The 111,566-nt window shown below is 64.6% G+C and carries 111 protein-coding genes and 4 tRNA genes (1 of these 115 cut by a window edge); 52 read left to right on the forward strand and 63 right to left on the reverse strand.

Going from position 1 to position 111,566, the window contains the following annotated elements:
• A protein-coding gene (locus AC2FNA_RS04155) for an OpgD/OpgG family glucan biosynthesis protein (RefSeq protein ID WP_496824697.1) crosses the window boundary here: on the forward strand, positions 1–196 show its final stretch. 1,304 nt of this gene lie to the left of the window's left edge; only the last 196 of its 1,500 coding nucleotides appear in the window; its start codon lies beyond the left edge, outside the window; it ends in the stop codon at positions 194–196.
• On the forward strand, positions 196–2,067 hold the full coding sequence (mdoH, locus tag AC2FNA_RS04160; RefSeq protein WP_496824698.1) for a glucans biosynthesis glucosyltransferase MdoH: 1,872 nt from the start codon (positions 196–198) through the stop codon (positions 2,065–2,067). Before AC2FNA_RS04155 ends, mdoH begins: the two co-directional genes overlap by 1 nt.
• Positions 2,068–2,071: 4 nt before the next feature.
• On the opposite strand, the gene AC2FNA_RS04165 is transcribed toward mdoH, so the two are convergent.
• Positions 2,072–2,890 (reverse strand): CE1 family esterase, encoded by an 819-nt coding sequence (locus AC2FNA_RS04165; protein ID WP_496824700.1) that lies wholly within the window; start codon positions 2,888–2,890, stop codon positions 2,072–2,074.
• Positions 2,887–3,354 (reverse strand): rhodanese-like domain-containing protein, encoded by a 468-nt coding sequence (locus AC2FNA_RS04170; protein WP_496824702.1) that lies wholly within the window; start codon positions 3,352–3,354, stop codon positions 2,887–2,889. Before AC2FNA_RS04170 ends, AC2FNA_RS04165 begins: the two co-directional genes overlap by 4 nt.
• A gap of 236 nt (positions 3,355–3,590) precedes the next feature.
• On the opposite strand from AC2FNA_RS04170, the gene AC2FNA_RS04175 reads away from it, so the two are divergent.
• The 7 genes from AC2FNA_RS04175 to selD are packed head-to-tail and all read left to right on the forward strand — an operon-like array spanning position 3,591 to position 11,726.
• Entirely contained in the window at positions 3,591–6,500 is a 2,910-nt protein-coding gene (locus AC2FNA_RS04175) for a monovalent cation/H+ antiporter subunit A (RefSeq protein WP_496824704.1), read from the forward strand.
• 1 nt (position 6,501) lies between these two features.
• Entirely contained in the window at positions 6,502–6,861 is a 360-nt protein-coding gene (locus AC2FNA_RS04180; RefSeq protein WP_234138862.1) for a Na+/H+ antiporter subunit C, read from the forward strand.
• Positions 6,858–8,405, forward strand: a complete 1,548-nt coding sequence (locus AC2FNA_RS04185) for a monovalent cation/H+ antiporter subunit D (RefSeq protein WP_496824706.1) — start codon at positions 6,858–6,860, stop codon at positions 8,403–8,405. Before AC2FNA_RS04180 ends, AC2FNA_RS04185 begins: the two co-directional genes overlap by 4 nt.
• Positions 8,402–8,899 carry a Na+/H+ antiporter subunit E gene (locus tag AC2FNA_RS04190; RefSeq protein ID WP_496824707.1) on the forward strand — a complete coding sequence of 166 codons (498 nt, stop codon included), beginning with the start codon at positions 8,402–8,404 and terminating at the stop codon, positions 8,897–8,899. Before AC2FNA_RS04185 ends, AC2FNA_RS04190 begins: the two co-directional genes overlap by 4 nt.
• Positions 8,896–9,168, forward strand: coding sequence for a K+/H+ antiporter subunit F (locus tag AC2FNA_RS04195; protein ID WP_235776030.1), 273 nt, complete (start codon positions 8,896–8,898; stop codon positions 9,166–9,168). Before AC2FNA_RS04190 ends, AC2FNA_RS04195 begins: the two co-directional genes overlap by 4 nt.
• A gap of 7 nt (positions 9,169–9,175) precedes the next feature.
• Entirely contained in the window at positions 9,176–9,562 is a 387-nt protein-coding gene (locus AC2FNA_RS04200; RefSeq protein ID WP_496824709.1) for a Na+/H+ antiporter subunit G, read from the forward strand.
• A 4-nt stretch (positions 9,563–9,566) separates the two neighbouring features.
• Entirely contained in the window at positions 9,567–11,726 is a 2,160-nt protein-coding gene (gene selD / locus AC2FNA_RS04205) for a selenide, water dikinase SelD (protein WP_496824710.1), read from the forward strand.
• A 156-nt stretch (positions 11,727–11,882) separates the two neighbouring features.
• Here the strand turns inward: selD and mnmH are convergent, their stop codons facing one another.
• Genes mnmH through AC2FNA_RS04220 form a run of 3 tightly spaced genes read right to left on the reverse strand, consistent with a single transcriptional unit; the run spans position 11,883 to position 14,277 of the window.
• Positions 11,883–12,935: a tRNA 2-selenouridine(34) synthase MnmH gene (gene mnmH, locus AC2FNA_RS04210; protein WP_496824711.1), complete on the reverse strand. Its 1,053-nt coding sequence runs from the start codon at positions 12,933–12,935 to the stop codon at positions 11,883–11,885.
• A gap of 37 nt (positions 12,936–12,972) precedes the next feature.
• Positions 12,973–13,638 (reverse strand): SOS response-associated peptidase, encoded by a 666-nt coding sequence (locus AC2FNA_RS04215; RefSeq protein ID WP_496824712.1) that lies wholly within the window; start codon positions 13,636–13,638, stop codon positions 12,973–12,975.
• Between the two features lie 9 nt (positions 13,639–13,647).
• Positions 13,648–14,277, reverse strand: coding sequence for a glutathione S-transferase family protein (locus tag AC2FNA_RS04220; RefSeq protein WP_496824714.1), 630 nt, complete (start codon positions 14,275–14,277; stop codon positions 13,648–13,650).
• Between the two features lie 141 nt (positions 14,278–14,418).
• Between AC2FNA_RS04220 and AC2FNA_RS04225 the strand changes: the two genes are divergently transcribed.
• Positions 14,419–16,155, forward strand: coding sequence for a sulfotransferase family protein (locus AC2FNA_RS04225; RefSeq protein WP_496824716.1), 1,737 nt, complete (start codon positions 14,419–14,421; stop codon positions 16,153–16,155).
• Between the two features lie 15 nt (positions 16,156–16,170).
• On the opposite strand, the gene AC2FNA_RS04230 is transcribed toward AC2FNA_RS04225, so the two are convergent.
• A complete protein-coding gene (locus AC2FNA_RS04230) occupies positions 16,171–17,745 on the reverse strand; it encodes a bifunctional metallophosphatase/5'-nucleotidase (protein WP_496824718.1) in 1,575 nt (524 codons plus the stop codon).
• Positions 17,746–17,861: 116 nt separating this feature from the next.
• Between AC2FNA_RS04230 and AC2FNA_RS04235 the strand changes: the two genes are divergently transcribed.
• The 4 genes from AC2FNA_RS04235 to arsC are packed head-to-tail and all read left to right on the forward strand — an operon-like array spanning position 17,862 to position 20,024.
• Entirely contained in the window at positions 17,862–18,200 is a 339-nt protein-coding gene (locus AC2FNA_RS04235; protein ID WP_496824719.1) for a DUF952 domain-containing protein, read from the forward strand.
• The gene (locus AC2FNA_RS04240) at positions 18,197–18,628 is read left to right on the forward strand and encodes a DUF1330 domain-containing protein (protein WP_496824720.1); all 432 of its coding nucleotides are present in this window, start codon (positions 18,197–18,199) and stop codon (positions 18,626–18,628) included. Before AC2FNA_RS04235 ends, AC2FNA_RS04240 begins: the two co-directional genes overlap by 4 nt.
• Positions 18,625–19,683: a quinone-dependent dihydroorotate dehydrogenase gene (locus AC2FNA_RS04245; protein ID WP_496824722.1), complete on the forward strand. Its 1,059-nt coding sequence runs from the start codon at positions 18,625–18,627 to the stop codon at positions 19,681–19,683. The genes AC2FNA_RS04240 and AC2FNA_RS04245 overlap by 4 nt, the downstream gene beginning before the upstream one ends.
• Complete coding sequence (gene arsC, locus AC2FNA_RS04250; RefSeq protein ID WP_496824724.1) at positions 19,680–20,024, forward strand: arsenate reductase (glutaredoxin); 345 nt, start codon at positions 19,680–19,682, stop codon at positions 20,022–20,024. The genes AC2FNA_RS04245 and arsC overlap by 4 nt, the downstream gene beginning before the upstream one ends.
• On the opposite strand, the gene AC2FNA_RS04255 is transcribed toward arsC, so the two are convergent.
• From AC2FNA_RS04255 to AC2FNA_RS04265, 3 genes are read right to left on the reverse strand one after another with little or no spacing between them, the layout of a single operon-like run.
• A complete protein-coding gene (locus tag AC2FNA_RS04255; RefSeq protein ID WP_496824726.1) occupies positions 20,008–21,333 on the reverse strand; it encodes an MATE family efflux transporter in 1,326 nt (441 codons plus the stop codon). The genes arsC and AC2FNA_RS04255 overlap by 17 nt on opposite strands.
• Before the next feature lie 6 nt (positions 21,334–21,339).
• Entirely contained in the window at positions 21,340–21,858 is a 519-nt protein-coding gene (locus AC2FNA_RS04260) for a PaaI family thioesterase (RefSeq protein WP_496824728.1), read from the reverse strand.
• Position 21,859: 1 nt separating this feature from the next.
• Complete coding sequence (locus tag AC2FNA_RS04265) at positions 21,860–22,279, reverse strand: PaaI family thioesterase (protein ID WP_234138846.1); 420 nt, start codon at positions 22,277–22,279, stop codon at positions 21,860–21,862.
• A gap of 117 nt (positions 22,280–22,396) precedes the next feature.
• On the opposite strand from AC2FNA_RS04265, the gene AC2FNA_RS04270 reads away from it, so the two are divergent.
• From AC2FNA_RS04270 to AC2FNA_RS04310, 9 genes are all read left to right on the forward strand, one after another.
• Positions 22,397–22,765 (forward strand): MerR family transcriptional regulator, encoded by a 369-nt coding sequence (locus AC2FNA_RS04270; RefSeq protein WP_234138845.1) that lies wholly within the window; start codon positions 22,397–22,399, stop codon positions 22,763–22,765.
• 120 nt (positions 22,766–22,885) lie between these two features.
• Positions 22,886–23,080 (forward strand): hypothetical protein, encoded by a 195-nt coding sequence (locus AC2FNA_RS04275; protein ID WP_234138844.1) that lies wholly within the window; start codon positions 22,886–22,888, stop codon positions 23,078–23,080.
• A gap of 218 nt (positions 23,081–23,298) precedes the next feature.
• Complete coding sequence (locus AC2FNA_RS04280; RefSeq protein WP_234170547.1) at positions 23,299–23,700, forward strand: MerR family transcriptional regulator; 402 nt, start codon at positions 23,299–23,301, stop codon at positions 23,698–23,700.
• A 44-nt stretch (positions 23,701–23,744) separates the two neighbouring features.
• Entirely contained in the window at positions 23,745–25,526 is a 1,782-nt protein-coding gene (locus AC2FNA_RS04285) for an acyl-CoA dehydrogenase C-terminal domain-containing protein (protein ID WP_496824730.1), read from the forward strand.
• A 52-nt stretch (positions 25,527–25,578) separates the two neighbouring features.
• A complete protein-coding gene (locus tag AC2FNA_RS04290) occupies positions 25,579–25,791 on the forward strand; it encodes a hypothetical protein (protein WP_234143398.1) in 213 nt (70 codons plus the stop codon).
• Positions 25,792–26,060: 269 nt separating this feature from the next.
• Positions 26,061–26,699: a glutathione S-transferase family protein gene (locus AC2FNA_RS04295; protein WP_234138841.1), complete on the forward strand. Its 639-nt coding sequence runs from the start codon at positions 26,061–26,063 to the stop codon at positions 26,697–26,699.
• Between the two features lie 10 nt (positions 26,700–26,709).
• Entirely contained in the window at positions 26,710–27,921 is a 1,212-nt protein-coding gene (locus AC2FNA_RS04300; protein WP_496824732.1) for an acetyl-CoA C-acetyltransferase, read from the forward strand.
• Entirely contained in the window at positions 27,921–28,409 is a 489-nt protein-coding gene (locus tag AC2FNA_RS04305; protein WP_496824734.1) for a cupin domain-containing protein, read from the forward strand. Before AC2FNA_RS04300 ends, AC2FNA_RS04305 begins: the two co-directional genes overlap by 1 nt.
• Positions 28,402–30,603 carry a 3-hydroxyacyl-CoA dehydrogenase NAD-binding domain-containing protein gene (locus AC2FNA_RS04310; RefSeq protein WP_496824736.1) on the forward strand — a complete coding sequence of 734 codons (2,202 nt, stop codon included), beginning with the start codon at positions 28,402–28,404 and terminating at the stop codon, positions 30,601–30,603. The genes AC2FNA_RS04305 and AC2FNA_RS04310 overlap by 8 nt, the downstream gene beginning before the upstream one ends.
• 81 nt (positions 30,604–30,684) lie before the next feature.
• On the opposite strand, the gene AC2FNA_RS04315 is transcribed toward AC2FNA_RS04310, so the two are convergent.
• The 4 genes from AC2FNA_RS04315 to AC2FNA_RS04330 all read right to left on the reverse strand — a co-directional run bounded on the left by AC2FNA_RS04315 (position 30,685) and on the right by AC2FNA_RS04330 (position 34,747).
• Positions 30,685–30,810: a hypothetical protein gene (locus AC2FNA_RS04315; protein WP_255700019.1), complete on the reverse strand. Its 126-nt coding sequence runs from the start codon at positions 30,808–30,810 to the stop codon at positions 30,685–30,687.
• Between the two features lie 725 nt (positions 30,811–31,535).
• Positions 31,536–32,090, reverse strand: a complete 555-nt coding sequence (locus tag AC2FNA_RS04320) for an MrcB family domain-containing protein (protein WP_496824738.1) — start codon at positions 32,088–32,090, stop codon at positions 31,536–31,538.
• Positions 32,091–32,098: 8 nt separating this feature from the next.
• Positions 32,099–34,057, reverse strand: a complete 1,959-nt coding sequence (gene parE / locus AC2FNA_RS04325; protein WP_496825041.1) for a DNA topoisomerase IV subunit B — start codon at positions 34,055–34,057, stop codon at positions 32,099–32,101.
• A 132-nt stretch (positions 34,058–34,189) separates the two neighbouring features.
• Positions 34,190–34,747, reverse strand: a complete 558-nt coding sequence (locus AC2FNA_RS04330; RefSeq protein WP_496824740.1) for a hypothetical protein — start codon at positions 34,745–34,747, stop codon at positions 34,190–34,192.
• A 147-nt stretch (positions 34,748–34,894) separates the two neighbouring features.
• Between AC2FNA_RS04330 and AC2FNA_RS04335 the strand changes: the two genes are divergently transcribed.
• Together AC2FNA_RS04335 and ppk2 are read left to right on the forward strand one after the other, a co-directional pair.
• Positions 34,895–35,503, forward strand: a complete 609-nt coding sequence (locus AC2FNA_RS04335; RefSeq protein ID WP_496824742.1) for a carboxymuconolactone decarboxylase family protein — start codon at positions 34,895–34,897, stop codon at positions 35,501–35,503.
• A 309-nt stretch (positions 35,504–35,812) separates the two neighbouring features.
• On the forward strand, positions 35,813–36,853 hold the full coding sequence (gene ppk2, locus AC2FNA_RS04340; RefSeq protein ID WP_496824743.1) for a polyphosphate kinase 2: 1,041 nt from the start codon (positions 35,813–35,815) through the stop codon (positions 36,851–36,853).
• Between the two features lie 27 nt (positions 36,854–36,880).
• On the opposite strand, the gene AC2FNA_RS04345 is transcribed toward ppk2, so the two are convergent.
• From AC2FNA_RS04345 to AC2FNA_RS04360, 4 genes are all read right to left on the reverse strand, one after another.
• Positions 36,881–37,492, reverse strand: a complete 612-nt coding sequence (locus tag AC2FNA_RS04345) for a glutathione S-transferase family protein (protein WP_496824745.1) — start codon at positions 37,490–37,492, stop codon at positions 36,881–36,883.
• Complete coding sequence (locus AC2FNA_RS04350; protein WP_496824747.1) at positions 37,489–38,382, reverse strand: alpha/beta fold hydrolase; 894 nt, start codon at positions 38,380–38,382, stop codon at positions 37,489–37,491. Before AC2FNA_RS04350 ends, AC2FNA_RS04345 begins: the two co-directional genes overlap by 4 nt.
• Positions 38,383–38,447: 65 nt before the next feature.
• Positions 38,448–39,605 carry an alpha/beta hydrolase family protein gene (locus AC2FNA_RS04355; RefSeq protein ID WP_496824748.1) on the reverse strand — a complete coding sequence of 386 codons (1,158 nt, stop codon included), beginning with the start codon at positions 39,603–39,605 and terminating at the stop codon, positions 38,448–38,450.
• Between the two features lie 3 nt (positions 39,606–39,608).
• Entirely contained in the window at positions 39,609–40,238 is a 630-nt protein-coding gene (locus tag AC2FNA_RS04360) for a TIGR02453 family protein (protein ID WP_496824750.1), read from the reverse strand.
• Positions 40,239–40,347: 109 nt separating this feature from the next.
• Between AC2FNA_RS04360 and AC2FNA_RS04365 the strand changes: the two genes are divergently transcribed.
• Positions 40,348–41,700 (forward strand): MATE family efflux transporter, encoded by a 1,353-nt coding sequence (locus AC2FNA_RS04365; protein ID WP_496824752.1) that lies wholly within the window; start codon positions 40,348–40,350, stop codon positions 41,698–41,700.
• A gap of 213 nt (positions 41,701–41,913) precedes the next feature.
• On the forward strand, positions 41,914–42,657 hold the full coding sequence (locus tag AC2FNA_RS04370; protein WP_496824754.1) for a hypothetical protein: 744 nt from the start codon (positions 41,914–41,916) through the stop codon (positions 42,655–42,657).
• On the opposite strand, the gene AC2FNA_RS04375 is transcribed toward AC2FNA_RS04370, so the two are convergent.
• Genes AC2FNA_RS04375 through AC2FNA_RS04395 form a run of 5 tightly spaced genes read right to left on the reverse strand, consistent with a single transcriptional unit; the run spans position 42,654 to position 47,628 of the window.
• A complete protein-coding gene (locus AC2FNA_RS04375; protein ID WP_234137745.1) occupies positions 42,654–43,211 on the reverse strand; it encodes a PqiC family protein in 558 nt (185 codons plus the stop codon). The genes AC2FNA_RS04370 and AC2FNA_RS04375 overlap by 4 nt on opposite strands.
• A 3-nt stretch (positions 43,212–43,214) precedes the next feature.
• On the reverse strand, positions 43,215–45,629 hold the full coding sequence (locus AC2FNA_RS04380; protein ID WP_496824756.1) for a PqiB family protein: 2,415 nt from the start codon (positions 45,627–45,629) through the stop codon (positions 43,215–43,217).
• Positions 45,622–46,224, reverse strand: coding sequence for a paraquat-inducible protein A (locus tag AC2FNA_RS04385; RefSeq protein ID WP_234143384.1), 603 nt, complete (start codon positions 46,222–46,224; stop codon positions 45,622–45,624). Before AC2FNA_RS04385 ends, AC2FNA_RS04380 begins: the two co-directional genes overlap by 8 nt.
• Entirely contained in the window at positions 46,221–46,889 is a 669-nt protein-coding gene (locus tag AC2FNA_RS04390) for a paraquat-inducible protein A (protein ID WP_496824758.1), read from the reverse strand. The genes AC2FNA_RS04385 and AC2FNA_RS04390 overlap by 4 nt, the downstream gene beginning before the upstream one ends.
• A gap of 58 nt (positions 46,890–46,947) precedes the next feature.
• Positions 46,948–47,628, reverse strand: a complete 681-nt coding sequence (locus tag AC2FNA_RS04395) for a TIGR04283 family arsenosugar biosynthesis glycosyltransferase (RefSeq protein WP_496824760.1) — start codon at positions 47,626–47,628, stop codon at positions 46,948–46,950.
• 80 nt (positions 47,629–47,708) lie between these two features.
• Here AC2FNA_RS04395 and ygfZ point away from each other — a divergent pair, with 80 nt between their 5' ends.
• Together ygfZ and AC2FNA_RS04405 are read left to right on the forward strand one after the other, a co-directional pair.
• Positions 47,709–48,443 (forward strand): CAF17-like 4Fe-4S cluster assembly/insertion protein YgfZ, encoded by a 735-nt coding sequence (gene ygfZ / locus AC2FNA_RS04400; protein ID WP_496824761.1) that lies wholly within the window; start codon positions 47,709–47,711, stop codon positions 48,441–48,443.
• A gap of 55 nt (positions 48,444–48,498) precedes the next feature.
• Positions 48,499–49,404: an ABC transporter transmembrane domain-containing protein gene (locus AC2FNA_RS04405; RefSeq protein ID WP_234137739.1), complete on the forward strand. Its 906-nt coding sequence runs from the start codon at positions 48,499–48,501 to the stop codon at positions 49,402–49,404.
• Between the two features lie 60 nt (positions 49,405–49,464).
• On the opposite strand, the gene efp is transcribed toward AC2FNA_RS04405, so the two are convergent.
• Positions 49,465–50,028, reverse strand: coding sequence for an elongation factor P (efp, locus tag AC2FNA_RS04410; RefSeq protein ID WP_234137738.1), 564 nt, complete (start codon positions 50,026–50,028; stop codon positions 49,465–49,467).
• Between the two features lie 220 nt (positions 50,029–50,248).
• On the opposite strand from efp, the gene AC2FNA_RS04415 reads away from it, so the two are divergent.
• Together AC2FNA_RS04415 and AC2FNA_RS04420 are read left to right on the forward strand one after the other, a co-directional pair.
• Positions 50,249–50,566 carry a DUF6280 family protein gene (locus AC2FNA_RS04415; protein WP_044028028.1) on the forward strand — a complete coding sequence of 106 codons (318 nt, stop codon included), beginning with the start codon at positions 50,249–50,251 and terminating at the stop codon, positions 50,564–50,566.
• A gap of 178 nt (positions 50,567–50,744) precedes the next feature.
• Positions 50,745–52,202: a cobyric acid synthase gene (locus tag AC2FNA_RS04420; protein WP_496824764.1), complete on the forward strand. Its 1,458-nt coding sequence runs from the start codon at positions 50,745–50,747 to the stop codon at positions 52,200–52,202.
• On the opposite strand, the gene AC2FNA_RS04425 is transcribed toward AC2FNA_RS04420, so the two are convergent.
• The 3 genes from AC2FNA_RS04425 to AC2FNA_RS04435 all read right to left on the reverse strand — a co-directional run bounded on the left by AC2FNA_RS04425 (position 52,203) and on the right by AC2FNA_RS04435 (position 55,352).
• Positions 52,203–53,108 (reverse strand): hypothetical protein, encoded by a 906-nt coding sequence (locus tag AC2FNA_RS04425; RefSeq protein WP_496824766.1) that lies wholly within the window; start codon positions 53,106–53,108, stop codon positions 52,203–52,205.
• A gap of 75 nt (positions 53,109–53,183) precedes the next feature.
• Positions 53,184–54,602 (reverse strand): TolC family outer membrane protein, encoded by a 1,419-nt coding sequence (locus tag AC2FNA_RS04430; RefSeq protein ID WP_496824767.1) that lies wholly within the window; start codon positions 54,600–54,602, stop codon positions 53,184–53,186.
• Positions 54,603–54,698: 96 nt separating this feature from the next.
• Positions 54,699–55,352 carry a protein-L-isoaspartate O-methyltransferase family protein gene (locus AC2FNA_RS04435; RefSeq protein ID WP_496825042.1) on the reverse strand — a complete coding sequence of 218 codons (654 nt, stop codon included), beginning with the start codon at positions 55,350–55,352 and terminating at the stop codon, positions 54,699–54,701.
• A gap of 311 nt (positions 55,353–55,663) precedes the next feature.
• On the opposite strand from AC2FNA_RS04435, the gene AC2FNA_RS04440 reads away from it, so the two are divergent.
• A tRNA-Cys gene (locus AC2FNA_RS04440) sits at positions 55,664–55,737 on the forward strand.
• A gap of 72 nt (positions 55,738–55,809) precedes the next feature.
• Here AC2FNA_RS04440 and AC2FNA_RS04445 read toward each other — a convergent pair.
• The 20 genes from AC2FNA_RS04445 to gstA form a co-directional block, all read right to left on the reverse strand.
• A complete protein-coding gene (locus AC2FNA_RS04445; RefSeq protein ID WP_496824769.1) occupies positions 55,810–57,495 on the reverse strand; it encodes a chloride channel protein in 1,686 nt (561 codons plus the stop codon).
• Between the two features lie 100 nt (positions 57,496–57,595).
• Complete coding sequence (gene recN / locus AC2FNA_RS04450; RefSeq protein ID WP_496824770.1) at positions 57,596–59,245, reverse strand: DNA repair protein RecN; 1,650 nt, start codon at positions 59,243–59,245, stop codon at positions 57,596–57,598.
• Between the two features lie 39 nt (positions 59,246–59,284).
• Positions 59,285–60,139 carry an outer membrane protein assembly factor BamD gene (locus AC2FNA_RS04455; protein ID WP_496824772.1) on the reverse strand — a complete coding sequence of 285 codons (855 nt, stop codon included), beginning with the start codon at positions 60,137–60,139 and terminating at the stop codon, positions 59,285–59,287.
• Between the two features lie 149 nt (positions 60,140–60,288).
• Positions 60,289–61,209, reverse strand: coding sequence for a UDP-3-O-acyl-N-acetylglucosamine deacetylase (gene lpxC, locus AC2FNA_RS04460; protein ID WP_496824774.1), 921 nt, complete (start codon positions 61,207–61,209; stop codon positions 60,289–60,291).
• A gap of 212 nt (positions 61,210–61,421) precedes the next feature.
• Complete coding sequence (gene ftsZ / locus AC2FNA_RS04465) at positions 61,422–63,050, reverse strand: cell division protein FtsZ (protein ID WP_496824776.1); 1,629 nt, start codon at positions 63,048–63,050, stop codon at positions 61,422–61,424.
• A 393-nt stretch (positions 63,051–63,443) separates the two neighbouring features.
• The gene (ftsA, locus tag AC2FNA_RS04470; RefSeq protein ID WP_234143372.1) at positions 63,444–64,778 is read right to left on the reverse strand and encodes a cell division protein FtsA; all 1,335 of its coding nucleotides are present in this window, start codon (positions 64,776–64,778) and stop codon (positions 63,444–63,446) included.
• An 8-nt stretch (positions 64,779–64,786) separates the two neighbouring features.
• Complete coding sequence (locus tag AC2FNA_RS04475) at positions 64,787–65,794, reverse strand: cell division protein FtsQ/DivIB (protein WP_496824778.1); 1,008 nt, start codon at positions 65,792–65,794, stop codon at positions 64,787–64,789.
• Positions 65,782–66,702 carry a D-alanine--D-alanine ligase gene (locus AC2FNA_RS04480; RefSeq protein ID WP_496824780.1) on the reverse strand — a complete coding sequence of 307 codons (921 nt, stop codon included), beginning with the start codon at positions 66,700–66,702 and terminating at the stop codon, positions 65,782–65,784. The genes AC2FNA_RS04475 and AC2FNA_RS04480 overlap by 13 nt, the downstream gene beginning before the upstream one ends.
• Before the next feature lie 108 nt (positions 66,703–66,810).
• The gene (murB, locus tag AC2FNA_RS04485) at positions 66,811–67,728 is read right to left on the reverse strand and encodes a UDP-N-acetylmuramate dehydrogenase (protein WP_496824781.1); all 918 of its coding nucleotides are present in this window, start codon (positions 67,726–67,728) and stop codon (positions 66,811–66,813) included.
• A 68-nt stretch (positions 67,729–67,796) separates the two neighbouring features.
• Positions 67,797–68,078, reverse strand: coding sequence for a hypothetical protein (locus AC2FNA_RS04490; protein ID WP_496824783.1), 282 nt, complete (start codon positions 68,076–68,078; stop codon positions 67,797–67,799).
• Positions 68,071–68,340 (reverse strand): hypothetical protein, encoded by a 270-nt coding sequence (locus AC2FNA_RS04495; RefSeq protein WP_496824784.1) that lies wholly within the window; start codon positions 68,338–68,340, stop codon positions 68,071–68,073. The genes AC2FNA_RS04490 and AC2FNA_RS04495 overlap by 8 nt, the downstream gene beginning before the upstream one ends.
• 6 nt (positions 68,341–68,346) lie before the next feature.
• Positions 68,347–68,592: a DUF2484 family protein gene (locus tag AC2FNA_RS04500; RefSeq protein WP_234137723.1), complete on the reverse strand. Its 246-nt coding sequence runs from the start codon at positions 68,590–68,592 to the stop codon at positions 68,347–68,349.
• A complete protein-coding gene (locus AC2FNA_RS04505) occupies positions 68,589–68,840 on the reverse strand; it encodes a DUF2484 family protein (RefSeq protein ID WP_496824786.1) in 252 nt (83 codons plus the stop codon). The genes AC2FNA_RS04500 and AC2FNA_RS04505 overlap by 4 nt, the downstream gene beginning before the upstream one ends.
• Entirely contained in the window at positions 68,837–70,024 is a 1,188-nt protein-coding gene (locus AC2FNA_RS04510) for an APC family permease (RefSeq protein WP_496824788.1), read from the reverse strand. Before AC2FNA_RS04510 ends, AC2FNA_RS04505 begins: the two co-directional genes overlap by 4 nt.
• A 114-nt stretch (positions 70,025–70,138) precedes the next feature.
• Positions 70,139–71,536, reverse strand: coding sequence for a UDP-N-acetylmuramate--L-alanine ligase (murC, locus tag AC2FNA_RS04515; protein WP_496824790.1), 1,398 nt, complete (start codon positions 71,534–71,536; stop codon positions 70,139–70,141).
• The gene (locus AC2FNA_RS04520; protein ID WP_496824792.1) at positions 71,533–72,630 is read right to left on the reverse strand and encodes a UDP-N-acetylglucosamine--N-acetylmuramyl-(pentapeptide) pyrophosphoryl-undecaprenol N-acetylglucosamine transferase; all 1,098 of its coding nucleotides are present in this window, start codon (positions 72,628–72,630) and stop codon (positions 71,533–71,535) included. Before AC2FNA_RS04520 ends, murC begins: the two co-directional genes overlap by 4 nt.
• Before the next feature lie 13 nt (positions 72,631–72,643).
• On the reverse strand, positions 72,644–73,807 hold the full coding sequence (ftsW, locus tag AC2FNA_RS04525; RefSeq protein WP_496824794.1) for a putative lipid II flippase FtsW: 1,164 nt from the start codon (positions 73,805–73,807) through the stop codon (positions 72,644–72,646).
• A 166-nt stretch (positions 73,808–73,973) separates the two neighbouring features.
• Positions 73,974–74,180 (reverse strand): tautomerase family protein, encoded by a 207-nt coding sequence (locus AC2FNA_RS04530; RefSeq protein WP_496824796.1) that lies wholly within the window; start codon positions 74,178–74,180, stop codon positions 73,974–73,976.
• A gap of 63 nt (positions 74,181–74,243) precedes the next feature.
• Entirely contained in the window at positions 74,244–74,630 is a 387-nt protein-coding gene (locus tag AC2FNA_RS04535; RefSeq protein ID WP_496824797.1) for a nuclear transport factor 2 family protein, read from the reverse strand.
• Positions 74,627–75,241, reverse strand: a complete 615-nt coding sequence (gstA, locus tag AC2FNA_RS04540; protein ID WP_496824798.1) for a glutathione transferase GstA — start codon at positions 75,239–75,241, stop codon at positions 74,627–74,629. The genes AC2FNA_RS04535 and gstA overlap by 4 nt, the downstream gene beginning before the upstream one ends.
• Before the next feature lie 127 nt (positions 75,242–75,368).
• On the opposite strand from gstA, the gene AC2FNA_RS04545 reads away from it, so the two are divergent.
• From AC2FNA_RS04545 to AC2FNA_RS04555, 3 genes are all read left to right on the forward strand, one after another.
• Positions 75,369–75,731 carry a winged helix-turn-helix transcriptional regulator gene (locus AC2FNA_RS04545; protein ID WP_496824800.1) on the forward strand — a complete coding sequence of 121 codons (363 nt, stop codon included), beginning with the start codon at positions 75,369–75,371 and terminating at the stop codon, positions 75,729–75,731.
• A 99-nt stretch (positions 75,732–75,830) separates the two neighbouring features.
• Positions 75,831–76,715 (forward strand): DMT family transporter, encoded by an 885-nt coding sequence (locus tag AC2FNA_RS04550; protein ID WP_496824801.1) that lies wholly within the window; start codon positions 75,831–75,833, stop codon positions 76,713–76,715.
• A gap of 55 nt (positions 76,716–76,770) precedes the next feature.
• Positions 76,771–77,955, forward strand: coding sequence for a BaiN/RdsA family NAD(P)/FAD-dependent oxidoreductase (locus AC2FNA_RS04555; RefSeq protein ID WP_496824803.1), 1,185 nt, complete (start codon positions 76,771–76,773; stop codon positions 77,953–77,955).
• Positions 77,956–78,088: 133 nt separating this feature from the next.
• On the opposite strand, the gene murD is transcribed toward AC2FNA_RS04555, so the two are convergent.
• From murD to mraZ, 9 genes are all read right to left on the reverse strand, one after another.
• On the reverse strand, positions 78,089–79,489 hold the full coding sequence (gene murD, locus AC2FNA_RS04560; protein WP_496824805.1) for a UDP-N-acetylmuramoyl-L-alanine--D-glutamate ligase: 1,401 nt from the start codon (positions 79,487–79,489) through the stop codon (positions 78,089–78,091).
• 158 nt (positions 79,490–79,647) lie between these two features.
• Entirely contained in the window at positions 79,648–80,463 is an 816-nt protein-coding gene (locus AC2FNA_RS04565) for a DUF2189 domain-containing protein (RefSeq protein WP_496824807.1), read from the reverse strand.
• 290 nt (positions 80,464–80,753) lie between these two features.
• On the reverse strand, positions 80,754–81,836 hold the full coding sequence (gene mraY / locus AC2FNA_RS04570; RefSeq protein WP_496824809.1) for a phospho-N-acetylmuramoyl-pentapeptide-transferase: 1,083 nt from the start codon (positions 81,834–81,836) through the stop codon (positions 80,754–80,756).
• Positions 81,837–81,851: 15 nt separating this feature from the next.
• On the reverse strand, positions 81,852–83,246 hold the full coding sequence (locus AC2FNA_RS04575) for a UDP-N-acetylmuramoyl-tripeptide--D-alanyl-D-alanine ligase (RefSeq protein ID WP_496824811.1): 1,395 nt from the start codon (positions 83,244–83,246) through the stop codon (positions 81,852–81,854).
• Positions 83,243–84,724, reverse strand: a complete 1,482-nt coding sequence (locus AC2FNA_RS04580; protein ID WP_496824813.1) for a UDP-N-acetylmuramoyl-L-alanyl-D-glutamate--2,6-diaminopimelate ligase — start codon at positions 84,722–84,724, stop codon at positions 83,243–83,245. Before AC2FNA_RS04580 ends, AC2FNA_RS04575 begins: the two co-directional genes overlap by 4 nt.
• A gap of 18 nt (positions 84,725–84,742) precedes the next feature.
• On the reverse strand, positions 84,743–86,530 hold the full coding sequence (locus tag AC2FNA_RS04585) for a peptidoglycan D,D-transpeptidase FtsI family protein (protein ID WP_496824814.1): 1,788 nt from the start codon (positions 86,528–86,530) through the stop codon (positions 84,743–84,745).
• Entirely contained in the window at positions 86,527–86,895 is a 369-nt protein-coding gene (gene ftsL, locus AC2FNA_RS04590; RefSeq protein ID WP_496824816.1) for a cell division protein FtsL, read from the reverse strand. Before ftsL ends, AC2FNA_RS04585 begins: the two co-directional genes overlap by 4 nt.
• On the reverse strand, positions 86,892–87,887 hold the full coding sequence (rsmH, locus tag AC2FNA_RS04595; protein ID WP_496824818.1) for a 16S rRNA (cytosine(1402)-N(4))-methyltransferase RsmH: 996 nt from the start codon (positions 87,885–87,887) through the stop codon (positions 86,892–86,894). The genes ftsL and rsmH overlap by 4 nt, the downstream gene beginning before the upstream one ends.
• Before the next feature lie 4 nt (positions 87,888–87,891).
• Entirely contained in the window at positions 87,892–88,395 is a 504-nt protein-coding gene (gene mraZ, locus AC2FNA_RS04600; protein WP_234137703.1) for a division/cell wall cluster transcriptional repressor MraZ, read from the reverse strand.
• 933 nt (positions 88,396–89,328) lie between these two features.
• Here mraZ and AC2FNA_RS04605 point away from each other — a divergent pair.
• The gene (locus tag AC2FNA_RS04605; RefSeq protein WP_496824819.1) at positions 89,329–89,553 is read left to right on the forward strand and encodes a DUF1127 domain-containing protein; all 225 of its coding nucleotides are present in this window, start codon (positions 89,329–89,331) and stop codon (positions 89,551–89,553) included.
• A 406-nt stretch (positions 89,554–89,959) separates the two neighbouring features.
• Here AC2FNA_RS04605 and AC2FNA_RS04610 read toward each other — a convergent pair whose 3' ends face one another.
• Positions 89,960–92,569 (reverse strand): ATP-dependent helicase, encoded by a 2,610-nt coding sequence (locus tag AC2FNA_RS04610; protein WP_496824821.1) that lies wholly within the window; start codon positions 92,567–92,569, stop codon positions 89,960–89,962.
• A 258-nt stretch (positions 92,570–92,827) separates the two neighbouring features.
• Between AC2FNA_RS04610 and AC2FNA_RS04615 the strand changes: the two genes are divergently transcribed.
• The 7 genes from AC2FNA_RS04615 to AC2FNA_RS04645 all read left to right on the forward strand — a co-directional run bounded on the left by AC2FNA_RS04615 (position 92,828) and on the right by AC2FNA_RS04645 (position 102,093).
• Entirely contained in the window at positions 92,828–94,570 is a 1,743-nt protein-coding gene (locus AC2FNA_RS04615) for a sensor domain-containing diguanylate cyclase (RefSeq protein WP_496825043.1), read from the forward strand.
• 95 nt (positions 94,571–94,665) lie between these two features.
• Positions 94,666–95,820 carry an alpha-hydroxy acid oxidase gene (locus AC2FNA_RS04620; RefSeq protein ID WP_496824823.1) on the forward strand — a complete coding sequence of 385 codons (1,155 nt, stop codon included), beginning with the start codon at positions 94,666–94,668 and terminating at the stop codon, positions 95,818–95,820.
• A 137-nt stretch (positions 95,821–95,957) separates the two neighbouring features.
• Positions 95,958–99,395: a pyruvate carboxylase gene (locus tag AC2FNA_RS04625; protein ID WP_496824824.1), complete on the forward strand. Its 3,438-nt coding sequence runs from the start codon at positions 95,958–95,960 to the stop codon at positions 99,393–99,395.
• 173 nt (positions 99,396–99,568) lie between these two features.
• Positions 99,569–99,643 (forward strand) — tRNA-Gly (locus AC2FNA_RS04630).
• Positions 99,644–99,676: 33 nt separating this feature from the next.
• Positions 99,677–99,751: transfer RNA gene (locus tag AC2FNA_RS04635), tRNA-Gly, on the forward strand.
• A 161-nt stretch (positions 99,752–99,912) separates the two neighbouring features.
• Positions 99,913–101,265 (forward strand): aminotransferase, encoded by a 1,353-nt coding sequence (locus AC2FNA_RS04640; RefSeq protein ID WP_496824826.1) that lies wholly within the window; start codon positions 99,913–99,915, stop codon positions 101,263–101,265.
• A 54-nt stretch (positions 101,266–101,319) separates the two neighbouring features.
• The gene (locus AC2FNA_RS04645) at positions 101,320–102,093 is read left to right on the forward strand and encodes a vWA domain-containing protein (protein ID WP_496824828.1); all 774 of its coding nucleotides are present in this window, start codon (positions 101,320–101,322) and stop codon (positions 102,091–102,093) included.
• On the opposite strand, the gene AC2FNA_RS04650 is transcribed toward AC2FNA_RS04645, so the two are convergent.
• On the reverse strand, positions 102,080–102,319 hold the full coding sequence (locus AC2FNA_RS04650; protein WP_044029069.1) for an Lrp/AsnC ligand binding domain-containing protein: 240 nt from the start codon (positions 102,317–102,319) through the stop codon (positions 102,080–102,082). The two genes, AC2FNA_RS04645 and AC2FNA_RS04650, sit on opposite strands and share 14 nt — an antisense overlap.
• A gap of 160 nt (positions 102,320–102,479) precedes the next feature.
• On the opposite strand from AC2FNA_RS04650, the gene hisB reads away from it, so the two are divergent.
• Complete coding sequence (gene hisB / locus AC2FNA_RS04655) at positions 102,480–103,067, forward strand: imidazoleglycerol-phosphate dehydratase HisB (protein ID WP_496824830.1); 588 nt, start codon at positions 102,480–102,482, stop codon at positions 103,065–103,067.
• Entirely contained in the window at positions 103,067–103,705 is a 639-nt protein-coding gene (gene hisH, locus AC2FNA_RS04660; RefSeq protein ID WP_496824832.1) for an imidazole glycerol phosphate synthase subunit HisH, read from the forward strand. Before hisB ends, hisH begins: the two co-directional genes overlap by 1 nt.
• A gap of 88 nt (positions 103,706–103,793) precedes the next feature.
• Here the strand turns inward: hisH and AC2FNA_RS04665 are convergent, their stop codons facing one another.
• Positions 103,794–104,510 carry a helix-turn-helix transcriptional regulator gene (locus AC2FNA_RS04665; RefSeq protein WP_496824833.1) on the reverse strand — a complete coding sequence of 239 codons (717 nt, stop codon included), beginning with the start codon at positions 104,508–104,510 and terminating at the stop codon, positions 103,794–103,796.
• Between the two features lie 93 nt (positions 104,511–104,603).
• Between AC2FNA_RS04665 and AC2FNA_RS04670 the strand changes: the two genes are divergently transcribed.
• The gene (locus AC2FNA_RS04670; protein WP_496824835.1) at positions 104,604–105,143 is read left to right on the forward strand and encodes a peroxiredoxin-like family protein; all 540 of its coding nucleotides are present in this window, start codon (positions 104,604–104,606) and stop codon (positions 105,141–105,143) included.
• A gap of 45 nt (positions 105,144–105,188) precedes the next feature.
• Here the strand turns inward: AC2FNA_RS04670 and AC2FNA_RS04675 are convergent, their stop codons facing one another.
• Complete coding sequence (locus tag AC2FNA_RS04675) at positions 105,189–105,587, reverse strand: DUF2147 domain-containing protein (protein WP_234172749.1); 399 nt, start codon at positions 105,585–105,587, stop codon at positions 105,189–105,191.
• 132 nt (positions 105,588–105,719) lie between these two features.
• Here AC2FNA_RS04675 and hisA point away from each other — a divergent pair, with 132 nt between their 5' ends.
• From hisA to AC2FNA_RS04700, 5 genes are all read left to right on the forward strand, one after another.
• On the forward strand, positions 105,720–106,442 hold the full coding sequence (hisA, locus tag AC2FNA_RS04680; protein ID WP_496824837.1) for a 1-(5-phosphoribosyl)-5-[(5-phosphoribosylamino)methylideneamino]imidazole-4-carboxamide isomerase: 723 nt from the start codon (positions 105,720–105,722) through the stop codon (positions 106,440–106,442).
• A 76-nt stretch (positions 106,443–106,518) separates the two neighbouring features.
• A complete protein-coding gene (locus tag AC2FNA_RS04685) occupies positions 106,519–107,013 on the forward strand; it encodes a DUF2867 domain-containing protein (RefSeq protein WP_496824839.1) in 495 nt (164 codons plus the stop codon).
• 33 nt (positions 107,014–107,046) lie between these two features.
• Complete coding sequence (hisF, locus tag AC2FNA_RS04690; protein WP_011046902.1) at positions 107,047–107,808, forward strand: imidazole glycerol phosphate synthase subunit HisF; 762 nt, start codon at positions 107,047–107,049, stop codon at positions 107,806–107,808.
• Positions 107,805–108,122, forward strand: coding sequence for a phosphoribosyl-ATP diphosphatase (locus AC2FNA_RS04695; RefSeq protein ID WP_496824841.1), 318 nt, complete (start codon positions 107,805–107,807; stop codon positions 108,120–108,122). Before hisF ends, AC2FNA_RS04695 begins: the two co-directional genes overlap by 4 nt.
• Positions 108,123–108,184: 62 nt before the next feature.
• On the forward strand, positions 108,185–108,745 hold the full coding sequence (locus tag AC2FNA_RS04700) for a hypothetical protein (RefSeq protein WP_496824843.1): 561 nt from the start codon (positions 108,185–108,187) through the stop codon (positions 108,743–108,745).
• Here the strand turns inward: AC2FNA_RS04700 and AC2FNA_RS04705 are convergent.
• From AC2FNA_RS04705 to rlmB, 4 genes are all read right to left on the reverse strand, one after another.
• Positions 108,742–109,212 (reverse strand): CoA-binding protein, encoded by a 471-nt coding sequence (locus AC2FNA_RS04705; RefSeq protein ID WP_496824844.1) that lies wholly within the window; start codon positions 109,210–109,212, stop codon positions 108,742–108,744. The two genes, AC2FNA_RS04700 and AC2FNA_RS04705, sit on opposite strands and share 4 nt — an antisense overlap.
• 197 nt (positions 109,213–109,409) lie before the next feature.
• Entirely contained in the window at positions 109,410–109,862 is a 453-nt protein-coding gene (locus AC2FNA_RS04710) for a YHS domain-containing (seleno)protein (protein ID WP_496824846.1), read from the reverse strand.
• 96 nt (positions 109,863–109,958) lie between these two features.
• On the reverse strand, positions 109,959–110,192 hold the full coding sequence (locus AC2FNA_RS04715; RefSeq protein ID WP_496824848.1) for a hypothetical protein: 234 nt from the start codon (positions 110,190–110,192) through the stop codon (positions 109,959–109,961).
• A gap of 81 nt (positions 110,193–110,273) precedes the next feature.
• Positions 110,274–111,047 carry a 23S rRNA (guanosine(2251)-2'-O)-methyltransferase RlmB gene (gene rlmB / locus AC2FNA_RS04720; protein WP_496824849.1) on the reverse strand — a complete coding sequence of 258 codons (774 nt, stop codon included), beginning with the start codon at positions 111,045–111,047 and terminating at the stop codon, positions 110,274–110,276.
• Between the two features lie 116 nt (positions 111,048–111,163).
• On the opposite strand from rlmB, the gene AC2FNA_RS04725 reads away from it, so the two are divergent.
• Positions 111,164–111,247, forward strand: a tRNA-Tyr gene (locus tag AC2FNA_RS04725).
• Positions 111,248–111,566: the final 319 nt, after the last annotated feature.

The raw sequence follows: 111,566 nt of genomic DNA on the forward strand, positions 1-111,566 counted from the left end.
CGCGCTGGAACCGATCGTGCAGTCGCCCCATACCGAAATCGCCCCGCCGGTTCTGCAACGCAACCCCGATACCGGTGGGATGCGACTGGCGTTTTCTTTTGTTCCGGGCGAGGCACCTCTGGTCGAATTGCGCGCGCAATTGCGCCACGACAAGGAACCGGCGTCGGAAGTCTGGCTTTACAGGTGGACCGCGTGATGCGCGACGATCTTCATATCATGCCGCCCCGCGCGCCGCTCGACATGCGCGCGCAGGATTTCAGCGCCGGGTTCCGCGACGCGCAGGCCCCATCCGACACCGCGCCGCAGGACGTGGCGCTGTGGCGGGTGCTTGCCTTCTCGCCCGCCATGGCAGCGACGCTGGCGCTGGTCTGGCTGATGGGCGACTGGTTCTCGGACAGCGGTATCTCGGTAATCGAGCTGGTGCTGCTGGCGCTGATCTCGTTCAACTTCTTCTGGATCGCCTTTGCGGTCAGCACAGTTCTGTTGGGCATGCTGTCGCTGTCGCGGCAGCCCGCACGAACTCGCGCAGGCCGGGCCGAGCCGCTGAAGGTGGCCTTGCTGATGCCGGTCTATAACGAGGTGCCCTGGTATGTTCTGGGCAATGCCCGCACCATGCTGGAGGAACTCAAGGCGCGCGGCGGCCAGCATGAATACGCCATGTTCATCCTGTCCGACACCCGCGACGACGCCATTGCCGCGCAGGAACAGGCCAGTGTCGAGGCGCTGCGCACCACGCTGGCACCGGATCTGGCGCTCTACTACCGCCGCCGGGTGGAAAACACCGACCGCAAGGTGGGCAATATTGCCGATTGGGTCGCCGGCTGGGGCGCCGACTGGGACGCGATGCTGGTGCTGGATGCCGACAGCCTGATGACCGGTCGCGCCATCGTCCGGCTGACCGACGCGCTGGCCCGCGACCCCGGCGCCGGGCTGATCCAAAGCTTTCCGCAACTGATTGGCGCACAATCGGTTTTTGCCCGGATGCAGCAATTCGCCAATGGCGTCTATGGCGCCGCCTTTGCCGAGGGCATGGCCCGCTGGTGCGGGCAGGAAGGCAACTATTGGGGCCATAACGCGATCATCCGCACCGCCGCCTTCGCCAATTGCGCGGGCCTGCCCAAGCTGCGCTCGCTGTCGGGGCGCGAAAAGCTGATCATGAGCCACGATTTCGTCGAGGCCGGACTGTTGCGCCGGGCTGGCTGGTCGGTGCGCTTCCTGCCGCGCATCCGGGGCTCTTACGAGGAAACCCCGCCCACCCTGATCGACCACGTACTGCGCGACCGCCGCTGGTGCCAGGGCAATCTGCAGCACCTGAACCTGCTGACCGCGCGCGGCTTTCGCTCGGTCTCGCGGTTTCACATGTTCCACGGCGCGATCGGCTATCTGATGTCGCCGATCTGGTTTGCCCTTTTGGTGATGTGGGCGCTGATCGGGCATGGGCAGGATGGATCGGTGCTGCAGTATTTCAGCCCCGACAACCCGCTGTTCCCGCAATGGCCCGAGATGAGCGAGGGCCGGCATGTGCTGATCATTGTGGTGATGTATGCAATGCTGCTGTTGCCCAAACTGCTGGGCATCGTGGCGCTGCCGCTGAGCGGCGCGCATTACTCGGATTTCGGCGGTGCGGGCCGCTTCATGCTGTCCTTCCTGTCTGAGGTCGTGTTGTCGATCCTCTATGCGCCGATCCTGATGGTGCAACAGATGATCGCGGTGTTTCGCACGCTCTTGGGCATCCAGAAGGGCTGGTCACCACAGGCCCGCGACGGCGGCACCTATGGACTGGCCACGCTGGTCAAATGCCACGCGCTGGAAACGGTGAGTGGGCTGGCGCTGAGTACCGGCATCGCGCTGGGGCTGGTATCGGTCTGGCTGGCACCTATCGCGCTCAGCCTGGCGCTGGCGGTGCCGCTTTCGGCGCTGTCGGGCGTGTCGGCGGGCACCGCGCGGCGGCTGATCGGCATGCGCGAAGAGTTCCGCGAGCCCGCGATCACCCGCAGCGCCCGCGCCTATCGCAACGAGCTGAAGACCTTGCTGGAACGCGGCAGCCGGATTCACCCGGCCGAGTGAGGGATCAGGGCGCGGGCAGCGCCTCGACCCAGTCGGCCATCATGTCGGCCCAGCCTTCGGGCACCGTATGGCCGCCGGGAAACAGCGCGAATTCCAGCGAACCGCCGCTGCATCCCTGCCAGCGGCGGCGCAGAAAAGGGCCAGTCTGATCAAAGCCGTCCGGCTTGTGCTCGACGCAACCATTGGTCAGGCGCCACAGTTCCAGCCCGGCAAAGATATCGCCTTGTTGGAACCGGCCACTTCCCAGGAAACGCCCTTCGAGCGGCACCACCGGATCGGCCCAGCCATGGGTCTGGAACAGGTGCACCGGACCTGCACAGCTGTCGGGCTGCGGGCGCCAGAACCCGCCCGAGACCGGCACATAGGCCCGATAGGCTCCGGGCGTGGCGCAGGCCAGATAGGTCACCATGAAGGCGCCAGCCGAAAACCCGCCCAGCACCGCCCGCTCGGCATCGAGCCCGAAGCGCGCGCTGGCATCGGTCAGAACCTGGGTCAGAAAAGCGGTCTCGTCCCGTCCCTTCCATCCGGGAAAGAAGGTCCAGCTGCGCGGGCGACCCGGGGCGCGGGACTGGCCATCAGGCGCGATCACAGCCCAGCCTCGCGCCAGCAAGGGCGCTACCAGCCGCGCATTGCGCAGGGTCGCCGCGCCCTCGCCGCCATGACCGTGCAAGAAAATCAGGACCGGCGGGTTCTCGGCCTCGGGCACGGCGATGTGATATGTGCCGTCTGCGGTCTCGCAGGGGGCTGCCTCAGCCGCGCACCCCGCCTGCGCGCCTTGCCCCCAGAGACCGGCCAGAAGAGCCAGAACCGCCGCGCTCCTCATTCCAGAGCCTCGGCATGGGCCACGACCGGCAGTCCAGCGCGCAGCCAACCCGACCCCGCGCGCGAGCCGAGCATGCCCTCGGGCACGTCGATGATGCCGGTGAACCCGGCCTGTGCCAGTTGGTTGGCCAATCGGGCCGAGCGTACCCCGCGGGCGCAGATCAGCGCGATGGGTCGGGTCCGGTCGCCTTCGGCCAATTCGTCGAGCGCCGTCACGAAATCCTCTCGCCGCATGTCGAGCGGGTGCGCCCCCGCACCGAGCCCCGTCGAGGCCCATTCATCGGGACGACGGATATCGACCAGCAGCACCTTGCCCGCGATGGCCTGCGCATGTGCCTCTTCCACGCTCAGGGCGCCACCGGTGAAATCCTCGGGCGTCAGCAGGTATTCCCGCACGGCAAATCCGGTCAGCGCAACGGCGCCCAGCACCAGCACGGCCCGGCGGCCAACCCGGTGGGCAAGCATCGTGGATGCGGTCAAAGCAGCGTCCTTTCTGTCGAATTCGTCTGTTTCTAACACGGGCAGGTCCCTGCCGCGCGCCTGGAGTGGCACCTGAATGATCAAGAAAACGTCAGTCCGGAATATATGAAACATTCTGTCGCGCCGAAACTTCGGGCTTTGCATCCTTGCAATACCGGCCAAGGACATAAATTATCGCTGCAAAGCGGAAACAAGAATAACCAGCAGCGGAGTAATCGACGGTGTCCCTTTTCCTCATCGCCGCCCTACCCTTTCTCGGGGCAATCTTCCCTGCCCTGCTGATCCGGGCGGGACGCAACGCTTCGGCTTCGGCGGCGGGATTGACCAGCTTTCTGGCCTTCACCGGTCTGATGATCCATGCCCCGACCGTGTTGTCGGGCGGAGTGGTTACGGCAAGGTTCGACTGGCTGCCCGGTCTGGGTCTGAACGCCAATTTCATGCTGGACGGTCTGGGATTCCTGTTTGCAACGCTGATCCTGGGGATTGGCATGCTGATCATCCTATATGCCCGGTTCTATCTGTCGCGGCATGATCCGATGGGGCAGTTCTATACCTATCTGCTGCTGTTTCAGGGCGCGATGGTGGGCATCGTCCTGTCCGACAACATCCTGCTTTTGCTGGTATTCTGGGAGCTGACCTCGCTCAGTTCCTTCCTGCTGATCGGCTATTGGAAGCACCTGCCCGAAGGCCGCCAGGGGGCGCGCATGGCGCTCGCGGTGACCGGGTCGGGCGGGTTGGCGATGATCGCGGGCATGCTGATCCTGGGCCATATCGCCGGGTCCTATGACCTGAGCGTGATCCTGCAACACAAGGAGGCGATCCAAGCCTCGCCGCTGTACCTGCCGGCACTGATCCTGATCCTTTTGGGCTGTTTCACCAAATCGGCGCAGTTCCCGTTCCATTTCTGGCTGCCGCACGCGATGGCGGCGCCGACGCCGGTATCGGCCTATCTGCACTCGGCCACCATGGTGAAGGCGGGGCTGTTCCTGATGGCGCGCATGTGGCCGGTGCTGGCGGGCACGCCCGAGTGGTTCTATATCGTGGCCACCACCGGGTTGGTTACCATGGTGGTGGGCGCGGTCATCGCGCTGTTCAAGGATGATCTGAAGGCGCTGCTGGCGTTTTCCACGGTCAGCCATCTGGGGCTGATCACCATGCTGCTGGGCTTTGGCACCAAGGTTGCGGCAGTTGCGGCGGTGTTCCACATCATCAACCACGCCACGTTCAAGGCCGCCCTGTTCATGAGCGCCGGGATCATCGACCACGAAACCGGCACCCGCGACATCAAGCTGTTGGGCGGTTTGCGCCGGTTGATGCCAATTACCTTTGGCATCGCGCTGATCGCCGCCCTGTCGATGGCGGGGATACCACCGCTGAACGGGTTCCTCAGCAAGGAGATGATGCTGGAAGAGACGTTCCACACCGTTTGGCTGGACAGTCATGTGGTGGTGCCGGCGCTGGCGGTTTTCGCGGCACTTTTCTCGGCGGCCTATTCCTTTCGCTATATCGCGCATGTGTTCCTGGGGCCCGAGCGCGAAAGCTATCCGCAGAACCCGCATGATCCCGGTCCGGGCCTGTGGCTGTCGCCCGCCCTGCTGGTGGTGCTGGTGGTGATCATCGGCCTGAACTCCGCCACCGTGGCGGGGCCGCTGATCAAGGCCGCCGCCGGGGCGGTGATCGGCGGCGAGTTGCCCTATTTCAAGCTCAAGCTCTGGCATGGGTTCACGCCCGCGCTCTACATGTCCATCGTGGCGGTGCTGGGCGGCCTGCTGTTGCTGGCACTGCACCGGCATCTTGAACGGTTCTGGAACGCCCTGCCCCGGCCCGAGGCAAAGGTCATCTTTGACGCGGTGATCGAGGCGCTGACCGCGCTGTCGAACCGGGTGACCGACGGGCTGCACAACGGTGTGATCAGCCGCTATGCGGCCATCATGGTCACCTTTACCGTGGGCATCGGCTATTACGCCTATGCCAGCGGCAACATCGGCGCACCGACCCGAGTGCCGCTACCCGCACCGATCCTGCCGATCATCGGCTGGGTCTGTCTGGTGGGAGCAACGCTTGCGATCATGTGGTTCCACCGAAACCGGCTGCTGTCGCTGGTGCTGATCGGGGTCGTCGGCCTGATCGTGTCGATGGCGTTCAACTATCTCTCGGCCCCCGACCTGGCACTGACCCAGATCTCGGTCGAGGTGGTGACGATGATCCTGCTGCTGCTCTCGCTGAACTTCATGCCGACGGAAACGCCGGTGGACAGCACCAATGGGCGCAAGTTGCGCGATGCGGCGATCTCGATCGTGGCGGGTATCGGCGCGGGCGGGCTGATCTATGCGCTGATGCTGCGCGATTTCGCCTTTCCGACGATCTCCGAGTTCCACCTGGCCAATTCCTACAAGGGCGGCGGCGGCACCAATGTGGTTAACGTGATCCTGGTGGATTTCCGGGGCTTTGATACCTTTGGCGAGATCATCGTGCTGGGCATCGCCGCACTGGTGATCTTTGCCCTGACCGAAAGCGTGCTGGCCACCAAGGTGCGGGCCTATCTGCTCAATCGCAAGCCGCATTGGCCGCAATCGGGCGACGCGCATCCGCTGATGATGGTGGTGGTGACGCGTGTGATGATGCCGATCGCGCTGATGGTGGGGGCCTATATCTTCTTCCGGGGCCACAACCAGCCGGGCGGCGGTTTCATCGCCGGTCTGGTGGTCGCCATCGCATTCTTGATGCAATACATGGCCAGCGGCTTTACCTGGGCGGCCGAGCGGCAGCGGTTCTATTACCACGCCACCATCGGCTGGGGCGTGCTGATCGCGGCGGCCACCGGTCTGGGCGCCTGGTTCAACGACATGCCCTTCCTGACCAGCGATTTCGGCTATCTGCACTGGCCCCCTCTGGAGGAGTTCGAATGGGCCACCGCGATGCTGTTTGACACCGGCGTGTTCCTGGCGGTTCTGGGCGCGGTGATGCTGACGCTGGAAAGCCTGTCGCGCTTTGCCTGGCAGCCGGGAATGACACAGGAGTTCCCGATGGATATCAACCCCGCGCGCGAGGCGCTGCGCCAGTTCGTCGAGGAGACCAAGCAGAAGATGGCCGAACAGGGAAAGACCATAGACACGGAAAAGGGGGCCTGAGATGGAAGCGCTTCTTGCATCCGCCGTGGGCGTTCTGACCGCCGCCGGCATTTTCCTGATCCTGCGCCGGCGCACCTTTCCGGTGATCCTGGGCCTGTCGCTGCTGACCTATGCGGTCAACGCCTTCCTCTTCGCCACCGGGCGGCTGGCGCTGAACGCGCCGCCGGTGCTGAACAAGTACAAGGAGGTCGCCTATACCGATCCGCTGCCGCAGGCGCTGGTGTTGACGGCCATCGTGATCTCGTTCGGGATGACGGCGGTGATCGTGATGATCGCGCTCAGCGCCTATCTGTCGTCGCGCGATGACCGGATCGACATGAGCGCGCAGGACAGTGTCGACGCGGCGGGAGAGGACGCATGAACCACTGGATCATTGCCCCGATCGTGCTGCCCGCGCTGCTGGCGCCCTTCATCATCATGGTGCTGCGCTATCACCTTGATTTGCAGCGCATCTTTTCGGTTGCAGGCACCGTCGGCCTCGTCGGCATCGCGCTGACGCTGACCGCGCAGGCCTCGGGCGGCGCGGTGCAGGTCTATGAGCTGGGCAACTGGCCCGCGCCCTTTGGCATCGTGCTGGTGCTCGACCGGATGTCGGCGCTGTTCGTGCTGCTGACATCTCTGCTGGCACTGGTCGTGGTGCTTTATGCGATGGGATCGGGCTGGGACAAGCGCGGGCGGCATTTCCACCCTCTGTTCCAGTTCCAGCTGATGGGGGTCTGCGGCGCCTTTCTGACCGGCGACGCCTTCAACCTGTTTGTGTTCTTCGAGGTGCTGCTGATCGCCTCTTACGGACTGATGACCCATGGCGGCGGCGCGGTGCGGCTCAAGGCCGGGGTGCAATATGTCACCTATAACCTGCTCGGCTCGACCCTGTTCCTGTTCGCGCTCGGCACGCTTTATGCGGTGACCGGCACGCTGAACATGGCCGATCTGGCGGTGCGGGTGGCCGAGCTGCCACCCGAGGATACCGCCCTGCTGCGCGTGGGGGCTGTCCTGCTGCTCCTGGTGTTCTGCATCAAGGCCGCGGTGCTGCCGCTGCATTTCTGGCTGCCGGCAAGCTATGCCAATGCGCCGCTGCCGGTGGCGGCGTTGTTTGCGATCATGACCAAGGTCGGCGCCTATGCCATCCTGCGCATGTATACGCTGGTCTTTGGCCCCGACCTGGCGATTGCCGAGGGGCTGGCGGGTGCTTGGCTGCTGCCCGCCGCTCTGGTCACGCTTGCGGTGGGCGCCATTGGTATCCTGGGCACCCAGCATATCGCTCGACTGGCGGCCTTTGGCGCCATCGCCTCGATGGGCACGTTGTTGATCGCGGTCTCGCTGTTCACCCCGCAGGCCACGGCGGCGGCGCTGTATTACGCGGTGCATTCGACCCTGGCGGCCGCGCTGCTGTTCCTGGTCGCCGATCTGGTGATGGAGCGTCAGGGCGGGCGCATTGACGGCATGCCGCCGATGGCGCAATCCGGCCTGATCGCGGTGCTGTTCTTTATCGGTTCGATCGCGCTGGCCGGGATGCCACCACTGTCGGGCTTCGTCGGCAAGCTGCTGGTGATGGACGCCGCGCGCGATGCGGGAGATTTCGCCGCGATCTGGGCGGTGATCCTGATCAGCTCGTTCATCACCATCGTCGGGCTGGCACGAGCGGGGTCGCTGATCTTCTGGCAAAGCCATGACGAGCGCCACAACACCGAGCCGGACCCGGAAAACGAGGATGAGGTGATCAACCTGCCCGCACCCGAGCCGATGCCCGGTCTGACCTATTCCGCCGTGTTCGGCCTGGTTGCCGGACTGGCGGCGGTCACCCTCTTTGCCGGACCGATGATGGACTATACCCGCGCCACCGCGGAACAGCTTTACGCGCCGCAGGGTTACATCGACGCCGTGCTGACGGGAGATGAAGAATGAAACTCTTGCGCCGCATCTTTCCACACCCGCATCTGACCCTGCTGTTGACGCTGGTCTGGGTGCTGCTGGCCAACGCGCCCTCGCTCAACTCGGTGCTGTTCGGGCTGATTCTGGGGATCGTGATCCCCTTCATCACCCAGCCCTACTGGCCGGACCGACCCAAGCTGCGCAACTGGCCGATGGTGGTGGAATATATTCTGGTCGTGCTGTGGGATATCGTGGTGGCCAATGTCACCGTGGCCAGCATCATCCTGTTCAAGCGCGACGCAGACCGCAAACCGGCCTGGATCTCGATCCCGCTGGAACTGCGCAGCCCCGAGGCGATCACCGTGCTCGCAGGCACCATCACCATGACCCCCGGCACCGTCAGCTGCGACCTGTCCGAGCGCGGCCTGAACCTGCTGGTGCATTGCCTGGACGCGCCCGACCCGGAGGCAGTGCGCGACGAGATCAAGCAGCGCTATGAACGCCGCCTGAAGGAGATTTTCGAATGATCCTGACCTATGCGATCTATTTCACCTTTGCCTGTTTCGGCGCGGCGATCATGATGTGCCTGTGGCGGATCATCACCGCCGACGGGGTCGGTACACGGGTGCTGGCGCTGGATACGATGGTTATCAACACCATCGCGCTGATGATCCTCTATGGCCTGGCCATCGGCAGCGAGATCTTCTTCGAGGCGGCCATGATCATCGCCATGCTGGGTTTTGTTTCAACCGTGGCCTATGCGCGCTTCATGCTGCGCGGCAATATCATCGAGTGAGGGCAGCATGGAACAATTCTGGGAAATCGCCATCGCCTTCTTCCTGATCGTGTCAGGGGTGTTCGGCTTTGTCGGCTCGTTCGGGATGATCAAACTCAAGGACCCGATGTCGCGCCTGCACGCGCCGACCAAGGCGACCACGTTGGGGGTGGGCGGGGTCCTGATCGCCTCGATCCTGCATTCTCTGACGCTCGAGGATCACATCTCGCTGCATGAATTGCTGATCACGCTGTTTCTGTTCCTGACGGCGCCGGTCACGGCGCTGTTCATTGCAAAATGGCACATTCACCGGCATGAAACGCCCGAGACCCTGCCGCCCACCGGCGGGGACGGCAAATGGGCCACCCATGCGGTCGCGCCCGACGACGACACACCAGAGCATACGGCCAACTGACATCATGCACATACCACCCCTGCCCCGCACCCGTGACCTGGTACTGATCGGCGGGGGGCACACCCATGCGCTGGTGCTGCGCAAATGGGGGATGCTACCACTGGCCGGCACACGGGTGACAGTGATCAACCCCGGCCCCACCGCGCCTTATTCGGGCATGCTGCCCGGTTTCGTCGCCGGCCACTATGACCGCGCGGCGCTGGATATCGACCTGGTGCAACTGGCGCGCTTCGCTGGCGCGCGGGTGGTGCTGGGCGCGGTCGAGGGGATCGACCTCGACCGGCGCGAGATCCATGTGCCGGACCGCCCGCCGGTCGGCTTTGACGTCGCCTCGGTCAATGTCGGCATCACCTCGGCCATGCCCGAGATGGAGGGCTTTGCCGATCACGCGATCCCGGCCAAGCCGCTGGGGCCCTTCGCTGCCCGCTGGGCCGCCTATCTTGCGGGCGAGGGCCCGGCGCGGGTGGCGGTGATCGGTGGCGGCGTCGCCGGGGCCGAACTGGTGATGGCCATGGCCCACGCCCTGCGCAGCCGGGGCCGCGCGGGTCAGGTGACATTGATCGACCGCGCGCGCGTACTGGCGGGCCTCGGCCCCCGCGCCGCCGCGCGGGTCCGCCAGGCGATGGTCGGTCTGGGCGTGACTCTGGTCGAGGGGGTCGAGATCGCCCGGATCACCGCCGAAGCGATCGAACTGGGCGATGGCCGCCAGATTGAGGCCGATTTCATCACCGGCGCTGCGGGCGCGCACGCCTATCCCTGGCTGGCCGAAACCGGGCTCGACACCCACGAAGGTTTCATCTCCGTCGATGCTTGCCTGCGCTCCAGCGACCCGGCAGTCTTTGCCGCCGGAGATTGCGCTCATCTTACCAACACGCCGCGCCCCAAGGCCGGGGTCTATGCCGTGCGCGAGGCGCCGGTCCTTTATGACAATCTGCGCGCAGCACTTGGCGCCGGGCATCCGCGCCCCTATCGCCCGCAGTCCGATTACCTCAAGCTGATCTCGCTGGGTGGCAAATCCGCCCTGGCCGAGAAATGGGGGCGCGTGTTTGCCGGCCCCGCAATGTGGCGCTGGAAGGACCGGATCGACCGGACCTTCATGGATCGGTTCCGGGACCTGCCGCAGATGGGCCAACCCGCCCTGCCCGAGCTTCACAGCGCCGGGCTGAACGAGGCGTTGGGGGACAAGCCGCTTTGCGGCGGCTGCGGCGCCAAGGTGGGGCGCGCCGCCCTGCGCGCGGCGCTGGCACCGCTGCCGGGCATGGTGCGCGACGACGTGACCCCGCTGCCCGGGGATGACGCGGCGCTGCTGACGACCGGCGGTGTCCGGCAGGCGATGACCTCGGACCACCTGCGCGCCCTGGTCGAGGATCCGGTGCTGATGACCCGCATCGCCGCACATCACGCGCTGGGCGATATCTGGGCCATGGGCGCGGCGCCGCAGGCGGCCACCGCCACGGTGATCCTGCCGCGCCTGTCACCCGAGCTGCAACAGCGCAGCCTGGCCGAGATCATGGCCGCCGCAACCGAGGTGATGCGCGCCGCCGGGGCCGAGATTGTCGGCGGCCACAGCTCGGTCGGGGACGAGCTGACCATCGGCTTCACCCTGACCGGCCTGTGCACCCAAGCGCCGATCACGCTGGGCGGCGGGCAGCCCGGCGACGTGCTGATCCTGACCAAACCACTGGGCAGCGGTGTGCTGATGGCGGCCGAGATGGCGGGGCGCGCGCCGGGCGCAGACGTGGCCGCCGCCTATGCCCTGATGACCATGGATCAGGGCCCCGCCGCCCGCATCCTGGGCGCCGCCCATGCGATGACCGATGTGACCGGCTTCGGCCTTGCCGGGCACCTGCACGGGCTGTGTGAGGCCTCGGGCACCGGGGCGGAGCTTGACCTTGCGGCGGTGCCCCTGATGACCGGCGCGCTGTCGCTGTCCGAGGCGGGTTACCGCTCGTCGATATTCGGCGAAAACCGGATGCTGGTACCGGAATTGCCCGCCACCGGCGCGGCGGCGCTGCTCTTTGACCCACAAACCGCGGGCGGCCTGCTGGCCGCTATCGCGCCCGATCAGGCCGAAGCCTGCCTCGCGGCGTTGATCCAAACATGCTACCCCGCCGCCCGGATCGGGACACTCACCGAAAAGCCCGGCCTGCGCCTCGCCCGCTGACGGGGGGCCAGCCCCCCGCCGCCCGTTGCGGGCGACTCCCCCCGGAGTATTTCCAACCAGAAAGAAGCAGCAGAGGCTCAGCCCTTCATTTCGCCCCAAATACTCCGGGGGAGTCGCGGCCCGCCGCGACGGGGGCAGCGCCCCCACTTGCAGCAGTCAGAGGTTATCCAGCGCTGCGGCCACCTGTTCCGCCAGCGCCGCAATGCCTGCATCGTCGAGTGTGTCAGACCGCAGACACGCCGCAACCTGCACCGCATGGCTGGCGCGGGATTTGCGATAGGCCGGGTCGTAATGCTGCTCCATCAGGGCGCGAGTGACCCCGTGTTTGTCACATGCCGCGACCAGGGCCAGCCAGCCCTCGACCACCGCATGCCCCCGGTGATAGCGCAGCGGGTCGAGCCGGGCGGTCAGGGTCTCGGCATCCGACAGGATATCGTCATAGGCGGCGGTGAGATAGGCGGTGCGGGCGGCAACCGGGGCCTCGATCTCGATCCGGGGCGCGGCGCAGAGCGCGGCCCAAAGGCTGGGCGGCAGGATCCGTTCGCCAATCTTGGAGCTTTCCGCCTCGACCACCACCGGGCGCGCTGGGTCGAGCCTGCACAGCGCCGCCGCCAGCGCCGATTCGAACGCCTTCTGCCCAGGTTGGCCGCCGGGACGCGCCCCCAGCAGCGAACCGCGATGATTGGCCAGCCCTTCGAGGTCCAGCATCTGGACGCCCAGCGCCGGCAGCCGGGCCAGGATTTCGGTCTTGGCGGTGCCGGTGAACCCATCAAGCGCCACCAGCCTGTGCGGCAGCGGATCGTCGTAGAGGTACCGGTTCACCAGTCGGCGATAGCTGCGGTACCCGCCCGCCACCACCTCGGCCCGCCAGCCGATCTGTTGCAACATCCAGGTGAACGAGCCGGACCGCTGCCCGCCACGCCAGCAATAGACCAGTGGTCTCCAGTTGCCCTCGTGATGGGACAGGCTCTGCTCCACATGGGTCGCGGCGTTGCGGAACACCAGCGCCGCGCCCAGCTTGCGCGCCAGAAACGGGCTTTGCTGCTTGTAGATGGTACCGACGCGGGCGCGTTCTTCGTTATCCAGCACCGGCAGGTTGATCGCGCCGGGCAGGTGATCCTCGGCAAATTCCGCCGGGCTGCGAACGTCGATGACGGCGTCATAGCCATGCGCATAGAGCTGCGGGAGCGTGGTGAATTCAAGAGCCATGCGCGCGGTGTAGCGCCCTTTGCGAACGGGCGAAAGATCACCCGTCGAAGGGTTCGATCAAATCCGGCCCACTGGCGCGGTTCGAATTCACCGCCGGGTCGACGCGGTGATAGTCCAGCACCTCCTCGGCGCCGGGATGCATCAGCCGGGCAGCGCCATGGCCCGCCTCCCCCAGCCAGAGCGGCCAGTCTTCGGTTTCCAGGATCAGCGGCATCCGGTGATGCAGCTTACCCAGATGATTGTTGGCGGCGGTGGTGACGATGGCGCAGGTGGGCTGGCGCGCGCCCTCGGGTCCCCAGTCCTGCCAGATCCCGGCAAAGGCGATCGGCGCACCGTCGCGGCGATGGATGTACCAGGGCAGGCGCACGTCTCCGCTCGGTCGCGTCCATTCATAGAATCCCGTGGCCGGGATCAGGCAGCGTCGCTGGCGGCAGGCGGCACGAAAGGCAGGTTTCTCGGCCAGCGTCTCGGCCCGGGCGTTGATCAGCAGCGGGCCATCGGTTTCGGTCTTGTACCAGTGCGGCAGGAAGCCCCAGCGCATCGCCAACAGGTGTCGCCCGCCCGGCCCCGCCCGCACCACATGCACCGGGTTGGTCGGGCAGATATTGTAGTTCGGCACCGATGGCAGGTCATTGGCCGGCTGCGCCTGAAACAGGCGCGCCATGGCGTCGCTGGGCAGGGTATTGGCGATCCGTCCGCACATGGCGGCAGGTTACGAGGCCGCCTGCACCTTGGCCAGCACCTCTTGCACCTGAGCCTCGGCGATCTGCCAGGCCGGCAGTGCTTCGACCGCAGCGATCCAGCGGTGGATATTGGCAAAGCCGTCCAGCGGATACTGGCACTGATCGCGCAGGCTGAGGATGCAGGCGACCGAGATGTCGGCCAGCGTTACCCCGCCGCCAACCAGCCAGTCGCACCCGGCCAGATGCGTATCGAGAACGGCCCCGTATCTGGCGGTCTGCGTGGTGGCGGCTTCCAGATCGGCATCCATCTGGCCAAAGATATGGTGGCTGATAAACGGCGAGAGCGCAGGCGTCCAATGCGCAGTCTCCCAGTACTGCCAGCGCAGGATATCATAGCGGATCTCGGATTTCGGCCAAAGCGCGGTTTCCGTCTCGGCACAGAGCCGGGCCATGATGGCGTTCGATTCCCAAAGCGTGCTGCCGTCATCAGATTCCAGCACCGGCACCTTGGCATTTGGGTTGAGGGCAACAAATCCCGGGACGTGCTGTTCACCAGTGGCGAGATTGACCATCTCGAGCGGCAGATTCAGGCCAAGGTGAGCGTTGACCACAAGCACCTTGCGAGAGTTCGGGGACGGAGGAAAGACATGCAATTTCATGGGGCACCCTTTATTTAACTATTACGTTAATTATATGATCTTCCCGCCCTGCGTCAACCCGCGTGTCCAAGGCCGCGGCGGTTGCGGCCCCGCGCCTTGCACCCTAAACCTGTGCTCATCTTGTAACGGAGACAGTTTAAGGTGCAGAACGACATCTCTCAGGCACAGCGCGCCGTCCAGGGCGGCGACTTCCGCACCGCTCAACGACTGGCCCGCAAGGGGTTGAAAGCCGACAAGACACATCCCGGCTGGATGAACATCGCCGGGATCGCCGAATGCGGCCTGGGCCGGCACAAGGCCGGACTGCCGCATTTCCAGCTGGCGTTGAAGCTTGCCCCCGATTTCCACGACGCCCGGCGGAACCTGGCACAAACGCTGGTGCTGTTGGGCCGCACGGACGAGGCCGACATGCATCTGCGGCGGCTGACCGATGCGAACCCGCAGGACGCTGGGGCCTGGGCGCTGCTGGCGCAGGTTGGAATGGCACGGGGCGATGACGTGGCAGCGAAAGCTGCGGTGGACCGGGTCATCGCGCTGTTTCCGGGGCAGGCGCGCGGGTATCTGCTGCGGGCACGGCTGTTGGTACAAACAGGTGACGAGGCGGGGGTACTGGCCGATCTCGAACGCGCGGCAGAGCTGGAACCAGGCAATGTCGAGGCGCTGATTGCGCTGTCGCTGCCGCTGGCGCGTGCCGACCGGCCGGAAGCGGCGCGTGCGGCGGCAGAGCAGGCGGTGGCACTGGCCCCGGACCATGTTCCGGCACGGCTGGCGCTGGCGATGCGGCTGGTGGAGCAGGGTCAGACCGAGGCCGCCAAGGAACAGTACCGGGCGGTGCTGGAGATTACGCCGGGACAACCTGAGGCGTTGGAGCAACTGGCGCAGATCAATTCAGGTGCGGAAAACGCCGCTTTGATCCCACAGGCGCTGGCGGCGCTGAAGGCCGCCGATGACAGCGGCCCGGCCAAGGGGCAGTTGCATTTCGCGTTGGCCCGGATCGCCGCGCAAGCGGAAGACGAGGACGGGTTTGCCAAACACCTGACCCGTGCCAATGCCACGATGGCACGGCTGATGCCCTATGACGCCGGGGCCGACACGCGGCTGAGCGAGGCGCTGATGGCGCGGTTTGAACCGGGCGCGGACTATGACGGACCGGGCGACGGTGTGGCGCCGGTCTATGTGCTGGGCCTGCCGCGATCCGGCACCTCTCTGACCGAGGCGATGCTGGGAGCGCATCCGGCGGTACATCCATTGGGCGAGCGCATCGCGCCGGGTCGGCTGCTGGCCCCCTTGATCAACGGCAGCCTGCCATTCGATGATCAGGCCCGCGCGACCTTCCGCCAAGGTGAGGCCGAGAGCCTGCCCGCCCTGCCCGAGGGCACCCGGTTCTATACCGACAAGATGCCCGAGAACTATCGGCTGGTGGGGTTCCTGCTGACGGCGCGGGCGGATGCGCGGGTGATCCACCTGCGGCGCGACCCGCGCGATGTGGCGCTGTCGCTGTGGCAGGCGCATCTGGCAGGCTCGGCGCTGAACTATGCCTATGACTTGAGCGCCATGGCGCATCGATTTAACCTTTATGCCCGGATGATGGCGCATTGGCATGCCGTGTTCCCGGGCCGCATTCTGGATCTGGCTTACGAGGATCTGGTGGCGGATGTGGAGGGCGCCAGCCACCGGCTGGCCGCACATCTGGGTCTGGACTGGGTGCCCGAGATGGCGCGACCCGATCAGGCGGCAGGCCAGGTGCTGACACTCAGCGCCAGCCAGTTGCGCCAGCCGGTGCATATGCGCTCGGTCGGCAAATGGCGCAAGCATGAGGCCATGCTTGCGCCCTTCATCGCGGGGCTCGACCCCCGGCTCTGGCCCGAATTGGGCTAGGTCGGGGTCTGCCGCTTACTTCTTGGTGATCCGCCCGTCCACATAGGGTTGATAAGGCGCATTGGCGGCAAGATACTCTGCTGTCACATCTGCAAGATCGGGCCCGTAGTCATAGGCGTTCTTGTCATCGCCCGAGAACATGGCATAGCCGTCGCCACCATTGCGGACATAGTTGTTGGTCACCACCAGATAGGTCCCTGCCGGGTCAAGCGGTACATACCCGTCCTCGCTGGCCACCATAACCTCGACAACGCGACTGCCCGGCGCCTGGGCACCGTCCCAGGTAAACGTGATGCCCGAGACCTGCGGGAAGCGTCCCGCGCCCTCTTCAACCTGGCTGACACCATTTTCCAGCGCCTCGACGATGAGGGCCCCGGAGGCCTCGAAGGTCGCCAGCGTATTCTGGAACGGCAGCACGGTCAGCACCTCGCCCATGGTCACGTCGCCCGCGTCGATCGATGCGCGCAGGCCGCCCGAATTGGCGATGGCGATGGTGACACCCTGATCGGCGACGCGCTCCAGCATGGCGTCAGTGACCAGATTGCCCATCTGGCATTCCTGCACCCGACAGACATCGCGGCTGCCTTCGATGGGGGCTGCGGCGTTTGCGACGACCTTGTTGCGGATCTCTTCGAGCGGCACGGCCAGTTCCTGGATGCGTGCGACGGTGGCGGCGTCCTCGGATACGGCGGCGTCCATGATCAGCGGCTCGCCCACCGCCTCGGTGACGTTTCCGGCGTCATCAAAGGTGACGTTCAGCTCGCCAAGGAACTTGCCATAGGCATAGGCCTGAACGATCTGCACCCCGTTGACCACGGTGGGATAGGGGCCCGAGGCCTTGTCCGAGACATTGGACAGGTAGGTGTTCGAATGCCCGCCCACGATCACATCGACACCACTTGTTTCCGCCGCGACGCGCTGGTCGGTGCCATACCCCGAATGGCTGAGCACGATGATCTTGTTCACGCCCTCGGCGGTCAGCCGGTCGACCTCGGCCTGCACGGCAGGCACCGGGTCCGAGAACGAAATATTCGGGCCGGGGCTGGCCAGTTCATGGGTATCCTCGGGCGTCAGGCCGATAAGGCCGATCTTTTCACCACCCTTCTCGATCACCGTCGACTTCAACAGCTTGGTGGCCAGCAGTTCCTCGCCGCTGAAATCGGCATTGGACATCAGGACCGGAAAGCTTACCGCATCCATGAAACCGCGCAGCACCTCGGGGCCGTCGTCGAATTCGTGGTTGCCCACGGTCATCGCGTCATAGCCGAGCTTGTTCATGAACTCGGCCGCAACCTTGCCCTTGTAATAGGTATAGAACAGCGTGCCCTGGAACTGGTCGCCGCCATCTACCAAGATTGCGTTTCCGGCTCGCGCGCGCGCGGCCTCGATCGCGGTGACCAGACGGGCGGTGCCACCGAAACACTTGCCTTCGGCATTGTCTTCGGCCCCGCAGCCGCTGTCATACTTGCTGATCGGCTCGAACCGGGCGTGGAAATCATTGGTGTGCAGAATGGTCAGCTTGTACTCGGCGGCGGCCATGCCCGCGGTCAGGCCCAGCGCCGCGACCGAAGTCAGAAAACGGGTGATCATCGAATTGCTCCCTGTTGTTATTGCGCGCGATGGTGCGCGCGGAATTGAGCGGAGTCAAAGGTCTCGTGAGGGAAATCGCGCTTGATTCCTCTCCCTGCCCAAGGCATCACCGGGCCATGCTGATCTACAAGATTTTTCGCGCCGACGAATGGGCGGCGCTGGAGCGTGACGGCCAGAGTGCCGGGGCGCCGGTGGACCTGGCCGACGGGTTCGTGCATTTCTCGACCGCCCAGCAGGCGGCGGAAACGGCGGCGAAACATTTCGCCGGGGCCGAGGGGCTGGTTCTGCTGGCCTGCGAGGCGGACGCCATGGACGATGCGCTGAAATGGGAAGTGTCGCGCGGCGGCGCGCTGTTTCCGCATCTTTACCGCGAATTGCGGCTCTCGGATGTGGTCTGGTCGCAGCCGCTGCCGCTGGTGGATGGAGTGCATCAGTTCCCGCAGGAGATGACATGACAGGCTATATCGACCCCGACCGCGCCCAGTTCGAGGCCTTCAAGGTGCTGGATCGCGACCACCCGATCGAGATGCTGAACCTGGTGAAGTTCCGCGACCACGCCGCCTATCCCGAGGGCCATGCGCTGGCCGGTGCCGGGCTGAGCGGGGCCGAGGCCTATCGCAATTATGGCCGCGAGACTGCGCCGATCATCGCGCGGCTGGGCGCCTCGATCGTCTGGCGCGGCGCATTCCAGTCCGTGTTGATCGGCCCCGGCGACGAGGTCTGGGACGAGATGTTCATCGCCCGCTATCCCAGCGGACATGCGTTTCTGGAGATGGTGACCGATCCCGCCTATCGTCAGGCGGTGGTCCACCGGCAGGCGGCGGTCGCAACCTCGCGCCTGATCCGCACCAAACCCGGCATAGGGGGCACAAGCTTCGGATGAAGATGATCGAGAGATTGGGGCTGGCGGCCCTGCACCGGATGGACCCAGAAACCGCGCACGGGCTGTCGATCAAGGCGCTGAAGGCGGGGCTGGTGCCCCTGCCCGGCCCGGTCACCTCACCCCGTTTACGCACCCGTGTAGCGGGGCTGGACCTGCCCAACCCGGTGGGGCTGGCGGCTGGATTCGACAAGAATGCCGAGGCGCTGGCACCGCTTTCGCGCGCAGGCTTCGGGTTTGTCGAGGTGGGGGCGGCCACGCCGCGCCCGCAGCCGGGCAACCCGCGCCCGCGCCTGTTCCGCCTGACCGAGGATCGCGCCGCGATCAACCGGTTCGGATTCAACAACCAGGGGATGGAGGCGATTGCCGCGCGGCTTGCCAAACGCCCTAGCGATGCGGTGATTGGCCTCAACCTGGGGGCCAACAAGGACAGCACCGACCGGCCCGGCGATTTCGCCCGCGTGCTGGCGCATTGCGCCGCGCATCTGGATTTCGCGACGGTCAACGTCAGCTCTCCCAACACCGAGAAGCTGCGCGACCTGCAAGGGCGCGCGGCGCTGACGGCGCTGCTTTCCGGCGTGATCGAGACGCGCGATGCGCTGGCGCGACCGATCCCGGTGTTCCTGAAGATCGCGCCGGACCTCAGCGAAGACGAGGTCGCCGATATCGCCGCCGTTGCGCGGGATACGCGCGTGGATGCGGTGATTGCCACCAACACCACCCTGTCGCGCGAGGGGCTACACAGCGCCCACAAGGATGAGGCGGGCGGGCTGTCGGGCGCGCCGCTGTTTGACAAATCGACCCGCGTTCTGGCGCGGCTGTCGGCGCTGACCGATGGGGCGATCCCGCTGATCGGCGTGGGCGGCATCAGCAATGCCGAACAGGCCTATGCCAAGATCCGCGCCGGCGCGTCGGCGGTGCAGTTCTATACCGCCATGGTCTATGGCGGTCTGGCGCTGGCGAGTGAGATCGCGCAGGGGCTTGATGCGCTTTTGGCGAGGGACGGCTTCGCCTCGGTCGCCGAGGCGGTGGGAACCGGAAGAAAGGACTGGCTGTGATCGAATACTGGCACAATCCGCGTTGTTCCAAGTCGCGGCAGGGTCTGGCGCTGTTCGAAGAGCGCGGCGCCGAGATCGAGCTGCGCCGCTATCTGGAGGATGCGCCCAGCCTTGAGGAGCTGCGCGCCACCCAGGCGGCGCTGGGGGTTGCGGCCATCGACATGATGCGCACCGGCGAGGCGCGGTTCAAGGAACTGGGCCTCAAAAAGAGCGACCCCGACGCGGTGCTGCTGGCCGCCATGGCGGAAAACCCGGTGCTGATCGAACGCCCGCTGGCGATCAAGGGCGACCGGGCGGTGATCGGGCGGCCGCCCGAGGATATGCTCAGCCTGCTGGACTGACCGCCGCGCGCTCCAGCGCCGGATAGCGAAGGCCCAGCGTGATGCCGCGCGCGATGAAGGAAATCGTCAGCGCCATCCACAGGCCGTGATTGCCGTAGGGCTCGATCAGCAGCCAGACCGCGGCAAAATAGATCGCCGCCGAGAGTGCCATCATGTTGCGCATGTCGGCCGAGCGGGTGGCGCCGATGAAGATGCCATCGAACATCACCAGCGCCAGGATCAGAAGCGGCGCCGCCACCATCCACGCCAGATAGCCGCGCGCCGCCAGTTGCACCGCCGGATCCTTGGTCATCACGTCGATCAGCCAGGGGCCAAGCGCCCAGAACACCACCGCCAGCAACAGTGCCAGCACCAGTCCCCAGAGGCTGGTCATCCACGCCGCGCGCCTGAGCCGGGCCACGGCTCCGGCGCCAAAGGCCTGACCCACCAAAGATTCGGCGGCAAAGGCAAAGCCGTCGAGAGCATAGCCGGTGATATGCACGAATTGCAGCAGCACTTGGTTGGCCGCCAGTGTCACATCTCCGAACCGCCCGCCAAGCAGCAGGAAGCTGACAAAGATCGCCTGGAGCAGCATCGAGCGGATCAGGATATCGGTATTGACCACCGCCATGCGGCGCAGACGGGCGGCCTCGAACACTCGCGCCCAGTCGCGCCAGCGCGGGTTCAGAAAGGCATCGCGGCAGAGCCAGAGGCCAAAGGCGAGCCCGGTCCACTCGGCCAGAAAGGTGGCAAAGGCAACCCCGTTGACGCCCCAGCCGAGGCCAAGCACGAACCACAGGTCCAGCCCCATGTTGAGCCCGTTCATCCACAGTTGCAGCACCAGCACCGCGCGGGTGCGCTCCAGCGCGATCAGCCAGCCGGTGATGCCGTAGATGGCGATGGCGGCAGGCGCCGACCAGATGCGGATGGACATGTAGCCACGCGCCAGCGTCTCGACCTCGGCGCTGGCCGGGCTGACGGCCAAGGCGCCCCAGTAGATCGGCAATTGCAGCAGAATGAGCACAATGCCGCCCGCCACACCGATCATCAGCGAGCGGGTCAGCAGGGCAGCAACCTCGCCCTCTTGCCCTGCCCCATGGGCCTGCGCAGTCAGCCCGGCGGTGCCCATGCGCAGAAAGCCGAAGATCCAGTAGATCGCCGACAGGATGATCGCGCCGACGCCAACGGCGGCGATGGGCGCGGCCTGAGGGATCTGCCCCACCACGGCGGTATCCACCGCGCCAAGGATCGGCACGGTCATGTTGGCCAGCATGATCGGAACGGCGATCTTCAGAACCCGCTGATGCGTGATCGGGGCCGCGTCGGACATGTACGCTCAGCTTTCGGGTTTGGGATCCTGCGGCATCAGGAAATGCCCGGTCCCCTGCGCATAGAGCTTGTCGTGGTGGTCCTGCCAGGCCTCGACCCGGACCGAGGCATAGCGCCGCCCGGCCCGGCTGATATAGGCGCGCGCATAGGCGTCGCGCGGCAGGCCCGAGCGCAGGTAGTCGATGGTAAAGTCGATGGTCTTGGGAAAGCGCATATTCTCGTCGGTCAGGATATCCTCGGGCGCCAGGTCACCGCTCTCGATCCGTTCAAACAGATGCGCCCAACTGAGGGTGATGATTGCCGTCACCTCGAGAAAAGCCGCCGTCACCCCGCCATGGATGGCAGGCAGGAACGGGTTGCCGATCAGCTTGTCATCGAAATTCAGCACCCCTGTCAGCTCGTCCCCGCGCCGGTCGAAGGTGATGCCCAGAAAGCGGATATAGGGCACCCCGCTGACAAGTGCGTTCAACGCGGCATCGCGGCGCTGCTTGACCACCTGCATCGGTTCGGGTCGCTTGCGCGTCATCTCAGCGCCCCTCCACGGTAAAGGCTCCCGCCGCGGTGGCGACGGGACGGTCGGTATCGTCATCGGTGGCGACAGCACGAACAAAAGCCACATTGCGCGTGATATGATGGCAGGTGGCGCGAGTGGTGATGGTCTGCCCCGGGGTCGCGGCCCGCATGTAGTCGATCCTGAGGTCGATTGTCGCAGTTCCGCCCGGCGCTGCGGGGTGACTCATGACTGCGGCGCCGCAGCAGGTGTCCAGCATCGCCGACACCGCGCCGCCATGAATGACGCCGGTACGCGGATCGCCCACCAGATCGGGGTTGTAGGGCATGGAAATCTCGGCCTCGCCCTGACCGATATGGGTCAACTCCAGCCCCAGCGCCTTGGCATGGGGTATCGCCTGGATGAATTGCCGGGCCAGTTTCACCTTGTCTGTCATGCGCTTGCGATCCCGCCTTAGTTCCGCTCCTTTATGAGCAGGCCGCGACACAAAGGGCAAGCCCGGCAGTTGCGCTGGAAATCGCAAGCCCCTAGGTTGCGGGCAAGGAGATTGGACATGCCCGAGACGCGTTTGTCATTCAAGGAGATGTGCGCCGAGTTCGACGTGACCCCGCGCACGCTCAGATATTACGAGTATATCGAACTCCTCCAGCCCGACCGCGAGGGGCGTGCCCGCTATTACGGCGCCCGCGAACGGGCGCGGATGAAGCTGATCATGCGCGGCCGACGCTTTGGATTTGCGCTGGAAGAAATCCGTCAGTGGCTGCTGATCTACGAAGACGAAGGCAACCAGGCGCAGATGACCGCCTTTGTCGAAATGGCCGACCGCCAGATGAACGAATTGCGCCTGCAACAGCAGCAACTGGAAGAAGCCATGAGCGAGTTGCAGCAGCTGCGCGAACAAACCGCCAAAGGCATCAAGTAAACCGCTCCTTGCCGAAAACGTGATCCGGGCGCGCGCGCCGTTGGGTTGCCTTTGATCCCTGCCTGGCGCAGGCTGGTCTCTGCCCTGCACCTGCCGGCGGGGCCTGAGCGGGAGGATCAGATGCCGAACCCTGCACTCCTTGTGACCCTGATGATCGCGGCCATTGCACTGGCGGCCTGTGATCCCGGTCCAACCGGCTACGGCACCGCGCCTGCCGGCGTCGATCAGGCGCAATGGGACCGCGAGATCGCCGCCCGCCGTCAGGCGCGCAGCGACTTCTACCGCGGGCCACGCGGCGGTGCCACCGGACGCTGATTCCGCATCTTTACCGCCCGTTCCGGCCGCGAAACGCAGCTCGGACGCGGCTTCCGCTGGGTAAGGAAATGTCGTCAAACGCGCCTTCCGCGACTTGATCTTACGTCAGCAAAAAAGTGACGTGACGTTCAGCTTACGTCAACGTCAACTGAATGTTGTAAACGGCGGGCAAGCTGATCACCTCTCTGCCATGACGCCAGCGACGAGAGATTGAGAGAATGACCGAAGACCTGATGACCATCCGCGAAATGTGCGACGCCTATGACGTGACGCCGCGCACGTTGCGGTTCTACGAATCCAAGGAGCTTCTGTTCCCGGTCCGGGAAGGTCAGAAGCGCCTGTTCACCAAACGTGACCGCGCCCGGCTCAAGCTGATCCTGCGTGGCAAACGGTTCGGCTTCAGCCTTGAGCAGATCCGCCAGCTGCTGGATCTCTATCACGTGGGCGATCAGCAGCACATGCAGCTGAACCGCACCTACGAGATCGCGCACGAGCGGCTTGCAGATATGGAAGCCCAGCGCGACGAGCTGACCCAGGCCATCGACGACCTGCGCGAACAGCTGCGCTGGGGCGAGAAGGTGCTTGCCTCGATGAAAGACACCAAGAAGGCGGCCGAATAAGCCGCCTGATCCGACACCAGACCCACGACTTCAGGGAGCCACCCATGCCCATCTATACCGCCCCCACCAAGGACACGCAGTTCATCCTGCACGACGTTCTCAAGGTCTCGCAATCCGACACCCCCGGCTATGCCGAACTGGACGCCGATTTCACCGGCGCCGTGCTGGAAGAGGCCGGCAAGATCGCGACCAACGTGCTGCACCCGCTCAACATCGTGGGCGATACCGAGGGCTGCCGGCTGGAAAACGGCGTGGTCTATACCCCGACCGGCTTCAAGGAGGCCTTTGAACAGGTCAAGGAAGGCGGCTGGACCGGGCTGGACATGCCCGAGCAATATGGCGGCCAGAACATGCCCCAGGTGATCGGCACCGCCGTGGGCGAGATGTTCTCGGCCTCCAATCAGGCCTTCACCATGTATCAGGGCCTGACCCATGGCGCCGCCTCGGCCATCCTGGCCCATGGCACCGACGCGCAGAAGGACACCTATCTGCCCAAGATGGTGTCCTGCGAATGGACCGGCACCATGAACCTGACCGAGCCCCATTGCGGCACCGATCTGGGCATGATGCGCACCAAGGCCGAGCCGCAAGGCGACGGCTCCTACAAGATCACCGGCCAGAAGATCTTCATCTCGTCGGGCGATCACGACATGGCCGACAACATCGTGCACCTGGTGCTGGCCAAGATCACCGGCGGCCCCGAGGGCATCAAGGGCGTGTCGCTGTTCATTGTCCCCAAGTTCATGGTGAACGAGGATGGCACGCTTGGCGCCCGCAACGCGGTCTCGGTCGGCAAGATCGAGGAAAAGATGGGCATCCACGGCAACTCGACCTGCGTGATGAACTATGACGGCGCCACCGGCTATCTGCTGGGCGAGGAACACAAGGGCATGCGCGCCATGTTCACCATGATGAACGAGGCCCGGCTGGGTGTCGGCATGCAGGGCCTGGCCCAGGCCGACGCCGCGTACCAGAACGCGCTGGAATATGCCAAGGACCGGCTTCAGGGCCGCGACGTGACCGGGGTCAAGAACCCCGAGGGCCCGGCCGACCCGCTGATCGTGCACCCCGACATCCGTCGCAACCTGATGGATCAGAAGAGCTTCACCGAGGGCGCCCGCGCCTTCCTGCTGTGGGGCGCAACCCTGATCGACGCCGCCCACCGCGCCGGCGACAAGGATGCGGACGGGCTGGTCTCGCTGCTGACCCCGGTGATCAAGGGTTTCCTGTCCGATCAGGGCTATGACATGACCGTGCAGGCCCAGCAGGTCTATGGCGGCCATGGCTACATCGAGGAATGGGGCATGTCGCAATACACCCGCGACGCCCGTATCGCGATGATCTACGAAGGCGCCAATGGCGTGCAGGCGCTGGATCTGGTGGGCCGCAAGCTGGCCCAGGACGGTGGCAAGCACGTGATGGCCTTCTTCGAGCTGGTCAAGAGCTTCTGCAAGCAAAACGCCGGTCAGGACGAGGCCTATGACAAGGCGTTCATCGAACCGCTGAAAGCGGCGTCCAAGGATCTTCAGGCCGCTGGCATGTACTTCATGCAGAACGGCATGAAGAACCCCAACAACGCGCTGTCGGGCTCCTATGACTTCATGCACATGTTCGGCCACGTCTGCCTGGGCCTGATGTGGGCGCAGATGGCCAAGGCCGCCCGTGCCGCGCTGGCTGGCGGCGCCTCGGACACCGCTTTCTATGAGACGAAGATCGCGACCGGGCGTTACTACATGGCCCGCCGCCTGCCCGCCACCGCCATGCACCTGACCCGCATCCAGACCGGCGCCGAAACGGTCATGGCCCTGGACGCGGCGAACTTCTAAGCTGCCGGGTGGGCAGCGATGCCCACCCACCCCAGCCCGACAGGAGAGCCCGATGCCGAAACGTTTCCGCCTGACCCGCCGCTTCCCGGTTGCGATGACCGAAGACGGCTATCGCCGCCTCAAGAGCTTCTCGCGCGAGGCCGGTCTGGACGAAGGCGAGGCGTTGTCCTTTCTGTTCGAGAATTTCAACAGCGTGATCAACGAGGAGAATCTGACCCACCGGCTGCGCCTGTTCAACGCCGAGCTCGACGACCGCAAGCGGTAAAAGGCGCCTTCGGCGAGAGTATTTGCAGCGGAATGAAGAACATGCGTGTCCACCCCGCCCTCCGGCCCGACCGCCAGGCGGAACGCAGGCGGGACGGCGGGGCTTCACTCCGCGCGGTCATCGGCTCTCCAGCCTGTACCGCAGCCAAAAACAGACCAGATTAACCTTAATGCCCGGTAAAGAGGCCCGCGCTTCATTTCGCCGGAAATACTCCACGGGGGTGCGGGGGTGTGAAACCCCCGCCGCGACATTGGCCAAGGGAGGCGACGATGACGATCAAACTCTACTGCTTCGGAGAAAGCGGCAATTCCTACAAGGCGGCGCTGGCGCTGCAACTCTCGGGTCTGGACTGGGAACCGGTCTTTGTCGACTTCTTCGGAGGTGAGACCCGAACGCCCGAGTATCGCGCCAATATCAACGCGCTGGGCGAGGCGCCGGTGCTGGTCGATGGCGATTTCAAGACCGGGCAATCTGGCGCGATCCAGGCCTATGTGACCGAGGCATCCGGCAAGTTCGGCGGCAAGACCCGTGAAGAGAATTACGAGATCCTGCGCTGGGTGCTGTGGGACAACCACAAACTCAGCTCGATGGCCGGGCTGACCCGTTTCCTGATGAACTTCCTGCCAGAGGACAAACGCCCGCAAGAGGTGATCGCGTTCAACCAGGGCCGGCTCAAGGCCGCCTATGCCACGCTGAACGCCCATCTGGAGGGCCGCGACTGGATCGTGGGCGATGGCCCCACCAATGCCGATCTCAGCTGCTGCGGCTATCTCTATTATCCCGAACCTTTCGGCTTTGACCGCGCCGACTGGCCCCATATCGACGCCTGGCTGGACCGCATCGCCGCCCTGCCCGGCTGGAAACACCCCTATGACCTGATGCCCGGCAACCCGTCGGATCGCGCTTGAGGAGACCAAGATGACCGAAGCTTATATCTATGACGCCGTGCGCACCCCGCGCGGCAAGGGCCGCAAAGACGGCAGCCTGCACGAGGTGACCTCGGTGCGCCTCAGCGCGCTGACGCTGAACGCGCTGAAAGAGCGCAACAATCTCGAAGGTCACGCGGTCGAGGACGTGATCTGGGGCAACGTGACCCAGGTGATGGAACAGGGCGGCTGCCTGGCGCGGACCGCGGTGCTGGCCTCGGATCTCGACCAGTCGATCCCGGGCCTTGCCATCAATCGGTTCTGTGCCAGCGGCATGGAGGCGGTGAACCTGGCCGCCAACCAGGTCAAGGGTGGCGCGGGCGATGCCTATATCGCCGGCGGGGTCGAGATGATGGGCCGCGTGGCCATGGGCAGCGACGGCGCCGCCATCGCCGTCGATCCCAGCATCGCGATGGAGACCTATTTCGTGCCGCAGGGTATCTCGGCGGATATCATCGCCACCGAATACGGCTTCACCCGCGACCAGGCCGACGCGCTGGCGATGGAAAGCCAGCGCCGCGCCAAGGAGGCCTGGGACGAGGGCCGCTTTTCCAAATCGGTCATCACCGTGCGCGACCAGAACGGGCTGACCATCCTGGATCATGACGAATACATGCGTCCGGGCACCGACATGCAGTCGCTGGGCGGCCTCAACCCCGCCTTCCAGATGATGGGCGAGCAGATGCCCGGCTTCGACAAGATCGCGATGCTGAAATATCCGCATCTGGAGCGGATCAACCATATCCACCATGCGGGCAATTCCTCGGGCATCGTGGATGGGGCCGCCGGCGTGCTGATCGGCAGCAAGGAATTCGGCGAGAAATACGGGCTGAAGCCGCGCGCGCGCATCAAGGCCACCGCCAAGATCGGCACCGATCCGACCATCATGCTGACCGGCCCGGTGCCGGTGACCGAGAAGATCCTGGCGGACAACGGCATGAAGATCGGCGATCTCGACCTGTTCGAGGTGAACGAGGCCTTTGCCTCGGTCGTCCTGCGCTTCCAGCAGGCGTTCGATGTCGACCCGGCGCTGGTCAACGTCAACGGCGGCTCGATTGCCATGGGTCACCCGCTGGGCGCCACCGGCGCGATCATCATCGGCACCCTGCTCGACGAGCTGGAGCGTCGTGACCTGGAAACCGGTCTGGCAACGCTCTGCATCGCGTCCGGCATGGGCGCGGCCACGATCATCGAGCGCGTGTGATGCCGAAACTGGACCTCGACAGTATCGAACGGCGTATCGGCTCGGTCTATCCGGGTCGGCTGAACGCGGCCATGGATGGCCGATCCAGCCTGCGCCTGGGCGATGCCGGCGGGCTGAGCCAGTTCGGTGTCAACCTCGTGCGGCTGGAACCCGGGGCGATGTCGTCGCTGCGCCATTACCACATGGAGCAGGACGAGTTCGTCATGGTGACCGAGGGTGCGCTGGTTCTGGTCGACGATCAGGACGAGCATCCGATGGTCCCGGGCGACTGCGCCGCCTTTCCCGCTGGCGACCCGAACGGGCACCAGTTCGTCAATCGCACCGATGCGCCCGCCACCTTCCTGGTGGTGGGCACGCGGACCCCGACCGAGACCGCTTATTACAGCGATATGGACATGATGGTGAAACAGGATGCCTCGGGCTTCGCTTTCACCCGCAAGGATGGCAGCCCGCTGACGGCTGACCAGATCGGAGACGACAATGAGTGATTTTACGCTGACCAAGGACGCCGACGGCGTCGCCTTCATCACCTGGGACGCCCAAGGCAAGTCGATGAACGTGATGACCCGCGAGGCCTTTGAACTGGTCGACAGCCTGGTCGATCAGGCGCTGGCCGATGACGAGGTCAAGGGCATCGTCATCACCAGCGGCAAGTCCGACTTTGCCGGTGGCATGGACCTGAACACGCTGGCCGTGATCCGCGAGGAAGCGGGCGAAAACCCGGCGCAGGGCCTGTTTGACTTTGTCATGGGCGGCCACCGCATCATGCGCAAGCTGGAACTGGCGGGCATGGACCCCAAGACCAAGAAGGGCGGCAAGCCGGTGGCCTGCGCCATCAACGGCACCTGCGCCGGGATCGGCACCGAGATCGCGCTGGCCTGTCATCACCGGGTGATGACCAGCAACCCCAAGGCCAAGATCGGCCTGCCCGAGATCCTGCTGGGCATCTTCCCCGGCGGCGGCGGCACCATCCGCTATTCCCGCATGGTGGGCGCCATGGCGGCGGCCCCGGTCCTCTTGGAAGGCAAGATGATGGATCCGGCCAAGGCCAAGGGCGCGCAGATGGTCGATGCCCTGTCTGACGACCCGGTTGCCGCGGCCAAGGAATGGGTGCTGAACGCCAAGGATGCCGACCTGGTGAAACCCTGGGACGCCAAGGGCTACAAGATGCCCGGCGGCGCCCCCTATCATCCGGCAGGTTTCATGACCTTTGTCGGCGCCTCGGCCATGGTCAACGGCAAGACCCAGGGCGCCTTCCCTGCCCCCAAGGCACTGCTGAGCGCCATCTACGAGGGCGCGTTGGTCGATTTCGACACCGCACTCAGGATCGAGGCGCGCTGGTTCACCCATGTGCTGATGAACCCCTCCTCCTCGGCCATGATCCGCAGCCTCTTCATCAACAAGCAGGCGCTGGAAAAAGGCGCCGTGCGGCCCAAGGACATCCCCGACCAGCGCGTGAAAAAGCTGGGCGTGCTGGGCGCGGGCATGATGGGCGCGGGCATCGCGCTGGTCAGCGCGCAGGCGGGCATGGAGGTCGTGCTGATCGACCGTGACCAGGCTGCCGCCGACAAGGGCAAGGCCTATACCGAAGCTTACCTCGACAAGGGGATGAAGCGCGGCAAGGTTACCGCCGAAAAGAAAGAGGCGATGCTGGGCCTGATCACCGCCACCCCGGATCTGGACGCGCTGAAAGGCTGTGACCTGATCATCGAGGCGGTGTTCGAGGATCCGGGTGTAAAGGCCGAGATGACCAAGAAGGTCGAGGCGATCATCCCCGAGGAGTGCATCTTTGCCTCCAACACCTCGACCCTGCCGATCACCGGTCTGGCCAAGGCAAGCGTTCGCCCCGAGCAGTTCATCGGCATCCACTTCTTCTCGCCGGTCGAAAAGATGCTGCTGGTCGAGATCATCAAGGGCAAGGAAACCGGACCGCGCGCGGTGGCCAAGGCACTGGATTACGTGCGCCAGATCAAGAAGACCCCGATCGTGGTCAATGATGCGCGCTTCTTCTACTGCAACCGCTGCATCATCCCTTATGTCAACGAAGGCGCGCGGATGATCACCGAAGGCGTGTCGCCGGTGCTGATCGACAATGCGGCGCGGCAGCTGGGTTTCCCGGTGGGTCCGATCCAGCTGACCGACGAGACGTCGATCGATCTCGGCGCCAAGATCGCGCGCGCAACCAAGGCGGCAATGGGCGATGCCTATCCCGAAAGCCCGGCGGATGACCTGATCTTCTGGATGGAAGAGTTGGGGCGGATGGGCCGCAAGGCCAACGCGGGCTTCTTCGACTATGACGACAAGGGCAAGCGCACCGGCTATTGGAAAGGCCTCCAGGACAAATACCCGCTGGCCGAGGAACAGCCCGACCTGATCGAGGTGCAGGAACGCCTGATGTTCGCCCAGGTGCTGGAAGCGGTCCGCGCGCTGGAGGAAGGCGTGCTGGAAGACATCCGCGAAGGCGACGTGGGCGCCATCCTGGCCTGGGGCTTTGCCCCCTGGTCGGGCGGCCCGCTGAGCTGGATCGACATCATCGGCACGCCCTATGCGGCGGACCGCTGCGACCAGCTGGCGGCGAAATACGGCGAGCGCTTCGCCTGCCCGCCGCTGCTGCGCGAAATGGCCGACAAGGGCCAGAGCTTCTATGGCCGCTTCGACCCCGAGGCGAAATCGGCCGCCTGACGCCCCCTGTCACGACAAAACGAAACGGCGCCCCTGCAAGGGGGCGCCGTTTGCGTTTGGGGGCGGGCCGGAAACGGGAGCTTACTTGCCCTTGGCGCGGGGGGCGACGGGGGCGGGTTTCGCCAGTCCGGCGGTGGCCAGGACCTTGGGCTTTTCCTTCTTGGGCTTCTTGGCCTCGCGGTTGCCGCGATTCTTTTCCTTGGACATGGGTTTTCTCCTGACGGGTCCGGCGGGCAACATGCCGGCCGGGTGGGGTCGTGTGGTCGTTGCTCTGAGTGTCAGGGTTGCCTGACCCGAGGGGATCAGGGCGATGAGACTTTCGACGCAGCAGGGGCGCGGGGCCTTGCGGTCAACCGCCGCCTGCATGGGGGAATCTATGCTTGGGTTTGGGGTGCCGCAAGAGGGGTAAAGGGGGATGGGGGTGGTATTTTTGTGGGGATGTGCGGGCGGTGGGCAGGGAGCGGTGGGCAGGACTGCCCACCCTACTTGAAACGTTCTCCAATTTAGAAAAATACTTCGGATCAGTTTCTTCTTAATATCCGAAAGCGTATCGATTCTCTTAGTGCATTCAGGTCCGAAACATCAAGTTGACAGTGTATAACTCGATGGCAAGTCGGGCAAAGGACCAAGAAATCTTCTGGGATTTTATAACGCCGACTTTCACCTTCTGCCAACTCCCTAATTGGTTTGCAGTGATGCACTTCAAGCGGTGTGTTTTTGAGTGGCCCCTTGTAACTATAGTGTTCAATTGGGTCTAGACCGCAACCTTCGCAAATGACACCTCGACGTTCCAAAACAGGGACACGTACGTTTCCTGCCCTTTCAATGCGCCTAGAAAGTACATAGGATCTTGTTTCTTGAATGTCAGTTGTTCCGGATTCCTCCATCATTGCGTCAATAGGGGTCCGTCCTCCACGGTCGACCAAGGCTTTTTAGGCGGAAAGCATTGTTTCGAAATCACGATAGAAAAGGTTTGGGTCAATATGACCTGCTAGATAGCGGCGTCCAAATGCATGGCCGGCTTCGTATCCGGCTGGAAGCTTGTCGACTGATCCTAAATCAATGCCATCCAATTCGAACTTCTTGGCGTACTCTGGAACTCTTTCCGCCAAATCAACCGCTCTTCGCTTTAGGATTTCACGCCCTTTTTCGTTTTCTCCGAACTCTCGGTATACTTCAGTAGTACCTTGATTTAGAGATAAGAATATTTCTTCGGTTTGCGCGTTAATTAAATAGACGACATAAAATCCAGTTGTCGCGGAGTTAGTAATCAAAGGATCAAAAAAAGCCAACCATGGAACTGAAGCCCAGTTTCCACTTCCAACACTTGATTTAACCTTCAAATCATAAGGGAGAAAAATGAGCCTTTTCTTGGCTTCTAGTGCGAGATCATGTCTTACATAGTTTCCGAACTCGCTTCCTGCAAAGTGCTTTCCTCTTTCAAACACATACTCACGGGCGAGTCGTGACAGCATCTCGTGAAGCATGACGCCTCCTAAACATCCAACTCCTCCACGAACCGCGCGTTCTCCTGGATGTACTGGAACCGCAATTCGGGTTTCTTGCCCATCAGCCGTTCCACCAGATCGCCGGTCTCGCCGGGTTCGTCCTCGTCGATCGTCACCCGGATCAGCTTGCGGGTCTCGGGGTTCATGGTGGTGTCCTTCAGGTCCTTGGCGTCCATTTCGCCCAGGCCCTTGAACCGGCTCACGTCGATCTTGCCCTTGCCGCCCAGACCCTTGGCCAGCCACTCATCGCGCTCGGCCTCGTCGAGGCAATAGACCCGCTTGGCGCCTTGGGTCAGGCGATAGAGCGGCGGGCAGGCCAGGTACAGGTGCCCGGTGTCGATCATCGGGCGCATCTGGGTAAAGAAGAAGGTCATCAGCAGCGAGGCGATATGGGCGCCGTCGACATCGGCGTCGGTCATGATGATGATCTTGTCATAGCGCAGGTCATCGACGTTGAACCGCGTGCCAAGCCCGACTCCAAGCGCCTGGGTCAGGTCGCTGATTTCCTGGTTGGAGCCGAGTTTCGACGACGCCGCGCCCAGCACGTTCAGGATCTTGCCCCTGAGCGGCAGGAGCGCCTGGGTCTTGCGGTCGCGCGCCATCTTGGCCGAGCCGCCGGCGCTGTCGCCTTCGACGATGAACAGTTCCGTGCCCTCGCGCGCGGTGGCCGAGCAATCGACCAGCTTGCCGGGCAGGCGGAGCTTCTTGGTGGCGGATTTGCGCTGGGTTTCCTTTTCCTGACGGCGGCGGATGCGCTCCTCGGCCCGCAGCACGAGGAAGTCGAGGATGGCGCCCGCGGATTTGGTATCGGCGGCCAGCCAGTTGTCGAAATGGTCGCGCACGGCACCTTCGACCAGGCGCTGCGCCTCGACGGTGGCAAGGCGGTCCTTGGTCTGGCCCACGAATTCCGGCTCGCGGATGAAACACGAGACCAGCGCGCAGCCGCCCGTCAGCAGATCCTCGCGGGTGATCTGGGCGGCCTTCTTGTTGTTGATCAGCTCGCCATAGGCGCGGATGCCCTTGAGGACGGCAGACCAGAACCCGGCCTCGTGCGTGCCGCCCTCGGGCGTGGGGACGGTGTTACAATAGGACTGGATGAAACCGTCGCGGGACGGGGTCCAGTTGATCGCCCATTCGACCTTGCCGGGCGTGTTGAATTTCTCGGTGAAGTCGACGGTCCCGGCAAAGGGCTGGTCGGCATAGGTGGAGGCGGCGCCCAGCGTCTCCTTGAGGTAGTCGGCGAGGCCGCCGGGGAAGTGAAAGGTGGCTTCGGTGGGCGTTTCGCCGTCGTCGATGGCGGATTTCCAGCGAATCTCGACGCCCGAGAACAGATAGGCCTTGGAGCGGATGGATTTGAACAGGCGCGCGGGCTTGAACCGGTGGTGGCCGAAGATCTCTTCGTCGGCGTGGAAGGTGACGGTGGTGCCGCGCCGGTTGGGGGCAGCGCCGATCTGCTGGATCGGGCCAAGGGGAAGGCCGCGCGAGAAGCGCTGTTCATAAAGTTGCTTGTCGCGGGCCACCTGAACGACCATGGAATCCGACAGCGCGTTGACGACCGAAGCGCCGACGCCGTGCAGGCCGCCCGAGGTCTGATAGGCTTTGCCAGAGAACTTGCCGCCCGCGTGCAGAGTGCAGAGGATGACCTCGAGCGCTGATTTTCCGGGGAATTTCGGGTGCGGGTCGACCGGGATGCCGCGGCCGTTGTCACGCACGGTCAGGGCGTAGTCGGCGTGCAGTTCCACCTCGATCCGGTTGGCGAACCCGGCCACCGCCTCGTCCATCGAGTTGTCGAGGATTTCGGCCACCATGTGATGCAGCGCCCGCTCGTCGGTGCCGCCGATATACATGCCGGGACGTTTGCGAACGGGTTCCAGCCCTTCGAGCACCTCGATCGAGGAGGCGTCGTAGGCGGCGGTGTTGGCTCCGCTGAGAAGATCTTCGGGCATGGGGCTGCTCATGTTGGTCGGCTTTTGATTGGCGACCATTATGGCAGGTGATGTGGTTGGGGGAAAGGGGAACGCGAGGTCTTGTGGAAAACACCGGCCCACGGGGCCGGTGTCGGCAATCACGAGGCGGGATCAGCTCGCCTTGGTCAACTGAATGCGGAAGTTCTCTTCGATCGAGGTGATTTCCTGTCGCCAGATGTCGACCTTCACATCAAGATCGACACCGCCGGTATCCCGGTACTCCTTGCTCCAGGCCGAAGAGCGCCCCTTGTTGAGCAGATCGAGCGTCTTTGGCTTGCCTTCGTTCTCGTAATTCGTGGTGGTGACCTCGGCCGTGTAATAGGGCATCGCGCCATCCCAATAGATCAGGTTGCCGATGACCAGATAGGCGTCGGTCTCGGTTCCCTGATCCCAGAGCTGATAGATGACCGCGCCGAAACAGCCGTCGAGCCCTTTGGACTGCATGCCCCAGACCCGCCCCCACCCCGCCAGCAGGTCGTCGGTGGGTTCCATGAAATTGCCCTGCCAGCGGTAATTGCAGACATGGCGAAGGTCATAGCCGGTTTCGTTGAGAAGTTCGACGACCACCGCTGTCGACGGGGTCTGAAATGCGGCCCAAGCGCGGCTCGCCAATTTGTCGATCTGGTCGATCGCCGTGTTGGCATCAAGCTTGACTTGCCAGTTTCCCATGAGATGCGCCTTTCCTGTTGTGCAGTGGAATGGTGGCTGCAATCACACGCGCTGGCTGTGCGCCAGATCACAACCTGTGGGCTTGTCCCGCCCGCCCCCACAGATGCAAGGTTGTCGGAGAAGAAGCAGATATCCTGGAGCACAAGGATGAGCTGGATCAAAACGGTGCCGTTCGAAGAGGCGACGGGCAAGCTGCGCAGGCTGTATGAGCGGGTGACCGGACCGGGGGGGAATGTGGACAACATCATGATGATCCACTCGCTCAGGCCGCATTCGATGGAAGGGCACATGGCGCTCTACAAGAACGTGCTGCACCATACCGGCAACAAGATCCCCAAATGGTTTCTCGAGGTGCTGGGAGTCTGGGTCAGTGCGCTCAACGGCTGCGCCTATTGCGTTGAACACCACTTTGCGGGGCTTCAGCGGCTGTTGGGTGATCCGGCGCGGAGCGATGCGATACGCGCGGCAATTTCGGCGGGCGCGCCTGAACAAGCGCCGCTTGATGCGCGCGAACGGGCCGCGATGGTCTATGTGCGAAAGCTGACCGAGACACCGGCGCTGATGGTCGAGGACGATTTTACGGCGCTGCGCGCTGTCGGATGGGAGGATGGCGAGATCCTCGAGATCAACCAGGTCTGCGCATACTTCGCCTACGCCAACCGCACGGTGCTGGGACTGGGCTGTTCGACCACGGGCGATGTTCTGGGCCTGTCACCGGGCAATTCGGAGGATCCAGACGACTGGGGCCACCGCTGAGCCAGCGGGAAAGGCAGGTCAGGAACAAGGGGCTCTGCCCGAAAATGTTATTCAGGCGGCTCCGCCAACAATTGTGTTAAAGGGGGCTCTGCCCCCCGGTGCAAAATTCGTGGAATTTTGTCACCTCCCCCCGGAGTATTTGCGGCGGAATGAAGAGGCTGGGCCCGCCTTCGCCGGATGATGTTGCCAGACCTGCAAAAAGCTGACCCGAAATTGTTGCATTTCTTGACACGGATCAACGCGCGCCCCACGCGACACGGGTAGAGTCACGCGCAAATCCGACGGAACGGCAACGAGGAGACAAGGCCCTTGGAGACAGCGAAACTTATCACCCCGCAGAAAGACAGCAAGGCCAATGGGGCGGACGCCTCGGACGCTGTGGTAAAGGTCGTCGAAACGCAGACGCCAGAGGCTGATGCCAAGGCCGAAGCGACCGCCGCAGCCTCGGTCGAGTCGGCGCCAGCGCCAGCGCCGGTTCGCAAGAACCGAATGCCGACACCGGAAACGGTGCGCCACGCGTTTGAAAGCGGCAAATATCCTTACAGGCGCAAGATGTCCCGCCGCCCCTACGAGGCGGAAAAGGCGATGTTGCAGGCCGAGCTCTTGAAGGTTCAGCTTTGGGCGCAAGAGACCGGCGAGCGGTTCGTGCTGCTGTTCGAGGGCCGCGATGCCGCTGGCAAGGGGGGCACCATCAAACGTTTCATGGAGCACCTGAACCCGCGCCAGGCCCGCGTGGTCGCCCTGAACAAGCCCACTTGGGAAGAGAAGGGGCAATGGTATTTCCAGCGTTATGTGCAGGAACTGCCCACGGTGGGGGAAATGGTGTTCTATGACCGCTCCTGGTACAACCGCGCCGGGGTCGAGCGGGTCATGGGTTTCTGTACCCCGAACGAATATCTGGAATTCATGCGCCAGACACCGGATCTGGAAAGGATGCTGGTGCGCTCGGGCATCCGGCTTTACAAATACTGGTTCTCGGTCACGCAAGAGGAACAGCAGCGCCGGTTCAAAAGCCGCGAGACCGATCCGCTGAAACAGTGGAAACTGTCACCGATCGACAAGGCGAGCCTCGACAAGTGGGATGATTATACCGAGGCCAAGGAGGCGATGTTCTTTTACACCGACACCGCTGATGCGCCCTGGACCATCATCAAGTCGAACGACAAGAAACGCGCGCGTCTGAACTGCATGCGGCATTTCCTGTCGACCATCGACTATCCCGGCAAGGACAAGGAAGTGGTGGGCGAGCCCGATCCGCTGATCGTGGGCCGCGCGCATCACGTGATCCACAAGTCCGAGCATATCCTGGGCACTGCCCTGCATCCCGACCAGCGGGCCAAGCAGGACTGATCTCAGTCGCCGCCACCTGCGGGAGCTTTAGTCGCCGCCGCCTGCGGCGAGCGCGCGCTGGAAGGCCGGGCGCGCGGCCATGGTGGCGGCGAATTCGGCGAGCCGGGGAAACTCGGCCGCACGGCCCAGTCGCGCCACCACGCCTGCGGGAAAGCTGAGCAGGATGTCAGCGGCGCTGAGCCCATCCAGCACGAAATGACCCGAGGGGCGCAAGCTGTCCTCCATGAAGCGGAAATGGCTGGTCAGTTCCGACTGGATGCGCGGATGTAGCGGCGCGCCTACTTCGCCCAGCAGCCCAACATAGAGATTGAGCAGGATCGGCGTCATCACCGAGCCTTCGGCGAAATGCATCAGTTCCAGGTGTTCGGCCCAGGCGGGGCTGTCCTGCGGCGGCATCATCTGCGGCGCGTGGCGGGCGCAGAGATAATCGACGATGGCGCCGGATTCAGCCAGCCGGATACCGTCTGCCTCGATCACCGGCGATTTGCCCAGCGGGTGGATGGCGCGCAGTTCGGGCGGGGCGAGGCGGGTCTTGGGATCACGTTCGTATCGCACGACCTTGTAGGGCAGGTCCAGTTCCTCGAGCAGCCAGAGGATGCGCAGCGAGCGGGATTGGGCCAGGTGGTGGACGGTGATCATGGGGCGGTCTCCAGTTGGGGTATCCAGTTCAGTATGGCAGCGGCGACCCGGTCGGGCGCCTGGTGGCACAGCCAGTGGTCGGTGCCGGGGATGGCGATGCGGGTGAGGTCGGGGGCGAATTCTTCAAGCCCCTCGGTCGCTTCGGGCAGGAGCGCGCGGTCGTCCGGCCCCCAGAGCAGCAGATGCGGGCAGCGCACGTGCAGCCGGTCGAGCGGCAGTGCGGGCAGGTCGGTGCGGGGCTGGCCCGGGGCGGCGATCACCAGCGGCGAGGCACGGTACCAGTTGAGCATTGCGTCGAGCCTGCCGGGGCGTGCCCATTCGGCCTTGTAATCCGCCAGCCGCGCGGGATTGAGCCAGTCATGGCCGCCCATGTGGCGGGTGAAGAAATCGGTCAGTGCCTTGTAATCATTGGCGGCGAAGTGTTGCGCTGCCTCGGGCGCGCGCAGGGCGTTCATGTATTGCGAGGCCGCCGATTGCGCGCCGCCTGCCGCCAGCGCCCGCTGGAACGGCACCGGGTGCACGCCGTTGGCGATAATCAGGCGGTCGACCAGCTCGGGGCGGAACATGGCCAGCCCATAGGCCACAGCCGCGCCCCAGTCATGCCCAAGCACGGTGAGCGGCGCGCCGAGGGTTTCGGCCAGCGCGGCCATGTCCGCGACGAGATGGGATGTGGCGTAGTGCTTGACGCCCTCGGGCGCCCAGCTCTGGCCATAGCCCCGCTGATCGGGGGCGATGCAATGGAAGCGCTGGGCCAGATATGGGGCGAGGTCGCCCCAGGCGCCGCCATATTCGGGAAAGCCGTGCAGCATCAGGAGCGGCGGCAGCGCGGGATCGCCCCAGCGGCGGAGAAAGAAGCCTTGTCCGTTGAGCGTTACGGTTTCGGTCTGCATGGCGCGCTCCGGGATCTGATCGCCCCAGTCAAGCAGGTTGCGAGCCTGCGGGAAAGGTGTGGCGTTCAGTGACCTTTCGTCAGCGTCTCGAATGTGAGGGCGCGGGCAGAGGTGGGGGCGAACCCGGTAAAGCTGTCGTCAAGGTAGCGATGCATGATCTTGTCGCCCTTCAGATGCAGCGACAGGAAGGCGGTGGCGAAATGCTGTGCGATGTTGTTCATGCGCACCGTGTCCCAGACAGGATCGGCGTAATGTTCGAACGGGACGAAGTCGAGCGCGGGGGATGCGGCCCAGCTCTCGGCCGGGGCGGGGATGGGAGCGGCGGCATTGTGGCTGGCCCCCTGAAACGTGAGCAGGTGGCGGGTGGTGCCGGTGGTCTGCTCGAAGATACCGCGCATGGCGGCATAGTCCGAGACCTCGTCAAGGTTGCCCGCCATGATCATCAGCGGTTTGTCCAGTTGGGCAAGGCCGGGAGTGTCCCAGATGCCCCTCTGATTGCCCCATGGGCCGATTGCTATGGCAGCACGCACACGCGGGTCGATCAGGGCCGCGTGGGTTTCGGAGCCTGAAACGTGGCGGGACAGCAGCCCGGCGGGCGGTGCAAAATCGGCGGTGGGGGCGGTGCGGCTGACACCGGCCCCACCAAAGACCAGCGCGCCGTAGCCGCCCATGGAATAGCCTATGATGCCGGTATGCCCGGTATCGGCCTGCGGCACGGATGCGTCGACATGGTCGATCACGGCGCGCTGGTCGAGCGGGCGGTGATAGAGCGTGGCACCAAAAGCCCCCTGGTCGGCATAGGTGCTGTCAGCGTGATCGGGGGCGGCAGCGATGAACCCGCGCGAGGCAAGCGTTTCTCCCAGATGCGACATCAGAAACCGGTTTCCCGGATAGCCATGCGAGATCACCACCAGCGGGAAGCGGCCCGGCGTCGGGGCGGCATCACGGGCAGCACGGCCAAGGAGGCGGGTGGCGGTCTGCCCGTCGCGGATCAGCGTATCATAATGGCCTCCCGGTGAAGTGTCGGGCGCGGCAGGGTACCAGAGCTCGACCGTCATGGGCCGGTCGTAGATGGGCTGGTTGCCTTCAGTGGCGCGGGCCACGTCGATCCGGCCCGGAATGTCGAATTGCAAGGTCCGCACGCCAACGGGAAAAGGGCCATACCCGGCCTGTTCCGGGGCGTCGGGGCGGACGGTGTCTATGCGGTTGGGGATATGGGACATGGGTCAGTCTGCCAAAAGGGCGGAGAGCGCCGCCTGAAGGGGTTTGAGCCGGTCGAAATCGCTGGCCAAGTGCGCCAGAACGTCTGTCAGACCGGTATCATAATCGAACCAGAGCGTCAGCGACTTGCGGCGAGCCAGATCGGCGAGCGGGTCGCCGGGCGTGATCGGCGCTGCGGGGCGCTTGAACTCGGGCTCGGACAGGCGCGCGCCTTGTCCGCCCAAGGTCTCGATTTGGGTTCGCAGCGCGGGACCGAGGCGGGCCAGGCGCTCGCGATAGCGGGCCAGCGTTTTCGCGTCGAACCCCATCCGCCCACCACCTGCGGTGACATAATCGGGCGAGACGCCAAAGAAGTATTGCGCCCCCTCCGGCGTGATCCAGAGCAGGTGCAGATGCGTGTTGTAGGGCGTCTTGTCCTTGGAAAACCGTACATCGCGCTGCGGTCGGAACAATTTGGTGGCGGTGCCCGGCCCCAGCCGCGCAGCCAGTTGATCCAACAACATCTCTGCGGGGCGTTTCAATTCGGCCTCATAACGCGGCTTTTGCGCCGCGAACCAGTCGCGGCTGTTATTGGCCGCAAGCTCTGCCAGAAAGGCCCGCGCCTCGGGGATCAGTTGATCGAACGGGTCTGACATCTCTCCCCCCCTTTGGCCAGGAACCCGGTCAGGCTATCAGTCCGAGGCAATGGTGCAACGGCGAATATGGTGCTTGCCCTCACCTCTGCCCGCACCTAAGCCTGACCGGATGACCAAGGTGATGACATATCGCGGCCATGCAAAGGCGATTGCGGTGCTGGGCCTGCCGCTGATCGGCGGGCACCTGGCGCAATTCGCGATCGGGTTGACCGATACCGTTATGTTGGGCTGGTACGGGGTCGAGGCGCTGGCGGCGGTGACGCTGGCGGGCAGCTATTTCTTTGTGCTCTTTCTGTTGGGCGCGGGCTTCGGCTGGGCCGTGATGCCAATGGTGGCCACCGCCGCCGCCGAAGAGGACGAAACCTCGATCCGCCGGGCGACGCGGATGGGGCTCTGGGCTTCGCTGATCTTTGCGGTACTGGTGCTGCCACTTCTGATCTGGTCACAGCCGATCCTGCTGGCGCTGGGGCAAGAGCCCGAGGTGGCGGCGCTGGCCGCCGAGTACCTGCGGGTGGCGGGCTGGGGCATGGTGCCGGCACTGCTGGTAATGGTGCTGAAATCCTATCTGGCGGCACTGGAGCGCACGCAGATCGTGTTCTGGAGCCTGGTCGGCGCCGCGCTTATCAACGCGCTTGTCAACTATATGCTGATCTTCGGCAATTGGGGGGCGCCCGAACTGGGACTGGTCGGCGCGGCGGTGGCCTCGGTCGCCACGCAGCTGGTCTCGTTGCTGGTGGTGGTGGCCTATGTGCTGCGGAGCCTGCCTGAACACACGCTGTTTCAACGCTTCTGGCGCCCGGATACCGAGATGTTCCGCCGCGTGCTGCGGATGGGCCTGCCGATCGGGCTGACCAATCTGGCCGAAGTCAGCCTGTTTGCCGCCTCGGCGGTGATGATGGGGTGGCTGGGAAAGGTGCCGCTGGCCGCGCATGGGATCGCGATCCAACTGGCCTCGGCTACATTCATGGTGCATCTGGGCTTGAGCAACGCGGCGACCATTCGCGCCGGAACCGCCTTTGGCCGCCGTGATCGGGCCCATCTGGCGCGCGGCGGAGTGGTGGCAATCGGCCTGTCGCTGCTCATGTCGATGGTGACCATCGCCCTGTTCCTGGGATGGGGTGCGCCGCTGGTGTCGCTGTTCATGGAACCCGACGATCCCGACCGGCCGCAAATCCTGACCATCGGCGTGGGTCTGCTGGCCATGGCAGCGCTGTTTCAACTGGTCGATGGGGCACAGGTAATGGCGTTGGGCCTCTTGCGTGGCGTGCAGGACACAACGGTGCCCATGGTCATGGCTGCGGTCAGCTATTGGCTGGTGGGAATTCCCGCATCTTATGTTCTGGGCTTCACGCTGCAATGGGAGGGGATCGGCGTCTGGGCTGGCCTGTCCGTGGGTCTGGCCTGCGCCGGAACCTTGTTGATGAGCCGGTTCTGGCGCCAGTCGATCCGCAAGGTGGAGTAACTCTCCTGTCCCGCAAACGGGCCCGTTTTCTTGCAAAGAAAATGACCAAAGAAAATTTCAATTTTCTTTGGCAGAATTTCGTTGAAATTCTGCTCCCGCCCCGGAATGGCGCCGCCCTCTCCTGATGTCGTTGCAAGGGTTCCGGTGGCATCGAGGGTTTACATCCGCGTGATAGCCGTTGCGTCGACTGACTGGGTGCTTAGTCTTTCGGCCATGAGTTTCCTTGCCGACAACCAGTTGCCGCTCATTCTGTTCTGTTTCCTTGCCGGCTGTTTTGGCACGGGATGGTTGTTGATGCGCAAGCCTGCGGGGCATCGCGCCTGGAAGACCGCTGACCTGGTCTGGGTCATTCTGGGTGGTGTCGGTGCCCTGGTGGCAGTGCTGGCAGGGCTCTACAAGACGGACCATTCCCGCCTCGACCGACAGATCGACATCGCCTATGCCGCCACCGCCGACTTTGACCGTGACGCGGCGCGGTTCCGGCTGCGGTTCTGCGACCCGTCCTATGACGACGACATCGCCGTCCTGTGCGAGAAGGTCGAGTTTCTGTCTGCCTCGACCGCCAGTAACGCCGATCTGCCGCTTTTCATCGCCGTCACCGGCGAGGTGGCGCCGCTGGCCGGTCTGCACCTTCTGTTTGGCAGCCCCGGCATGCGCGACATGTCCGATCAGGTCGATGCCTTTGCCGTCGACGAATTTCTGGTCTTTGCCACGCTCGATGCCCCGACCGAGGCGGCGCTCGAGGCGATGCGCCGCAAGGTTCCGCTGATTGCGAGCGACTTTCAGATCCTTGCCCGCGCCTATGAGGATCTGATCGCGCAGATCGGCAAGCTTAAATCGGAATGGGAGTATCTACAGGCCAATGCCCATATCCTGCTGATCCAGGTGCTGGCATTGTGCCTTGTCAGCTTTGCCGCGCCTTTCCGGCTGGGCAAATCCATCGTCGAGCTGCGCTAGCCCCGTGCAATGGTTTTCGCGATCTCATTGACCAACAGGCGCAGCGCCTCGGTCTGGGCTGCGGCAAAGGCGGGGATCGTGGCCTCGTTCATCGGCACCGAATAGGAAAACCGCCGGGCGCGCTCCAGATTGCCATGCGCGGGCGAGGTCAGGAAATACTGCCCGGAAAAGGCCAGCGCCTGCCCCGGGACGCCCGACAGGCGGTGCACCTTGACTGCGACCTGGATATCGGCCAGCCCCTCGAACGGCCAGGGATCGGCGGCGACCGAGGCGGTCAGCGCCTGATCCAGCCCCGCCGCCAGCATCTCGGTCAGGGCGCGTTCAGGCTCATCCGCCCAGAACCCGGTCTTGGTGGGCCGCAACACCCCGTCCTCGCCCAACAGCGTGATTTCGCTGTCGCTGACATAGGCGGGCAGGTCCATGCGCGTCACCTGGATGGTACGGGCGCTGCTGCGATAGGTCTCGACCCCGGTGATCTCGGGCAGCAGATAGCGTTCCTCGGGGCCGGCGCAAGCGGCCAGCGCCAGAAGAGCAAGGGCAAACAGTCGTCTCATGGGTCAGCGTCCTACGAGCAGGGAATTGGGTTTGCGCCGGATCGCCTGAACCAGCGCGTTGAGCGAGCGCACGGTGGCGCGCAGATCGCCGATGGCGGCCTGTACCTCGCGGTTGACGGGCGAACCGGGGCCATAGGCGCCGATGGTCGCCTCGGCGCTGTCGGCCAGCGCATCAAGCCGCGCCGCCAGGTCCGGCAGGGTCTGCACGGCCAGGGCCACCGAGTCAGCCGCCGTGCTGGCGGTTTGCAGCGTGCGGTTGAGGTTCTCGACCGCCCCGCCCTGCCGCAACTCTTCAAGCGCGCGCTGGGCCTCTTCCAGGGCACCGGCCAGCGCCCCGGGGACCTTGTCCATATCCTCGTTGCGCAGGAAGGCATCGGCCGATTGCAGCACCCGGTCGGCCGAGGCGGTCACATCGGCCAGCGGCAGCGCATTGGCGGTCTCGATCAGCCGGTCGATATCGGCGACCAGCTGCGGCAGCTCGGCGCTGGCGGTTTCGACATTTGCGGCGGCACTGCGCATATCGCCCAGCGCATCGACCAGTGTCTGGGCGACCTGTTTCTCTTCAAATGTCGTGAGCGTGTCGTTGACCGATCCGGCGGCTTCGCGGATCGACACCAGCGTCTGTTCGGCCTGCTCCAGCGCCGCGTTCAGCGCGGCGGGCACCCGTTCCACGTCTTCACTGCGCAACAGCGTATCGGCGGATTGCAGGACCCGGTCGGCCGAGGCCACGACCTCCTCCAGCGGCAAGGCATCGGCCTTGGCCACCAGCGCGTCGATATCGCGGACCAGCCCGGGCAAATCCGCACTCGCCGCCGAGATACCGGTGGCGGCAATCCGCAACTCCTCGAGCGCGGCAACCAGTTTCTGCGCACCCTCCTCCTCTTCGAAATGCGCCAGCACCGCATTGACCGAGGCCAGTGCCTGGCGCAGGTCCTCGGGCAGGTTCCGCAGGCTTTCCGACCCCGCCACCGCATTCACATTGCCCAACATGTCGCGCAGATCGGAGGGGATGCGCCGCGTGTCGCCGTCGGCCAGGATAACGTTGACATTTTCTAGTGTCTCGATGGCACGTTGCATCAGGTCCTCGACCGGCAGCGCCGCCACCCGGTCCAGCACGTTCTGCGAGGCTACCGCCAGCGTATCGGGTGGCGTCGGTAGCGACGGCATCGCCGGAAAAGGCGTCGACTCGCGGTCAAGCGTGGCGGCGGGCGCATCGGGGTTTTCCTGCAACTGCACCACCAGCCCGCCCGAGAAGAACGAGGCCGGCATCAGCTGTGCCCGCACGCCGCCGCGCTCGACCATCGTGGCCAGCAGGGACAGTGTATCGTCAGGGGTCGAGACATCGTGCAGGCCCAGCCGCCCCGGCTCGATCGTATAAATGACCTGCATGCGGATATCGGGCCTGCCCCCCGCACTCTCGTCGATCTCGGCCGAGAGATGACGCACCTGCCCTACCTTGACACCTCGGAACATCACTTCGGACCCGATCTTGAGCCCACGTACCGACCCTTCGAAACTCGACATCACCTCGACGGTGGCTTGCAAGCTGTCACCCAGCAGGCTGTCGCGGGCGGAGTCCTCGGTGGCATAGAGGTCGAAGATCGGGCGCTTGCCCAGCGCCTCGCCGCCCGACATGGCGGTGTCGAAGGCGACGCCCCCCTGCAAGAGCGAGGCAAGGCTGTCGACCTTGAGCTGGATGCCGCCCTCGCCCAGTTCCAGTCCGGCGCCCGACACGTTCCAGAACCGGGTCGCCGAGTTAATCAGCTTGTCATGCGGTGCCTCGATGAAGCCGGTCAGCAGGACCGAACCGCTGAGCGCGTCATAGCGCACGGCGGCGATCTTGCCCATCTGCACCCCCTTGTGCAGTATCGGCGCTCCCACCGAAACCGACCCGCTGTCGGGCGCGATAAGCACCACAGCCAGCCCCTTGGTGCCCGGCGGCACCGCCGGCGCTTCGGCCTCGGCGACGAAATCGCGGGCCGCCTCGCCCTCGACCGCGTCCCAGTCGGCGGCGATATAGGCACCCGAGAGCAGCGTGTTCAGCCCGCTGATACCGCCCGGCCCCACCCGGGCCGTGACCCGCCAGAACCTTGCATCGCTGTCCAGATAGCGTTCCAGTTCGCGGTGAATCTCTGCCTCGACGATGACGCGGCTCAAATCCTCGCTGAACCGCATGCCACTGACCCGCCCCACCGAGACCTCGCGAAAGCGGATTTCGGTCTTGTCGACCTCGATCCCTGTGGCGTCGGCAAACTCGATGCGGATGGGAATGTCGCGGTTCGCATAGTTCTGCCAGACCAGCGCCAGCGCGCCGGCCACGGCGGCCACCGGCACCAGCCACACCAGCGACAGGCCGCGCCAGCCGCGCGCCACGCGCGTTTCGATATCCGGTTGCCGCAGCTGCGGAGCGTCACTCATCCCGATCGTCATCCCAAATCAATTTGGCGTCCATGGCCTGCGCCGACAGCATGGTACATATCACGGAGAAGGCGAAACACACCGCTCCCAATCCCGGCAGGAACGACAGGATCGCCCCCAGATGAACCAACCCGGTCAAGAGCGCCACCACAAACACGTCGATCATCGACCAGCGGCCGATGAATTCGACGAATTCATAAAGCAACAGCCGCCTGCGCCGGTCCATCTGCCAGTCGAAATGCACCGACCACGCCAACAGCGCAATCACCACCACCTTGACCACCGGGATCACGAAACTGGCCAAAAAGATCACCCCGGCCACCAGCAGATCCCCCGAGCGGGCAAACAGGACGATGCCTTCGAGGATGGTATGCCCCTCTTCATGGCCGAAAATCTCGTTGCTGAGCAGCGGATAGAGATTGGCGGGGATCAGGAACAGCACCCCGGTCAGCAGCCAGGCCCACACCTTTTGCAGGCTGTTGGGCAGGCGTGCATGCAGCACCGCGCCGCAGGTCCGGCAGCGGGATGGCCCGGGCGCGTGCACCGCGCCGCAGTTGTGGCAGCCGATCCAGCCCATGTCGGCGGCGCGGGTCATCGGCTTTTCTCGCGCATCAGCGCCCAGATGGTCCAGCGGCAGACCGAGGCGTTCTTCAGCGCCAGCACCAGCACCATGACGCAGAAGAGCCAGAAGGCGGTGCCGAAATCGACCCGTGCCAGGCCCGCCACCTTGACCAGTGCCACCCCGGTCCCAATGATGAACACCTCGGTCATCGCCCAGGGCGCCACCGCCTCGGCCAGGCGGAAGATGCGGCGCGAGGCAGGCGCCAGCCGGGGACGGCGGAGTGACCAGACCACATAGACCAGCGCCGCCGCCCGCAGCATCGGCAAGGCGATCACAAACAGTCCCACCACCAGCGCCAGCAACAGGTACCAGCCATGGGCCAGTCCAGTGACCATGCCCAGGATCGAGACCTCGTGGCTCAGCCCCTGCCGCGACAGGGTCAGAAAGGGAAAGCTCAGCATGGCCAGCATCAGCACCGCGGAGGTCAGCGCCAGCGCCAACGTGCGGTTCAGCGTGTCACGGCGCGGCGCGATCAGGGTGAAATGGCAGCGCGTGCAGCGCGCGATCTGGCCCGGCGCCACAGGTGCCGCCACATGTAGTCGGTCGCAGGCGGGACAGGCGATCACCGCATCCGGGTCGCGCGCGAACAGCGCCGCCCAGGCGGCCTGTTCCTCTGATTTCCTGTCCGTTTCAGTCATCCCGTCCGGTCCCGGCGTTGCATCGGCATTGTTGCCCATACCACGGCGAGGGCAAGTGCTATCTCCGGTAAGCCCGCGCCAGAACCTCGGGATCGACGCCGGCGAAATAACGTATCAGGGTCCAGAGGTTGCGCGCACCCCGGCGCAGCCAGCCGCCGTGCAGATAGCGTTCGGCCCCGGTCACTGCCCGATGTGGCAACAGTACGGGCGCGCGGGCCAGCGCGCGCACCAGATGCACGTCCTCCATCAGCGGCTGGTCGGGATAGCCGCCCGCCGCCCGGTAATCGCGTCGCCGTATCAGCAGACCCTGATCGCCATAGGGCAGACCAAACAGCCGCGTGCGCAGATTGGCCCAGCCCGCCACCCAGGTCGCCCCCGGCCCGCTGGCGCGAAAGGCAAGCCGGAAACAGGCCGGAGCATCGCTGGCCGCGATGTGACCCGCCACCACCTCGGCCCAGCCGGGATCGGGCAGCGTGTCGGCATGCAGCACCAACAGCCAGTCGCCCCGCGCCGCGTCACAGCCGCGCCGCAACTGCCCCCCGCGAGAGGGTGGGCCGGTCAGCACCTCCGCCCCCGCCGCCTCGGCAATCGCGCGGGTCGCGTCCTGCGAGCCGCCATCGCTGACGATCACCTCGCGGATCAGGCCGCTTGGCAGCCCCTCGATCAGCGCTTCCAGCAGGCGCGGCAGGCCGCTTTCGGCCTCTAGGGTCGGGATCACGATGCTGAGCGGTGCGGGCACGGGTGGTCTCCTACGGCCTCTGGTCAGGCGGTGCGCTTCTCCTATATCACGGGGTCGAACATGATGACGAGGACCCCCAGATGCCCAGCCGCCGCATCCTGCGCCTGACCGGTGCCGACACCGACAGTTTCCTTCAGGGGCTGGTCAGCAATGACATCCGCAAGCTGGATCAGGGGCTGGTCTATGCCGCGCTGCTGACGCCGCAGGGCAAGTATCTGGCCGATTTCTTTCTGTGCCGCGATGGCGATGGCGTCCTGCTCGACATCGCCGAGAGCCTGGCCGACGCAACCCTCAAGCGCCTGAGCATGTACAAGCTGCGCGCCGCGGTCGAGATCGGCGACAGCGGGCTGAACCTGCAACGCGGCACCGGTCCCGCCCCGGCGGGTGCCCTGCCCGACCCGCGCCATCCGGCGCTGGGCTGGCGCGCTTATACAGCAGCCCCCGAGAACGATGACGGCAGTGACTGGGACGCGATCCGGGTCGCCCATTGCATCCCAGAGACCGGAATCGAGCTGACCCCCGACAGCTATCTGCTGGAATCCGGGTTCGAGGCGCTGAACGGCGTCGATTTCCGCAAGGGCTGCTATGTCGGTCAGGAAGTGACCGCGCGGATGAAACACAAGACCGAGCTGCGCAAGGGTCTCGCCCGTGTCGCGATCGAGGGCGACGCCGAGCCGGGCACCGAAATCACCGCCGATGGTAAGCCGGTCGGCACGCTGCATACCCGCGCTGGTGATCACGCTATCGCCTACTTACGCTTTGACCGGGCAAGCGGCGAAATGCAGGCGGGAGAGGCACGCTTGCGCATGCTCTGATTGATCTTGTCCCGGCGGCAAGGCAGTCTTGCCGCAAAATCATGAGGAACGGGACATGCTGCAACTCTATGCCGCGATCTGGCGGGTCAGCGGGCGCAGGCAGGTGATGCTGATCGTGCTGTCGCTGGCGATTGCCACTCTGGCGGCGGTGCCGCTGGAGTTTCAGCGCAACATCGTCAACCTGCTGACCGACGAGGCGATCGACGCTGGAAACCTGTTCCTGCTGGGCGCCGGTATGGGCGTCGCCATCCTGGCCAGCCTGGTGCTGAAATTTCTGACCGGTTTCCTGTCCGGAACCCTGGGTGAGCATGTCATCCGCCTGATCCGCATGCGTCTGGTCACCCGCGCCGCCGAAGGGGGGCACAACCTGCATCAGGGCACGCTGACCACCGCTGTCAGCGCCGAGGCCGAGGAACTGGGCAAATTCGCAGGCGGCGCCTTTGCCGATCCGGTGGTGCAGATTGGAACTCTGGTCAGCGTGATCGGCTATATCTCGTCAACCCAACCGGGCCTGGGCCTGATCGCCCTGTTGATGATCCTGCCACAGATCGCCATCGTGCTGCTGTCTCAACGCCAGGTGAACCGTTATGTGGCGCGGCGGGTGAAGCTTTTACGCGCCGCCGGCAACCGGCTGAGCGAGGAGGACATCGCTGCGGCGGTCACAGAGGTCGAGCAGACCTTTGACGAGATCTATGCCACTCGCCGCAATATGTTTCTGTGGAAACTCTCGACCAAATTCGTGATCAGCGCCATCAACGGCGCCGGTACGGTGGCGGTGCTGATGCTGGGCGGCTGGCTGGTGCTGCATGGACGCACGGATGTGGGTACCGTGGTCGCGGCGGTCAGCGGGCTGGGCCGCATTCAGGCGCCCACCGCCTTTCTGATCGCCTTTTACCGGCAGGTCAGCGCCAACCGGATCAAGTTCGAACTGCTGCGCGAGTTGTTCGCGGAGCGCGCATGAGCCCCAAAAAGCAGCGGGCCGCCCTCTTGGGACGGCCCGCATCGTGCAAACGACGTGACGTCACGCGCGTTCGGAATATTCCATCGTTTCGGTGTTCACCACGATCATTTCATCCTGCCCGATGAAGGGCGGCACCATCACCTTGACCCCGTTGTCCAGCAGCGCCGGCTTGAACGAGTTGGCAGCGGTCTGACCCTTTACCACCGGCTCGGTCTCGACGATCTTGCAGGTGACCTTTTGCGGCAGCGTGGCGTTCAGTGCCTCGCTCTCGTAGAACTCGACCAGGATGGTCATGCCGTCCTGAAGGAAGGGGCGACGTTCGCCCAGCAGGTCAGCGGGCAGTTCGATCTGCTCGTAAGTCTCTGCATCCATAAAGACCAGCATCCCATCGGATTCATAGAGAAATTGCTGATCCTTCTGCTCCAGCCGCACGCGCTCGACCTTGTCGGCGCTGCGAAAGCGTTCGTTCAGTTTCGAACCGTTGCGCAGGTTGCGCAGCTCGACCTGAGCAAAGGCGCCGCCCTTGCCGGGCTTGACGTGATCGACTTTCACAGCCGCCCAAAGCCCACCATTATGCTCCAGCACATTGCCGGGGCGAATTTCATTTCCGTTGATCTTGGGCATGACATAATTCCTTCACACGACGGTTGATGCACCCATTTGCGCCCCTATATCTGGCGGGACGGCCCCAGGCAAGACAACGAAACCTAGTGCTGCATCCGCAGCGAGCCATGCAAAATTTGCAGCACACCCATGCAAATTAAAGGTACCCGAATCGTGCCCGATCCGTCATAAGGAACGCCACGCCGAAAATTGCAAGAGCAAGAACAACAAGGAAGACGAGATGAAAGATTTCGTTGACGGCACCGCCTTTAACAACGAGCAAGGCAACCGTGCACGTAAACTCTTCGCGGCCGTTGTGTTGGCTGCACTCGACGATGCCATCGCCGACGACAAGAAATATGGCAACGGCCCCGAGCAGATCGCCCGCTGGGCCCGGTCGCGCGACGGGCGCGAAGTGCTGAGCTGCGCCGGCATCGACCCGAACGAGCGGGTTGTGCGCGGCCTGATGGAATTCGTGGGGCGCGGTGTGCGCACCTCGGTCGCGCTGTCGCGCGAGGAAAGCGAGCGTCGCAACGCCGCCCAGGCCGAAGCCGCCTGAGACCGGCCTTGCCACATGCAAAGACGCGCCCCGCTGCCGGGCGCGTTTTTTGTTGCCCGACCCCGGGCACGTCTGTTGATGTTTTCATGCGCGCCGCAGACCGGCCACGACCTGCCGCGCGGGGACTATCCAGCCGACCCGGATTCGGGTCATCTGAGCCAAACGGAAAGGGCCGCACATGGTTCGGGCGATCATGATCCAGGGCACCGGCAGCAATGTCGGCAAGTCGATGCTGGTGGCGGGGCTGGCCCGCGCGTTCACGCGGCGCGGGCTGCGGGTGGCGCCGTTCAAGCCACAGAACATGTCCAACAACGCCGCCGCCACTGAAAACGGTGGCGAGATCGGGCGCGCGCAGGCGCTTCAGGCCCGCGCCGCACGACGGGCACCCCATACCGACATGAACCCGATCCTGCTGAAACCCGAGACCGATACCGGCGCGCAGATCGTGGTCCAGGGCAAGCGCGCGGGCACCATGCGCGCGGGCGATTACCGCAAGAACAAGGCGCATCTGCTGGAAAAGGCACTGGAAAGTTTTGACCGGCTTTGCGGCGATGCCGATCTGGTGCTGGTCGAGGGCGCCGGCAGCCCGGCAGAAACCAACCTGCGCGCGGGCGACATCGCCAATATGGGCTTTGCCTGTGCGGCGGGGGTGCCCGTGGTGCTCGTGGGCGACATCCATCGCGGCGGCGTGATCGCCCAGATCGTCGGCACCCAGGCGGTGCTGGAACCGGGCGACCTGGCCCAGATTCGCGGCTTTGCGGTGAATCGCTTCAAGGGCGATATCACGCTGTTTGACGAGGGCCGCGACGACATCGCCCGGCGCACCGGCTGGCCCTGTCTGGGCGTGGTGCCCTGGTTCAACGACGCCTGGCGCCTGCCTGCCGAAGACATGATGGACATTCGCTCGGCCCCCGGAGGCGCCTGCAAGGTGGTGGTACCACAGCTTGAGCGGATGGCGAATTTCGACGATCTCGACCCGCTGGCGGCCGAACCGGGGGTCAGTGTCGAGATCATACCGGCGGGCCGCCCCCTGCCCGGCGACGCCGATCTGGTCCTGCTGCCCGGCAGCAAGTCCACCGTGGGCGACCTGGCCTATTTCCGCGCCCAAGGCTGGGATATCGACCTCTACGCCCATGTGAGGCGTGGCGGCCATGTTCTAGGCCTGTGCGGCGGCTATCAAATGCTGGGGCAGAGCATCGACGACCCCGACGGGATCGAGGGCCATCCGGGCCGGACCGAGGGGCTGGGCCTGCTCGACGTGCATACGGTGATGACCGGCGACAAGCAGGTCACGCTGCGCCATGCCACCGCCCTGCCCGGTCGCGAACCGGTCACAGGCTATGAGATCCATATCGGCCGCACCGATGGGCCCGACTGCGCCCGCGCCTGGCTTGAGATCGACGACAGGCCCGAAGGGGCCGCATCGCCCGACGGGCGCATTCGCGGCAGCTATCTGCATGGTCTCTTCGCCTCGGATGCGTTCCGCGCCCGCTATCTGGGCGAGTTGGGGTACGAGGCGCTTGTGGGTTATGAGGATGGGGTCGAACAGGTGTTGGACGCTCTGGCCGACCATGTCGAGGCCCATCTGGACCTTGACCTGCTCTTGTCCCTGGCCGAACCGCCGCGGCGGCGCTGATCAGTCCAGTTCCTGCGCGGTCAGCGCCCGGTGGATCTCTCGGCGGACCAGTTTGCGCACGTTGCGGGTGATCCGCTCGCCCAAGGCACCCTGCAACTCCTCGCGCACGATATCGGCGACCAACTCGCGCAGGCTTTCCTCGTCCAGGAAGGCCTCGTCGGACGACAGGACCGAGGTATCGTCGGACAAGACCTCTTCCTCCGGCTCCGGGTTGATGCGGGATGCCGAGGCATCGCCTTGGGCCTGCGGTTCGTGATCCTGCCACGCCATTGCCGCGCCGCTGGTGCCTGAATAGGCGTCCGCGCTAAGCCCATCGGGCTCCCAATCCTCATCGACCTGGCTGATCATGGTTTCCAGCACCTCGATTCGCGCGGTCAGGCTGTCTTCGGTCGGGCCGTCCGCATCCGGGTCAGCCCACGGATCGCTTACTGCCTCCTCGTCCTCGACCGCCTCCTCGTCCTTGAACGCCTCGGGCATCATCTCGTCGGCCTCAGCGTCCCACTCGGTCAAATGATGGTTCTCTCCCCCGTCGAGCTCGTCGACCAGATCTTCGGGCGTAAGCACGATCGGCTCTGGCGCCGGTTCCTGTTCGCTCGCCTCCTCCGTTTCCGCTGCGACAGGACGTCCACCGGCCGCCGCCGCGGCAGAAAACAGGGTGGCGTCAGGATCGGTCCAGGGAGCGCGCCCCTCCGGCTCGGACACCGGGTCAGGCTCGGGTGCCGTTTCGCTTGTGTCCGGTTCAGTCGCTTCGGCGACCCGCAAAGCCGGCGTCAACACCAGCTTTCCCGGTTTCGGAGCGACCGCCGCGACCTTGGATCGCGCACCTGCACGCCCCTCTTCGCTTACCAATCGCCGGATCGAAGACAGAACATCTTCGATCTCTACATGCTTCGCAGGATCAGACATCTGGTTTTACCACTCTTGGCCTCGAGCAAGAGTGTAGCGAAATTCCGCCGGTCCGACAACAGACGGTACGAATTGTCACTTCTTCCCCAGTGCTTGCAGAACACGGTCCAGATCGCGGCTGCGTTTCGAGATCGCGGCCGGCGCATCCTTCACCATGTTGTAATAAAGCGTCGGGTCATAAATCTGCACTGCCAACCCGAGCCGTTCGGCGGTCAGAAGCCCCTGCGAGGCCAGCAGCTGATAGGCCGCCAACGAGCGTTCGGTGCGGGCCGAGATACGGGCCAGCTGCGCATCCAGAAGGTCCTGTTCGGCAGTCAGAACGTCGAGCGTTGTTCGGGCGCCCAGCGTGGCCTCTTCGCGAATACCGTCAAACGCCACCTGGGCCGCGCGGACCCGCTCGTCCGAGGCGGTGAGACTGGCGTTGGCGGTCTGGAACCGCACATAAGCGTTGCTCACGTCCTGGATAACGTCGCGCTGCACGTTCAGCAGGTTGGCCCGCGACGCGTCGCGCTGCGCCATGACCCGGCGAAGGACCGAGGTCAGGCGACCACCGGCATAGATTGGCTGCGAATAAATCACGCTCGCGCTGGCAGAATCGTTGAATGCGGTGCCGCCGAAATCATCGGTAAAGCCCAGTTCCGCCTGAAACCGCACATTGGGACCCAGATTGGCACGCTGCTGTTCGACAGTGAGGTCGAGTGCGCGCACCTGATGCTGCGCCGAGATGAGCGAAGGATGATTGCGCAATGCCAGCGCGGCGGCGTCGTCCTCGCTGCGCGGCAGGCCCGGCATTGCAGGCTGGCCGGAGGTGCGACCCGGATGGCGCCCGACGGCATTTATGTACTCGGCATGGGCCGTGGTAAGCGCGCCATTGGCATCGGCCAGATTGGCACGGGCGTTCGCCAAGCGGGATTCAGAAAGGGCCACGTCGGTACGGGTGACCTCACCCACCTCGAACCGGTCCTGCGACGCGCGCAGTTCCTCGCCCAGCAGCCGCACGTTGTTCTGGCGGATGCCGACCGTCTCTTCTTGCAGCAGCACGCTGAGATAGGCGGTGACCGCGCGAAACAGAACCTGCTGCTCGATCTGGATCAACGCCTGCCGCGTGGCCAGCACGGTTTCCTGCGCCGCCTGCTTGCCCAACCGCGCAGCGCCCCCGTCATAGATCAGCTGCGTCAGGTCGAGGCCGGCAAAGAATGTGTCGGGTGTGGACGTGGTCGAAACAAGCGCATTACCGCTGCGCGAGTAGCTGGACTGTAGACGCACGGTCCAGTTCACGATCGGGCGCAGGGCGGAAAGCGCGATGGCCACATCCTCGTCCGCGGCCCTCAGCAGGGCCCGATTCTGCTCCAGCAAACCGCTTGTATTATAGGCCCCGATCAGCGCATCAGCGAGATTGTCCGCAGCCGCCGGTCTGGGTGCGATGGCAAGGACCGCGACCCCAGCCGCCAGCACCGCCACTTTCGACAGTCGTCCCGTAAGCGTCCGCAACATGTTCTCCTGCCTCCAAATGCTCAAATCAGTCTTTGCCCCTTGCAGAAGACGCGCATCCCCGATGAAACGCAAGCGCTCACCTCGTGCTGCCCCTGTTCAGAGGCTGAATGCGCGCTCCCGTGCGAACCCCGGCAGAACAGGCGCGGTGGCGTTGAATACCTGCCGCCATGACAGGCCCGACGCGGATTTGCGGCCGACCCGGACCGTGCCCAAAGCACCATCCATGAACACCGCGACAATTCGCCCGCCCTCTTTCAACTGGTCGGTCAGCGCATCCGGCACCTGCTCGACACCGCCCTGGATCAGGATCACGTCATAGGGACCATGTTCAGCGGCTCCCGCTGCCAGCGCCCCATGGTGAAGGACCGCATTATCCGCACCATGATCCATCAGCAGGGTCTGCGCCTCTTCGGCAAGGTCCGGGTCCTCTTCGACCGCGACGACCAACTCACCCATCCGCGCCGCAACAGCAGCCGAATAGCCCAGGCCCGATCCTATATCGAGTACCATCTCATCCCCGTCAATTGCCGCAGCATCGAGCATTTTGGCAAGCGTCCGAGGCTCAAGCATGGCACGCCCCTCGCCCAGGTCGATCATCGCGTCGGCATAGGCCACATCGCGCTGCACATCCGGAACGAAAAGCTCGCGCGGGACGGTCAGCATGGCCTCGATGATCGGAAACTTGGTGACGTCCGATGGGCGGACCTGGGTGTCCACCATCATACGGCGGCGGGTGGCGAAATCGGTCATAGTCTGGCTCACTTGTAGATCGCTTACCGGCTTTTGCCATAATGGCACGGCCCCGGCAACGTCCCATCGCGGCAAAACCCCGCCCCGACGCCCAATTGCATGACGAGAATTGACGCCGAGCCCGCAGCTGCGACCCGGACGCGCCCCAATCCCTTAAGCCCACCGATGCTGCCGCGCGCCGGAATCTGCGCAGGCAACAGGGAAGCGCAGGAAAGTAAGGCGATCGGCAAAATCAGTGTGGCGACAGTCTTGCGCTTCACGCGCGCCAGTGCTAGATCGCCGCTACACCGCAAGGGCTTATGCCCTGCCGAGGCGAGTTGGCGGAGTGGTGACGCAGCGGATTGCAAATCCGTGTACACCGGTTCGATTCCGGTACTCGCCTCCATTTCTCCGAAAGCCGTTCCCCGAGAAGCGCTGACACTATCCTCAACGAGGTTCTCGGCGAGTGCCCCGCTTGTCAGGAATGCTCCTCGGCGGCGGTGGCGGCGAGCGCGCGATTATAGGCCTTGAGCGCGTCTATGTGATAGAGTGCACCGACCGGGGTTTCGGCACCGTCCTCTTCGCGGACCACAACCGGGATACAGGCATGTTCGTCGCGGTCGAACCAGGGCATTGCCGCTTCGAGCGTGGCGCTTGCGGGCACACATACGCCCTCGGCAATCAGCGCCTCGCAGCCCGCGCGGTCCAGGCAGCGCGGGTCACCCAAGGGCCGCATCACCGCGCCTGCGCGCAGCATCGCCAGCAGATAGGCCTGGGGCCCCGCCGCCAGATGCACGTCGCGCCGCTCCAGCTGGGTCAGAAAGAAGGACCGGTCCACCAGTCGCGACGCCAGCGCCGTCGACATGCTGACCGAGGCCATCACCGCCAGGCCGATCTGCCAGTCGCCGGTCAGTTCGAACACGATCATCGTGGTCGAGATCGGCGCCCCCAGAACCGCCGCCGCCACCGCCCCCATGCCGGCAAAGGCATAGAGCACATGGGTGCCCGACACATCCGGCAGCATCCGCGTGGCGATCAGGCCAAAGGCCAACCCGGTCAACGCCCCGATCATCAGCGAGGGCGAGAACACGCCGCCCCCCATGCGCCCCCCCATGGTGAGCGCCAGTGCAACCGTCTTGATCACCGCGAACAGGATTGCGGTGCCAAGCGCCAGTTCGCCGCTCAACGCCAGCAGCGTCGTTTCATATCCAACCCCGATGATATGCGGAAACCAGATCGCCAGCAGCCCCAGCAACGCGCCCGATACCGCCGGGCGCAACCAACGCGGCATGTGCAGGCGGTTCTGCACATGGGTGCCCAGGTCCTCGGCCAGAAAGACGGACCGCATCATCAATAGCGACACCAGCCCACAAACCAGCCCAAGCAACAGAAATGCCGGCAGTTCGACATAGAATTGCAGCGCTCCGGGCGTATTGAGGATGAATTCTGTCACATCGCCCCGGTCCAAGCGGTTGATCACCGTCCCGGCGATCGAGGCGATGACGATCGGGGCAAAGGCATGGACCGCGAAATGCCGCAACACCACCTCAAGCGCAAAAAGCGCACCGGCGATGGGGGCATTGAAACTGGCCGAAACCGCAGCCGCCACGGCACAGCCAAGCAGGTCGCGCCCAGTGATGCCGTCGGCGTTGATGCGCTGGCAGACCCAGGTCGAAATCACCCCGGCAAGATGCACCACCGGCCCCTCTCGTCCGCTTGAGCCGCCGGAGCTGAGCGTGACCAGAGAGGCCAGCATCGAGCCGATCCCGGCCCGCATCTCGACCCGGCCATCGGTCAGCGCTGCCCCCTCGATCACGTCGGCGACCGAGCGGACGCGGCCATCAGGCGTAGTCTTGTGCAGGATCAGACCAACGACAAGCCCGCCGATAATGGGGATCACCAACAACCAGTACCAGGGCAGGTTCGCGGCATGGCTGTGCAGGAAACGCACATCTTCATTTCCATAAAGAACCGATTGCAGGGCGTTGATTCCCTTACGAAAAGCAACCGCCGCAATCCCCGCCGCAATGCCGATCGCAAGGGCGATGAACCAGAACTGCACCTGACTGGGACCGCGATGGCGCAGCACATGCCAGGCATCGACAATCTCGGCCTTGGCCTGAAGAAACTGCTGCACCAGAACAGTGCGGGTGGATTGGGTCATCACGCACTCGCGAAGGTCTTTTAACCTTACTAGGACACCGGGGACCGTCAGGAAAGGTAAAACCCGTTGAGTCTCACAGGCTTGTGCGCCGGTGTTGCCGTCAGGCGTCGAGCAGGGCGCGGGCGGCGGCGCGGGCGGCCTCGGTCACGGTATCGCCCGACAGCATGCGGGCGATCTCGTCCTCGCGCTCGGGGTCCGAAAGCGCCACCACCGTGGACAGCGTCGCACCGGCCTCAACCCGCTTCTGCACCCTCCAGTGATGAGCGCCGCGCGCGGCCACCTGCGGCGAGTGGGTCACCACCAGCACCTGCCCCGCGCCTGCCAGCGCTTCGAGCCGTCGGCCCACCGCATCGGCGGTGGCGCCGCCGACGCCGCGGTCGATCTCGTCAAAGATCATCGTCTTGCCGCCATCATCGCCGCGCAGACAGACCTTGAGCGCCAGCAGAAAGCGGCTGAGTTCACCGCCCGAGGCGATGCGGTTCAGCGGCCCGGCGGGCGTGCCGGGATTGGTGGCCACCTCGAATGCGACCACGTCACGCCCCTCGGGGCCGGTCTCGCCCTCGGTGATCCGGGTCTGAAACACTGCACGCTCCATCTTGAGCGGGGCCAGTTCGCGCATCACCGCCGCGTCCAGTTCCCCGGCCGAGGCCTGGCGGGCCTGTGACAGAGCCGCCGCCGCCGCCTCATAGGCGGCCTCGGCCTTGGCCAGCGCCGCGCGTTGCGCCGCCAGATCGGCATCGCCCGCATCCAGTGCTGCCAGCTTGCCGCGCAGGGTGTCTGCAAACGGGCCCAACTCGTCCGGGGCAACGCCATGTTTGCGCGCCAGCGCCCGGATCGCGAACAGACGTTCCTCCAGTTCTTCCAGCTCCGCCGGATTGAACTGGAGCGCATCCAGACAGTCTTCGACCCCCGACTGCGCCTCTCCCAGCTCGATCAGCGCCCGGCCCAGCGCCGCAACGGCGGCCTCCAGCCGGCCCTCGGCCCTATCGGCGACCCCGTCGAGCCAGCGGATCGCGTCGCTCATGGCGCCCTCGGCCCCATCGCTGCCGATCAGGGCAAAGGCACGGGCGACATCGTCGCGGATGCGTTCGGCCCCCTGCATCAGGCGTCGGCGGGCGTCCAACTCGGCCTCTTCTCCCGGCTGCGGGTCGAGCGTGTCTAGCTCTCCGACCGCGTGGCGCAGATATTCCTCTTCGGCGCGTACCGCCTCCAGCGCCGCCTCGGTGGCGGCAACCGTCTTGCGGGCTTTGACCTGGGCGGTCCAAGCCGCGCGAACCGCCTCAAGCTCGGCCGTCAGACCGGCATAGGTATCCAGCATCGCCCGGTGGCCGCGCGGGTTCAGCAGGCCTCGGTCGTCATGCTGGCCATGCAGCTCGATCAGCGTCTCGGAAAGCGCCCGCAGCACCTCGCCCGAACAGCGGCGGTCATTGACCCATGCGGTCTTGCGTCCGTCGGCGGTGTTGACCCGGCGCAGCAGCAGCGTTTCGGCGCTGGGCAGACCGGCCTCGGCCAGTACCGCATGCGCTGCATGACCGGGAGCCAGATCGAACTCGGCCGTCACCTCGCCCTGTTCTGCGCCCTGACGCACCAGCTCGGCCCGGCCCCGCCAACCAAGGACAAAACCCAGACTGTCGAGCAGGATTGACTTGCCCGCCCCGGTTTCACCCGTCAGCACGTTGAGACCAGGCCGGAAGTCCAACTCCAGTCGGTCGATGATCAGCATGTCCCGGATTTCAAGCGCCCGCAGCATCGTAAGCCCCGCAGGACGGGCCGATGGCCCGTCGCCCTGTTACAACCACTGCCCCTTGATCGACTGCCGGTACACCTGGCTCAGCCAGTTGTTGCCGACATCGCGCATCTTCAGCCCGCGCGCGGTCAAGAGCTTGTAGCTCGCCTCGTACCATTCCGAGGACTGGTAGTTGTGGCCCAGGATCGCGCCCGCCGTCTGCGCCTCTTCAACCAGGCCCAGTGACAAATAGGCCTCGACCAGACGGTGAAGCGCCTCGGCGGTGTGGGTCGTGGTCTGGAAGTCCTCGACCACAACGCGGAACCTGTTGATCGCGGCCGAATAATGTTGGCGGCGCAGGTAATAGCGGCCGATCTCCATCTCCTTGGCGGCAAGATGATCAAAAGCCAGATCGAATTTCAGGATCGCCGAAGTGGCATATTCGCTGTCGGGATAGACCTCGATCACCGTGCGCAGCGCCTGGAGCGCCTGAAAGGTCAGGCCCTGATCGCGTCCGACCTCGTCGATCTGGTCGTAATAGCTGAGCGCCAGCAGATACTGGGCATAGGCCGCGTCCTCATCCGCCGGGTAAAAGTCGATATAGCGCTGCGCGGCGGCGCGGCTTTCGGGATAATCCTTGCCGGAATGATAGGCAAAGGCCTGCATGATCAGCGCGCGCTTGGCCCAGTTCGAATAGGGATAAAGCCGCTCGACCTCGGAGAAGTAATAGGCCGCGTCATCCGTCCGCTTGACCGACAGTTCATATTCTCCGCGCTCGAATATCTGCTCCGGCGTATAGCCGTCCAGATTCTGGCTGCGATCAGCCGCGGTGCGAAAACCACCGCCGTCGCAGGCTGCCAGGAGCGTCGCCAAAAGAAGTGCGCCAACCAGTCTGGTACCTGCCCTGCTGCCAATCATACCGCTAGTCCTTGTCGTCTTGCGTGCGAGGTGTATCCCCCGATTGCGCCTTGGTCTAGCACATTAAATTCCTCTGCAAAACGCCTTAAAAGCGTCGCCCGGCACAGGGCCAGGCGACGAAAGGCAAAGCAAGGGTTCATCTGACCGTTTCAGGCAACCTGAGGGATTTCCGCCCAGATCAGCCCCTGGCCGGGCAGACGCGCGGCCTGTTCCGGGGTGCACAACACGGGGCGCACTGCACCCGGCGTTTCAAACAGCGCGCGCAGCAGCGCATTGGTCAGGGCATGGCCGGCCTTTTCGCCGACATAGCAGCCGAGAATCGGGCCACCCGCCATGTAGAGATCGCCCAGCGCATCCAGCATCTTGTGGCGCACCGCCTCGTCGGCGTGGCGCAGACCGCCCGGCGTCAGGATCTCGTCGCCATCAACGACCACGGCATTTTCCAGCGTACCCCCCAGGGCCAGCCCGTTGGCGCGCATCGCCTCGACATCGCCGCGCCGACAAAAGGTGCGGCTGTCGCTCAACTCGCGTGCAAAGCTGCCGTTGCGCATGTCCATGCGACGGGTCTGGCGCCCGATCGCGCTGTCTTCGAAATCAATGGTGAACTCGATCTCCAGCCCGTCCGACGGCATCAGGGTGGCGCGCGCTCCGTCCTTTTCCACAGTGATGGGCTTGAGCACTTCATAGGCCAGCACCGGCGAGGCCTGCTGGCGTACACCGCGCGCCATGATGCCGCGCACAAACTCGACCGAGGAGCCGTCCATGATCGGCACTTCGGGCCCGTCCAGTTCGATCAGCGCGTTATGCACGCCACAACCGGCCAGCGCCGCCATGATGTGTTCGACCGTCGACACCGACACACCGGCGGCGTTCACCAGACGGGTGCACAGCGGGGTGCGGTCGACCAAATCATAGATCGCAGGGATCATGGCATCGCCGATCTCGATATCCGTCCGTTTGAACCAGATGCCGTATCCGGCTGCGGCTGGGCGAAGGGTCATGCGGACGGGTTTACCCCCATGCAGACCAATGCCCTGGAAGGTGACCGAGGATTTCAGCGTATGTTGCAAGATAGGCCTCTGACGGTTGCCTACAGCCTCTGCGAGCTGTGTTGACAATCAGGTAAGTGAGGGGGGCTGCTGGCTCAACTCAATCTTTGCAACGGTTTGAAACATCCGCGAAACAGATCGGCAATTCCCTGCCGCTTTAGACCTATATCATTGATTTAAAACGAAAAAGGGTCGCCATCCGGCGACCCTTTGTAACCATTTTGTGACCGCTATCAGTTGGCTTGACGGCGCAGGAAGGCGGGAATTTCGATCCGCTCCTGATCGGGGTCGGCCTCGGCCTGCGCGGGTGCCGTAGCGTCATTCGGGCGCATCACGGGCTGCTTGCGGGCCACGGCAGGACCACGATCCGCCGGGGTGTCCGGAGCATGTCCAGTCATCCGGTCGATCAGACGATTAAAGCCGAAACGCGGCTTGTCTCCGGCTGGCTGCTGGGGCGCGCGATGGCCCTGCTGCGGCGCCGAGGGCACCTTTTGCGCGGCGGCCTGAAGGCGACGCATCGCTTCGGGCGACGGCGTGCCGGGGGCCGGGGCGCGCGGCGCGACAAAGGTTTCGACCGGCGCTTCTTCCTCTTCGACATATGCGCGCGGTTCAAAGGCGGGAACCTGCGGCTGATAGGCCGGCGGCGGCAGGCCGTCATCGTCCAGCAGTTCGGGCTCGTCGCCCGTATCCAGAATGTCCTCGCCCAGATCATGCGCGGCCACCTGCTCGACATCCATGCCCTCGAACAGGCTGGGTTCCTCGGCAGCTTCGGCGACGGTCTCGCGTGCCGCGGGCTGCTCCAGCGTCAGCGGCGCCGGCTTCTCTTCGGCGGCCACCTTCTGCTTGAGCGGCGCATTCATCGGACGGCGCGGTACAGGCATGTCGTGTTGCACATCCACCGCGTCGATGCCGGTCGCCACGACCGAAACCCGCATTGCGCCATCCATCGAGGTATCCAGCGTCGAACCGACGATGATATTCGCATCGGGGTCGACTTTCTCGCGAATGATATTGGCCGCCTCGTCCAGTTCGAACAGGGTCAGGTCATGGCCACCGGTGATGTTGATCAGCACACCTTTGGCGCCGTTCAGGCTGATCTCGTCCAGCAGCGGGTTGGCAATCGCCTTCTCGGCGGCCTGCACGGCGCGATCCTCGCCTGCGGCTTCGCCGGTACCCATCATCGCCTTGCCCATCTCGTCCATCACGGCGCGCACGTCGGCAAAGTCGAGGTTGATCAGGCCGGGCCGCACCATCAGGTCGGTCACGCCCTTGACGCCCTGATAGAGCACATCGTCGGCCATGCTGAAAGCTTCGGTAAAGGTGGTCTTTTCGTTGGCCAGGCGGAACAGGTTCTGGTTCGGGATGATGATCAGCGTGTCGACCACCTTTTGCAGCGCGTCGACGCCATCCTCGGCCTGACGCATGCGCTTGGCGCCCTCGAACTGGAACGGCTTGGTCACCACGCCCACGGTCAGCACGCCCAGCTCGCGCGCGGCCTGCGCAATGATCGGCGCCGCGCCGGTGCCGGTACCGCCCCCCATGCCAGCGGTGATGAAGCACATATGCGCCCCGGCCAGGTGGTCGACGATCTGCTCGATGCTCTCTTCGGCGGCTGCGGCCCCAACGGTGGCGCGCGCGCCGGCGCCCAAGCCTTCGGTCACCTTGACGCCCAGCTGGATGCGTGAGGGCGCATGGCTCTGCTGCAGCGCCTGTGCATCCGTATTGGCAACGACGAAATCGACGCCTTCCAGCTGTTTTTCAATCATGTTGTTGACGGCATTGCCGCCAGCGCCCCCGACCCCGAAAACGGTGATCCGCGGCTTCAACTCGTCCTGTCCGGGCATCGAAAGGTTCAGTGTCATGCTCTGTCCGCCTGTTTTACCCCCGCCTTGCGCGGGGTTTTTCTTACCTATCTACAGATAATCCTACTGATATTGCGGCGGCTCGTCACGCCCAAATCGCAAAAAAGCCACAAAATATGGAAAGATTCTGCACTGGGACGCGGTATTTCGCCGATCAATGCAGATATAGCGGTTCGACATCCACCGGACACAACGAACCATTGGCCCGCACGCGTGGCGCCACGGGACAAGCATCAGACTCTGGCGGGACCTGCTCGTCCCTCTGCGGTACCGCTTTTCGGGTACCTTGACTCTTTTCTAACATGGCGAACGGTCGATGTCATCCGCATCCTGAAGGAGAGCGCGGATTTCTTCGGGATGGATCAAGGGCTTGTCCGGCCGGCAAGACCGCTCTTACCAGTTGTCGCGGAACCATTTGACCGCCCGGCGCAGCGACCGGGCCGGATAGCGGTCGACAGGGACCTCGAAATCCCACCATTCGTCCTGCGGATGCGCGGCAAACAGGCTGAGGCCCACCGCCGAGGAGAACCCCGGCCCGGTGGCCGATTGCGGCAGGCCATGCACCCGCAAGGGACGGCCCAGGCGCACGCGCTGTCCCAGAATGCGGCTGGCCAGCCCATCAAGCCCCATGATCTGGCTGCCGCCGCCGGTCAGCACGATCTGCTGGCTTGGCAGATGTTCGAACCCGGCCGCATCCAGCCGCGCCCGCACCTCCTCGAGGATTTCTTCGACCCGCGGCCGCATGATGCCGATCAGCTCGGCCCGGCTGACGGTGCGGCGGTCATGCTCCCAGTCGCCGGTATCGCCACCGATGTCGATCATTTCGCGGTCATCGGCCCCGGTGGCATGTACACCGCCGGAAAAGGTCTTGATCCGCTCGGCATTGGCGGTGGGCACGCCCAGCCCCATCGAGATATCGCCGGTCACGTGATCGCCGCCCATGCGCACGCAATCGGCATAGATCATGTGTTTCTTGAGAAAGATCGAAATGCTCGTGGTGCCGCCGCCCATGTCGATACAGGCGGCCCCCAGTTCCTGCTCGTCCTCGACCAGCGCCGAAACACCTGAAACATAGGCAGAGTTGGCGACGCCAGCCAGTTCCAGGTCACATCGCTTGATGCAGTGGGCCAGGTTGCGGATCGCGGTGGCGTCCACCGTCAGCATATGCATGTCCACCGCCAGGCTCTGACCCAGTTGCCCGCGCGGGTCGATCAGGCCCGAGCGGTTGTCGAGCGCGAAATTCACCGGCTGGGCATGCAGTACCTCGCGCCCGGCGCCGTATTCGGGCACCTCGCAGGCATTCAGCACCCGACCGATCTCAGCCTCGGTCACCACCTGGGTTTCCAGTTCCACCTTGGCATCCAGCCCATAGGAGCGCGGGTTCGCCCCCGAGAAACAGGCGATCACGTGATCGACCCGGATATCGGCCATCTTCTGCGCCGCCTGCAATGCGGTGCGGATCGCGCGCTCGGTCTCCTGCATGGCGGTGATCTCGCCGAACTGCACCCCGCGCGAACGGGTGGTGGCTGCACCAATAACCCGAAAGCCGGTTTGGCCCGCCATCGAGCCGATGGCACTGTCATCAGACAGGCGGCTGCTGCCGTCAAAGCGCAGGATCAGGCAGGAAATCTTGGAACTGCCCACATCCAGAATGGCCACCACGCCCCGCTGTATCGCCTGTTGGCGCATCTGACGCATTGCCCGCTGCGACTGATAGAGATCCGTCATCATCTGTCTTACTGCCCGTTTCCGCCCGTATTCCTGACCCGCAACCACTCTGCCGAGGCCGCCTCTGTCATGCGGATCGTGGGGCGTGTGCCCAGCCGCATGTCCACGACCGCGATATCGCGATCCAGCAATTCCTGCACTTCGTTCACCGCCAGCACCCGTTCCAGCGCCTGCACCGGGCGCTTGGCGGGCAACTGAATCGCCTGCCCGCGGTCCAGCACCAGATCCCAGCGCCGTTCGCCCACCCAGACCAGGCCGCGCAACCGGTCGCCCAGCGGTTGGGCGGTCTGGATCAGGCGCAGCGCTTCGGCGACATTGGCATCGGCCCCCTCGCCCGCGATCAGCGGCAGGTCGGGGCGAGCCCCCCGTTCGGGCAGGTCACCCACATGGGCGCCGGTCTCGTCGAGCATCTCGACACCGGCACGGGTGCGCCAGACAACCGCTGGCTGCCGCTCGACCACGTCGACCTGCAACACGCCGCCGGGACGGATGCGCACCGTGGCGCTCTTGACCGGGTCCAGCCCCGCGATCACCTCACGGATTTGCTCGACATCCAGTTCGAACGAGCTGATCGGAAAATCGATCGGCACCACCTCGCGAATATCTGCCGCCAGATGGGTTCCGGCACCGTCGATGGCCATCAGGTTGACCATGAATTCGGGACGCTCCTGGATCGAGGCGCGAATATCGGCGACAAAGGCATTGAGCGCGTCGCGCCGCTGTTCGCTGGCCAGAAACGCACTGCCCAGCGCAAAGATGAGGCAGAAAGGCACCCCGATCCGCAGGCCAAGGCGGATGCCCGGCGTCAGCATCCAGCGCTGTACCCGATAGCTCAGCCGTGACGGGGCCGGGTCCGAGCGTTTCGGCGTCGGCTTGAGCCGCGCCAAGCCGTCCAGCCGCATCGCCCCTGCCAGCGGTGCCGCATCGCCCGCGCCGCTGTCAAAGTCGGCGTCCTGCCCGGCGGGCAGTTGCGGGCGAAACCGGACCGGCAGCAGGGTGCGGCTCAGCGATCGCACGAAGCATCCTCCACCATCCAGGCGCAGAGCTGGCCAAAACTCATGCCGGCGGCAATCGCCTGCTCGGGCGCCAGCGAGGTGGGCGTCATACCCGGTTGGGTGTTGGTCTCCAGCAGGAACAGCCCATTGGCGCCGCGGCTTTCGTCCCAGCGAAAATCGGTGCGGCTGAGGCCACGGCAGCCCAGCGCCTTGTGCGCGCGCAGGGCATAATCCAGGCACAGGTCGAAGATTTCACGCGGCAGGTCAGCGGGGATCACATGACGCGATCCGCCGGGGCTGTATTTGGCGTGGTAGTCATACCAGCCATCGGTCAGGATATCGGTGACGCTCAGCGCCCGGTCGCCCAGAACCGTTGTCGACAGCTCGCGGCCCGGTACATATTCCTCGACCATCAGCGTCGCGGGCAGGTCAGGCGCCAGCACGGGCGGGCCATTGGCTGCCTCGGTCACGATATAGACCCCGACCGAGCTGCCTTCGTTATAGGGTTTGACCACATAGGGCGGTTGCATCAGATGGGCCGCCTCGATGGCGCCGCGCTCGGCCAGAAGGCTGGCGGCGACCGGCAGTCCGGCGGCGCGATAGGCTTCCTTGCTGCGCTCCTTGTCCATCGCCAGGGCCGAGGCCAGAACGCCCGAGCTGGTATAGGGGATGCGCAGCCATTCCAGCAGGCCCTGAACGCAGCCATCTTCGCCCCAGCGACCATGCAATGCGTTAAATACGACATCGGGCGCGATCGCGCGCAACCGGTCGCAGAGGTCGGGGCCGGCATCCAGCTCCACCACCTCGAAACCTTCTCCCCGCAGGGCGGCGGCGCATTCACGCCCCGATACAAGCGACACCTCGCGCTCGGCCGAGGGTCCGCCCATCAATACCGCCACCTTGGGGTTTGTCCTGCTCGACATACCCAATTCAGTGCCTCTATGTCATCCGGGCCTTATTTGGCGACCCGCTTTTGCCCCGGACTCCGCCCCCTGTTTTGGCCTGAAAGGGTTCGCGGTTTCGGGATGTTAGCCGTCTTACGGATCTCCGACCCGCATGATTTCCCACTCTAGCGTTATGCCGCTGGTGTCGTAAACCTTTTTTCGCACCTCTTCGCCCAGACCTTCGAGATCCGCCGCCGTGGCGCCACCGGTGTTGATCAGGAAATTCGAGTGCATCTCGCTCATCTGCGCGCCGCCGCGCCGGGCGCCGCGCATACCGGCCTCGTCGATCACCTTCCACGCCTTCAGCTCATGGGTATCATCCGCCCTCCCGGTCGAGGAAAACCCGGCCGGGTTGCGAAAGGTCGATCCGGCGCTGCGTTCCTTGGTGGGCTGGGTCTGGTCGCGCTTGTCCAGCTGCGCCTGCATCTGGGCATGCAGCGCCTCGGGGTCGCCCGGAGCGCCTTGCAGACTGGCCGAGACCAGCACCGCGCCCTCGGGCAGGTCGCTCTGCCGGTAGCGAAAGTTCAGATCAGCAGCGTTCAGCGTCACCAGCTCACCCGAGCGCAGCACCACCTGGGCCGAGCGGAACACATCCGCAGTATAGCTGCCATAGCAGCCCGCGTTCATCCGCACCGCACCGCCAATGGACCCGGGAATGGTGCGCAAAAAGGTCAGATCAACACCCGCATCCGCCGCCCGCCTGGCTACATGCGCATCCAGCGCGGCGGCACCAGCGGTGACCGTGCCGCCCGTCACATCGATAGCGTTAAAGCCACGCCCGAGCCGGATCACCACCGCGCGCAGACCGCCATCGCGCACGATCAGGTTCGACCCGACCCCCATGGGGAACACTGCCACTTCGGCAGGAAGCATGCGCAGGAAAGCTTGCAGATCGGCGATATCGGCGGGCTGGAACAGCCAGTCCGCCGGCCCACCCACCCTGAGCCAGGTCAGCTCGGACAGGTCCCGGTTCGGCGTCAGCTTGCCGCGAATTGCGCTTGTGTCGATCATGTCCGCCCGTCTTTTCGTCACGTCGGGGGGATGTAACCCGGAAGCACCGGTCGGGACAACGCCAAAGCTCAGCTGCCGCGGCGCCAGCCGACCCAGCCGACAAATCCCCCCAGCACAAGGCCCAGGATCACCGGCCCCACCCCCAGCGCCGACAACGCCGCAATGCCGATTGCGGCCCAAGGGTCATCGAGGCTCTGAGCATAGAGCATCAGCCCCGCCAATGCGCCGCTGGCGATCATCGCAAGGCTGAGCACCCGGCGCCAGCCACCGGCGCGGGCGAGCCGACGCCCCAGATAGGCGCCCCCCAGCCCCAGCAGCGTGGGCACGACATAGAGCAGCAGATTATCCATCGCTACGGCGCCTCAGGCATCCGATCCCGGCGCCCAGCAACAGGCCCAGCCCGATCGGCGCGCAGAAAAGCATGGCGACGATGCCGGGGCCCATCCCCTCCCATCCGAAGTGTTGCGACTGAAAGATCAGCAGCCAGACTGCAATCGCTGCGAGCAACGCCCCCAACAAGGCCCAGACGGCGGCGCCGATCCGGGCGAGGAGCGCCCCCACCACCAGTCCAAGGGCCAATAGCGCAAGCGGTATGGCGAACTCGGCCTCCATCCCCGGTCAGGCGCGCGGTCGCCGCAGCCAGCGCCCCAGATAGATAACCGGCCAGCGCAGCACCGACATGCCCGCCGCCAGCACCACCAGCCCGATCCAGGGACCATTCTCATAGGTCACATAGCCCAACAGCGGAATGCCCAGCGCGATCAGCGCATAGGCCCGGCGCCAGTGGTGATCACGGCTGGGAAGCATCGCCAACACATTGGCGGCCACCGCCCAGAGACAAGCCAGGATCAGCGACAGGGTCATTCCGCGCGCTCCGCCGGACCAAAGGCCTTGCGCCAGAAATAGCGCAGCGGATTTCGGAACATCGACACAAAACCCGCCAGCGCCAGCAGGCCGGCCAGCAAACCATGCTCATACCCGATGGCAACGATCAGCACGGGCGCCAGGATCAACAGCATCAGCCCCGGCGCATATTGGCGGCGCATGGGCAAAAGCGCGACCACGGTCGCGGCGATCACCCACAAGGCCCCCAACAGGATTGTCCAACTCATAGAATTCCCCTTACCGCAACCGACAGCGCCCCCAGCGACAACACCAGCCCCAGAACGGGTACCACCATCGGAACGCGGAACCGCGCCTCGGGCGCGCGTCTTTTTTGAACGATCAAGGCGCCGTTGACCAGCGCAAACACCGCCAGCAGGATCGAGGATGTGGTCTCGGCCAGCGTCTCGACCGGCACATAGAGCGCGCAAAAGATCACCGCCGCCCCCACCATAAGCGTTGCCAGCACCGGCGTGCCGAACCGCGGATGGGCATTGTGAAAGAGCGCCAACGCCGGGTTGCGCCCGCCCAGTCCGTAAAGCACACGGGTGGCCATGACGATCTGCGCCAGGATACCGTTCAGCGCCGCAAACACCGCGATGGCCGACAGAAAGCCCGCACCGCTGCCACGCCCATATTGCCAGACCAGCGCCAGCGGGCTTTCGGACAGGCCCAACACGTCAAGCGGCACCGCGCGCACCGCCGCCCAGGCCACCAGCGCATAGAGCACCGAGGTCACCACCAGCGAGATCAGGATGGCGCGCGGCAGGGTACGCTCGGGCGCCTCGACCTCCTCGGCCATGTTGACGATATCCTCGAAGCCGATAAAGGCGAAGAAAGCCAGCACGCCGCCCAGCCCGATGCCGGTCCAGACCGGCGGCGCCGGGGCGACCCAGTCGGGCGAGGGGTCGGCGCCCAGCCCGGCCCAGACCACCAGTGCCAGCCCGGCCAGTTCGACCACGGTGAAAACCGCTGCCAGCGCCAGGCTTTCCAGCACTCCGACGATGGCCACCAGCGTCAGCGCGCCGCCGATGCCGATCATCGCCCAGACCGGGTCGATCTCGGTCACGGCGGTCAGATAACCGACCCCGCCGCGCAGCACCGCTCCGGCCGAAACCGTGCCCGCCACCACCACGGCAAGACCCACCAACAGCGCCAGCGTCTGGCTGTTCAGCCCGGTTCCCACATAGGCGGCCTCGCCCGCCGCTTCTGGCAGGCGGGTCGAGAACTCAGCATAGCTGAGCGCGGTGGGCGCCGCGATGAGACCGGCCAAGAGAAAAGCGACCGGCGCCCAGACACCGGCATCGCCCGCCACGGCCCCCACCAGAACATATATTCCCGCGCCTACCATGACACCGATGCCATAGGCGGTCAGCAGGCCCAAACCGATCCGTCGTTTCAGTGGCGCGGCCATGATCCCTTCTCCTGCCCTCTGTCGGCCCGATCCTGCCGGTCCGGTCCCTACCCTACAGTGCTTGAGGAGAATGACAGCCCGACCCGTCGCCGCATGAGCGGCGCGAGCGCGGGCCTATCCCTTCAGCCGGTCGGGCAGACCGTTGGCCCAGGCGCTGATCGTGCCGGCACCCAGACAGACCACCATGTCGCCCGGACGTGCCTGTTCGCGCACCAGCCGTTCCAGGTCATCCTCGCTGAGGATGGCGCGGGCATGGCGATGGCCATGCCGGATCAGCCCGGCGACCAGCGAGTCGCGGTCGGCGCCGGCGATCGGCGTCTCGCCCGCGGCATAGACCTCTGCGATAGCGACCACATCGGCCTCGTTGAAACAGGCACAGAAATCGTCGAACAGGTTGGACAGGCGCGAATAGCGGTGCGGCTGATGCACGGCGATGACCCGGCCCTCGCTGGCCTGGCGCGCCGCTTTCAGCACGGCCGCGATCTCGACCGGGTGATGGCCGTAATCGTCGATGATGGTGACGCCGTCCACCTCGCCCACCTTGGTAAAGCGGCGGTTGACGCCACCAAAGGCGGCCAATGCGGCGCGGATCTCGTCGGCCTTCATGCCCAGATGGCGGGCCACGGCCACCGCGCTCAGCGCGTTCGATACGTTGTGATCGCCCGGCATCGGCAGGGTGCAGCCCTCGATCACCATCTCTTCATGCTGAAGCTGGATGTCGAAATGCGCCACCCCGCCCTTGTAGGTCAGGTTGATCGCACGCACATCAGCCTGGGCGTTGAAGCCGTAGGTGCGCACGCGGCGGTCGGTGATCCGACCTACCAGTGATTGAACCTCGGCATGATCGGTGCAGCAGACGGCGATGCCATAGAACGGAATGTTCGAGACAAAGTCATAGAACCCCTGCCGCAGACCCTCGATAGAGCCCCAGTGCTCCATATGCTCGGGGTCGATATTGGTGACGATGGCCACGGTGGCGGGCAGCCGGTTGAACGAACCGTCGCTTTCATCGGCCTCGACCACCATCCATTCGCCCTGCCCCATCCGCGCGTTCGAGCCATAGGCATGGATGATGCCGCCATTGATCACGGTCGGATCAAATCCTCCTGCCACCATCAGTTCCGCCATCATGGTGGTCGTGGTTGTCTTGCCGTGGGTGCCAGCAATGGCGATGTTGGATTTCAGCCGCATCAGCTCGGCCAGCATGTCCGCGCGACGCACCACCGGTAGGCCCTGCGCGCGGGCACCATCCAGCTCGGGATTGCCGGGCTTGATCGCTGAAGAGATCACCACCACGGCAGCGCCGTCCAGGTTCTCGGCACTCTGTCCCACGAAGATTTCGGCGCCCAGCCCAGCCAAACGCTCGGTTATCTTCGAGCCCTTGAGGTCGGAGCCCTGCACCCGGTACCCTAGGTTCAACAAGACCTCAGCGATGCCCGACATGCCGATGCCGCCGATGCCGACAAAATGGATCGGGCCGACATCCTGCGGCAGTTTGGTGGCAGCGGTCATGGTGTCTCCTTCTCGGCCAGCTGTTCGACCAGTCCGACCAGACGTTCGGTTGCATCGGGGGCGCCGGTGGACAGGGCCGCGTTGGCCATCTGCAGCGCCGCGTCCGGATTGGTCAAGACCGCCACGATCTGCTCTGCCAGCGCGGCGCTGTCAAGGGCGCGTTCCGGGATCAGGATCGCCGCATTGGCGCCGGTCAGCGCGCGGGCATTGGCAGTCTGGTGATCGCCAGTGGCCGCCGCATAGGGGATCAGGATCGAGGGTCGCCCGATCACGCTGATATCGGCAACGCTCGAGGCGCCCGCGCGGCTGATCACCAGCTGCGCCTCGGACATCCGCCGGGGCACATCGTGAAAGAAGGGTTCGACCTCGGCGTCGATACCATGGGCGGCGTAGAATTCGGTGACGCGCGCACCATCCTCGTCGCGGGCCTGATGGGCGACGCGGATATACTGACGCAGCTCTTCGGGCAGGGCGGCGATGGCACCGGGCACCACATCGCTGAGGATGCGGGCGCCCTGGCTGCCGCCCATCACCAGGATCGACATCGGATAGGGTCCGGGCGGGATATAAGCGGCACCGGCCCGTTCCAGCACGGCGGCCCGAACAGGATTGCCCACATGCACGCCTTGGGCGCCCTCGGGCAGGTCGGTGGGCCAGACGCCGCAGGCAACGCAGGCAACCCGGCGGGCAAACACCTGGTTGACCCGGCCCAGCACACCGTTCTGTTCATGGATCATGCGCGGCAGCCTGAGCAGCGTTGCCGCCGCCAGCGCCGGGATCGAAGGATAGCCGCCAAAACCCACCACCACATCAGGGCGGTCGCGGCGCATCTGCATCGCGGTCGAGGCGATGCCCGCCGCGATGCGGGGCGCCACCATCGCCTTGGCCAGAACCCCGCCGCGGGCGAAGGTCGCGCTGGACACTTGCGTGATCTCGGTGGTGTGCGGGAACCCCCCGGTATAGCGTGCACCACGGGCGTCGGTGGACAGGCGCACCCGCCAGCCCTTGCGCAGCATCGCCTCGGCCAGGGCCTGGGCGGGGAACATGTGCCCCCCGGTCCCACCCGCCGCGATCATCAGGTATTTCCGCGTCATCCCAACCGCCTGTCTATCCGCGCCCGCGCAACAGGTCGCCAAGCTCTCCTTGCGGGCGGGTGCGGGTGAAACACAGAAGCATGCCCACCGCAATACCGCCCGCGATGAGCGAAGAGCCACCATAGCTGACAAAGGGCAGGGTCATTCCCTTGGCCGGCAGCAGGCGCACGGCCACCCCCATGTTGATCATCGCCTGCACGCCAAAGGTACAGGCAAGGCCGGTGCCTGCAAGGCGCAGGAACATGTCCCGTTCACGCATCAGTCGCAGCAGCGAGCGTACCACGATCGAGGCATAGAGCGCGATAATGATCAGAACCAGAACCAGCCCGTATTCCTCGGCCGCCACCGCGATGATGAAATCGGTATGGGCATCGGGCAGCGACCATTTCACCTGCCCCTCGCCAACACCGACGCCGAACAACCCGCCCTCGCGAATGGCGTTGGTGGCATAGCCCAGCTGTGTGGTGGGATCGACATCGGGGTTCAGGAACCCGTCGATGCGGCGGGCAAAATGTTCGGAACTGGAATAGGCGACCATGCCGCCCAGCACCACGACGCCGGCCATCGCCATCAGCAGCAGCATCGGCGCACCGGCCACGAAATACATAACGCCCCAGCCAAACAGGACCAGACAGGCCTGCCCGAAATCGGGCTGCATCACCAGCATCAGCACGATCGCAACGCAGAGCGAAAAGGACCAGAGCCGCCCCGGCGGCCCGTTGATTTCTTGCGAGGCCGCAAACAGCCATGCGGCGACCACCATGAACCCGGGCTTGAGAAACTCGGAAGGCTGCACCGAGGCGAAGCCCAGCGAATACCAGCGCACCGCGCCCTTGCCGAAATCGGTGCCGAACACCGGTAGCAGGGCCAGCGCCACAAACGACCCCAGAAACCCCAGCACCGCAAGGCGCCGTACCAGCGTCGGCGACATCATCGAGGTGAGCAGCATCGCCAAGATGGCCAACCCGCCGAAAAATGCCTGTCGCTGCACGTAGTGAAAGGGTTCGAACCCGTTGCGCTCGGCCAGCGGTGGCGAGGCCGCCAGGCCCAACAGCAGCCCGATCCCGAACAGGATCAGCACGCAGGACATCGACCATTTGTCGAGCGTCCGCCACCATTTAGGAAGAACTGGTTCGCCGCCCCGCTCGGGGACCGCGCCATATACCATCTCGGTCATGACACCACTGCCGCTTGCTGCCTCGTTCGCGCCCCTGTTCGGGGTCTTGATGTCCGGTTCGTGCCGGATCTGGACACAGACTACTGCAAAGGCGTCCATCCTGCCAGAGGCTTTGTCTCGTGCAGGCATTTCTCCGCCCCGGTGAACACGAGGCGGAGAAGCGGGTTCAGTCGGCCTTGCGCCTGCGGTATTCGGCAACCGGCAGACCGCCAATCCCCCAATGATCCATCTCGACCTCGTCAATGACGACAAATGTGGTCTCGGGATCCTTGTTCAGCACCTGTTTCAGCAGGTCGGTGACACCTGCGATAAGTTCGACTTTCTGCGCGGGCGTCGCCCCCTCGCGGGTGATCTTGATATTGACATAGGGCATGCCGGGTTCGTGTCCTTTCACAAGCAAGCGTCCGGCGCGCGGCAGGCCGCGCGCCGGATCGGGTTACAGCGGTTCCGAATGGAACACCTTGGCCAGGATCTGCCAGCGTCCGTCCTGCCGCACAAAGGTCAGGAAGTCGGTGAAATAGCTGTCACCGATGGCGCAGTTCACCACCGCCCGCGCCGTATCCGGCCCGGCAAAGTCGATCGACTGGATACGATCCCGCCGCGCCTCGCCCTTGCTGGCGGGCGATACCCGCTGGTCGACCACCGCGAAATAGGTCTCCATATCGCGATAGAGCCAGTCACCATCGGTCGCACAGGCATAGATCGCCTGCGGATGGAACACCTGCCGCAACCGGGCGCTGTCGGCATGGTGCAGCCCGTCGAAATAGGTCCCGATCACCGCCTGAACAGCGGCAAAGGGCGCCTCTTCGGTCGTCATGCTCATCCCAACAGCCCCTCGGCCTGCATCGCGGCGCGGGTCGCGGGGCGCTCGGCCACCCGGGCGACCAGCGCCTTGAGGTTGGGCACCGCGTCCAGCGACAGGCCCAGGAAATTGGCCCAGTTGGTAACCACGAACAGATAAGCATCGGCCACGCTGAACTGCGCCCCATTCAGATAGTCGCGGCCATCCGCCAGCATCGCCTCGACGATCTGCATCCGGCCATTGACCCGCTCGACCGCCACGTCGCGCGCCTCGCCTTCCAGCGGCTTGCCCGAGAAGAATGGCCCAAACGCCTTGTGCAATTCCGAGGCGACGAAATTCAGCTGCTCCTGAACCCGGGTCCGGCCCAGGCCACCGCCCTGCGGCACCAGCCCGGCATCGGGGTTGCGCTCGGCGATCAGCTGCAGGATGGCGGCGCCCTCGGTCACGGTCTCGCCCCCGTCCAGCACCAGCGCGGGCACATATCCCTTGGGGTTGATGGCGCGGAAATCGCCACCCGAAGCGGTGGTGCCGGCGGCAGTGTCCACCTGCTCCAGTTCAAAGCTTTCGCCCGCTTCGATCAACGCGATGTGACTGGCCAGCGAACAGGCACCGGGTTTGTAATAGAGTTTCATCCGTTCCATCTCCTTTTGTCGGATTGCTCTGATGGGCTGGAAGTAATCACCCAGTTACCGAAGTAAACTTGATTTCCTTTTGTTACTGCTTTATCCGGTTACCCCACGGTTACCAGGTGAGAATCCAATGGCGCTCAAGATCACCCGCAACAAGGCCGCCCCCCTGCCCGGCCGCTGCCCGCTGAGCGAATGCATGAAGCTGCTGGGCGGCGCCTGGACCCCGAACGTGATCTGGTATCTCAGCGGCGGAGCACGGCGGTTCAACGAGCTGCGGGTCGATATCCCCGGCATCTCGGCCAAGATGCTGACCACCCGCCTGCGCGAGCTGGAGCACAAGGGCGTGGTCCAGCGCGAGGTGCGCCCGACCTCGCCGCCCTCGGTCGAATACAGCCTTACGGATCTAGGGCAAGATCTGGTTCCCGCCATCCTGGCGATCGTCGATGTGGGCCATCGGCTCAAGAACCGGGATCAGTGCCCCGCAACCCCCTGACGCACCAGCCTTTTGCGGCGCGTCACGTCGCGAACGGAACAGACGCGCCCCCGACCCGCCGCCACCATCGCCCCGTTACCGGGGCAAGGGGCAAAGGGCATGCGCTATTCGACAGGGGTCATTCTGGTGGCAACCGCCGCGCTGCTCTGGTCGCTGATGGGCCTTGCCATCCGCGAAATCGAAGTGGCCGGAACCTGGGCGATCCTGTTCTGGCGTTCGGCGGCGATGGTGCCCGCCCTGCTTGCCTTTTTTGTCTGGCGCAAACGCAAGCCGATCCTGCCCGCCCTGCGCGCCACCGGCCGGGCCGGGCTGATGGCGGGCTTTGGCCTGGTGGTCGCCTTTGCGGGCGCGATCTTTGCCATCCAGTCCACCACCGTGGCCAATGCGGTGTTCCTGTTCGCCGCCTCCCCCTTTCTGGCCGCAGCCCTCAGTTGGGTCGTGCTGCGCGAAACCGTGCGCCCCGCCACCTGGGCCGCCATCGCCATCGCCCTGGTCGGCCTGGTGGTGATGGTGCGCGAGGGGCTGGCGCTGGGGGCGCTGGCGGGCAATCTGGCCGCGCTCGCCTCGGCCATGGGGTTTGCGCTTTTCACCCTGTCGCTGCGCTGGGGACGGCTGGGCGACATGATGCCCGCCGTTGCCATCGGCGGCATGCTGTCGATGATGGTGGCGCTGGGAATGCTCGGGCTCAGCGGCGAGCCGCTTTTGGTGCCCGCGCGCGACATCGCCATCGCCATGGCGATGGGCGCGGGGCTGCTGGCGGTGGGCATGGCGCTCTATACGATGGGCAGCCAGGTGGTGCCCGCAGCCGAACTGACGCTGATCACCATGATCGAGTCCATGCTGGCGCCGGTCTGGGTCTGGCTGATCCTGGGGGAAGAGGCCAGCGCAGGTACCCTCTGGGGCGGCGCGATCATTCTCGCCGCTGTGGCATTGAACGCGCTCAGCGGCATGCGGCGCAAGCCGGTGATGCCGCCGATGGCCTGACCCCCGATCACCTGACCCCCTTGCCAAATCGCGCGCGGTACGGCACCCCCGGCAGATGCAGTTGAACACGATCATCCTGGGCGCCGGTGCCGCCGGCATGATGTGCGCGGCCCATGCGGGACCGGGCACGCTGGTGCTCGACCACGCCCGCGCGCCGGGGGAAAAGATCCGCATCTCAGGCGGCGGCCGCTGCAACTTCACCAATATGTATGCAGGCCCCGAGAACTTCCTGTCGCAGAACCCGCATTTCTGCAAATCGGCGCTGGCCCGCTATACCCAGTGGGATTTCATTGACCTGGTGAACCGCCACGGTATCGCCTGGCACGAGAAAACGCTGGGCCAGCTGTTCTGCGACGGTTCGGCCAAACAGGTCGTCTCGATGCTGCTCTCGGAGATGGAACGCGCGGGCGCGACCCTCTGGCTCAACACCAGCCTGAGGGAGCTGTCCCATGCCGACGGGCGGTTCGCGCTGACGGTCGAACGCGAGGGCCGGACGGAACGCCTCACCGCCCGCAATCTCGTGCTGGCCACCGGCGGCAAGTCGATCCCCAAGATGGGCGCCACGGGCCTGGCCTATGACATCGCCCGGCAATTCGGCCTGCCGGTGACCGAGACCCGCGCGGGCCTTGTTCCTTTCACCTTCCCTGAAGGTCGTTTTGCACCCCTCGCCGGTGTCGCCCTGCCCGCCCGCCTGTCGAACGCGCGCGCCTCGTTTGACGAGGCGCTGCTCTTCACCCATCGCGGCCTCAGCGGCCCGGCGGTGCTGCAACTCTCCTCCTACTGGCATGAGGGAGAGGAGATCCGCATCGACCTCGCCCCCGACCGCGACCTCTACACAACTCTGCGCGACCAGCGGCAGACGGCGGGCCGCCGCGACCTGACAACCGAACTGGCCCGCCTGCTGCCCGCAAGGCTGATCGAGGCGCTGGCGCCGCAACTGGACCTGTCAGGCCGCCTCGCCGATCAGTCCGACAGCGCGCTCCGCGCGCTCTCCGAGGCGCTGCACGACTGGCGCCTGACCCCCTCGGGCAACGAAGGTTATCGCACCGCCGAGGTCACGCTCGGCGGCATCGACACAGACGCGCTCGACGCCCGCACCATGGCGGCAAAATCCCTCCCCGGCCTCTACGCCATCGGCGAGGCGGTGGATGTCACCGGCTGGCTCGGCGGCTACAACTTCCAATGGGCCTGGTCCTCGGGCCACGCCGCCGGCACCGCGATTGCCAAGGCACAGCGCTGACCGCAAGCGCAGATGCGAGGCGCTGCCTCGCGCTCCGGAGTATTTGAGGCGAAATGAAGGAGCAGGCCTGCGCTCATTCCTCTTGCTCGAAATATCCCGGGGGAGTCACCGCAGGTGACGGGGGCAGCGCCCCCTACCCGGCCAGACGCCTTTGCACTTCGGCCATGAAATCTTCGCCGCGGCGTTCAAAATTGTTGTACTGGTCGAAACTCGCCGCCGCCGGGGCCAAGAGCACCGTATCGCCAGGCTCCGCTTCGGCCATGGCGCGGGCGACCGCCTCGTCCATGGTGGTGCAGACCTCGCTCTCGACCTCCAGTTGCAACGCGAAACCGGCCGCCTCGCGTCCGATCACATAGGCCTTCAGCACCTCGCCCAAGCCACCGTTCAGCGCCGCGATGCCGCCCTCCTTCTGCAACCCGCCACAGATCCAGCGGATCCGCTTGAACGCGCCCAGCGCCTTCAGCGCCGCGTCCACATTGGTGGCCTTGCTGTCGTTGACATAGGTGACCCCGCCCGCCTCGGCCACGATCTGGCTACGGTGCGGCAGGCCGGGATAGCTGCGCATCCCCATCTCGATCGCCTTCGGGCTCAGCCCCAGCGCCCGGCAGGCGGCATAGGCCGCGCAGGCGTTCTGGTGGTTATGCGCCCCCGGCAGCCCGCGAATATCGCGCAGGTCGATGGACCCTGCCTGCCGCCCCTTGCGGTACTCGCTCAGATACCCCTTGCGCGCAAACACCTGCCAGCCCGGCCCGGTCAGCTTGCGGCTGACCGAGACCCGGATCACCCGGTCATCGCCCGGTCCTTCGGACATCTGGCCCGCCAGATACATCCCCTCGGACTCGTCCACCCCGATCACCGCCCGATCCGGCCCGCCCTCGGCAAAGAGTCGGCGCTTGGCCGCGAAATACCCGCCCATGCCGCCATGCCGGTCCAGATGATCGGGCGACAGATTGGTGAACACCGCCACATCCGGCGTCAACGCGCGGGCCAGGTCGGTCTGATAGCTGGACAGCTCCAGCACCACGACCGAGCCCTCTTCTCCCGGTTCGATATCCAGCACCCCGCGCCCGATATTGCCCGCCAGTTGCGCGGGCCGCCCGGCCTCGGTCAGGATGTGATGGATCAGCGCCGAGGTGGTCGACTTGCCGTTCGACCCGGTCACCGCCACCACACGGGGCAGTGTGTCCATGCTGTTCCACTCGGGTCCTGCGAAGGAGCGGAAGAAGAGGCCGATATCATTGTCGACCGGCACCCCTGCCTCCAAAGCAGCGGCGATTACCGGGTTGGGTTCGGGGTAAAGGTGAGGGATGCCCGGCGACACGACCAGACAGGCGGTATCGTCCCAGACGCCCTGTTTGCGCAGGTCGCGGATGGTGAACCCCTCGCCCTCGGCCGCCTCGCGCGCGGCCGGGTTGTCATCCCAACACAGCGCCTCTGCGCCCCCCGCGCGCAAGGCCCGCGCCGTGGCCAAACCCGAACGGCCCAGACCCAGAACCGCCACCTTGGCGCCCGCAAACCCTTTGACCGGGATCATGCCTGCTCTCCCTCAAACCCATCCGCCGCCACCCTGTACCGAGGCTCTGGCGGATTGCAAGCGGCGCAAGGGAGGGGAAAGGAACATATCGGTTCCTTGGCGCGGTTCGCGAAACTTGCCCCCCTCGCCATCGAAATCCGCGCTGCCAACTGGGCACGTCACCGCTCTACCGGCGACACGGCTCGCAGATAGAGGTGCCAAGTCGTATGGCCGAGTATCGGCAGGGTAAAGATCAGGCCCAGGAATGCCGGAACCATCGACAACAGCATGGTGACCAAAATGATCGCCGCCCAGCCGAGCATCACCACCGGGTTCTCCCGCACCACGCGAACCGAGGTGAGCATAGCGGTGATGAAATCGACCTCGCGGTCCAGCAGCATGGGCATGGCAACGACCGTCACCGAGAACAGCACCGCCGACAGGAACGCGCCGACACAGGCGCCGATCGCAAGGAAGATCCAGCCCTCCGGGGTGAAGAAAACCGTGTTCAAAAACCCGTCCAGATCCGAGAAGGACGAGTTCTGCAGGGTGATCACCAGAACGGTCCGGAACTGGTAGAACCACACCCAGAAGATGAACAGCGTGACAAAGGCCATCCAGCCCATTTCGCGCCTGCTCTGGCTACTCATGACGTTAAGGATGTCCGACCAGCCAAACTCCTCCCCGCGCGCCAGTCGGCGGGACATCTCATAGAGCCCGGCGGCGGCAAAGGGTGCAACCAGCGGAAAACCGATCGCGGCGGGAATGACCATCCAGACCGCGCCGAGCCAGACCAGGCACCAGACGAACAGGAGCCCGAACACCGCATAGAACAGGCCAAAGAACCCGCTCATCATAGGCCGCGCAAGAAAGTCGGCGAAGCCTGCCTTCAGTGACGCCCGGATATCATCCACCGTCAGCCCGTTGACCTCGGGCATTCCCTGCTGCGGCGTCGCATGGTCCGACGGTGCGGGGTCCGAGCCACTGGATGTCATGTCTCCCTCCCTCCAAAGTATGCCACAGCCCGGGTCCGTTCGACCTTGAGACCCCGCAGTGAAACACTGCATCCCTTCTCTGAGCCAAAGTCTGCAACAGCTTGGGACACCGGGCAAGGAGGGAGTGTGGCGACAGGTACCGGGGAAATGCCCCTAAGCCTCCGCATCCTTGGCGTCGCCATTAAGAGTCCGCTCTTCCTCGAAAGGCATGTTTGGCGGTCAGCGAACGTCGAAAACGAGGTTTGCCCGACCCCTATGAAACGGTCAATTCGGTGTACGAAAGGCCCGCCTCAGCGGACCTTGAGTGTGGCCAGCCCGATCATCGCCAGGATCAGCGAGATGATCCAGAAGCGGATCACGATGGTGGGTTCGGCCCAGCCCTTTTTCTCGTAATGGTGATGGATCGGGGCCATCAGGAACACCCGCTTGCCGGTGCGCTTGAAATAGAGCACCTGGATGATGACACTCAGCGCCTCGACCACAAATAGCCCGCCGACGATTGCCAGCACCAACTCGTGCTTGGTCGCCACCGCGATCGCACCCAGCGCGCCGCCCAGTGCCAGCGAACCGGTATCGCCCATGAACACCGCCGCAGGCGGCGCGTTATACCACAGGAACCCCAACCCGGCGCCAAACAGGGCGGCGGTGAAGATCAGGATCTCTCCGGTTCCCGGCACGTAATGCACGTCGAGATATTCGGTAAAGTCGACCCGGCCCACCGCATAGGCGATGACGCCCAGGGTCGAGGCCGCGATCATCGCGGGCATGATCGCCAGACCGTCCAGCCCGTCGGTCAGGTTGACCGCATTGGCCGAGCCGACGATGACGCAGATCGCGAAGGGCACATAGAGCAGGCCCAGATTGATCAGCGTGTCCTTGAACACCGGCAGCGCCAGCTGGTTCTGCAATTCGGCCGGGTGGTTGTAGCTGGCCCAGAGCGCGGCGATCACCGCGATGATGATGCCCAGCGCCAGCCGCATCTTGCCCGACACGCCCTTGGTGTTCTGTTTCGACACCTTGGCATAGTCGTCGGCAAAGCCGATCAGCGCATAGGCCAGCGTCACGAACAGCACCATCCAGACAAACGGGTTGTCCCAGCGCGCCCAGAGCAGCGTCGAGGTCAACAGCGCCCCCACGATCAGCAGCCCGCCCATGGTCGGCGTGCCCGCCTTGGAAAAATGCCCCTCGGGGCCGTCGTCGCGGATCGGCTGGCCCTTGCCCTGCTTGCGGCGCAGCACATTGATCAGCGGGCGCCCGAACAGGAACCCGAAGATCAACGCCGTCATGAAGGCCCCGCCCGCGCGGAAGGTGATGTAGCGGAAGAGGTTCCAGACATCCCCCCCGTCCGACAGGGCGGTCAACCAATAAAGCATGCGACGGCGTCCTTGTTACGTTTCCGACTGTTTCGATCCGGCCCCATGGCCCATTTCGCGCAGCCCGTCAACAAGACGGGCCAATCCCATGCTGAGCGAGCCCTTGACCAGCACTGCATCGCCCGGCGCGACCAATGCGGGCAGTTCGGCCAGCATTTGCGCGCCGGTCTCGGTCCAACGCCCACGTTTGGCCTCGGGCAAAGCATCAAACAGGTCGCGCATCAGCGGCCCGATGCAATGGACCCGGTCGATCATTTCCATCGCCGGCAGCACGGCCAGCCCGGCATGCAGCGGCAGTTCCTCGGGACCAAGCTCCTTCATGTCGCCCAGAAAGGCGACCCGGCGGGTGCTCGGAGCAGCTGCCAGCACCTCAAGCGCAGCACCGACCGACGTGGGATTGGCGTTATAGCTGTCGTCGAACAGGGTCAGCGTCCCGCCCGCGAGAGATATCGTTTCCCGCGCGCCGCGCCCTTTGTAGGGCGTCCAGCGCTCCAGCCCTTGCAGCGACAACTCCGCATCGGCGCCCAGTGCATCGCAGCAGGCCAGGGCGCCCAGCGCGTTCATCGCGAAATGCGTTCCCGCCGATTGCAGGGAGAAGCGGACAGGGCCGGCCGGTGTGTCGGCGCGGGCATGGGTCACCCCATCCGCCACCTCGACCCCGGTCAGGCGATAGTCTTGCGCGGCACGCCCGAACGAGAGTTGCCGGGCACCCTGCGCCGCGGCGCGCAGGATATCCGCCTCGGCGATATCGGCGTTCAGAACCGCCACACCGCCGGGCTCCAGCCCCTCCATGATCGCGGCCTTCTCGCGCGCGATACCTGCCACGTCGTCAAACGCCTCCAGATGAACCGCCGCGACGGTGGTGACCATTGCCACATGCGGGCGGGCCTGGCGGGCCAGCGGCGCGATCTCGCCGGGATGGTTCATGCCGATCTCGATCACCGCAAATTCGGTGTCGCGCGGCATCCGCGCCAGTGTCAGCGGCACGCCCCAGTGGTTGTTATAGCTGGCGACACTGGCATGGGTGCGGCCCTGAACGCCCAGCATGGCGGCCAGCATTTCCTTGGTCGAGGTCTTGCCGACACTGCCGGTCACCGACACCACCCGCGCCTGTGTACGGGCGCGACCGGCGCGGCCCAAGGCCTCGAGCCCGGTTTGCACGTCATCGACCAGCAACAGCGGCGCGTCCGGGGCCACCCCCTCGGGGATGCGCGAGACCAGCGCGGCGCCCGCGCCCTTCTCAAGCGCCTGCGCCACAAAGTCATGCCCGTCGCGGGCGGCGGTCAGTGCGACGAAGAGGTCGCCCGGCGCAATGGTGCGGGTGTCGATCGAGATACCGGAGACCTGCCAGTCGCCCAGGGCGCGCCCCCCGGTGGCCTCGGCGGCTTCGGCTGCGGTCCAGAGGGTCATGCCAGCCTTCCTTCCAGTGCGGCCACCGCGATGCTGGCCTGTTCCACATCGTCAAAAGGCAGCACCTGATCGCTCACAACCTGCCCGGTCTCATGTCCCTTGCCGCAGATCAGCAAGGCATCGCCCGGTTCCAGCGTGTCGACCCCTCGCAGGATCGCCTCGGCCCGGTCGCCCACTTCGGTGGCGCCGGGGGCGCCCTGCATCACGGCGGCGCGGATCAGGGCGGGGTCCTCGCTGCGCGGATTGTCATCGGTGATGATGACGATATCGGCGTTTTCCACCGCCGCCTTGCCCATCAGCGGGCGCTTGTACGGGTCGCGGTCGCCTCCGGCGCCGACGATAGCCACCAGACGCCCCATCACATGCGGGCGCAACGCCTTGAGCGCGGTGGCCACCGCATCGGGGGTATGAGAGTAATCGACAAAGACCGCAGCACCATTGGCGCGGGTCGCGGCCAGTTGCATCCGGCCCCGGACCGTGCCCAGATGCGGAAGGGTTTCGAACACGCGTTCGGGCGCGTCGCCGCTGGCGATGACAAGCCCGCAGGCCAAAAGGATGTTTTCCGCCTGAAAACCGCCGATCAGGTCAAGCCGCGCCTGATAGGCCTTGCCCCGCCAGGAAAACAGCAGGTCCTGCCCGGTGGCGTCGAACCGCTGGTTGGTCAGGCTCAGATCGCAGGGGCCGCGCCCAACGGTCAGCACGTTCTGGCCACGCGCGGCGGCAATGGCGCGCATCTCGGCGCCTTTGGGGTCATCCATGTTGATCACCGCCACCCCATCAGGCGGCAGCACACGGCGGAACAGCCCCGCCTTGGCGGCGAAATAGGCCTCGAAGGTTTCGTGGTAATCCAGATGGTCCTGGGTGAAATTGGTGAAACCGGCAGCCTTGAGCACCACCCCATCGAGCCGCCGCTGTTCCAGCCCGTGGCTGGAGGCCTCCATCGCCGCATGGGTGACGCCGTTTGCCGCCGCCTCGGCCAGACAGCGGTGCAGGGTGATCGGCTCGGGCGTTGTATGGGCCAGCGGCGCGGTCCAGGCGCCCTCGACCCCGGTGGTGCCAAGGTTGACGGCATCATGGCCCAGCTCGGTCCAGATCTGACGCACAAAGGTCGAGACCGAGGTCTTGCCGTTGGTGCCGGTGACCGCGACCATGGTGGCGGGCTGCGCCCCGAACCACAGCGCCGCCGTCAGGGCCAGCGTCTGGCGCGGATCCTCGACCACCACCAGCGCGGCCTGCGAGGCGTCCAGTTCGGCAGCCGCGATGCGGGCGCCCTCGGCATCGGTCAGGATGGTGCTGGCGCCCATGCGCAGCGCATACTGGATGAACTCGCCGCCATGCACCCGACTGCCGGGCAGCGCCGCGAACAGGAACCCGTCGCGCACCTGACGACTGTCGACGGCCAGCCCGGTGATTTCAGGGTCACGCCCGCCCCGGGCGGTCAGCGCCAGATGGCTTAGTCTTCGTGCCGTGTCACCCATGGCGCCCTCACCTCATGTTCAGTTCGAGGTGAGCGTATAGCCAGCCCCCTGCCCGGGCTCAAGCTGTGGCCTGAGACCCAGAAGCGGCGCCACCCGACCGATCAGTTCGGCAGCGACCGGCACCGCGGTCCAACCGGCGGTACGGCGCTTTTCGCCATAGGCCAGGATCGACGGCTCATCCAGCGTCACGACCAGCACGTATTTCGGGTCCGAGGCCGGGAACAGGCTGGCGAATGTGGCGATCACCTTGTCCTCGTAATAGCCGCCGCGCGGTTTGGGCTTGTCGGCAGTGCCGGTCTTGCCGCCCACCTGATAGCCCGGCACCTCGCCAAAGCTGGCGGTGCCGCTGGTGACCACCTTGCGCAGCATCGCCCGCGCCTGACGCGCGGCATTTTCCGACATCACCCGGGGGCCATATTGCGGGCCTTTCTGTTTCAGCACCGTGGGGCTGACATATTGCCCGCCATTGGCGATGGCGGCATAGCCCGCCGCCAGATGCATCGGGCTGGTCGACAGGCCATGGCCATAGGAAATGGTGACAGTGCTCAGCTCGCCCCAGGTCTTGGGCTTGAGCGGCTGCCCGCCCGAGGCCTCGACGATCTCGAACGGGGTCGGGTCGAACATGCCGAGACTGTTCAGGAAGGCCTGCTGCCGTTCGGCCCCGATCTGCAGCGCCAGCCGCCCGGTGCCCCGGTTCGAACTGTGCACGATCACGTCGGCGATGCTGATCTTGCCGTAATTCTTGTTGTTGAACTCGCCGATCGGGAACTTGCCGATCCGCATCGGCCCCGAGGTGTCGATGATGGTATCGGAATTGACCAGACCCAGATCGACCGCCTGCGCGGCGGTGAAGATCTTGAAGACCGAACCCAGCTCGTACACCCCTTGTACATAGCGGTTGAACAGCGGGCTGTCCGATGGATCGAACCCGCTGGTGGGCGGGCGTGGCCGGTCATTGGGATCGAAAGAGGGCAAGGACGAAGCGGCCACCACCTCGCCCGTATGCACATCCATCAGGACGGCCGAGGCGCCCTTGGCGCTCATGATCTTCATTCCGCCGTCCAGCACTTGCTCCATCGCCGCCTGCACAGTCAGGTCCAGCGACAGTTGCAGGGGCTTGGCGCCATTGGCCGGATCGCGCAGATAGCCGTCGAATTGCTTTTCCACGCCCGCAACGCCGATCACCTCGGCGGCGTCGACGCCCTCGCGACCAAAGCCCGCACCGCCCAGGACATGCGCGGCCAGCCGGCCATTGGGATAAAGCCGCATCTCGCGCGGGCCAAACAGCAGACCGGGGTCTCCGATATCATGCACCGCCTGCTTCTGTTCGGGGCTGATGCGTTTCTTGATCCAGATGAACTTGCGCTTGCCGGTAAAGTCGCGCACCAGCCGATCCTTGTCCAGATCGGGGAAGATGCTGACCAGCCCCTCGGCGGCGGCGACGGGGTCGACCATCTGCGGCGGCTGGGCATAAAGCGAATGGGTCTCGAAATTGGTGGCCAAGAGCCGCCCTTCGCGATCAACGATATCGGCCCGTTGGGCGGCAATGGAGGCGCCCGGAGCACTGGCCAGCGGCTCCTGAGCCTCGGAAGAGGCCAGCATGCCCATACGGGCGCCAACCACCGAAAATGCACAGAAGAAAAAGACGCCCAGCACGAGCAGCCGCCCCTCGGCCCGGGCGCGCGAACGGTCCTGCATCTCTTCATGGCGCAGGCGGATGTTCTCGCGTTCGATCAGATCCGGATTCTCACCCTTGGCACGGGCATGCAGGACTCGGGCGAGCGGGCGCAGAGGGGTGCGGATCATGGCTGTTGCTCCGGCGGCAGGGTTCCGGCGTCCGAGAAATTCGACACGTCGATCCCGTTGATGATCGGCAGGGCGGGATCCTCGGCATACATGATTTCCGAGACCCGCCCGAACTGGTCGGCACGCATGGGCAACAGGCCCAGACGCTCGAAATTCAGGTCAGCAAGCTCGCGCAGGCGGTCGGGACGGTTGAGATAGGCCCATTCGGCACGCAGCACGCTCAGCCGGACCTGGGCCTCGCCGATCTGGCGTTGCAGGCGCTGGGTGTCTTTCAGCACTTCCTGGGTGCGGTAATTCTCCTGATAGGCCCAAAGCGCCAGTCCCAGAACCGCCAGCGCCGTCAGCACATAGAACACACTTTTCACCGCGATCCCCCCTTGAGTTGCGGCATGCCGATGGACTTGGCATCGACCGCGCCCGCCGGCGCGTCGGTGCGCACCGCCACCCTCAGCTTGGCGGAGCGCGCGCGCGGGTTCTCGGCCAGTTCCTGATCGTCGGGCCCGATGGCCTTGCGCGTCAGCAGCTCGAACTGCGGCGCGTCCTCGACTGTTTCGGGCGCATAGCGATTGGCCCGCCCGCTGCGCCCGGCCCGCGCCTGAAGGAAACGCTTGACCATCCGGTCCTCGATCGAATGAAAGGTGACAACCGCCAGCTTGCCGCCGGGCTTCAGCGCCCGCTCGGCCGCCATCATCCCTTCGAACAATTCGTCGTATTCGGCATTCACCGCGATGCGCAGCGCCTGAAAGCTGCGGGTGGCGGGATGCGACTGGCCCGGCTTGGGGCGGGGCAGACAACTTTCGACGAGAGCAGCCAGTTGCAGCGTCGTCTCGATCGGCGCCTCGGTCCGCGCCTTGACGATGGCCCGCGCGATGCGACGGCTGGCGCGTTCTTCGCCATAATGAAACAGGATATCGGCCAGTTCGGCCTCGGTCGCGGTATTGACCAGATCGGCAGCACTCGGCCCCTCCTGGCTCATCCGCATGTCGAGCGGGCCATCCTTCATGAAGGAAAACCCGCGCTCGGCGAGGTCAAGCTGCATCGAGGAGACCCCGAGATCGAGCACGACTCCATCCAGATCGCTGGCATATTCATCCATGCGGGAAAACACGCCCTGCTGCATCACCAGCCGGTCGCCATAGTCTTTGGCCCAACCCGCCGCCAGTTCAAAGGCCAGCGGGTCGCGGTCCACCGCGATCACCCGCTCGGCCCCGGCGGCCAGCAGGCCACGGGTATAGCCACCAGCGCCGAATGTACCGTCCAGCCAGACCCCCGACACCGGCGCAACCGCCGCCAGAAGCGGGCGCAGCAGAACGGGAATGTGGGGATCGTCGGGAGAGGGGGCAGCGGTTCCGGACATGACCTCAGCTGCCCCCGGCCCCGTCGAGATACTGCATCGGATCGAAATCCTCGGGCAGCTCGTCCAGCCATTCCTCGGCGGCGGCCAGCTCTTCCTCTTCATAGGTGGCCGGATTCCAGATCTGGAACGTATCACCCGCCGCGATAAAGAAGGCCTCGTCGCCAAGCGCGATCTTGGTACGCAGCTTCGCAGGCAACACCAGGCGCCCGGTCTCGTCGACGCTGGTGGGAAAGGACTGACCGTGGAACATGCGCTGAAGCATCTTGCGCTCCATCGAGCCGCGCGGCAGCGCGTCGATCTTGGCATCGACCTCGTCGATCGCCTCCATCGTGTAGCATTCGAGGAACTTGCGACGGTGGTCGCCGTAAACGATCACCAGCTCGGGGTTGCCGCCGGATTGCCAGTTCGGGTCGCCCGCCTCCAGAACACGGCGAAACGAGGCGGGAATGGACACCCGCCCCTTGCTGTCAACCTTATGGTTGCTTTCGCCTCTGAACCTGCGCGCCAAGCTGACTGTCCCTTTCGCCTGCGCCCCCGTTGAATTTCCGCCCCCAGAAACGTGAAAACGGCGGGTTGATCTGCTGCCACTGATCAACCCGCCGCCTTAGCCCGCTTTGCGGGGTGTCCGACTGCGCGCGCCACCTGGGGGGATGTCTGCTCGCTCGCGCGCCGGATCTCTTGGTTCGATGAAAGCGAAGTGCCTGTATGAAACCTTGTTATTCTTGGTTGGGGTCGTTTGGTGCCCCTGTCGCCTCGTCCTCATCGGATGAACAAGGGATGCCATGGGAAATTATGGAAATCAACACCAATCTATGGACATACAGCAGGGCACCATCTGAACGAAGCAAGAACACATCAAAAGGATCGAGCGACCGCACACGAGATACAGACAAATATTTACATTGAGCAACTATATATGGGCATACTTGCTCCATCCCAAAATTTCCCTCGATTTCCCAAAAAAATTCTACATCTAGCGATACTCATCCTAATGTTTTCTTTTTGTTCTCAAATCTGACGCGAATCACACCCCGCTTCCCATGAAATGGAGATCGCGTCGGCGACCAGATACATCCGTCCCACGATTTCCCATATCCGCCGGTCAAATTGGCAACCATGCAAGATCGCCCAGTCGCGAGTCAGCGCGGCAGCGGCCGCGTCCGTTTTTTTCGTGCTCAAAATAAAATCACGTCGCGTAAGTCTCAGACGCTCGCTCTTGAGTGGTTCTCGACCGAAAAAAAGCGGCCAAATGCGTCGGATCAGAAAACCTCAATAAAATATGGCGCTTTTAGAGATTCTCGAACTTATCCAAGTAATCTATGCACTTGCTGCATAGCAGCATTGAATCGAAGGGCTATTGTGCACCTGCAGCAATCGCCTATCTTCAGCCTCAAGCAAGCGCCACAACACGGTGCGGACGAAACGGATACGGATAAGAACGATGGCTGTGACAAGCGAACATAGCACCCTGAAAGGCCACCACGGTCTTGGCGTTCTGGCGCTGATCGAGATCGCGCGGAGCCGGTTTGCCGAGCACCGCATCTATCGCCAGACGGTGAACGAACTGTCGGCGCTGTCGGGACGGGAACTGGCCGATCTGGGCCTGCACCGGTCGATGATCAAGCGTGTCGCCATGCAGGCGGCCAAGGACTACACGGCGCGCTGAGCGCCACGAATTTTCGGGATCAGGCCCTTCTCCTCCTCCCTAGGGCCTGAGACGACGCGGCGGCATCCTCCTCCTCCCTGATGCCGCCGCAACAATACCGGCAAAGAAAGCCGGACGCGGATACACCGGGCTCTCCTCCTCCCTGTCCGGTGTAGAAAGCGCGCGGCGGTGCTCTCCTCCTCCCTGCACCGCCGCGACCCCATAACCGGACGATGGTTCGGACAGGATACATTCGGGCTCTCCTCCTCCCTGCCTGGATGTTGCAATGAACGGCGGTGCCCCTCCTCCTCCCTGGGCGCCGCCGTTTTTGTCTTGTGGCAAGGGAAAAGGGATCGGGGGCGCTGCCCCCGCCGCCGGTGGCGGCTCCCCCGGAGTATTTTTGACCAGAAAGAAGCCGCACGCGCACCTAGAACGGCACGTCGTCCTTTGCGGAGAGGAAGCGGGCAACGACCTTCTTGAGTCCGGCCTTGTCGAAATCGACTTCGACCTTGTCGCCCTCGATGCCGATCACCTGTCCATAGCCGAATTTCTGATGAAAGACGCGCTCGCCCAGTGTGAAACTGGCCACCGCGTTGAGATCGATCACCGCGGTGCGGCTTTCGCGGGGTTGTGAAAGCCCATGTTGCCCCTGACGCGCCTGAAGTCGCTTCCACCCTGGGGAGTTATAGCCATCCGCCGCCGCCGCGCGGCTTTCGATGCCGGGGGTGGACATGCCACCGCCATAAAGGCCGGGCGGGGTCAGCACCTCGACATGATCCTCGGGCAATTCGTCGATGAACCGCGAGGGCAGCGCGTTCTGCCATTGGCCGAACACCCGCCGGTTGGCGGCAAAGGAGATGGTACAGACCTCTTCGGCACGGGTGATGCCCACATAGGCCAGCCGCCGCTCCTCTTCGAGCCCCTTGAGGCCGCTTTCATCCATCGATCGCTGGGATGGGAACAGGCCGTCCTCCCATCCCGGCAGGAAGACAGCGGGAAACTCCAGCCCCTTGGCCGCGTGCAGCGTCATGATCGAGACCTTGGCGCCGCCACTGTCCTGTTCGTTGTCCATGACAAGGCTGACATGTTCCAGAAACCCTTGCAGGTTCTCGAAATTGTCCAGCTGATTGACCAGTTCCTTGAGGTTTTCCAACCGCCCCGGCGCCTCTGGCGTCTTGTCGTTCTGCCACATGGCGGTATAGCCGGACTCGTCCAGGATCACCTGCGCCAGCTCGATATGCGACATCTCGGGCGCGCCGAACTGCATCGGGGCAGCACCGTCCTCGATCACAGAATCGTCGTCAAATTCAATCCGGGGTCCGCGCGTCAGTGCGGCCCAGCGGGTCAGCCCATCGGTCAACTCGCCCAACGCCTTGCCGCCCTTGCCCTTGATCAGGCCGCGGTCCACCGCGATCCGCGCACCCTCGACCAACGGCACCCCGTTTTCGCGCGCGACCGCGCGAATGGCCTGCTGCGCCTTGTCGCCCAAGCCACGCTTGGGCGTGTTCACGATCCGCTCAAAGGCGAGGTCGTCATCGGGGCTGGTGACCAGCCGGAAATAGGCCATGGCATCGCGGATCTCCATCCGCTCGTAAAAACGCGGGCCGCCGATCACCTTGTACGGCAGGCCGATGGTCAGGAACCGGTCCTCGAACGCGCGCATCTGATGCGCCGCGCGCACCAGGATGGCGATCTCATCGAGATAAAATCTTGGGAAAGCCGCTTCTAAAGAACGTCCTTCTTGTTGCCTCATTGATAATTCCCAAATGAGACTTTTCCTGCCGTCATCTGCCAAGAAACTTTCGTGCTTCTTTAACTCGTCAAACAAATCCTCTCTTCGATTGAACCCTTTTAATGCACCCAGTTCATCAAGACGCTCTACTTCCCTCATCATCTGATCGGATCGAGAATTTTGCCTTCGCTTGGCAACAGGCGAACTACCATCAACAAGATCTTCGATCTGCTCTCCGATCCAACGGGCCTCTTCTTCGCCATCCCAGTGACCGATCAGACGGACCTCTTCACCATCTCGCGCGGCCGTCCACAGCGCCTTGCCCAACCGCCCCTCGTTGCCACGTATGACGTTGGACGCCGCCGCAAGGATATGCGGGGTCGAGCGGTAATTCTGTTCCAGCCTCACCACATGAGCGCCCGGAAAATCCTTTTCGAACCGCAGGATATTGCCCACTTCGGCGCCGCGCCAGCCATAGATCGACTGGTCGTCATCGCCCACGCAGCAGATGTTGCGATGCCCGCCCGCCAGCAGCCGCAGCCACAGGTATTGGGCGATATTGGTATCCTGGTATTCGTCCACCAGCACATAGCGGAACCAGCGCTGATATTGTTCCAGCACATCCGGGTGGGTCTGGAAAATGGTCACCATGTGCAACAGCAGGTCGCCGAAATCGACCGCATTCAACTCGCGCAGGCGGGTCTGGTACTGGGCATACAGCTCGGGCCCGCGATGGTTATAGGCGCCAGCCTCGGCGGCGGGCAGCTTGTCGGGCGTCAGCGCCTTGTTCTTCCAGCCGTCGATGATATTGGCGAGCAACCGCGCGGGCCAGCGCTTGTCGTCGATATTGGCGGCCTGCACCAGCTGCTTGAGCAGGCGCAGCTGGTCGTCGGTGTCGAGAATGGTGAAGTTCGATTTCAGATCGACCAGTTCCGCATGCCGGCGCAGCAGCTTGACACAGATCGAATGGAAGGTGCCCAGCCAGGGCATGCCCTCGGCAGGCTGGCCCAGCAGACGGCCGACGCGGTTCTTCATCTCGCGCGCGGCCTTGTTGGTAAAGGTCACCGCCAGGATCTCGTTGGGCCGGGCCCGCCCCGTCATCAGCAGATGCACGATGCGCGCGGTCAGCGCCTTGGTCTTGCCGGTGCCCGCGCCCGCCAGCATCAGGACAGGACCATCCAGACGCTCCACCGCCTCGCGCTGAGCGGGGTTGAGGTCATCCAGATACGGCGTGGGGCGCGCCGCCATGGCGCGAGCGGAAAGCGAGACGCCCTCGAAGGCGTCCATGTCGTCATAGCTGCTCATGGGGGCAAATTACGCCGGAACGCGATCGAGGGAAAGGGTTTGTTCACGGCTTGTTCACAGGTTATTTCGGTTCTCCATCGCGTTTTGCAGCAAGTTTAACGATTTTGGCGGAGCGCCGGGGGAATCTGTTAACGGCTTTGTAAACTCGCGCACCCAGCCTTGAGACGGTTTGGGCGAGCGCGGGAGAGAAGCTTGGGACATAGGGCCTCCGTCAGTTGGCAACTAAGATGGGTCGGCCTGGCCCTGTTTCTGAGCACGATGGTGGGCGTCGCCGCCTGGTCGGTGTTTCGCCTGCCCACCCCGGTGGTCGACCGGATGATCGAGTCCGATATCCGCAAACAGGCGCAGCTGTGGACCCGCGGGATCACGATGCATCTGGAGCATCTGCCCGAGATCTTTGCCACCGGCGAGCTTGACGAACATGACATCGAATTCCTGATGTTGATGCCCAGTACCTCGGATGCCTACCGGCTCAAGCTGCTGAACGCAGAGGGGCGGGTGATCTGGTCTACCCGCGGCTCCGAGGTCGGCACGCTTACCCCGGATGCCCCATTCTTTGACGTGGTGGCACGCGGAGGAACCCACTATTCTCTTTTCGAGCGACCGATCACCGAAGTTGACGGCGCCATGCCCGCCGCGCGGGAGGGACAGCAGGACGACGCGCGTTGTATCGCCGAGGTCTATACCCCGGTGATCGTGGACGGCCAGTTTCTGGGGGCCCTGAAATTCTATGCCGATGTCAGCGAGCGCCGACAAACCTTTGCCAAGCGGTTGCAGCTGGTGCTGGCGGCGCTCAGCAGCTTTGCCCTGTTGACCATGTGCGCAACGATGCTGGTGATCTACCGCACCAACCGCGCCCGTTTCGCGGCGCTGCAATCGCGGTCCGAAACCGAACGCACGTTGATGGACGAACAATTGCGGCTGGCGCGCGAGGTGCGGCTGCTGGGCGAGTTGAACGAATGGCTGCAATCCTGCCGCTCGCTGGAGGAGCTGTTCGCGATGGTGTCGCGCTTCATGGAACATATCCTGCCGCATGCCGAGGGCAGTCTTTATGTCTACTCCAACTCTCGTGATGTGCTGGATGGCAGCGCCGGCTGGAACGGCGGCGCATTCAAGGATCATATCCACCCCGAAGCCTGCTGGGGCCTGCGCCGCGGGCGCTCTTATGAATATGGCGCATCCGAGGTGGATTTCGTCTGCGACCATGCCGAACCGCATGACAGGCGACCCTATTTCTGCTTTCCGATCCTGGCTCATGGCGAAACCGTCGGGCTGATGCATCTGCGGGCGCGGGCCGAGGCCGAGGCGGATTTCTCGGCCAGCAAGCGGTTGGCACAGATGTGCGCCGAACAGATCAGTATGGCGATTGCAAACGTGCGAATGCGCGACCAGTTGCACGACCAGTCGGTGCGCGACCCGCTGACGGGCCTGTTCAACCGGCGCCACCTGACCGAGACCCTGCGCAAGCAGCTGCTGCATTGCCAGACCCGTGGTGGCAGGCTCAGCCTGATCGCGGTCGACGTGGATCATTTCAAGAAGTTCAACGATATTCATGGCCACGATGCCGGCGACATGGTGCTGCGCGCGGTCGGCGCAGCGTTGGAACAGGCCTGCGACCGGGACGAGGTGGCCTGTCGCATCGGCGGTGAGGAGTTCATGCTGGTGCTTCCTGACTGCACACCCGACGATGTGATGACACGCGCCGAGTTGCTGCGTCAGTCGGTCGAAGAGGTCACGGTCCGCTATGGCGAAAAGACCCTGCCGCGTGTGACTATCTCGGCCGGGGTAGCGCATTACCCCCGCCACGGAACCATGCCACAGGACCTGATGCGCGCCGCGGACGACGCGCTGTACGAGGCCAAGGGAATGGGGCGCAATCAGGTTCGGGTGGCGCAATCCGCCGGCGCCGATCAGCGCGAACCGTCCGAACCGGAACCTGCGAAAACATCCGTGCCCTCTGACGATCCAGCTCGGGCAGAGGGGAGCTTTGCCGCAGAATAGGCCGGGGCAGGTGACCACCCGCCCCGCCGCAGCGCAGAAAAATCTTGGGCAAATGGCATATCCGGGACTAGACTTTTCCCCAACGTCACCCATTAATGCGCCGCATGGATTTGCACAGTGCGTTTCCCGGTATCATGGACCTGAAATGGCGTGCCCAGCGGCGCCTGCCTCGCTTCGTCTGGGAGTATCTGGACAGCGGTACCGGGGTCGAGGCCACCAAGGCCCGCAACCGGGCGGCGCTTGATCGCATCGGGTTTCTGCCCTCGGTCCTGCATGGCCCGCTCGAACATGATCTGACCACGACGCTCCTCGGCATTGCCTACGCCCTGCCCTTTGGCATCGCACCCGTGGGCATGTCCGGCCTGATCTGGCCCGATGCCGAAGGCCATCTGGCCCGTGCCGCCGCCCGCGCCAACATTCCCTATTGCCTGTCCACCGTCGCGGCACAAAGCCCCGAGGACCTCGCCCCCCATATCGGGCCGCAGGCCTGGTTCCAGCTCTACCCGCCCAAGGACCCGGATATCCGCCGCGATCTGGTCGAGCGGGCGCGGCAGGCCGGGTTCAAGACGCTGGTCCTGACAGTGGATGTGCCAGTCGCCTCCCGCCGCGAGCGGCAGGTCCGTTCGGGCCTGACCCAGCCACCGAAACTGACCCCGCGCCTGCTGGCGCAGGTGGCCATGCGCCCGGCCTGGGCGTTGGGCATGGCCCGCAGCCGCATGCCGCATATGCGCACGCTGGACAAATACAGCCGGGGTCTGACCAATCTGCCACCCACCGCGCATATCGGCTATCTGTTGCGCACCTCACCCACCCAGGATTACGTGGCCTGGCTGCGCGATGCCTGGCAGGGTCCGTTTGTCGTCAAAGGCGTCCTGCGCCCAGAGGATGGCGAACGGATGGAGCGTCTGGGCGTCGATGCGCTCTGGGTTTCGAACCATGCGGGGCGCCAGTTCGACGGTGCCCCGGGCGCGGCCGAGATGTTGCCGCAGATCCGCGCCGCGACCAATCTACCGCTGATCTTTGACAGCGGCGTCGAGGGTGGGCTCGATATCTTGCGCGCGCTGGCGCTGGGAGCCGATTTCGTGATGCTGGGCCGGGCCTTCCACTTCGGGTTGGCCGCGCTGGGCCCGCGCGGTGCCGCCCATGCCATCGACATCCTGCAAAAGGATATCGAATCGAACCTGGGCCAGCTGGGCGCCGCCCGCCTCACCGACCTGCCGCCGACCCGCCCCCTGAGCATCGCACAGTGACCCCATTCGGACCGGGTCATATCGAAATGCGGCGGATGCGAGCGATAACATGCCGGTTCTACCCAGAACTACCAATATCACTGCGGCTATTGTCCGCGTAAATCCCACTGCCAACTAACCAATAACCGGGACCTGCCATGACCGATTTCAAGAAGATCCTGATTGCCAACCGTGGCGAGATCGCCATCCGCGTGATGCGCGCCGCCAACGAGATGGGCAAGAAGACGGTTGCCGTCTATGCCGAAGAGGACAAGCTGGGCTTGCACCGATTCAAGGCCGACGAGGCCTATCGCATCGGCGAGGGCATGGGCCCGGTTGCTGCCTATCTGTCGATCCCCGAAATCATCCGGGTCGCCAAGGAAAGCGGCGCTGACGCGATCCACCCGGGTTATGGCCTGCTGAGCGAGAACCCAGATTTCGTCGATGCCTGTGTCCAGAACGGCATCACCTTCATCGGACCGCGCGCCGAGACCATGCGGTCGCTGGGGGACAAGGCCAGCGCCCGCAAGGTGGCCATCGCCGCCGGTGTTCCGGTGATCCCGGCGACCGAGGTTCTGGGCGACGACATGGACGCCATCCGCAAGGAGGCCGCCGAGATCGGCTATCCGCTGATGCTCAAGGCCTCCTGGGGCGGTGGCGGGCGCGGCATGCGCCCGATCCACAGCGAAAAGGAACTGGCCGAAAAGGTGATGGAAGGCCGCCGCGAGGCCGAGGCCGCATTCGGCAATGGCGAGGGGTATCTGGAAAAGATGATCATCCGCGCCCGCCATGTCGAGGTTCAGATCTTGGGCGACAAACATGGCGAGATCTATCACCTGTGGGAGCGCGACTGCTCGGTCCAGCGCCGCAACCAGAAGGTGGTCGAACGCGCCCCCGCCCCTTATCTGAGCCAGGCCCAGCGCGAGGAACTTTGCGATCTCGGCCGCCGCATCTGCGCCCATGTGAACTATGAATGCGCCGGTACCGTTGAATTCCTGATGGATATGGACAGCGGCAATTTCTACTTCATCGAGGTCAACCCGCGTGTGCAGGTCGAACATACGGTGACCGAAGAGGTGACCGGTATCGACATCGTGCAGGCCCAGATCCTGATCGCCGAGGGCAAACCCTTGGCCGAGGCCACCGGCAAGGCCAGCCAGGACGAGATCGCACTGAACGGCCACGCGTTGCAAACCCGGATCACCACCGAGGATCCGCTCAACAACTTCATTCCCGATTATGGCCGCATCACCGCCTATCGCTCTGCCACCGGCATGGGCATCCGCCTTGATGGCGGCACGGCCTATGCGGGGGGCGTGATCACGCGCTATTACGACTCGCTCTTGACCAAGGTTACCGCCTGGGCGCCGACGCCTGAAAAGGCCATCGCCCGGATGGACCGCGCCCTGCGCGAATTCCGCATCCGCGGGGTCAGTACCAATATCGCCTTTGTCGAGAACCTGCTGAAACACCCGACCTTCCTGTCGAACGAATACACCACCAAGTTCATCGACACGACGCCGGATCTGTTCCAGTTCAAGAAGCGGCGCGACCGGGGCACCAAGGTGTTGACCTATATCGCCGACATCACCGTGAACGGGCATCCCGAAACCCGCGACCGTCCGATGCCCGCCGCCGAGGCCCGCATTCCGAAGCCGCCCGCCAAGCGGGGCGAACCCCGCATGGGCACCCGCAACCTGCTGGAGCAGAAGGGCCCGCAGGCGGTGGCCGACTGGATGAAGGCGCAGCGCCAGCTGCTGATCACCGACACAACCATGCGTGACGGCCACCAGTCGCTGCTGGCAACCCGGATGCGTTCGATCGACATGATCCGGGTGGCACCCGCCTATGCCGCCAACCTGCCGCAACTGTTCAGCGTCGAATGCTGGGGCGGCGCGACCTTTGACGTGGCCTACCGCTTCCTTCAGGAATGCCCGTGGCAGCGTCTGCGCGACCTGCGCGAGGCGATGCCCAACCTGATGACCCAGATGCTGCTGCGCGGCGCCAACGGGGTGGGGTACACCAACTATCCCGACAACGTGGTGCGCGAATTCGTGCGTCAGGCCGCCAAGGGCATCGACGTGTTTCGCGTCTTCGACAGCCTGAACTGGGTCGAAAACATGCGCGTCGCCATGGATGCGGTGGTCGAGCAGAACAAGATCTGCGAAGGCACGATCTGTTACACCGGCGATATCCTGAACCCCGACCGCGCCAAGTATGACCTGAAATACTATGTGGCCATGGGCAAGGAACTGCGCAACGCGGGCGCCCATGTGCTGGGGCTCAAGGACATGGCGGGCCTGTTGAAACCCGCCGCGGCCAAGGTGCTGATCCGCGCCCTCAAGGAAGAGGTGGGCCTGCCCATCCACTTCCACACCCATGACACCGCCGGCATTGCCAGCGCCACCATCCTCGCCGCTTCCGAGGCCGGGGTGGACGCGGTCGATTGCGCGATGGACAGCTTCTCGGGCAATACCAGCCAGGCGACGCTGGGTACCGTCGTCGAGGCGCTGCGCCATACCGACCGCGACACCGGGCTGGACATCAAAGCGATCCGCGAGATCAGCGATTACTTCGAAGCGGTGCGCGGACAATACGCGGCCTTTGAAAGCGGGCTTCAGGCCCCTGCCTCCGAGGTCTATCTGCACGAGATGCCCGGCGGCCAGTTCACCAACCTCAAGGCGCAGGCGCGCTCGATGGGGCTGGAGGAGCGTTGGCATGAGGTGGCGCAGATGTATGCCGACGTGAACCAGATGTTCGGCGATATCGTCAAGGTCACGCCCAGCTCCAAGGTTGTGGGCGACATGGCGCTGATGATGGTCAGCCAGGGCCTGACCCGCGCCCAGGTCGAGGACCCGAAGAGCGACGTGGCCTTCCCGGATTCGGTCATCGACATGATGCGCGGCAATCTGGGCCAGCCCCCGGGCGGTTTCCCCACGACGATCCTGACCAAGGTGCTGAAGGGCGAGGCGCCCAATACCGAGCGCCCCGGCGCCCATCTGCCGCCCGTCGATCTGGAAGCGGTGCGGGCCAAGGTCTCGGCCGAGCTTGAGGGCAAGGAGGTCGATGACGAGGACCTGAACGGCTATCTCATGTATCCCAAGGTGTTCATGGATTACATGGGCCGGCATCGCCAATACGGCCCCGTCCGCACCCTGCCCACCCGCACCTTCTTTTACGGGATGGAACCGGGCGAAGAGATCACTGCCGAGATCGACCCCGGCAAGACGCTGGAAATCCGCTGCCAGGCCATCGGCGAGACCGACGAAAATGGCGAGGTCAAGGTGTTCTTTGAACTCAACGGTCAGCCCCGGGTGATCCGGGTGCCGAACCGGCTGGTGAAGTCCACCACCATGCAGCGCCCCAAGGCCGAGCCGGGCAATGCCAACCACCTGGGCGCACCGATGCCCGGCGTGGTGGCCACCGTCGCGGTGCAGGCCGGACAACAGGTCAAGGCAGGCGATCTGCTGCTGACCATCGAAGCGATGAAGATGGAAACCGGCATCCACGCCGAGCGCGACGCCACCGTCAAGGCGGTGCATGTCCAGCCCGGCGGCCAGATCGATGCCAAGGACCTGCTGGTCGAGCTGGAATAAGCGGAAACCCACCGCCAGAGACAGGCCGCGCCCCCACCCGGGGCGCGGCCTTTTTCATGTCCGCACAACTCGACGGAGACCCCGTAAACCGGGTGAAGAATTTTCTCTCCAGCCCGCATTTTCCACTTGCAGGCCCCGGCAGTAGTTTATATCTCCCTCCTCACTCAAACGGGGCGGGCGTAGCTCAGGGGTAGAGCATTACCTTGCCAAGGTAAGGGTCGTGAGTTCGAATCTCATCGCCCGCTCCAGATTGAGACCTCAGGCCGGATGGCCAAACGGATGCGGGCGTAGCTCAGGGGTAGAGCATTACCTTGCCAAGGTAAGGGTCGTGAGTTCGAATCTCATCGCCCGCTCCAGATACTCGAACAGGCCGCCCAATGGGCGGTCTTTCGCGTTTCGGGAGGGTTATCCGTCGCACCCTCATTTTGATCAAAAATTTTGACGCCGCCTGCGATCTGCGGCAATGCTTGGCGCAACTGACTCGCCGCCCCGTGCGGCTAACCGGAGGTATCTGGCCATGGCCCCTGTGATCTATCCCACCACCAACCTTGCCGCCACCGAACAGCTTGTGCTGGACCATGGCAAGGGCATCTATGTCTACGATGCGGACGGCAACGAGTATATCGAGGGGCTGGCCAGTCTCTGGTGCACCTCGCTGGGCTATGACAATGCAGAGGTGATCGGCGCGATCACCGATCAGCTGAACAAGCTGCCCTTCTCACACACCTTTGGCGGCAAGACCCATGAGCCGATCATGAAGCTTGCCGAAAAGCTCAAGGCGATGGTGCCGGTCGAGGATGCCTATTTCTTCTTCGGCAACTCAGGTTCGGATGCCAACGACACCCATTACAAGATGCTGCGCTATTACTTCAACGCTATCGGTAAGCCGGAAAAGCGCAAGATCATCACCCGCGAGCGCGGCTATCACGGGGTGACCGTGGCCGCAGGCTCTCTGACCTCGCTGCCTGCGAACCTGGCGCATTTCGATGCGCCCGTCGAGGCGCTGCATATCCTGCGCTCGGACGCGCCGCATTACTATACCGGGCGTCAGGGCAACGAGACCGAGGCGCAGTTCGTCGACCGTATCCTCGACAATCTAGAGAAACAGATCCTGGCCGAAGGCGCCGATACCATCGCCGCGATGATCGTCGAGCCGATCACCGGCGCTTCGGGTGTGATCGTGCCGCCCGAAGGCTATTACGAGAAACTCCAGGCCCTTCTGCGCAAGCATGACATTCTGGTCTGGGCGGATGAGGTGATCTGTGGCTTTGGCCGCACCGGCGCCGATTTCGGCTGCACCACCATGGGGATCAAGCCCGACCTGATGACCTTTGCCAAGCAACTCAGCTCGGCCTATTTCCCGATCTCGGCCTCGGTCATCCCGGGCTGGATGTATGAAAAGATGATCGCGCCTTCGGCGGCGGTCGGCGTGTTCGGCCATGGCTATACCTATTCCGGGCATCCGGTGGCCTGCGCCGCGGCGCTGAAAACGCTGGAGATCTACGAGCGCGACAAGATCTTCGAGCATGCGGCCGATGTGGGCGCTCATATGCAGGAGCAGCTGCGCGCCGTTTTCACCGATCACCCGCTGGTGGGCGAGGTGCGCGGCAAAGGACTGATCGCGGCGCTGGAGCTGGTGTCGAACAAGACCACCGGTGCCACCATCGAAAAAGGCGCGGGCGGCGCCACCGTTCAGCGGCTGGCACAGGAAAACGGTCTGCTGATCCGTGCGGTCGCGGGCAATTCCGCCGCGCTCTGCCCGCCGTTGATCATCACCAAGGAAGAGGTGGACGAGATGCTGCGCCGCCTCAAGAAAGCCGTCGACGCCGCCTATGCCGAGTTGAAGGACAAAGGGCTGCTCGCCGCCTGACCCTTCGACCTTTGGCGCATGGACAGATCGCCGGTGCCTCGGCCAAGCTGGGGCATGGAGCGCGACTCTGACATCCCGGCATCCGGTCGATCCGGACGCGCCGCCCGTGTGGCGGCGCTTCTTGTTGCGGGTCTCGCTCCTGCGCCCGCAATCGGCGAGGCCGACTGCACCAGCGATGCGATGATCGTGTTCGATGCCTCCGGCTCGATGGCCGAGATGGGGTATAATGGCCTCGACCGGCCGCGTATCCTGGACGCGCGTGAGGCGATGCATGACACCCTGCCCCGGATTGCCACCCTGCGCCGGCTGGGTCTGGTCACATATGGTGCCGCCATGGACGGCGCAGCGGACGCTGATCTGTGCAAGAGGGTCTCGATGCCCTTTGCCCCAAGCCCCGATGCAGCGGGGCCAATCCTGAATCTCATCGACGGGATCGAGCCCGATGGCAACACCGCGCTGACCGATGCCGTCGACCTGGCCGCCCGCGTGTTTGACCAGCCCCCCCGTCCCGGCGTCATTGTGCTGGTCACAGATGGCGAAGAAACCTGCGGCGGCGCACCCTGCGCCCTGGCCACCGATCTGGCCCGCACCGCACCCGGCCTGACCGTGCATGTGATCGGGTTCCGGGTGCGTTCGCAATTCTTCGGCTGGGAAGGGGGCGACGGCAACCCCACCGTCCCCGAGACGATCAGCCCGGCCGAATGCCTGGCCCAGGCCACCGGCGGGGAATATGTCTCGACCGAGACCGTCGAAGAGTTGATCCGCGCCCTGAACCAGACGCTGGGCTGTCCTCTGTACGGGGCGCTGGCTCCGCTCAGAACGCCTTGAACGTCATCGTGGTCAGCGAGCGTTCGATATTGGGGATCACCAGCAGATGGTCGTTGATATACTTGCCCACATCCGCGCCCGCCGGGATGTAGAGCTTCATCAACAGATCATATTCGCCGCTGGTGGAATAAAGCTCGGAATGAATTTCGCGCAGCGCGATGTCTTCGGCCACCTTGTAGGTGCTGCCGGGCTTGCAGCGGATCTGGATGAATACGCAGGTGGTCATGCCGCCTCTCTCATGCTGGTTCGACCAAAGGCTGACACGCGCCGAAGCCGGGTGCAATCCCCTGTTTTCGCGCAACAGATTGGTACGTGCGTGTTGCGGCGCTCTGGCTTTTGCACGCGCCCCATGCCAAAAGCCAGCCAAGATCAGAAGGAACCCGCCCATGCGCCGTGCCAGCATCAGCCGCCAGACCGCCGAGACCGAGATCTCGGTCGATATCAATCTCGACGGGACCGGAGCCTATGACAACCAGACCGGCGTCGGCTTCTTCGACCATATGCTGGACCAACTGGCGCGCCATTCGCTGATCGACATGACGATCAGCGCCAAGGGCGACTATCACATCGACGATCACCACACGGTCGAGGATACCGGCATCGCGCTGGGTCAGGCGCTGAGCGCCGCGCTTGGCGACAAGCGGGGCATCCGCCGCTATGGCGAATGCCACCTGCCGATGGATGACGCGCAGGTGCGCTGCGCGCTCGACCTGTCGGGGCGGCCCTTCCTGGTGTGGAACGTGGACCTGCCGACGGCCAAGATCGGCACGTTCGACACAGAGCTGGTGCGCGAGTTCTTTCAGGCACTCAGCACCCATGGCGGCATGACCTTGCATGTCGACCAGCTGCACGGGCTGAACAGCCACCACATCGCCGAGGCCGCGTTCAAGGCGGTGGCCCGTGCCCTGCGTCAGGCGGTGGAGGCGGACCCGCGCAAGGGCGACGCCATCCCCTCGACCAAGGGCACGCTCTGATGCTCACCGCCATCATCGACTACGAATCGGGCAACCTGCACTCGGCCGAAAAGGCGTTTCAGCGCATGGCGCGCGAGACCGGCGCGGGCGAGGTGGTGGTGACTTCGGACGCCGATGTGGTGGCCGGGGCCGACCGGCTGGTGCTGCCGGGCGACGGCGCCTTTCCCGCCTGCGCCGCCGAGTTGCGCGGGCACAAGGGCCTATATGACGCGATGGTCGAGGCGGTGGAGCAGAAGGGTCGCCCCTTTCTGGGCATCTGCGTCGGCATGCAACTGATGGCCACCACCGGTCACGAGTATGAAGAGACCCCCGGTCTGGGCTGGGTCGCGGGCGACGTGGTGCGGATTACGCCTGCGGATGCGGCGCTGAAAGTGCCACATATGGGTTGGAACGATCTGGTGCTCGAGGCGGCGCATCCGATCTTTGACGGGATCACCAGTGGCGATCACGTCTATTTCGTGCATTCCTATCACTTCCGGGTGACAAACCCCGCCGAACGGCTGGCGCATGTGGACTATGGCGGGCCGGTCACTGCGGTGGTCGGGCGCGACACCATGGTTGGCTTGCAGTTCCACCCCGAGAAAAGCCAGGTCATCGGCCTGCGCATGATCGGCAATTTCCTGACCTGGACCCCCTGAAAGGGGGGCCGTTTTCCGGCACGGAAAACGGCTCGGAAAACAGATGTTTTCCGGGCCGGAGTTCTTGCAGAACTCCGGCGTCCCGGCTTCACCCGGCGCGCAGCGACATCGGCGCCACCCCATGGGCGCGGCGGAAGGCGCGGGCAAAGGCCTCGGGCGAGCCATAGGCATAGCGACGTGCCACCCGGTCTACCCGGTCGCCGCGACCGAGATCCTGCGCGGCAAGGATCAGCCGCCAGCGCCTGAGATATCCCATCGGGCTCTCGCCCACCTGCGCAGCGAAAAGCTCGGCAAAGCGCGACAGCGACAGCCCCGCCTCGGCCGCCAGATCGCCATTGGTCCAAACCCGGCCCGGACGGTCATGCATCGCCACGATTGCCCGGCTGAGGCGCGGGTCGGCGAGCCCGGCCAACAGGCCTGGGCGGGTCGCGCCCTGCGCGATCTGGTCCCGCAAGAGCCGCACCATCAGCACCTCGGCCAGCCGGTTGACCACCGATTGCGCCCCGCAGCGCTGTGCCGCGACCTCGACACGGATCAACTCGACCACCGCGCGCGCCTCGGGATCCGCGCTCAGATCGAAGCGCACCACTTCGGGCAGCGCGGCCAGAAACGGGTTGCTCTCGCCCGACCAACTGACCCGCGCCGCGAAAAGCGGATCGCCCACCTGCCCCGTGCCCGCAGGATAGAGCAGCAATTCAACCGGCGCCCCGTCAGCCCCAGCCAGGGCCAGCAGATTGGCTTTCTCCGGCGCGGCGGCCTCGACCCGCAGCTGGAACCGCTCCATCAATGTTGTCAGCCTGTCCATGCCAATATCGGAGCCTTTGTCAGGAATTTCGGGTTTCTCGAACACTAAGCCCTGCGACAAGGCGGGACAACTCACATCCCAAGGAGATCTCCGATGCTGATGCCCCGCCAGACCACCCCGCCCCTGTCGCTGCCGCTGGTGGGCGGTGGCCGGTTCGATCTAAGTGCCGAAACCTCGACACGCGGCACGCTGATCTGTTTCTATCGCGGCCTGCATTGCCCTATCTGCGCCACCTATCTGAAAGAGCTCGAGAAGCGGGTGGCGGATTTCGCCGAACGCGGCGTGTCCTGCGTCGCGGTCAGCTCGGACAGCGAGGAGCGGGCGCAGGCGATGGCAGACAAGGTCGGAGGCGAGCGCGCTTTGCGCTTTGCCTATGACCTGCCTTTGGCTGAGGCGCGCGACTGGGGGCTCTATATCTCGACCTCGCGCGGCAAGACCTCAATCGGGATCGAGGAGCCGGCGCTGTTCTCGGAGCCGGGCCTGTTCCTGGTCACGCCCGAACGCACGCTCTATTACGGCGCGGTGCAGACCATGCCCTTTGTGCGTCCGCATTTCGCGGAATTGGTGGCGGCGCTGGATTTCGCGATCCCAAACAACTATCCCGCGCGCGGTGAATATACCGGCGCTGTCTGAGCGCGGGGACAGGCGGCAGGGGTCAGCGCCCCTGCCCCATCTGGCTTAGTTGACGCGTTTCCAGGCCTGCCCACGGCAGATCAGGCCACCGGCGACGCAGCCCTTGACGGTCAGCGTATTGCCCGCAAGCGACATTTTCGAGCCATAGGTCTTGCCAGAATCCGGGGCCCAGATCTGGCCCCCGGAATAGGAACCGTCGCCACCGGGCTGCATGTCCCACAACATGCGCTTGCCGGCATGTTCGTAATCGCTCTGCTTGGCCCCGTTCTTGTCATAGGCGGCCTTGATGGTACCGCAGACCTGTGCGCCGCAGGGCGCGATGGCCACATGCAGGTAACCGCCAGTATCGCCCGGCTCGGTCTGCCAGGTACCCGCGGCAGGATCTGCCACCGCCATGCCGGCCAGAGCCAGGGTCGCACTTGCGGCCAGAATTAATCTCTTCATCCGATATCCTCCCACTTTTGCGCCACTGTGACGCGGGCTGCGCATTTGGGGCAAGCCTGACCTTGGGTCGCGTTGCGCAGCAGGGCGCAACATGCGATATCGCGCCCGACTGTCAGCAGAAAGCCGCTCAACATGATCCTCTATCCCGCAATCGACCTCAAGGATGGCCAGGCCGTGCGTCTCGTGCATGGCGAGATGGACCAGGTCACGGTGTTCAACGACAACCCCGCCGCGCAGGCGCTGGAGTTTGTCGCGGCGGGCTGCGAATGGCTGCATCTGGTCGATCTCAACGGCGCCTTTGCCGGAGAGCCGGTCAATGCCGCCCCGGTCGAGGCGATCCTGGAGCAGTGCAAGGTGCCTGCTCAGCTGGGCGGCGGCATCCGCGACATGGCCACCATTGAACGCTGGCTGGACAAGGGGCTGGCCCGGGTGATCCTGGGCACCGTGGCGGTCGAAAACCCCGATCTGGTGCGCGAGGCGGCGCGGGCTTTCCCCGGCAAGGTGGCCGTGGGCATCGACGCCCGCAACGGCCGCGTCGCCACCAAGGGCTGGGCCGAAGAGACCGACGTGATGGTCACCGACTTGGCCAAATCCTTCGAGGATGCGGGCGTGGCCGCGATCATCTATACCGACATCCTGCGCGACGGCGCCATGAAGGGACCGAATATCGAGGCAACTGCCGATCTGGCGCGCGCCGTGTCGATCCCGGTCATCGCCTCGGGCGGGGTCTCCTCGCTGGAGGATCTGATTGCGCTGCGCGACTGCGGAGCTTCGCTGAACGGCGCGATTTCGGGCCGGGCGCTCTATGACGGGGCGCTGGATCTGAAGCAGGCGCTGGCGGCGCTGAAGGGCTGAGGACTGCGACACCGCGCCCGGTTCCGATGCCGGGCGCTTTGCGATGTGATCCGGGCAAACCGCAAGGGAAACGCCCATGACCCGATCCGGCCCTCTCGTTGTCAAGGCACCGCTGCCCGCGACCGCGCAACTTTGGCAGGCAGTGCAGCCTGGCGATTTCACCGACGGCTATGCGGTCGAGAGCCGGATATCACCGCGCGAAGCCGCCGAGATCGGGCTGGCCCTGCCCGGCTGGGCCAATACTCTCTTGCGGCTGCGCAACTGGATCGTGCGGCCACTTGGCCTCAAGACCGAGATGTCCGACAGCGGTGACAAGGCGATTTTTCCGGTGACCTACGAAGATGCGGAAGAGTTGATCATCGGTACCGATGACAGCCACCTGAACTTTCGCATCTCGTTGGTGCAACGGGCCGGGCGGCTGCACATGGCGACCTGGGTGCACCGCAACAACCTGCTGGGGCGGGTCTATCTGGCGGTGGTGATGCCGTTTCACATCCTGATCGTGCGCGGGGCCATGCGCCGCATCGCCCGGCACGGCGGCGCGATTGCATCCGCGCCGGGGGCACAGTAAAGACGGGCGACCCCGGCAACCCGCGAGCCCGCCATGCTGAAAACCCGCATCATCCCCTGTCTCGACGTGGCCGATGGCCGCGTGGTCAAGGGCGTGAATTTCGTCGGCCTGCGCGATGCGGGCGACCCGGTGGACGCCGCCCGCGCCTATGACGCGGCGGGTGCCGACGAGATCTGTTTCCTCGACATCCATGCCACCCATGAAAACCGCGGCACCATGTTCGACGTGGTCAGCCGCACCGCCGAGCAGTGTTTCGTACCGCTCACCGTGGGCGGTGGCGTGCGCACCCATGCGGATGTGCGCGCGCTCTTGCTGGCCGGCGCCGACAAGGTCAGCTTCAACTCGGCCGCGGTGGCCAATCCGGATGTCATTGCCGAGGCCGCCGACCGGTTCGGCAGCCAATGCATCGTCTGCGCCATCGACGCCAAGACGGTGGAGCCGGGCCGCTGGGAGATCTTTACCCATGGCGGGCGCAAGCCCACCGGGATCGACGCGGTGGAGTTCGCCCGTCTTGTCACCGCCAAGGGCGCCGGTGAGATCCTGCTGACCTCGATGGACCGGGATGGCACCAAATCGGGTTTCAACCTGCCGCTGACCCGCGCCATCGCCGATGCGGTCGACGTGCCGGTGATCGCCTCGGGCGGCGTCGGCACGCTGGATCACCTGGTCGAGGGTGTGACCGAGGGGCATGCCAGCGCCGTACTCGCCGCCTCGATCTTTCACTTTGGCGAATACACCATCCGCGAGGCCAAGGAACACATGGCCGCCGCCGGCATCCCGATGAGGCTGACATGAGCATCCTGCACGACCTTGCCGCCACCATCGAGGCCCGCAAGGGCGCCGACCCGGACAGCAGCTGGACCGCCAAGCTGCTGGCCAAGGGTCCCGAGAAATGCGCCGAGAAATTCGGTGAAGAGGCGATCGAGGCGATCATCGAAGCGGTGAAGGGCGACAGGGCCAAACTCGTGTCCGAGGGCGCCGACGTGCTGTACCATTTCCTCGTCATGCTGGCCGCACGCGACGTGGCGCTGGACGATGTGCTGGCCGAATTGGCCCGCCGTCAGGGCCAGAGCGGCATCGCCGAGAAGGCGGCGCGGCCCAAAGGTTGACGCTCCGGCGCTGAGCAGTACGATCCAGGCACCGGAACCGACGATCCCAACCGAGGTATCCCATGATCACATTCCGCGCCCTGCTCGCCACGCTGGCCGTGCTGCTGCTGTCCGCGTGTAGCGACACGCAAGCCATCAGCCAGAAAGATGTGAACGCTTTGGCGCAACAACTGCGCGCGCTTGGTCCCGGTGTCGACCCCGCCGAGGCACAGCGCGCCGCTGAAATCTCCTATAACTATGGTCGGCAACTGGCACGCGAGTATAACGTCACCAGCAGCCCCATCGTGCATAACGCCAAGGTTCTCAACGGGTTCCGCGAGCGTGGCCTGTGCGTGCACTATGCCCAGGACATGCAAAAGCGCCTGAATCAGGAGAACTTCCGCACTCTGGTCGTGCATCGCGCCATTGCCGACCCTGACAGCATCTGGCGCATCGATCACAGCACCGCCATCCTCAGCCGCCGGGGCGATGACATGTTCGACGGCATCGTGCTGGATCCCTGGCGCAATGCGGGAGAGCTGTTTTGGGCCCCCACCCGCGCGGATACGCGCTACAACTGGCGCCCCCAGCGCGAGGTGCTGGAGAAGAAAGCCGCCGAGAAACTGGCGCGTCAGCCTTCTTAAAGCTTGGACGAGATGATGCCGGTGGCGAAACCGCCCATGCGCAATTCGCCAAAGAGCCGCTGATATTCGATCTTTGGGCAGCGGTTCTGGATCACGTCGATCCCGCGCGCCTCGGCCTGCGCTGCGGCCCCGGCATGCTCGACCCCGATCTGCATCCAGATCGTCTTGAGACCGGGAAAGGCCTCCAGCGCCTCCTCGACGATGGCCGGCACCGTATCAGAGCGGCGAAAGATATCGACCATGTCCACCGGTTCGCTGATCTCGGACAGACCTGCGCGCACCGTCTCGCCGAACAGGCGCTGACCAGCATGGCCCGGATTGACCGGGATCACCCGGTACCCTTTCAGCCCCAGATAGCGGGCCACGTAATAGCTGGGGCGCACCGGGTTCATCGACACGCCAACAACGGCAATCACCTTTGTGCGCTTGAGAATCTGTTTCAGATGATCGTCGGAATAGTCTGGCATGAGCGAACCCTAATCCACCCGGATACAAGAAAAAAGCGCCCAAGTCATGCTTGGGCGCCAGGTACGGAACGAGGGACAGTGAAATGACGCACGGCAGTTCCAGTCCGCGGTCATTGTGACATTTAGGCACTCATCTTCAGAAAAAAAGAGGGGCAACCCAAAAATTGTGATGACAGAGCTTCGCCGCAGCCGCCGAATTACCGGTCCAGGACGGCCGGCCAGTTGCGGCGGGCGCCGTCGATATTGCCCGCGATATCCTCGGCCCAGAGCCGGGCAACCTCGGGAGAGTGGATGAGAAACAACTCTCCATCGACGATCTGCCAGGCGGTCGGATCGGTGTCGGTGGTATAGCCGCGCGCGACCGCATAGGCGCAGTAACCGCCGAATTGCGGGGCAAAGGCGCGCGGATTGGCCTCGAACGCGGCGCGGTTCTCGTGGCTGGCGAAATGCCAGAGCACCCCTTTCCACATCACCGCGATTGTAGGCGCCCCCGGTACCGGGGTGCCTTCGGTGAAATAGGCCACCGTGTCATAGCCACGAATCGCAGCGCCGTCTTCGGCAAAGAAAACGGGTGTCTCAGCCCAAAGCGGCAGGGCAGCGGCGGTCAGGACACCGGCAAGGCCGGTCAAGAGGGTACGTCGGTTCAGCATCGTCACGCGATAAGGTTTCGTCGTGGGATAAAATGCCGTTCTCGCAGCCAATAGGAAAGAGACTTGACGGTTATGTGATCGACCCGTGTGCAAGACTCAGTCGAAGATATCCTCGACCTTGTCCCAGACCTCGTCCAGGGCGCGCGAGAACAGCCCCTTGCGCTTCTTTTGCTTCTTCGGCTTGCGCTTCTTGTCCGGCGTTTGCTGCGGTTGCGAAACGACCTGCTCAACGTCCGGTTTCAAAGGTACCGGCGCGGGCATCGTTCGCTCTGCGGCTGGGGCTGCCTCCACCTGCTGGATGGGCGCGCCGCAGGCCTCGCAAGCCAGCATGCCCGACCTCCCCGCCGCAAGTGTCGCGCGGGCGCCGCAGTAACAGCAGGTGACAAGCTTGGGCATGGGGTCTGGGTCCGGTTAATGCGCTTTGGAAGCATATAGGGCGATTGCCGCCGCATTCGAGACGTTGAGCGAGCCGAAACCGCCCGCCGCGTCGATCTTGACCAGCTTGTCGACCGTTTCCTTGGTCTTTTGACGCAGCCCCGGCCCCTCGGCCCCCAGCACCAGCGCCACCGCACGGTCTGTTTGTCCGGCAAGCGCGGCCTCGATGGTCTCGTCGGCCTCACCATCCAGCCCCAGAACCAGATAGCCCATACCCTGCAACTCGGTGATCGCATCGGCCAGGTTGCGCACCCGCAGATAGGGCTGCCGTTCCAACGCGCCGCTGGCTGTCTTGGCCAGGGCACCGGTTTCAGGCGCGGAATGGTGGCGGGTGCCGATTACGGCGCTTGCGCCCAGCACCTCGGCCGAACGCAGGATGGCGCCGACGTTATGCGGGTCGGTCACCCGGTCGAGCAGAATCAGGCGCGGGCTTTCCGCCCCGATCGCCACCTCGGCCAGGCTGCCCCAGTTGAGCGGCTTGACCTCAAGCGCTGCGCCCTGATGGACCGACCCTGGGTCGATCGGCGCGGTGAATTTTCGGGCATCGGCCAGTTCCGGCTCGATCCCTGCCGCGTCGATGGCCTCGGCCAGTTTTTCCCGCGCGTTCAGGGTCACGATCAGGCGGAGTTTTTCACGTTTCGGGTTCATCAGAGCATCGCGCACGGCATGCAGGCCAAACAGCCAGACCGTCTCGGAGGCGGACGCTTTTTTGGCCTGTTCCTTCTCGACGACCCATTTCGGTTTCTTCATGTTCAGCGCCCTCCGGGTGCGGCAAAAGTTTCCTGCGCCAAAGCGGATTTTTCCTGTTGACGCTCCATTGGGACGCTAGTAATCACGCCTCCACGTCAGGCGCAACGCCTGACAGTGGGCGACAGGCCGCAAGGTGTGGCAGGGGACTGTAACTCCCTCGCGGAGACGCACGCCTGGTTCGATTCCAGGGTCGCCCACCACTTTCCCTTGATTTCACTCGATTTTCTGGCGGGAAGTTCCTGTTGCCTAATCTTTGCCAAGCATTTGGCGGGATCGCGGCGCAGTCGGTTGCTCACGTAGCCCGACCCGCAAGATCCGGCGTTAGTTTCCATTTGTCAGGCCCGACTTAGCCGCGCGACGCCCTTGCGAAGTTCTGTGCTGGGGTTCGGTCGTCGATATAGGTGCCATGGTACTCCGCGAACGTGTTGACTTCGCCTGCACCTCCCCTCACGTAGAAGACGCCGGACTGATCGCTCTGCCGACACGAAGGCGACCACCTTTTGTCGAATCTATCGAATT

This window comes from Ruegeria sp. YKSD163, assembly GCF_059612905.1.

Bases quoted from the DNA above. Each gene is read 5' to 3' on its own strand.
- mdoH (WP_496824698.1), top strand. From the start codon at position 196: ATGCGCGACGATCTTCATATCATGCCGCCCCGCGCGCCGCTCGACATG.
- AC2FNA_RS04165 (WP_496824700.1), bottom strand. From the start codon at position 2,890: ATGAGGAGCGCGGCGGTTCTGGCTCTTCTGGCCGGTCTCTGGGGGCAA.
- AC2FNA_RS04170 (WP_496824702.1), bottom strand. From the start codon at position 3,354: ATGCTTGCCCACCGGGTTGGCCGCCGGGCCGTGCTGGTGCTGGGCGCC.
- AC2FNA_RS04180 (WP_234138862.1), top strand. From the start codon at position 6,502: ATGGAAGCGCTTCTTGCATCCGCCGTGGGCGTTCTGACCGCCGCCGGC.
- AC2FNA_RS04185 (WP_496824706.1), top strand. From the start codon at position 6,858: ATGAACCACTGGATCATTGCCCCGATCGTGCTGCCCGCGCTGCTGGCG.
- AC2FNA_RS04190 (WP_496824707.1), top strand. From the start codon at position 8,402: ATGAAACTCTTGCGCCGCATCTTTCCACACCCGCATCTGACCCTGCTG.
- AC2FNA_RS04195 (WP_235776030.1), top strand. From the start codon at position 8,896: ATGATCCTGACCTATGCGATCTATTTCACCTTTGCCTGTTTCGGCGCG.
- AC2FNA_RS04200 (WP_496824709.1), top strand. From the start codon at position 9,176: ATGGAACAATTCTGGGAAATCGCCATCGCCTTCTTCCTGATCGTGTCA.
- selD (WP_496824710.1), top strand. From the start codon at position 9,567: ATGCACATACCACCCCTGCCCCGCACCCGTGACCTGGTACTGATCGGC.
- mnmH (WP_496824711.1), bottom strand. From the start codon at position 12,935: ATGGCTCTTGAATTCACCACGCTCCCGCAGCTCTATGCGCATGGCTAT.
- AC2FNA_RS04215 (WP_496824712.1), bottom strand. From the start codon at position 13,638: ATGTGCGGACGGATCGCCAATACCCTGCCCAGCGACGCCATGGCGCGC.
- AC2FNA_RS04220 (WP_496824714.1), bottom strand. From the start codon at position 14,277: ATGAAATTGCATGTCTTTCCTCCGTCCCCGAACTCTCGCAAGGTGCTT.
- AC2FNA_RS04230 (WP_496824718.1), bottom strand. From the start codon at position 17,745: ATGATCACCCGTTTTCTGACTTCGGTCGCGGCGCTGGGCCTGACCGCG.
- AC2FNA_RS04235 (WP_496824719.1), top strand. From the start codon at position 17,862: ATGCTGATCTACAAGATTTTTCGCGCCGACGAATGGGCGGCGCTGGAG.
- AC2FNA_RS04240 (WP_496824720.1), top strand. From the start codon at position 18,197: ATGACAGGCTATATCGACCCCGACCGCGCCCAGTTCGAGGCCTTCAAG.
- AC2FNA_RS04245 (WP_496824722.1), top strand. From the start codon at position 18,625: ATGAAGATGATCGAGAGATTGGGGCTGGCGGCCCTGCACCGGATGGAC.
- AC2FNA_RS04255 (WP_496824726.1), bottom strand. From the start codon at position 21,333: ATGTCCGACGCGGCCCCGATCACGCATCAGCGGGTTCTGAAGATCGCC.
- AC2FNA_RS04260 (WP_496824728.1), bottom strand. From the start codon at position 21,858: ATGACGCGCAAGCGACCCGAACCGATGCAGGTGGTCAAGCAGCGCCGC.
- AC2FNA_RS04265 (WP_234138846.1), bottom strand. From the start codon at position 22,279: ATGACAGACAAGGTGAAACTGGCCCGGCAATTCATCCAGGCGATACCC.
- AC2FNA_RS04270 (WP_234138845.1), top strand. From the start codon at position 22,397: ATGCCCGAGACGCGTTTGTCATTCAAGGAGATGTGCGCCGAGTTCGAC.
- AC2FNA_RS04275 (WP_234138844.1), top strand. From the start codon at position 22,886: ATGCCGAACCCTGCACTCCTTGTGACCCTGATGATCGCGGCCATTGCA.
- AC2FNA_RS04280 (WP_234170547.1), top strand. From the start codon at position 23,299: ATGACCGAAGACCTGATGACCATCCGCGAAATGTGCGACGCCTATGAC.
- AC2FNA_RS04285 (WP_496824730.1), top strand. From the start codon at position 23,745: ATGCCCATCTATACCGCCCCCACCAAGGACACGCAGTTCATCCTGCAC.
- AC2FNA_RS04290 (WP_234143398.1), top strand. From the start codon at position 25,579: ATGCCGAAACGTTTCCGCCTGACCCGCCGCTTCCCGGTTGCGATGACC.
- AC2FNA_RS04295 (WP_234138841.1), top strand. From the start codon at position 26,061: ATGACGATCAAACTCTACTGCTTCGGAGAAAGCGGCAATTCCTACAAG.
- AC2FNA_RS04300 (WP_496824732.1), top strand. From the start codon at position 26,710: ATGACCGAAGCTTATATCTATGACGCCGTGCGCACCCCGCGCGGCAAG.
- AC2FNA_RS04305 (WP_496824734.1), top strand. From the start codon at position 27,921: ATGCCGAAACTGGACCTCGACAGTATCGAACGGCGTATCGGCTCGGTC.
- AC2FNA_RS04310 (WP_496824736.1), top strand. From the start codon at position 28,402: ATGAGTGATTTTACGCTGACCAAGGACGCCGACGGCGTCGCCTTCATC.
- AC2FNA_RS04315 (WP_255700019.1), bottom strand. From the start codon at position 30,810: ATGTCCAAGGAAAAGAATCGCGGCAACCGCGAGGCCAAGAAGCCCAAG.
- AC2FNA_RS04320 (WP_496824738.1), bottom strand. From the start codon at position 32,090: ATGCTTCACGAGATGCTGTCACGACTCGCCCGTGAGTATGTGTTTGAA.
- parE (WP_496825041.1), bottom strand. From the start codon at position 34,057: ATGCCCGAAGATCTTCTCAGCGGAGCCAACACCGCCGCCTACGACGCC.
- AC2FNA_RS04330 (WP_496824740.1), bottom strand. From the start codon at position 34,747: ATGGGAAACTGGCAAGTCAAGCTTGATGCCAACACGGCGATCGACCAG.
- AC2FNA_RS04335 (WP_496824742.1), top strand. From the start codon at position 34,895: ATGAGCTGGATCAAAACGGTGCCGTTCGAAGAGGCGACGGGCAAGCTG.
- AC2FNA_RS04345 (WP_496824745.1), bottom strand. From the start codon at position 37,492: ATGATCACCGTCCACCACCTGGCCCAATCCCGCTCGCTGCGCATCCTC.
- AC2FNA_RS04350 (WP_496824747.1), bottom strand. From the start codon at position 38,382: ATGCAGACCGAAACCGTAACGCTCAACGGACAAGGCTTCTTTCTCCGC.
- AC2FNA_RS04355 (WP_496824748.1), bottom strand. From the start codon at position 39,605: ATGTCCCATATCCCCAACCGCATAGACACCGTCCGCCCCGACGCCCCG.
- AC2FNA_RS04360 (WP_496824750.1), bottom strand. From the start codon at position 40,238: ATGTCAGACCCGTTCGATCAACTGATCCCCGAGGCGCGGGCCTTTCTG.
- AC2FNA_RS04365 (WP_496824752.1), top strand. From the start codon at position 40,348: ATGACCAAGGTGATGACATATCGCGGCCATGCAAAGGCGATTGCGGTG.
- AC2FNA_RS04370 (WP_496824754.1), top strand. From the start codon at position 41,914: ATGAGTTTCCTTGCCGACAACCAGTTGCCGCTCATTCTGTTCTGTTTC.
- AC2FNA_RS04375 (WP_234137745.1), bottom strand. From the start codon at position 43,211: ATGAGACGACTGTTTGCCCTTGCTCTTCTGGCGCTGGCCGCTTGCGCC.
- AC2FNA_RS04380 (WP_496824756.1), bottom strand. From the start codon at position 45,629: ATGAGTGACGCTCCGCAGCTGCGGCAACCGGATATCGAAACGCGCGTG.
- AC2FNA_RS04385 (WP_234143384.1), bottom strand. From the start codon at position 46,224: ATGACCCGCGCCGCCGACATGGGCTGGATCGGCTGCCACAACTGCGGC.
- AC2FNA_RS04390 (WP_496824758.1), bottom strand. From the start codon at position 46,889: ATGACTGAAACGGACAGGAAATCAGAGGAACAGGCCGCCTGGGCGGCG.
- ygfZ (WP_496824761.1), top strand. From the start codon at position 47,709: ATGCCCAGCCGCCGCATCCTGCGCCTGACCGGTGCCGACACCGACAGT.
- AC2FNA_RS04405 (WP_234137739.1), top strand. From the start codon at position 48,499: ATGCTGCAACTCTATGCCGCGATCTGGCGGGTCAGCGGGCGCAGGCAG.
- efp (WP_234137738.1), bottom strand. From the start codon at position 50,028: ATGCCCAAGATCAACGGAAATGAAATTCGCCCCGGCAATGTGCTGGAG.
- AC2FNA_RS04415 (WP_044028028.1), top strand. From the start codon at position 50,249: ATGAAAGATTTCGTTGACGGCACCGCCTTTAACAACGAGCAAGGCAAC.
- AC2FNA_RS04420 (WP_496824764.1), top strand. From the start codon at position 50,745: ATGGTTCGGGCGATCATGATCCAGGGCACCGGCAGCAATGTCGGCAAG.
- AC2FNA_RS04425 (WP_496824766.1), bottom strand. From the start codon at position 53,108: ATGTCTGATCCTGCGAAGCATGTAGAGATCGAAGATGTTCTGTCTTCG.
- AC2FNA_RS04430 (WP_496824767.1), bottom strand. From the start codon at position 54,602: ATGTTGCGGACGCTTACGGGACGACTGTCGAAAGTGGCGGTGCTGGCG.
- AC2FNA_RS04435 (WP_496825042.1), bottom strand. From the start codon at position 55,352: ATGACCGATTTCGCCACCCGCCGCCGTATGATGGTGGACACCCAGGTC.
- AC2FNA_RS04445 (WP_496824769.1), bottom strand. From the start codon at position 57,495: ATGACCCAATCCACCCGCACTGTTCTGGTGCAGCAGTTTCTTCAGGCC.
- recN (WP_496824770.1), bottom strand. From the start codon at position 59,245: ATGCTGCGGGCGCTTGAAATCCGGGACATGCTGATCATCGACCGACTG.
- AC2FNA_RS04455 (WP_496824772.1), bottom strand. From the start codon at position 60,139: ATGATTGGCAGCAGGGCAGGTACCAGACTGGTTGGCGCACTTCTTTTG.
- ftsZ (WP_496824776.1), bottom strand. From the start codon at position 63,050: ATGACACTGAACCTTTCGATGCCCGGACAGGACGAGTTGAAGCCGCGG.
- ftsA (WP_234143372.1), bottom strand. From the start codon at position 64,778: ATGACGGATCTCTATCAGTCGCAGCGGGCAATGCGTCAGATGCGCCAA.
- murB (WP_496824781.1), bottom strand. From the start codon at position 67,728: ATGATCGACACAAGCGCAATTCGCGGCAAGCTGACGCCGAACCGGGAC.
- AC2FNA_RS04490 (WP_496824783.1), bottom strand. From the start codon at position 68,078: ATGGATAATCTGCTGCTCTATGTCGTGCCCACGCTGCTGGGGCTGGGG.
- AC2FNA_RS04495 (WP_496824784.1), bottom strand. From the start codon at position 68,340: ATGGAGGCCGAGTTCGCCATACCGCTTGCGCTATTGGCCCTTGGACTG.
- AC2FNA_RS04500 (WP_234137723.1), bottom strand. From the start codon at position 68,592: ATGACCCTGTCGCTGATCCTGGCTTGTCTCTGGGCGGTGGCCGCCAAT.
- AC2FNA_RS04505 (WP_496824786.1), bottom strand. From the start codon at position 68,840: ATGAGTTGGACAATCCTGTTGGGGGCCTTGTGGGTGATCGCCGCGACC.
- AC2FNA_RS04510 (WP_496824788.1), bottom strand. From the start codon at position 70,024: ATGGCCGCGCCACTGAAACGACGGATCGGTTTGGGCCTGCTGACCGCC.
- murC (WP_496824790.1), bottom strand. From the start codon at position 71,536: ATGACCGCTGCCACCAAACTGCCGCAGGATGTCGGCCCGATCCATTTT.
- AC2FNA_RS04520 (WP_496824792.1), bottom strand. From the start codon at position 72,630: ATGACGCGGAAATACCTGATGATCGCGGCGGGTGGGACCGGGGGGCAC.
- ftsW (WP_496824794.1), bottom strand. From the start codon at position 73,807: ATGACCGAGATGGTATATGGCGCGGTCCCCGAGCGGGGCGGCGAACCA.
- AC2FNA_RS04530 (WP_496824796.1), bottom strand. From the start codon at position 74,180: ATGCCCTATGTCAATATCAAGATCACCCGCGAGGGGGCGACGCCCGCG.
- AC2FNA_RS04535 (WP_496824797.1), bottom strand. From the start codon at position 74,630: ATGAGCATGACGACCGAAGAGGCGCCCTTTGCCGCTGTTCAGGCGGTG.
- gstA (WP_496824798.1), bottom strand. From the start codon at position 75,241: ATGAAACTCTATTACAAACCCGGTGCCTGTTCGCTGGCCAGTCACATC.
- AC2FNA_RS04545 (WP_496824800.1), top strand. From the start codon at position 75,369: ATGGCGCTCAAGATCACCCGCAACAAGGCCGCCCCCCTGCCCGGCCGC.
- AC2FNA_RS04550 (WP_496824801.1), top strand. From the start codon at position 75,831: ATGCGCTATTCGACAGGGGTCATTCTGGTGGCAACCGCCGCGCTGCTC.
- AC2FNA_RS04555 (WP_496824803.1), top strand. From the start codon at position 76,771: ATGCAGTTGAACACGATCATCCTGGGCGCCGGTGCCGCCGGCATGATG.
- murD (WP_496824805.1), bottom strand. From the start codon at position 79,489: ATGATCCCGGTCAAAGGGTTTGCGGGCGCCAAGGTGGCGGTTCTGGGT.
- AC2FNA_RS04565 (WP_496824807.1), bottom strand. From the start codon at position 80,463: ATGACATCCAGTGGCTCGGACCCCGCACCGTCGGACCATGCGACGCCG.
- mraY (WP_496824809.1), bottom strand. From the start codon at position 81,836: ATGCTTTATTGGTTGACCGCCCTGTCGGACGGGGGGGATGTCTGGAAC.
- AC2FNA_RS04575 (WP_496824811.1), bottom strand. From the start codon at position 83,246: ATGACCCTCTGGACCGCAGCCGAAGCCGCCGAGGCCACCGGGGGGCGC.
- AC2FNA_RS04580 (WP_496824813.1), bottom strand. From the start codon at position 84,724: ATGGGTGACACGGCACGAAGACTAAGCCATCTGGCGCTGACCGCCCGG.
- AC2FNA_RS04585 (WP_496824814.1), bottom strand. From the start codon at position 86,530: ATGATCCGCACCCCTCTGCGCCCGCTCGCCCGAGTCCTGCATGCCCGT.
- rsmH (WP_496824818.1), bottom strand. From the start codon at position 87,887: ATGTCCGGAACCGCTGCCCCCTCTCCCGACGATCCCCACATTCCCGTT.
- AC2FNA_RS04605 (WP_496824819.1), top strand. From the start codon at position 89,329: ATGGCTGTGACAAGCGAACATAGCACCCTGAAAGGCCACCACGGTCTT.
- AC2FNA_RS04610 (WP_496824821.1), bottom strand. From the start codon at position 92,569: ATGAGCAGCTATGACGACATGGACGCCTTCGAGGGCGTCTCGCTTTCC.
- AC2FNA_RS04615 (WP_496825043.1), top strand. From the start codon at position 92,828: ATGGTGGGCGTCGCCGCCTGGTCGGTGTTTCGCCTGCCCACCCCGGTG.
- AC2FNA_RS04620 (WP_496824823.1), top strand. From the start codon at position 94,666: ATGCGCCGCATGGATTTGCACAGTGCGTTTCCCGGTATCATGGACCTG.
- AC2FNA_RS04625 (WP_496824824.1), top strand. From the start codon at position 95,958: ATGACCGATTTCAAGAAGATCCTGATTGCCAACCGTGGCGAGATCGCC.
- AC2FNA_RS04640 (WP_496824826.1), top strand. From the start codon at position 99,913: ATGGCCCCTGTGATCTATCCCACCACCAACCTTGCCGCCACCGAACAG.
- AC2FNA_RS04645 (WP_496824828.1), top strand. From the start codon at position 101,320: ATGGAGCGCGACTCTGACATCCCGGCATCCGGTCGATCCGGACGCGCC.
- AC2FNA_RS04650 (WP_044029069.1), bottom strand. From the start codon at position 102,319: ATGACCACCTGCGTATTCATCCAGATCCGCTGCAAGCCCGGCAGCACC.
- hisB (WP_496824830.1), top strand. From the start codon at position 102,480: ATGCGCCGTGCCAGCATCAGCCGCCAGACCGCCGAGACCGAGATCTCG.
- hisH (WP_496824832.1), top strand. From the start codon at position 103,067: ATGCTCACCGCCATCATCGACTACGAATCGGGCAACCTGCACTCGGCC.
- AC2FNA_RS04665 (WP_496824833.1), bottom strand. From the start codon at position 104,510: ATGGACAGGCTGACAACATTGATGGAGCGGTTCCAGCTGCGGGTCGAG.
- AC2FNA_RS04670 (WP_496824835.1), top strand. From the start codon at position 104,604: ATGCTGATGCCCCGCCAGACCACCCCGCCCCTGTCGCTGCCGCTGGTG.
- AC2FNA_RS04675 (WP_234172749.1), bottom strand. From the start codon at position 105,587: ATGAAGAGATTAATTCTGGCCGCAAGTGCGACCCTGGCTCTGGCCGGC.
- hisA (WP_496824837.1), top strand. From the start codon at position 105,720: ATGATCCTCTATCCCGCAATCGACCTCAAGGATGGCCAGGCCGTGCGT.
- AC2FNA_RS04685 (WP_496824839.1), top strand. From the start codon at position 106,519: ATGACCCGATCCGGCCCTCTCGTTGTCAAGGCACCGCTGCCCGCGACC.
- hisF (WP_011046902.1), top strand. From the start codon at position 107,047: ATGCTGAAAACCCGCATCATCCCCTGTCTCGACGTGGCCGATGGCCGC.
- AC2FNA_RS04695 (WP_496824841.1), top strand. From the start codon at position 107,805: ATGAGCATCCTGCACGACCTTGCCGCCACCATCGAGGCCCGCAAGGGC.
- AC2FNA_RS04700 (WP_496824843.1), top strand. From the start codon at position 108,185: ATGATCACATTCCGCGCCCTGCTCGCCACGCTGGCCGTGCTGCTGCTG.
- AC2FNA_RS04705 (WP_496824844.1), bottom strand. From the start codon at position 109,212: ATGCCAGACTATTCCGACGATCATCTGAAACAGATTCTCAAGCGCACA.
- AC2FNA_RS04710 (WP_496824846.1), bottom strand. From the start codon at position 109,862: ATGCTGAACCGACGTACCCTCTTGACCGGCCTTGCCGGTGTCCTGACC.
- AC2FNA_RS04715 (WP_496824848.1), bottom strand. From the start codon at position 110,192: ATGCTGGCTTGCGAGGCCTGCGGCGCGCCCATCCAGCAGGTGGAGGCA.
- rlmB (WP_496824849.1), bottom strand. From the start codon at position 111,047: ATGAAGAAACCGAAATGGGTCGTCGAGAAGGAACAGGCCAAAAAAGCG.